General features: G+C 54.8%; 145 protein-coding genes, 1 tRNA gene and 19 pseudogenes (2 of these 165 cut by a window edge). 120 read left to right on the plus strand and 45 right to left on the minus strand.

The genetic code is table 11. The features are described 5' to 3' along the window. From GKE73_RS19610 to prmB, 17 genes and pseudogenes are all read left to right on the plus strand, one after another. Positions 1–510, plus strand: the 3' portion of a protein-coding gene (locus GKE73_RS19610) for a C40 family peptidase (RefSeq protein ID WP_230371225.1). It extends 207 nt beyond the left edge of the window; 510 of the gene's 717 nt are visible here — the last part of the coding sequence; its start codon lies beyond the left edge, outside the window; the stop codon is at positions 508–510. Continuing rightward, the gene (locus GKE73_RS19615) at positions 507–857 is read left to right on the plus strand and encodes a tail assembly protein (RefSeq protein WP_230371226.1); all 351 of its coding nucleotides are present in this window, start codon (positions 507–509) and stop codon (positions 855–857) included. The genes GKE73_RS19610 and GKE73_RS19615 overlap by 4 nt, the downstream gene beginning before the upstream one ends. After that, entirely contained in the window at positions 854–1,141 is a 288-nt protein-coding gene (locus GKE73_RS19620) for a tail assembly protein (RefSeq protein WP_230371227.1), read from the plus strand. Before GKE73_RS19615 ends, GKE73_RS19620 begins: the two co-directional genes overlap by 4 nt. Next, positions 1,134–4,706, plus strand: a complete 3,573-nt coding sequence (locus tag GKE73_RS25145; protein ID WP_230371228.1) for a TipJ family phage tail tip protein — start codon at positions 1,134–1,136, stop codon at positions 4,704–4,706. The genes GKE73_RS19620 and GKE73_RS25145 overlap by 8 nt, the downstream gene beginning before the upstream one ends. Positions 4,707–4,865: 159 nt before the next feature. Beyond that, positions 4,866–5,159: a hypothetical protein gene (locus GKE73_RS19630; RefSeq protein WP_230371229.1), complete on the plus strand. Its 294-nt coding sequence runs from the start codon at positions 4,866–4,868 to the stop codon at positions 5,157–5,159. Between the two features lie 20 nt (positions 5,160–5,179). Continuing rightward, the gene (locus GKE73_RS19635; protein WP_230371230.1) at positions 5,180–5,995 is read left to right on the plus strand and encodes a hypothetical protein; all 816 of its coding nucleotides are present in this window, start codon (positions 5,180–5,182) and stop codon (positions 5,993–5,995) included. 321 nt (positions 5,996–6,316) lie between these two features. Further along, entirely contained in the window at positions 6,317–6,832 is a 516-nt protein-coding gene (locus GKE73_RS19640; RefSeq protein ID WP_230371231.1) for a DUF7338 family protein, read from the plus strand. Positions 6,833–6,905: 73 nt separating this feature from the next. Then, positions 6,906–7,181, plus strand: a complete 276-nt coding sequence (locus tag GKE73_RS19645) for a hypothetical protein (RefSeq protein WP_230371232.1) — start codon at positions 6,906–6,908, stop codon at positions 7,179–7,181. Further along, positions 7,178–7,630: a glycoside hydrolase family protein gene (locus GKE73_RS19650; protein ID WP_230371233.1), complete on the plus strand. Its 453-nt coding sequence runs from the start codon at positions 7,178–7,180 to the stop codon at positions 7,628–7,630. The genes GKE73_RS19645 and GKE73_RS19650 overlap by 4 nt, the downstream gene beginning before the upstream one ends. An 11-nt stretch (positions 7,631–7,641) precedes the next feature. Then, positions 7,642–7,848 carry a hypothetical protein gene (locus GKE73_RS19655; RefSeq protein WP_230371234.1) on the plus strand — a complete coding sequence of 69 codons (207 nt, stop codon included), beginning with the start codon at positions 7,642–7,644 and terminating at the stop codon, positions 7,846–7,848. After that, positions 7,848–8,345 carry a hypothetical protein gene (locus tag GKE73_RS19660; RefSeq protein WP_230371235.1) on the plus strand — a complete coding sequence of 166 codons (498 nt, stop codon included), beginning with the start codon at positions 7,848–7,850 and terminating at the stop codon, positions 8,343–8,345. Before GKE73_RS19655 ends, GKE73_RS19660 begins: the two co-directional genes overlap by 1 nt. Positions 8,346–8,529: 184 nt before the next feature. Next, a pseudogene (locus GKE73_RS19665) lies at positions 8,530–9,101 on the plus strand (aminodeoxychorismate/anthranilate synthase component II). 153 nt (positions 9,102–9,254) lie between these two features. Next, positions 9,255–10,283, plus strand: a pseudogene (gene trpD / locus GKE73_RS19670) (anthranilate phosphoribosyltransferase). Between the two features lie 62 nt (positions 10,284–10,345). Next, positions 10,346–11,035: pseudogene (locus GKE73_RS26205) on the plus strand (phosphohexomutase domain-containing protein); the annotation flags it as partial. Between the two features lie 87 nt (positions 11,036–11,122). Next, complete coding sequence (locus GKE73_RS26210; protein WP_376767447.1) at positions 11,123–11,368, plus strand: hypothetical protein; 246 nt, start codon at positions 11,123–11,125, stop codon at positions 11,366–11,368. A gap of 17 nt (positions 11,369–11,385) precedes the next feature. Beyond that, the gene (locus GKE73_RS26215; RefSeq protein WP_376767393.1) at positions 11,386–11,724 is read left to right on the plus strand and encodes a phosphohexomutase domain-containing protein; all 339 of its coding nucleotides are present in this window, start codon (positions 11,386–11,388) and stop codon (positions 11,722–11,724) included. A 145-nt stretch (positions 11,725–11,869) separates the two neighbouring features. Continuing rightward, positions 11,870–12,773, plus strand: a pseudogene (gene prmB, locus GKE73_RS19680) (50S ribosomal protein L3 N(5)-glutamine methyltransferase). 43 nt (positions 12,774–12,816) lie between these two features. Here the strand turns inward: prmB and GKE73_RS19685 are convergent. From GKE73_RS19685 to GKE73_RS19705, 4 genes and pseudogenes are all read right to left on the minus strand, one after another. Next, positions 12,817–13,454, minus strand: a pseudogene (locus GKE73_RS19685) (LysE/ArgO family amino acid transporter). Between the two features lie 66 nt (positions 13,455–13,520). Then, on the minus strand, positions 13,521–15,017 hold the full coding sequence (locus tag GKE73_RS19695) for a bifunctional diguanylate cyclase/phosphodiesterase (protein WP_376767448.1): 1,497 nt from the start codon (positions 15,015–15,017) through the stop codon (positions 13,521–13,523). Further along, entirely contained in the window at positions 14,999–15,343 is a 345-nt protein-coding gene (locus GKE73_RS19700; protein WP_230371239.1) for a GAF domain-containing protein, read from the minus strand. Before GKE73_RS19700 ends, GKE73_RS19695 begins: the two co-directional genes overlap by 19 nt. Before the next feature lie 116 nt (positions 15,344–15,459). Beyond that, the gene (locus tag GKE73_RS19705; protein WP_230371240.1) at positions 15,460–15,891 is read right to left on the minus strand and encodes a protoglobin domain-containing protein; all 432 of its coding nucleotides are present in this window, start codon (positions 15,889–15,891) and stop codon (positions 15,460–15,462) included. A gap of 173 nt (positions 15,892–16,064) precedes the next feature. Between GKE73_RS19705 and GKE73_RS19710 the strand changes: the two genes are divergently transcribed. The 3 genes from GKE73_RS19710 to GKE73_RS19720 are packed head-to-tail and all read left to right on the plus strand — an operon-like array spanning position 16,065 to position 17,418. Next, entirely contained in the window at positions 16,065–16,406 is a 342-nt protein-coding gene (locus GKE73_RS19710; RefSeq protein ID WP_230371241.1) for a LysR family transcriptional regulator, read from the plus strand. 32 nt (positions 16,407–16,438) lie between these two features. After that, positions 16,439–16,954, plus strand: a complete 516-nt coding sequence (locus tag GKE73_RS19715; protein WP_230371242.1) for a LysR substrate-binding domain-containing protein — start codon at positions 16,439–16,441, stop codon at positions 16,952–16,954. Continuing rightward, positions 16,930–17,418, plus strand: a complete 489-nt coding sequence (locus tag GKE73_RS19720; protein ID WP_280955037.1) for a cytidine deaminase — start codon at positions 16,930–16,932, stop codon at positions 17,416–17,418. Before GKE73_RS19715 ends, GKE73_RS19720 begins: the two co-directional genes overlap by 25 nt. Positions 17,419–17,533: 115 nt before the next feature. Here the strand turns inward: GKE73_RS19720 and purL are convergent. After that, positions 17,534–21,487 (minus strand): annotated as a pseudogene (purL, locus tag GKE73_RS19725) (phosphoribosylformylglycinamidine synthase). Positions 21,488–21,633: 146 nt separating this feature from the next. On the opposite strand from purL, the gene GKE73_RS19730 reads away from it, so the two are divergent. Further along, the gene (locus tag GKE73_RS19730) at positions 21,634–21,972 is read left to right on the plus strand and encodes a P-II family nitrogen regulator (protein ID WP_230371244.1); all 339 of its coding nucleotides are present in this window, start codon (positions 21,634–21,636) and stop codon (positions 21,970–21,972) included. A gap of 65 nt (positions 21,973–22,037) precedes the next feature. On the opposite strand, the gene GKE73_RS19735 is transcribed toward GKE73_RS19730, so the two are convergent. Further along, complete coding sequence (locus GKE73_RS19735; RefSeq protein ID WP_376767394.1) at positions 22,038–22,739, minus strand: outer membrane protein assembly factor BamD; 702 nt, start codon at positions 22,737–22,739, stop codon at positions 22,038–22,040. A gap of 92 nt (positions 22,740–22,831) precedes the next feature. Here GKE73_RS19735 and rluD point away from each other — a divergent pair. From rluD to GKE73_RS19755, 6 genes and pseudogenes are all read left to right on the plus strand, one after another. Further along, positions 22,832–23,925, plus strand: a pseudogene (rluD, locus tag GKE73_RS19740) (23S rRNA pseudouridine(1911/1915/1917) synthase RluD). Next, positions 23,912–24,649: a peptidoglycan editing factor PgeF gene (pgeF, locus tag GKE73_RS19745; RefSeq protein ID WP_230371245.1), complete on the plus strand. Its 738-nt coding sequence runs from the start codon at positions 23,912–23,914 to the stop codon at positions 24,647–24,649. The pseudogene rluD and the gene pgeF overlap by 14 nt, the downstream one beginning before the upstream one ends. Positions 24,650–25,067: 418 nt before the next feature. Then, positions 25,068–25,607, plus strand: coding sequence for an ATP cone domain-containing protein (locus GKE73_RS21835; RefSeq protein WP_245393865.1), 540 nt, complete (start codon positions 25,068–25,070; stop codon positions 25,605–25,607). 164 nt (positions 25,608–25,771) lie between these two features. Further along, positions 25,772–26,065 (plus strand): annotated as a pseudogene (locus GKE73_RS21840) (ribonucleotide reductase N-terminal alpha domain-containing protein); the annotation flags it as partial. A gap of 188 nt (positions 26,066–26,253) precedes the next feature. After that, on the plus strand, positions 26,254–27,933 hold the full coding sequence (locus tag GKE73_RS21845; RefSeq protein ID WP_245393866.1) for a ribonucleoside-diphosphate reductase subunit alpha: 1,680 nt from the start codon (positions 26,254–26,256) through the stop codon (positions 27,931–27,933). A gap of 421 nt (positions 27,934–28,354) precedes the next feature. Then, on the plus strand, positions 28,355–29,341 hold the full coding sequence (locus tag GKE73_RS19755; protein WP_446686347.1) for a ribonucleotide-diphosphate reductase subunit beta: 987 nt from the start codon (positions 28,355–28,357) through the stop codon (positions 29,339–29,341). A gap of 146 nt (positions 29,342–29,487) precedes the next feature. On the opposite strand, the pseudogene GKE73_RS19760 reads toward GKE73_RS19755, so the two are convergent. The 3 genes and pseudogenes from GKE73_RS19760 to GKE73_RS19770 form a co-directional block, all read right to left on the minus strand. Then, positions 29,488–29,767, minus strand: a pseudogene (locus GKE73_RS19760) (transposase); the annotation flags it as partial. 53 nt (positions 29,768–29,820) lie between these two features. Then, entirely contained in the window at positions 29,821–30,024 is a 204-nt protein-coding gene (locus GKE73_RS19765; RefSeq protein ID WP_230371246.1) for a hypothetical protein, read from the minus strand. 90 nt (positions 30,025–30,114) lie between these two features. After that, positions 30,115–30,543: a hypothetical protein gene (locus GKE73_RS19770; RefSeq protein ID WP_230371247.1), complete on the minus strand. Its 429-nt coding sequence runs from the start codon at positions 30,541–30,543 to the stop codon at positions 30,115–30,117. A 576-nt stretch (positions 30,544–31,119) separates the two neighbouring features. On the opposite strand from GKE73_RS19770, the gene GKE73_RS19775 reads away from it, so the two are divergent. Together GKE73_RS19775 and GKE73_RS19780 are read left to right on the plus strand one after the other, a co-directional pair. After that, positions 31,120–31,836, plus strand: a complete 717-nt coding sequence (locus tag GKE73_RS19775) for an AzlC family ABC transporter permease (protein ID WP_230371248.1) — start codon at positions 31,120–31,122, stop codon at positions 31,834–31,836. Continuing rightward, positions 31,829–32,158, plus strand: coding sequence for a branched-chain amino acid transport AzlD family protein (locus GKE73_RS19780; RefSeq protein ID WP_230371249.1), 330 nt, complete (start codon positions 31,829–31,831; stop codon positions 32,156–32,158). The genes GKE73_RS19775 and GKE73_RS19780 overlap by 8 nt, the downstream gene beginning before the upstream one ends. A gap of 59 nt (positions 32,159–32,217) precedes the next feature. Here the strand turns inward: GKE73_RS19780 and GKE73_RS19785 are convergent, their stop codons facing one another. Beyond that, positions 32,218–33,186, minus strand: a complete 969-nt coding sequence (locus GKE73_RS19785) for a tRNA dihydrouridine synthase (protein ID WP_230371250.1) — start codon at positions 33,184–33,186, stop codon at positions 32,218–32,220. Between the two features lie 98 nt (positions 33,187–33,284). Between GKE73_RS19785 and GKE73_RS19790 the strand changes: the two genes are divergently transcribed. From GKE73_RS19790 to GKE73_RS19835, 11 genes and pseudogenes are all read left to right on the plus strand, one after another. Beyond that, entirely contained in the window at positions 33,285–33,500 is a 216-nt protein-coding gene (locus tag GKE73_RS19790; RefSeq protein WP_230371251.1) for a DUF1653 domain-containing protein, read from the plus strand. A gap of 4 nt (positions 33,501–33,504) precedes the next feature. Further along, on the plus strand, positions 33,505–33,756 hold the full coding sequence (locus GKE73_RS19795; protein WP_230371252.1) for an arginase family protein: 252 nt from the start codon (positions 33,505–33,507) through the stop codon (positions 33,754–33,756). Positions 33,757–33,828: 72 nt separating this feature from the next. Then, positions 33,829–34,440: pseudogene (locus GKE73_RS19800) on the plus strand (histone deacetylase family protein). Further along, a pseudogene (msrA, locus tag GKE73_RS19805) lies at positions 34,440–34,778 on the plus strand (peptide-methionine (S)-S-oxide reductase MsrA); the annotation flags it as partial. The pseudogenes GKE73_RS19800 and msrA, both read left to right, overlap by 1 nt. A 100-nt stretch (positions 34,779–34,878) precedes the next feature. Next, positions 34,879–34,974, plus strand: a complete 96-nt coding sequence (locus GKE73_RS27070) for a hypothetical protein (protein WP_512698930.1) — start codon at positions 34,879–34,881, stop codon at positions 34,972–34,974. Between the two features lie 152 nt (positions 34,975–35,126). Further along, positions 35,127–35,441 (plus strand): ion channel, encoded by a 315-nt coding sequence (locus tag GKE73_RS19810; RefSeq protein WP_230371253.1) that lies wholly within the window; start codon positions 35,127–35,129, stop codon positions 35,439–35,441. 8 nt (positions 35,442–35,449) lie between these two features. Next, positions 35,450–36,019: a potassium channel family protein gene (locus GKE73_RS19815; protein ID WP_230371254.1), complete on the plus strand. Its 570-nt coding sequence runs from the start codon at positions 35,450–35,452 to the stop codon at positions 36,017–36,019. Between the two features lie 72 nt (positions 36,020–36,091). Next, positions 36,092–36,772 (plus strand): response regulator transcription factor, encoded by a 681-nt coding sequence (locus GKE73_RS19820; protein ID WP_230371255.1) that lies wholly within the window; start codon positions 36,092–36,094, stop codon positions 36,770–36,772. A gap of 3 nt (positions 36,773–36,775) precedes the next feature. Next, positions 36,776–37,651 carry an NAD kinase gene (locus GKE73_RS19825; protein ID WP_230371256.1) on the plus strand — a complete coding sequence of 292 codons (876 nt, stop codon included), beginning with the start codon at positions 36,776–36,778 and terminating at the stop codon, positions 37,649–37,651. A gap of 15 nt (positions 37,652–37,666) precedes the next feature. Continuing rightward, positions 37,667–39,333 (plus strand): annotated as a pseudogene (recN, locus tag GKE73_RS19830) (DNA repair protein RecN). A gap of 40 nt (positions 39,334–39,373) precedes the next feature. Continuing rightward, positions 39,374–39,463, plus strand: a tRNA-Ser gene (locus GKE73_RS19835). A 27-nt stretch (positions 39,464–39,490) separates the two neighbouring features. On the opposite strand, the gene GKE73_RS19840 is transcribed toward GKE73_RS19835, so the two are convergent. The 12 genes from GKE73_RS19840 to GKE73_RS26230 form a co-directional block, all read right to left on the minus strand. Beyond that, positions 39,491–40,540: a tyrosine-type recombinase/integrase gene (locus GKE73_RS19840; protein ID WP_376767449.1), complete on the minus strand. Its 1,050-nt coding sequence runs from the start codon at positions 40,538–40,540 to the stop codon at positions 39,491–39,493. Further along, a complete protein-coding gene (locus GKE73_RS26220) occupies positions 40,423–40,923 on the minus strand; it encodes a helix-turn-helix domain-containing protein (RefSeq protein ID WP_376767395.1) in 501 nt (166 codons plus the stop codon). The genes GKE73_RS19840 and GKE73_RS26220 overlap by 118 nt, the downstream gene beginning before the upstream one ends. Continuing rightward, a complete protein-coding gene (locus GKE73_RS19845) occupies positions 40,817–41,308 on the minus strand; it encodes a hypothetical protein (RefSeq protein WP_230371258.1) in 492 nt (163 codons plus the stop codon). Before GKE73_RS19845 ends, GKE73_RS26220 begins: the two co-directional genes overlap by 107 nt. A 148-nt stretch (positions 41,309–41,456) precedes the next feature. Further along, positions 41,457–41,852 (minus strand): helix-turn-helix transcriptional regulator, encoded by a 396-nt coding sequence (locus tag GKE73_RS26225; protein ID WP_376767397.1) that lies wholly within the window; start codon positions 41,850–41,852, stop codon positions 41,457–41,459. A 269-nt stretch (positions 41,853–42,121) separates the two neighbouring features. Beyond that, the gene (locus tag GKE73_RS19850) at positions 42,122–42,469 is read right to left on the minus strand and encodes a hypothetical protein (protein ID WP_230371259.1); all 348 of its coding nucleotides are present in this window, start codon (positions 42,467–42,469) and stop codon (positions 42,122–42,124) included. A 405-nt stretch (positions 42,470–42,874) separates the two neighbouring features. Continuing rightward, positions 42,875–43,057: a hypothetical protein gene (locus GKE73_RS19855; protein ID WP_230371260.1), complete on the minus strand. Its 183-nt coding sequence runs from the start codon at positions 43,055–43,057 to the stop codon at positions 42,875–42,877. After that, positions 43,054–43,248, minus strand: a complete 195-nt coding sequence (locus tag GKE73_RS19860) for a hypothetical protein (protein ID WP_230369089.1) — start codon at positions 43,246–43,248, stop codon at positions 43,054–43,056. The genes GKE73_RS19855 and GKE73_RS19860 overlap by 4 nt, the downstream gene beginning before the upstream one ends. Before the next feature lie 11 nt (positions 43,249–43,259). Continuing rightward, on the minus strand, positions 43,260–43,808 hold the full coding sequence (locus tag GKE73_RS19865) for a P-loop NTPase family protein (RefSeq protein WP_230371261.1): 549 nt from the start codon (positions 43,806–43,808) through the stop codon (positions 43,260–43,262). Between the two features lie 13 nt (positions 43,809–43,821). Further along, the gene (locus tag GKE73_RS19870) at positions 43,822–44,181 is read right to left on the minus strand and encodes a hypothetical protein (protein ID WP_230371262.1); all 360 of its coding nucleotides are present in this window, start codon (positions 44,179–44,181) and stop codon (positions 43,822–43,824) included. Positions 44,182–44,243: 62 nt separating this feature from the next. After that, positions 44,244–44,609 carry a hypothetical protein gene (locus tag GKE73_RS19875; RefSeq protein ID WP_230371263.1) on the minus strand — a complete coding sequence of 122 codons (366 nt, stop codon included), beginning with the start codon at positions 44,607–44,609 and terminating at the stop codon, positions 44,244–44,246. 743 nt (positions 44,610–45,352) lie between these two features. After that, entirely contained in the window at positions 45,353–45,985 is a 633-nt protein-coding gene (locus tag GKE73_RS19880) for a BRCT domain-containing protein (protein WP_230371264.1), read from the minus strand. Positions 45,986–46,077: 92 nt separating this feature from the next. After that, positions 46,078–46,407, minus strand: a complete 330-nt coding sequence (locus GKE73_RS26230) for a S24 family peptidase (protein WP_376767450.1) — start codon at positions 46,405–46,407, stop codon at positions 46,078–46,080. Positions 46,408–46,825: 418 nt separating this feature from the next. Here GKE73_RS26230 and GKE73_RS26235 point away from each other — a divergent pair, with 418 nt between their 5' ends. The 33 genes and pseudogenes from GKE73_RS26235 to GKE73_RS20020 all read left to right on the plus strand — a co-directional run bounded on the left by GKE73_RS26235 (position 46,826) and on the right by GKE73_RS20020 (position 65,450). Next, on the plus strand, positions 46,826–47,065 hold the full coding sequence (locus GKE73_RS26235) for a transcriptional regulator (RefSeq protein WP_376767398.1): 240 nt from the start codon (positions 46,826–46,828) through the stop codon (positions 47,063–47,065). 108 nt (positions 47,066–47,173) lie between these two features. Then, positions 47,174–47,785: a toxin YdaT family protein gene (locus GKE73_RS19885; RefSeq protein WP_230371265.1), complete on the plus strand. Its 612-nt coding sequence runs from the start codon at positions 47,174–47,176 to the stop codon at positions 47,783–47,785. 87 nt (positions 47,786–47,872) lie between these two features. Next, positions 47,873–48,157, plus strand: a complete 285-nt coding sequence (locus GKE73_RS19890) for a hypothetical protein (protein WP_230371266.1) — start codon at positions 47,873–47,875, stop codon at positions 48,155–48,157. A gap of 94 nt (positions 48,158–48,251) precedes the next feature. Further along, positions 48,252–48,947 (plus strand): hypothetical protein, encoded by a 696-nt coding sequence (locus GKE73_RS19895; protein WP_230371267.1) that lies wholly within the window; start codon positions 48,252–48,254, stop codon positions 48,945–48,947. 190 nt (positions 48,948–49,137) lie between these two features. Further along, positions 49,138–49,647 (plus strand): hypothetical protein, encoded by a 510-nt coding sequence (locus GKE73_RS19900; protein WP_230371268.1) that lies wholly within the window; start codon positions 49,138–49,140, stop codon positions 49,645–49,647. 59 nt (positions 49,648–49,706) lie between these two features. Then, positions 49,707–50,219: a hypothetical protein gene (locus GKE73_RS19905; protein WP_230371269.1), complete on the plus strand. Its 513-nt coding sequence runs from the start codon at positions 49,707–49,709 to the stop codon at positions 50,217–50,219. Positions 50,220–51,165: 946 nt separating this feature from the next. Next, positions 51,166–51,528, plus strand: coding sequence for a hypothetical protein (locus GKE73_RS19910; protein WP_230369100.1), 363 nt, complete (start codon positions 51,166–51,168; stop codon positions 51,526–51,528). Further along, positions 51,507–51,989 (plus strand): hypothetical protein, encoded by a 483-nt coding sequence (locus GKE73_RS19915; protein WP_230369101.1) that lies wholly within the window; start codon positions 51,507–51,509, stop codon positions 51,987–51,989. The genes GKE73_RS19910 and GKE73_RS19915 overlap by 22 nt, the downstream gene beginning before the upstream one ends. A 275-nt stretch (positions 51,990–52,264) precedes the next feature. Beyond that, positions 52,265–52,732, plus strand: a pseudogene (locus tag GKE73_RS19920) (terminase large subunit domain-containing protein); the annotation flags it as partial. A 110-nt stretch (positions 52,733–52,842) separates the two neighbouring features. Further along, positions 52,843–53,019, plus strand: coding sequence for a terminase TerL endonuclease subunit (locus tag GKE73_RS26240; RefSeq protein ID WP_376767451.1), 177 nt, complete (start codon positions 52,843–52,845; stop codon positions 53,017–53,019). 158 nt (positions 53,020–53,177) lie between these two features. Next, positions 53,178–53,675, plus strand: a complete 498-nt coding sequence (locus tag GKE73_RS19925; RefSeq protein ID WP_230371271.1) for a terminase TerL endonuclease subunit — start codon at positions 53,178–53,180, stop codon at positions 53,673–53,675. Further along, positions 53,672–53,836 carry a hypothetical protein gene (locus tag GKE73_RS19930; RefSeq protein WP_230369103.1) on the plus strand — a complete coding sequence of 55 codons (165 nt, stop codon included), beginning with the start codon at positions 53,672–53,674 and terminating at the stop codon, positions 53,834–53,836. The genes GKE73_RS19925 and GKE73_RS19930 overlap by 4 nt, the downstream gene beginning before the upstream one ends. A 75-nt stretch (positions 53,837–53,911) precedes the next feature. After that, complete coding sequence (locus tag GKE73_RS19935; RefSeq protein ID WP_230371272.1) at positions 53,912–54,184, plus strand: hypothetical protein; 273 nt, start codon at positions 53,912–53,914, stop codon at positions 54,182–54,184. A 47-nt stretch (positions 54,185–54,231) separates the two neighbouring features. After that, positions 54,232–55,080, plus strand: a pseudogene (locus GKE73_RS19940) (phage portal protein); the annotation flags it as partial. 26 nt (positions 55,081–55,106) lie between these two features. Further along, positions 55,107–56,057: a S49 family peptidase gene (locus GKE73_RS19945; RefSeq protein ID WP_230371273.1), complete on the plus strand. Its 951-nt coding sequence runs from the start codon at positions 55,107–55,109 to the stop codon at positions 56,055–56,057. Positions 56,058–56,238: 181 nt separating this feature from the next. Further along, positions 56,239–56,535, plus strand: a complete 297-nt coding sequence (locus GKE73_RS19950) for a hypothetical protein (RefSeq protein WP_230371274.1) — start codon at positions 56,239–56,241, stop codon at positions 56,533–56,535. Next, positions 56,439–57,125: a phage major capsid protein gene (locus GKE73_RS24305; protein WP_280955255.1), complete on the plus strand. Its 687-nt coding sequence runs from the start codon at positions 56,439–56,441 to the stop codon at positions 57,123–57,125. Before GKE73_RS19950 ends, GKE73_RS24305 begins: the two co-directional genes overlap by 97 nt. A 32-nt stretch (positions 57,126–57,157) precedes the next feature. Continuing rightward, positions 57,158–57,508 carry a phage major capsid protein gene (locus GKE73_RS24310; protein ID WP_280955039.1) on the plus strand — a complete coding sequence of 117 codons (351 nt, stop codon included), beginning with the start codon at positions 57,158–57,160 and terminating at the stop codon, positions 57,506–57,508. Then, complete coding sequence (locus tag GKE73_RS19960; RefSeq protein WP_230369105.1) at positions 57,505–57,666, plus strand: hypothetical protein; 162 nt, start codon at positions 57,505–57,507, stop codon at positions 57,664–57,666. The genes GKE73_RS24310 and GKE73_RS19960 overlap by 4 nt, the downstream gene beginning before the upstream one ends. A gap of 3 nt (positions 57,667–57,669) precedes the next feature. After that, entirely contained in the window at positions 57,670–58,305 is a 636-nt protein-coding gene (locus GKE73_RS19965; protein ID WP_230369106.1) for a head-tail connector protein, read from the plus strand. Then, positions 58,302–58,625: a phage head closure protein gene (locus GKE73_RS19970; protein WP_230369107.1), complete on the plus strand. Its 324-nt coding sequence runs from the start codon at positions 58,302–58,304 to the stop codon at positions 58,623–58,625. Before GKE73_RS19965 ends, GKE73_RS19970 begins: the two co-directional genes overlap by 4 nt. Continuing rightward, positions 58,625–59,122, plus strand: coding sequence for an HK97-gp10 family putative phage morphogenesis protein (locus GKE73_RS19975; RefSeq protein ID WP_230371275.1), 498 nt, complete (start codon positions 58,625–58,627; stop codon positions 59,120–59,122). The genes GKE73_RS19970 and GKE73_RS19975 overlap by 1 nt, the downstream gene beginning before the upstream one ends. Beyond that, positions 59,109–59,528: a hypothetical protein gene (locus GKE73_RS19980; RefSeq protein WP_230369109.1), complete on the plus strand. Its 420-nt coding sequence runs from the start codon at positions 59,109–59,111 to the stop codon at positions 59,526–59,528. The genes GKE73_RS19975 and GKE73_RS19980 overlap by 14 nt, the downstream gene beginning before the upstream one ends. Before the next feature lie 76 nt (positions 59,529–59,604). Continuing rightward, on the plus strand, positions 59,605–59,781 hold the full coding sequence (locus GKE73_RS19985; RefSeq protein WP_230369110.1) for a hypothetical protein: 177 nt from the start codon (positions 59,605–59,607) through the stop codon (positions 59,779–59,781). 85 nt (positions 59,782–59,866) lie between these two features. Further along, on the plus strand, positions 59,867–60,037 hold the full coding sequence (locus tag GKE73_RS24315; RefSeq protein WP_512698931.1) for a hypothetical protein: 171 nt from the start codon (positions 59,867–59,869) through the stop codon (positions 60,035–60,037). A 190-nt stretch (positions 60,038–60,227) separates the two neighbouring features. Further along, on the plus strand, positions 60,228–60,665 hold the full coding sequence (locus tag GKE73_RS19990; protein WP_230371276.1) for a hypothetical protein: 438 nt from the start codon (positions 60,228–60,230) through the stop codon (positions 60,663–60,665). Between the two features lie 21 nt (positions 60,666–60,686). Then, positions 60,687–61,376, plus strand: a complete 690-nt coding sequence (locus tag GKE73_RS19995; RefSeq protein ID WP_230371277.1) for a DnaJ domain-containing protein — start codon at positions 60,687–60,689, stop codon at positions 61,374–61,376. A 58-nt stretch (positions 61,377–61,434) separates the two neighbouring features. After that, positions 61,435–61,728, plus strand: a complete 294-nt coding sequence (locus GKE73_RS20000; RefSeq protein WP_230371278.1) for a phage tail assembly protein — start codon at positions 61,435–61,437, stop codon at positions 61,726–61,728. A gap of 102 nt (positions 61,729–61,830) precedes the next feature. Then, positions 61,831–62,880, plus strand: coding sequence for a tape measure protein (locus GKE73_RS24320; protein WP_280955042.1), 1,050 nt, complete (start codon positions 61,831–61,833; stop codon positions 62,878–62,880). Continuing rightward, positions 62,871–63,155: a tape measure protein gene (locus GKE73_RS24325; RefSeq protein WP_280955043.1), complete on the plus strand. Its 285-nt coding sequence runs from the start codon at positions 62,871–62,873 to the stop codon at positions 63,153–63,155. The genes GKE73_RS24320 and GKE73_RS24325 overlap by 10 nt, the downstream gene beginning before the upstream one ends. Next, positions 63,062–64,738, plus strand: a complete 1,677-nt coding sequence (locus GKE73_RS20010) for a tape measure protein (RefSeq protein WP_230371279.1) — start codon at positions 63,062–63,064, stop codon at positions 64,736–64,738. The genes GKE73_RS24325 and GKE73_RS20010 overlap by 94 nt, the downstream gene beginning before the upstream one ends. A 7-nt stretch (positions 64,739–64,745) precedes the next feature. Next, positions 64,746–65,036, plus strand: coding sequence for a hypothetical protein (locus tag GKE73_RS20015; protein ID WP_230371280.1), 291 nt, complete (start codon positions 64,746–64,748; stop codon positions 65,034–65,036). 3 nt (positions 65,037–65,039) lie between these two features. After that, positions 65,040–65,450, plus strand: coding sequence for a hypothetical protein (locus GKE73_RS20020; protein ID WP_230371281.1), 411 nt, complete (start codon positions 65,040–65,042; stop codon positions 65,448–65,450). A gap of 29 nt (positions 65,451–65,479) precedes the next feature. Here the strand turns inward: GKE73_RS20020 and GKE73_RS20025 are convergent, their stop codons facing one another. Continuing rightward, the gene (locus GKE73_RS20025) at positions 65,480–65,896 is read right to left on the minus strand and encodes a type II toxin-antitoxin system HicB family antitoxin (protein WP_512698891.1); all 417 of its coding nucleotides are present in this window, start codon (positions 65,894–65,896) and stop codon (positions 65,480–65,482) included. Between the two features lie 50 nt (positions 65,897–65,946). Continuing rightward, entirely contained in the window at positions 65,947–66,219 is a 273-nt protein-coding gene (locus tag GKE73_RS21850; protein WP_230371282.1) for a type II toxin-antitoxin system HicA family toxin, read from the minus strand. Between the two features lie 11 nt (positions 66,220–66,230). Here GKE73_RS21850 and GKE73_RS20035 point away from each other — a divergent pair, with 11 nt between their 5' ends. The 18 genes from GKE73_RS20035 to GKE73_RS20120 all read left to right on the plus strand — a co-directional run bounded on the left by GKE73_RS20035 (position 66,231) and on the right by GKE73_RS20120 (position 76,198). Continuing rightward, the gene (locus GKE73_RS20035; protein WP_230369119.1) at positions 66,231–66,734 is read left to right on the plus strand and encodes a hypothetical protein; all 504 of its coding nucleotides are present in this window, start codon (positions 66,231–66,233) and stop codon (positions 66,732–66,734) included. Positions 66,735–66,861: 127 nt separating this feature from the next. Then, positions 66,862–68,664 (plus strand): Ig-like domain-containing protein, encoded by a 1,803-nt coding sequence (locus GKE73_RS20040; protein ID WP_230371283.1) that lies wholly within the window; start codon positions 66,862–66,864, stop codon positions 68,662–68,664. 136 nt (positions 68,665–68,800) lie between these two features. Then, on the plus strand, positions 68,801–69,004 hold the full coding sequence (locus GKE73_RS20045) for a hypothetical protein (protein ID WP_230371284.1): 204 nt from the start codon (positions 68,801–68,803) through the stop codon (positions 69,002–69,004). Beyond that, positions 69,001–69,144, plus strand: coding sequence for a hypothetical protein (locus GKE73_RS20050; RefSeq protein ID WP_230371285.1), 144 nt, complete (start codon positions 69,001–69,003; stop codon positions 69,142–69,144). Before GKE73_RS20045 ends, GKE73_RS20050 begins: the two co-directional genes overlap by 4 nt. Next, complete coding sequence (locus GKE73_RS20055; RefSeq protein WP_230371286.1) at positions 69,144–69,353, plus strand: hypothetical protein; 210 nt, start codon at positions 69,144–69,146, stop codon at positions 69,351–69,353. The genes GKE73_RS20050 and GKE73_RS20055 overlap by 1 nt, the downstream gene beginning before the upstream one ends. A 190-nt stretch (positions 69,354–69,543) precedes the next feature. After that, complete coding sequence (locus tag GKE73_RS20060) at positions 69,544–69,720, plus strand: hypothetical protein (RefSeq protein WP_230371287.1); 177 nt, start codon at positions 69,544–69,546, stop codon at positions 69,718–69,720. Beyond that, positions 69,717–70,733, plus strand: coding sequence for a hypothetical protein (locus tag GKE73_RS20065; RefSeq protein WP_230371288.1), 1,017 nt, complete (start codon positions 69,717–69,719; stop codon positions 70,731–70,733). The genes GKE73_RS20060 and GKE73_RS20065 overlap by 4 nt, the downstream gene beginning before the upstream one ends. A 96-nt stretch (positions 70,734–70,829) precedes the next feature. Then, positions 70,830–71,021, plus strand: a complete 192-nt coding sequence (locus GKE73_RS20070) for a hypothetical protein (protein WP_230370749.1) — start codon at positions 70,830–70,832, stop codon at positions 71,019–71,021. A 168-nt stretch (positions 71,022–71,189) separates the two neighbouring features. Next, positions 71,190–71,834: a uracil-DNA glycosylase family protein gene (locus GKE73_RS20075; RefSeq protein ID WP_230371289.1), complete on the plus strand. Its 645-nt coding sequence runs from the start codon at positions 71,190–71,192 to the stop codon at positions 71,832–71,834. Positions 71,835–72,025: 191 nt separating this feature from the next. Further along, on the plus strand, positions 72,026–72,535 hold the full coding sequence (locus GKE73_RS20080) for a hypothetical protein (protein WP_230371290.1): 510 nt from the start codon (positions 72,026–72,028) through the stop codon (positions 72,533–72,535). Continuing rightward, positions 72,532–72,702, plus strand: a complete 171-nt coding sequence (locus GKE73_RS20085) for a hypothetical protein (RefSeq protein WP_230371291.1) — start codon at positions 72,532–72,534, stop codon at positions 72,700–72,702. Before GKE73_RS20080 ends, GKE73_RS20085 begins: the two co-directional genes overlap by 4 nt. Positions 72,703–72,712: 10 nt before the next feature. Then, a complete protein-coding gene (locus GKE73_RS20090) occupies positions 72,713–73,201 on the plus strand; it encodes a hypothetical protein (RefSeq protein ID WP_230371292.1) in 489 nt (162 codons plus the stop codon). 8 nt (positions 73,202–73,209) lie between these two features. After that, entirely contained in the window at positions 73,210–73,470 is a 261-nt protein-coding gene (locus GKE73_RS20095; protein WP_230371293.1) for a tail fiber protein, read from the plus strand. A gap of 29 nt (positions 73,471–73,499) precedes the next feature. Next, positions 73,500–74,342: a glycoside hydrolase family protein gene (locus GKE73_RS20100; protein WP_230371294.1), complete on the plus strand. Its 843-nt coding sequence runs from the start codon at positions 73,500–73,502 to the stop codon at positions 74,340–74,342. Between the two features lie 10 nt (positions 74,343–74,352). Continuing rightward, positions 74,353–74,805: a hypothetical protein gene (locus GKE73_RS20105; RefSeq protein WP_230371295.1), complete on the plus strand. Its 453-nt coding sequence runs from the start codon at positions 74,353–74,355 to the stop codon at positions 74,803–74,805. 72 nt (positions 74,806–74,877) lie between these two features. Further along, positions 74,878–75,204: a hypothetical protein gene (locus GKE73_RS20110; RefSeq protein ID WP_230371296.1), complete on the plus strand. Its 327-nt coding sequence runs from the start codon at positions 74,878–74,880 to the stop codon at positions 75,202–75,204. After that, a complete protein-coding gene (locus tag GKE73_RS20115) occupies positions 75,205–75,660 on the plus strand; it encodes a glycoside hydrolase family 108 protein (protein WP_230371297.1) in 456 nt (151 codons plus the stop codon). A 10-nt stretch (positions 75,661–75,670) separates the two neighbouring features. Continuing rightward, positions 75,671–76,198: a hypothetical protein gene (locus tag GKE73_RS20120; protein WP_230371298.1), complete on the plus strand. Its 528-nt coding sequence runs from the start codon at positions 75,671–75,673 to the stop codon at positions 76,196–76,198. A gap of 165 nt (positions 76,199–76,363) precedes the next feature. Here GKE73_RS20120 and GKE73_RS20125 read toward each other — a convergent pair whose 3' ends face one another. From GKE73_RS20125 to GKE73_RS20150, 6 genes are all read right to left on the minus strand, one after another. Beyond that, positions 76,364–76,894, minus strand: coding sequence for a DUF6236 family protein (locus GKE73_RS20125; protein WP_245393868.1), 531 nt, complete (start codon positions 76,892–76,894; stop codon positions 76,364–76,366). Between the two features lie 70 nt (positions 76,895–76,964). Then, a complete protein-coding gene (locus GKE73_RS20130; protein ID WP_230371300.1) occupies positions 76,965–77,405 on the minus strand; it encodes a hypothetical protein in 441 nt (146 codons plus the stop codon). 165 nt (positions 77,406–77,570) lie between these two features. Continuing rightward, a complete protein-coding gene (locus tag GKE73_RS20135; RefSeq protein WP_230371301.1) occupies positions 77,571–78,101 on the minus strand; it encodes a hypothetical protein in 531 nt (176 codons plus the stop codon). Between the two features lie 821 nt (positions 78,102–78,922). Beyond that, complete coding sequence (locus GKE73_RS20140; RefSeq protein WP_230371302.1) at positions 78,923–79,069, minus strand: hypothetical protein; 147 nt, start codon at positions 79,067–79,069, stop codon at positions 78,923–78,925. 613 nt (positions 79,070–79,682) lie between these two features. Next, positions 79,683–80,057 carry a PhzF family protein gene (locus GKE73_RS20145; RefSeq protein WP_230371303.1) on the minus strand — a complete coding sequence of 125 codons (375 nt, stop codon included), beginning with the start codon at positions 80,055–80,057 and terminating at the stop codon, positions 79,683–79,685. Beyond that, positions 80,051–80,482, minus strand: coding sequence for a PhzF family protein (locus GKE73_RS20150; RefSeq protein WP_230371304.1), 432 nt, complete (start codon positions 80,480–80,482; stop codon positions 80,051–80,053). The genes GKE73_RS20145 and GKE73_RS20150 overlap by 7 nt, the downstream gene beginning before the upstream one ends. A gap of 249 nt (positions 80,483–80,731) precedes the next feature. Between GKE73_RS20150 and GKE73_RS24330 the strand changes: the two genes are divergently transcribed. The 7 genes from GKE73_RS24330 to GKE73_RS20180 all read left to right on the plus strand — a co-directional run bounded on the left by GKE73_RS24330 (position 80,732) and on the right by GKE73_RS20180 (position 84,957). Then, the gene (locus GKE73_RS24330) at positions 80,732–81,181 is read left to right on the plus strand and encodes a DNA cytosine methyltransferase (protein ID WP_280955044.1); all 450 of its coding nucleotides are present in this window, start codon (positions 80,732–80,734) and stop codon (positions 81,179–81,181) included. Positions 81,182–81,255: 74 nt separating this feature from the next. Beyond that, positions 81,256–82,002, plus strand: coding sequence for a DNA (cytosine-5-)-methyltransferase (gene dcm / locus GKE73_RS24335; RefSeq protein WP_312854523.1), 747 nt, complete (start codon positions 81,256–81,258; stop codon positions 82,000–82,002). A gap of 10 nt (positions 82,003–82,012) precedes the next feature. Further along, on the plus strand, positions 82,013–82,534 hold the full coding sequence (locus GKE73_RS20160) for a very short patch repair endonuclease (RefSeq protein WP_230371305.1): 522 nt from the start codon (positions 82,013–82,015) through the stop codon (positions 82,532–82,534). Between the two features lie 73 nt (positions 82,535–82,607). After that, positions 82,608–82,925, plus strand: a complete 318-nt coding sequence (locus tag GKE73_RS20165; RefSeq protein WP_230371306.1) for a hypothetical protein — start codon at positions 82,608–82,610, stop codon at positions 82,923–82,925. Positions 82,926–83,034: 109 nt separating this feature from the next. After that, positions 83,035–83,343 (plus strand): hypothetical protein, encoded by a 309-nt coding sequence (locus tag GKE73_RS20170; RefSeq protein ID WP_230371307.1) that lies wholly within the window; start codon positions 83,035–83,037, stop codon positions 83,341–83,343. Then, positions 83,315–83,812, plus strand: a complete 498-nt coding sequence (locus GKE73_RS20175; protein ID WP_230371308.1) for a type II restriction endonuclease — start codon at positions 83,315–83,317, stop codon at positions 83,810–83,812. Before GKE73_RS20170 ends, GKE73_RS20175 begins: the two co-directional genes overlap by 29 nt. Beyond that, on the plus strand, positions 83,809–84,957 hold the full coding sequence (locus GKE73_RS20180) for a hypothetical protein (RefSeq protein ID WP_230371309.1): 1,149 nt from the start codon (positions 83,809–83,811) through the stop codon (positions 84,955–84,957). The genes GKE73_RS20175 and GKE73_RS20180 overlap by 4 nt, the downstream gene beginning before the upstream one ends. A 336-nt stretch (positions 84,958–85,293) precedes the next feature. Here GKE73_RS20180 and GKE73_RS20185 read toward each other — a convergent pair whose 3' ends face one another. The 6 genes and pseudogenes from GKE73_RS20185 to GKE73_RS26805 all read right to left on the minus strand — a co-directional run bounded on the left by GKE73_RS20185 (position 85,294) and on the right by GKE73_RS26805 (position 88,470). Further along, a complete protein-coding gene (locus GKE73_RS20185) occupies positions 85,294–86,736 on the minus strand; it encodes a hypothetical protein (RefSeq protein ID WP_230371310.1) in 1,443 nt (480 codons plus the stop codon). Continuing rightward, positions 86,733–86,861 carry a hypothetical protein gene (locus GKE73_RS24340; RefSeq protein ID WP_280955045.1) on the minus strand — a complete coding sequence of 43 codons (129 nt, stop codon included), beginning with the start codon at positions 86,859–86,861 and terminating at the stop codon, positions 86,733–86,735. The genes GKE73_RS20185 and GKE73_RS24340 overlap by 4 nt, the downstream gene beginning before the upstream one ends. A 13-nt stretch (positions 86,862–86,874) precedes the next feature. After that, a complete protein-coding gene (locus GKE73_RS20190; RefSeq protein WP_230371311.1) occupies positions 86,875–87,033 on the minus strand; it encodes a hypothetical protein in 159 nt (52 codons plus the stop codon). Between the two features lie 498 nt (positions 87,034–87,531). Continuing rightward, positions 87,532–87,702, minus strand: a pseudogene (locus GKE73_RS26795) (tyrosine-type recombinase/integrase); the annotation flags it as partial. Positions 87,703–87,740: 38 nt separating this feature from the next. Next, a pseudogene (locus GKE73_RS26800) lies at positions 87,741–88,199 on the minus strand (tyrosine-type recombinase/integrase); the annotation flags it as partial. Positions 88,200–88,221: 22 nt separating this feature from the next. Next, entirely contained in the window at positions 88,222–88,470 is a 249-nt protein-coding gene (locus tag GKE73_RS26805; RefSeq protein ID WP_446686357.1) for a phage integrase N-terminal SAM-like domain-containing protein, read from the minus strand. 194 nt (positions 88,471–88,664) lie between these two features. Between GKE73_RS26805 and GKE73_RS20200 the strand changes: the two genes are divergently transcribed. The 3 genes from GKE73_RS20200 to GKE73_RS20210 all read left to right on the plus strand — a co-directional run bounded on the left by GKE73_RS20200 (position 88,665) and on the right by GKE73_RS20210 (position 92,603). Next, entirely contained in the window at positions 88,665–89,351 is a 687-nt protein-coding gene (locus GKE73_RS20200) for an HNH endonuclease signature motif containing protein (protein ID WP_230371312.1), read from the plus strand. A gap of 647 nt (positions 89,352–89,998) precedes the next feature. Next, positions 89,999–90,421, plus strand: a complete 423-nt coding sequence (locus tag GKE73_RS20205) for a hypothetical protein (protein WP_230371313.1) — start codon at positions 89,999–90,001, stop codon at positions 90,419–90,421. 589 nt (positions 90,422–91,010) lie between these two features. Next, a complete protein-coding gene (locus GKE73_RS20210) occupies positions 91,011–92,603 on the plus strand; it encodes a DUF6538 domain-containing protein (RefSeq protein ID WP_312854598.1) in 1,593 nt (530 codons plus the stop codon). Between the two features lie 33 nt (positions 92,604–92,636). Here GKE73_RS20210 and GKE73_RS26245 read toward each other — a convergent pair whose 3' ends face one another. From GKE73_RS26245 to istA (GKE73_RS20230), 5 genes are all read right to left on the minus strand, one after another. Continuing rightward, on the minus strand, positions 92,637–92,990 hold the full coding sequence (locus GKE73_RS26245; RefSeq protein WP_376767340.1) for an ATP-binding protein: 354 nt from the start codon (positions 92,988–92,990) through the stop codon (positions 92,637–92,639). Continuing rightward, complete coding sequence (locus GKE73_RS26250; RefSeq protein ID WP_376767339.1) at positions 92,969–93,373, minus strand: ATP-binding protein; 405 nt, start codon at positions 93,371–93,373, stop codon at positions 92,969–92,971. The genes GKE73_RS26245 and GKE73_RS26250 overlap by 22 nt, the downstream gene beginning before the upstream one ends. Beyond that, positions 93,366–93,584, minus strand: coding sequence for a hypothetical protein (locus GKE73_RS20220; RefSeq protein WP_230369797.1), 219 nt, complete (start codon positions 93,582–93,584; stop codon positions 93,366–93,368). The genes GKE73_RS26250 and GKE73_RS20220 overlap by 8 nt, the downstream gene beginning before the upstream one ends. Positions 93,585–93,818: 234 nt before the next feature. Then, a complete protein-coding gene (locus tag GKE73_RS20225) occupies positions 93,819–94,127 on the minus strand; it encodes a Mu transposase domain-containing protein (RefSeq protein WP_230371315.1) in 309 nt (102 codons plus the stop codon). Between the two features lie 109 nt (positions 94,128–94,236). Continuing rightward, on the minus strand, positions 94,237–94,854 hold the full coding sequence (istA, locus tag GKE73_RS20230) for an IS21 family transposase (RefSeq protein ID WP_230369460.1): 618 nt from the start codon (positions 94,852–94,854) through the stop codon (positions 94,237–94,239). Positions 94,855–94,975: 121 nt separating this feature from the next. Here istA (GKE73_RS20230) and GKE73_RS20235 point away from each other — a divergent pair, with 121 nt between their 5' ends. The 3 genes and pseudogenes from GKE73_RS20235 to GKE73_RS26255 all read left to right on the plus strand — a co-directional run. Next, positions 94,976–95,344 carry a hypothetical protein gene (locus GKE73_RS20235; RefSeq protein ID WP_230371316.1) on the plus strand — a complete coding sequence of 123 codons (369 nt, stop codon included), beginning with the start codon at positions 94,976–94,978 and terminating at the stop codon, positions 95,342–95,344. Between the two features lie 86 nt (positions 95,345–95,430). Further along, a complete protein-coding gene (locus GKE73_RS24345) occupies positions 95,431–95,814 on the plus strand; it encodes a GGDEF domain-containing protein (protein WP_280955046.1) in 384 nt (127 codons plus the stop codon). 14 nt (positions 95,815–95,828) lie between these two features. Further along, positions 95,829–96,098: pseudogene (locus GKE73_RS26255) on the plus strand (GGDEF domain-containing protein); the annotation flags it as partial. Positions 96,099–96,213: 115 nt separating this feature from the next. On the opposite strand, the pseudogene GKE73_RS26260 reads toward GKE73_RS26255, so the two are convergent. Beyond that, positions 96,214–96,405: pseudogene (locus GKE73_RS26260) on the minus strand (lipocalin family protein); the annotation flags it as partial. Between the two features lie 52 nt (positions 96,406–96,457). On the opposite strand from GKE73_RS26260, the gene GKE73_RS20245 reads away from it, so the two are divergent. Then, on the plus strand, positions 96,458–96,613 hold the full coding sequence (locus GKE73_RS20245; protein ID WP_230371317.1) for a hypothetical protein: 156 nt from the start codon (positions 96,458–96,460) through the stop codon (positions 96,611–96,613). Positions 96,614–96,629: 16 nt separating this feature from the next. Next, positions 96,630–97,019 carry a GFA family protein gene (locus tag GKE73_RS20250; RefSeq protein ID WP_245393869.1) on the plus strand — a complete coding sequence of 130 codons (390 nt, stop codon included), beginning with the start codon at positions 96,630–96,632 and terminating at the stop codon, positions 97,017–97,019. A 126-nt stretch (positions 97,020–97,145) separates the two neighbouring features. Here GKE73_RS20250 and GKE73_RS20255 read toward each other — a convergent pair whose 3' ends face one another. Continuing rightward, positions 97,146–97,598, minus strand: coding sequence for an Lrp/AsnC family transcriptional regulator (locus tag GKE73_RS20255; RefSeq protein ID WP_230371319.1), 453 nt, complete (start codon positions 97,596–97,598; stop codon positions 97,146–97,148). 447 nt (positions 97,599–98,045) lie between these two features. Here GKE73_RS20255 and GKE73_RS20260 point away from each other — a divergent pair, with 447 nt between their 5' ends. The 9 genes and pseudogenes from GKE73_RS20260 (at position 98,046) to GKE73_RS20290 (ending at position 103,102) form a co-directional block, all read left to right on the plus strand. Next, positions 98,046–98,459 (plus strand): LysE family translocator, encoded by a 414-nt coding sequence (locus GKE73_RS20260; protein WP_230371320.1) that lies wholly within the window; start codon positions 98,046–98,048, stop codon positions 98,457–98,459. Between the two features lie 296 nt (positions 98,460–98,755). Continuing rightward, positions 98,756–99,532: pseudogene (gene panB, locus GKE73_RS20265) on the plus strand (3-methyl-2-oxobutanoate hydroxymethyltransferase). Between the two features lie 336 nt (positions 99,533–99,868). Next, on the plus strand, positions 99,869–100,111 hold the full coding sequence (locus GKE73_RS24350) for an AraC family ligand binding domain-containing protein (protein ID WP_280955047.1): 243 nt from the start codon (positions 99,869–99,871) through the stop codon (positions 100,109–100,111). A 37-nt stretch (positions 100,112–100,148) separates the two neighbouring features. Continuing rightward, on the plus strand, positions 100,149–100,373 hold the full coding sequence (locus GKE73_RS24355; RefSeq protein ID WP_280955048.1) for a hypothetical protein: 225 nt from the start codon (positions 100,149–100,151) through the stop codon (positions 100,371–100,373). A gap of 42 nt (positions 100,374–100,415) precedes the next feature. Continuing rightward, positions 100,416–100,682, plus strand: coding sequence for a helix-turn-helix domain-containing protein (locus tag GKE73_RS20275; RefSeq protein WP_230371321.1), 267 nt, complete (start codon positions 100,416–100,418; stop codon positions 100,680–100,682). Positions 100,683–100,779: 97 nt separating this feature from the next. Beyond that, positions 100,780–101,187, plus strand: a complete 408-nt coding sequence (locus GKE73_RS20280) for a DUF2000 domain-containing protein (RefSeq protein ID WP_230371322.1) — start codon at positions 100,780–100,782, stop codon at positions 101,185–101,187. 111 nt (positions 101,188–101,298) lie between these two features. Beyond that, on the plus strand, positions 101,299–101,628 hold the full coding sequence (locus tag GKE73_RS24360) for a LysE family translocator (RefSeq protein WP_280955049.1): 330 nt from the start codon (positions 101,299–101,301) through the stop codon (positions 101,626–101,628). Beyond that, complete coding sequence (locus GKE73_RS24365) at positions 101,621–101,923, plus strand: LysE family transporter (RefSeq protein WP_312854599.1); 303 nt, start codon at positions 101,621–101,623, stop codon at positions 101,921–101,923. The genes GKE73_RS24360 and GKE73_RS24365 overlap by 8 nt, the downstream gene beginning before the upstream one ends. Before the next feature lie 276 nt (positions 101,924–102,199). Next, positions 102,200–103,102, plus strand: a complete 903-nt coding sequence (locus GKE73_RS20290) for a nuclease-related domain-containing protein (protein ID WP_230371323.1) — start codon at positions 102,200–102,202, stop codon at positions 103,100–103,102. A 133-nt stretch (positions 103,103–103,235) separates the two neighbouring features. On the opposite strand, the gene GKE73_RS20295 is transcribed toward GKE73_RS20290, so the two are convergent. Next, positions 103,236–103,880 (minus strand): hypothetical protein, encoded by a 645-nt coding sequence (locus GKE73_RS20295; protein WP_230371324.1) that lies wholly within the window; start codon positions 103,878–103,880, stop codon positions 103,236–103,238. Positions 103,881–103,942: 62 nt separating this feature from the next. Further along, the gene (locus GKE73_RS26265) at positions 103,943–104,089 is read right to left on the minus strand and encodes a YagK/YfjJ domain-containing protein (RefSeq protein WP_376767452.1); all 147 of its coding nucleotides are present in this window, start codon (positions 104,087–104,089) and stop codon (positions 103,943–103,945) included. A gap of 106 nt (positions 104,090–104,195) precedes the next feature. Here GKE73_RS26265 and istA (GKE73_RS20300) point away from each other — a divergent pair, with 106 nt between their 5' ends. The 5 genes from istA (GKE73_RS20300) to GKE73_RS26275 form a co-directional block, all read left to right on the plus strand. After that, on the plus strand, positions 104,196–104,813 hold the full coding sequence (gene istA / locus GKE73_RS20300; RefSeq protein ID WP_230369460.1) for an IS21 family transposase: 618 nt from the start codon (positions 104,196–104,198) through the stop codon (positions 104,811–104,813). A 109-nt stretch (positions 104,814–104,922) separates the two neighbouring features. Continuing rightward, on the plus strand, positions 104,923–105,420 hold the full coding sequence (locus GKE73_RS20305; RefSeq protein WP_230371325.1) for a Mu transposase domain-containing protein: 498 nt from the start codon (positions 104,923–104,925) through the stop codon (positions 105,418–105,420). A gap of 40 nt (positions 105,421–105,460) precedes the next feature. Then, positions 105,461–105,679 (plus strand): hypothetical protein, encoded by a 219-nt coding sequence (locus tag GKE73_RS20310; protein WP_230370087.1) that lies wholly within the window; start codon positions 105,461–105,463, stop codon positions 105,677–105,679. Continuing rightward, positions 105,672–106,076, plus strand: a complete 405-nt coding sequence (locus tag GKE73_RS26270; RefSeq protein ID WP_376767339.1) for an ATP-binding protein — start codon at positions 105,672–105,674, stop codon at positions 106,074–106,076. Before GKE73_RS20310 ends, GKE73_RS26270 begins: the two co-directional genes overlap by 8 nt. Beyond that, positions 106,055–106,387 carry the 5' portion of an ATP-binding protein gene (locus tag GKE73_RS26275; RefSeq protein WP_376767340.1) on the plus strand. It continues 21 nt past the right edge of the window, so the window shows 333 of its 354 coding nt (coding positions 1–333); the start codon lies at positions 106,055–106,057; its stop codon lies beyond the right edge, outside the window. The genes GKE73_RS26270 and GKE73_RS26275 overlap by 22 nt, the downstream gene beginning before the upstream one ends.

Raw genomic sequence — 106,387 nt, forward strand, 5'->3', positions numbered from 1 at the left:
CATAGCCACGTCAACGAATCGCCCGAGCCGAGTATGGCCGACCGCCAACTGATCGAGGCCACTGGCCTGCCGTGGCACATCGTCTCGTGGCCGGGAAAGGGCTATGCCTATGCCGAGCCGTGCGGATTCGTAGCGCCATACGAGGGCCGACCGTTCGTGCACGGCATCCACGACTGCTATTCGCTGATCCGCGATTACTACCAGCGCGAGTACGGCCTGTACCTGAACGACTATCCCCGCGCGGTCGAGTGGTGGAACAAGGGCGACGACCTGTACCTGCAAAACTTCGAGCGAGAAGGCTTCAAGCGCCTGATCGACGCGGAGTTCCAGCCGGGTGATGTGCTGCTGATGCGTATCGGTGACACACAGACCACCAACCACGGCGCGATCTACCTCGGGAATGGCGAGATGCTGCACCACGTCACGAACCGGCTGTCCTGCCGCGACGTGCTGAACGGCTACTACCAGCGCGGCATCACCCACCACTTACGGCACGAGACGAAGCTATGACGATGACCACCGTGAAACTCGGCGGACGTCTCGGGCAGGAGTTCGGGCATGTTTGGCATTTGGACATTGACCGCCCATCCGAAGCCGTCCGCGCCATCGAGGCTAATCGACCCGGATTTGCCAAACGCATCGCCGATCTGGCCGACATGGGGCTGGTTTTCCGGGTTCGGCTGAACAAACGGCCGGTGGATGAAGAAGAGATAGAGGTGCGGCATGGCGGCCAGACGCTGACCATCATGCCGATCGTGCGCGGAGCCTGCGCTGTTGGGCGGATTGTGATCGGTGCGGCGCTTATTGCGGCATCGTTTATTCCGGCGTTGTTGGCACGCCATGGGGAACGGCGATGATGAATGTCGGTGCATCGCTTGTCATCGGCGGCGTCGTGCAGCTGCTGTCCCCACAGCCAAAGGTTGCTTCATCAAGCAATTCTAGCGGAACAAGCTCCTACGCCTTCGGAAATACCGAGAACGTTGCCGGGCAAGGCTACGCCATCCCTGTTGGCTATGGCCGGATGCTGGTCGGTTCCATTGCGGTAGCCGCTGGCATGTATGCGGAAAACATGGGCGCTTATGCTGACTCGAACCCGAGCATCAGCGTGAATAGCAATATAAAGGGGTTGTTGCGTGGATAACCTTATCCGAGGGGCAAAGGGTGGTGGTGGCAAGGGTGGCGGTGGCAGTTCACACACCCACTACGAAGCGCCGGACAGCCTTCAGTCCATTGAATACGCCCGCGTGCTGGATGTTATTGGCGAGGGGCCGATCAAGGGTCTGGTCAATGGCCTGCAATCGGTCTATTTGAATGACACTCCGGTGCAGAATGCTGATGGGACGTTCAACTTCCAGAATTGCGCGTTCTCCATGCGTACCGGCTTGCCGTCGCAAGACCCGATACCAGGCTTCCCGGCCATTGAGTCGGAAACATCGGTCAGCACGCAGGTAAAACAAGCCACTCCCGTTGTGCGGCGCATTGCCGACCCGAACGTCAATGCCGCGCGCGTGACCATCGGCATCCCTTCTCTGCTGGTGCAAAACACCAAAAATGGGGACGTTAATGGTACGTCTGTTGCCATCTCGATTGACGTCAACACCAATGGCGCTGGCTGGGTTCCGACTGTTATTGGAACGGAAACGATAAACATCGGATCCGGAAAGCAGATAAGCTCAACGCGTCAGCTTTTATCCGCCAACCTGACGGCCAATTGGACGGCATACAATTACAACGATCAGGTCTTAAATACCGCCAGTTATGTCATCGAGTCTAGCGACGATGCTGGTTCTACATGGTCTACGGTAAAAACAGGAACATTTTCTGGTTATTCAGAAACAAATAGCTATGGTAATTCCCCGGCGACTGATAGCACATCAGCCTCGATCACCCTTTCAGGCGGAAATAGCTACGCATTTAGGATTCGGCTAATATCCGGCGTTGGTTCTGCCATCCTATCCGGGTCGGCGGTGGCTAGGTCGGCCACCGACACGATCACCGGAAAAACCCGCAGCCGATACCAGCGCAGCTACCGAATCCCACTATCTGGCGCCGGTCCGTGGGATATTCGTGTCACCCGCATCACCGCCGATTCGACCGATTCGTCTGTCTCGAACGATACGTGGTGGGATAGCTTCACCGCTATTACCGACTACCAGCTGTCCTACCCAAACACAGCCTATGTCGGTATCAACGTCGATGCCAAGCAGTTCTCCAGCATCCCGACGCGTAAGTATTTGGTCGATCTGATGGTGGTGCAGGTGCCGAGCAGCTACGACCCGGTGGCGCGGACCTATACCGGCACATGGGATGGCACATTCAAGACCGCGTGGACGGACAATCCGGCGTGGTGCTTTTATGACATGGTGACCAACAGCCGCTATGGCCTTGGCCGCTATATCCCGGCTTCGCTGACCGACAAGTGGGCGCTATATACCATTGGCCAGTATTGCGATGAGCTGGTGCCAGACGGATTCGGCGGCATGGAGCCGCGCTTCCGTCTTAACGTCTGGATCAACTCGGCCTCGGCAGCCTATGACGTGCTGCAAAGCATGGTGTCAGCGTTCCGTGGCATGTTGTATGCCTCGGGTGGCTCGCTATCACCGGTGGCAGATATGCCAGCCACGCCAAAGATGCTGTATACGGCGGCCAACGTCATCGATGGTCTGTTCACCTATCAGGGCAGCCCGCGCAGCCAGCGCCACAGCATCGTCAACGTGACGTGGCAGAACCCGGATAACAGCTACAAGGACGAAATCGAATCGGTTGATGATGCCGAGGCTATCGCCCGCTATGGCGTTCGCAAGCTGGACATCAAGGCATTCGGATGCACCAGTCGCGGGCAGGCGCATCGCATGGGGCTGTGGGCGCTGTACTCGGAAAAGTACGACAACCTGATCACCTTCAAGACTGGCCTCGACAAGACCGCTACCTTGAAGCCGGGCGACATCATCGAGATTGCCGACCCGAACCGGGCTGGCGCTCGCATGGGCGGCCGGGTAGCAGCCGCGACGACCACGCATGTTGATCTGGATGCGCCGGTCACGCTGACGGCTGGCGTGAGCTACACGCTCAAGGTGCTGACATCGGATGGCAGCTGGAACGAAGTCGGAATCCTGCCAGCATCGGGTAGTGTGACCGGTGTTGATCTGGTGGCGCCGCTTCCCTCTGCGCCACTGGTCGGAACAATCTGGCTGATCTCCAGCAATGCGCTGGCGGTACAGCAGGCCCGCATCATCTCGATCAAGGAGGCCAGCAAAAACACCTTCGAGCTGACGGCCATCGAGTACAACGCCGCGAAGTATGCCGCTATCGAGCAAGGACTGACGCTGGCCACGCCAGTCACCAGCAACCTTGACGCCTCGCCGCCAGCTGCGCCCGGTGGAGTAACGGCAGTTGAGTCGCTGTACGAGGCGCTTTCCACGGTAAAAAGCCGGGTGTCTCTTTCGTGGAACGCCACGCCTCGCGCCAGCCAGTATTACGTCGAGTACCGGCGTGACAGCAACAACTGGTCAGGGCAATGGACGAACACCACGCTTCTTGATGTGGATGACACACAGCCTGGCATCTATCAGTTCCGCGTCTATGCCGCCAACACGCTTGGCAACAAGGGTCCGTACACGCTGCTGACGATGGAGGTGTTCGGTCTGGCGGCTGCGCCGTCTGATATCGCCGGTCTGGATATTTCCGCGCTAAATGGATTTGCCTTGCTCTCATGGCCACAGTCGCCTGATCTGGATGTGCGCGTCGGCGGGTCGATCCGCGTCAAGCACAGCCCACTGACGACCGGTGCGACGTGGCCGAACTCGACTGACATCGGACCGGCCATTCCGGGTAGCGCGACACAGGTACAGCTGCCACTGCTGCAAGGAACATATCTGCTCAAGGCTGTCGATAGCTCCGGTGTCGAGTCGATCAATGCCGTGATGGTGACCACTACGGCCCCAGCTGTGATGGCGATGAACATAGTGCAAACGCTGGACCAGTCGCAGTGGCTGGGCGCCATGTCGTATGTCGCCACTGTCGATGGGGCGATCAAGCTGGACTCGGCAGATGCCATCGACGTGTGGCCGGATGTTGATTCTGTTCCTGATTGGGACAGCGGACTTGGCGTTGCACCATCGGGAATCTACTCATTCGACCAGATCGTTGACGTGGGGGCAGTGCAAACCTGCCGGATTTCCAGCCTGTTACACACGATGTCCTATGCGACCAACGACCTGATGGACGCATGGACGGATGTTGACTCACGTAACAGTTGGGACGGCCTTGATGCTGGTAGTACAGCAGCAGAAATACAGATCAGCACAACGAATGTCGATCCGGCTATGAATAAGTGGTCTGGCTGGTCTCCGTTGCGCATCGCTGATTATTCGGGCCGTGCGTTCCGCTTCCAGCTTGTCATGCAGTCATTCGATCCGGGGCACGCCATTGTGACGGATCAGCTGTCCGTGACGGTGGATATGCCTGACCGAATCGTCAACCTCAATGATGTGGCCATTCCATCGGGCGGCCTTCAAATCAACTTCTCTCCGCCATTCATGGCTCCGCCAACGCTCGGCATTTCCGGGCAGGGCTTACAGCCCGGCGAAAACATCAAAATCACCGCCCGCACCAATGCGGGCTTTTTTGTGACCGTACAAAACGCCAGTGGAGTTGGTGTAGCCCGCTCCATTGACGTTATTGCGAAGGGTTACGGGGGATACTAAATGTCTCAAAGTAGCATGAACATTGCCGCTGGCAGCGGAGCAGCTGTCCGATCTGCCATCAACGCCGCGATTCAGGCGCTGGCTTCCAACAATGCTGGCACATCTGCGCCAAATCCGACGTACCCAAATATGTGGTGGCCAGATCAAACAGCAGGACGGTTGCGCCGCCGTAGCTCTGACAACCTATCGTGGATCGACTTCGGGGCACTGGACATTAGCCTTGGGAATCAACTGCAATCGCAGTCCGGCACGGCCTTCACCGCTGGAGGCACTGCCCCGTCCTACACGCTGACGCCATCACCAGCCATTACCTCCTATGCGGCCAACCAGCGTTTCAACGTCACGTTCCCCTCGGCTGGAACTACGGGAAGCAACACTATCAACATCAATGGATTGGGAAACGTATCGCTGAAGCAGTACGCCTCGGACGGCACGCTAATTCCGGTGTCGTAGCGGCTGGAATGAACTCTGATGTGCAGATCGTTGGCGCTGGCAGTTATGCTTTATTGCTGGACCCTTTGCCAAGTGCTGCCATCGGCGTGCGCGGCGTTCGTAGCAACCTGGTTGTTGGCTATACCGGAACATCTGGCGTTGTAAGCGTCACCGCCACTGAGCTTTCGCTTGAATCTGCGTTCGGCTCCTACATCACGCTAAAGAACCTGAATCTATCGGCAACTTCTGGCAATGCCTCCGGCGCAGCCAACAGCCTCGACACTGGCAGCTGGGCATACTCGACCTGGTACTACCTTTTTGTCATCTACAATCCGACAACCAGTACCAGTGCGCTACTGTGGTCACTGTCCGCAACTTCTCCGACACTGCCTAGCGGCTATACCTATTTTTCCATGGTTAGCGTAAACAAGACGCAGAGTGCAACGAACTACTGGTTCTTGGGCGGGACGCAGACTGATCGAGTTTTCCAGCCAAAGGTTAACGGTTCAAGCAACGTACTGGGGTTACCCCTCATCGCAAGCGGGGCCGCAGGCAGCATAAGTACACCGACATGGGTTGCGATTGGACTTGGCAGCGCTGTTCCGCCGAATACGTGTAGGGTTGCTCTTCTTCCGCTAGTATCAACTTCACCAGCTACGATAATTGCTGCGCCTAATAACAGCTACGGCGTGGCCAATTCAACATCCAATCCGCCGCCACTGTTCTTCCAAAATGTCACATCGGGTGGTGTGTCATCATACCCGGTATGGATGACACTAGAGTCCACTTCTGTCTATTGGGCTTCGTCGGCAGCTGGTTGCTATCTTTTTCTTTCTGCATGGGAGTTGAATCTGTAATGGGATACGCAATCAATGGAATCAGCATGCGTGCGGTTGATATCACGGACGAGCTTCTTCCGGGGAAACCTACGTCGAAGATCTGCCGACTCCGTGGCCGACTGCTGAGGCATCTGAAGCTGAAGCATGGTCGTCTCACCAATCTTCTTCCCGTTCAGCCCTTGCAGCCAGCGATACCACGCTGATGCGCTGCTATGAGTCAGGTATTGCGTTGCCAGCCGAGTGGGTGGAATACCGCAAAGCTCTTCGCGCCATCATCTCCGCGCCATCTGGCGACCCATCGCAGCCGTTGCCGACACGTCCAGCCTATCCGGAGGGCACATGATGATCTGGCCCTTGCTCGCCCCGCTTGATCTGCTGGTCAACCTTCTGGCGTTCCCGCTGGCTCCGCTGGTAGCCCTGCTCACCTCAGCATCAGGCGTGTCACCCTGCTGGGCATGGCCATGGCTGACGCCGGACAACCCCATCGACGGCGACGCAGGCCATATCAGCCGGTGGGCGTCGCTCGTCGGGAAGTGGCCGGAAGTCGGCATTTACTGCCGCCGGGTGGCGTGGCTCTGGCGTAACCGGGGCTACGGTTTCAGCGTGAGAGTGACGGGTCGGACATGTTCCGGCCCTTCTTCTTTTGTGGGTGACCGCGCCGTATCGGACAACCCGTTCCACGCTGGAGCCTGTCGGGTGCGGAATGGTGGCTTGTGGGAGCTGTACGTGGTGCGGCCTATCTTCGGGCGCTTCTACATCCGCCTGCGCCTCGGCTGGAAAATCCCGCTGACTCGTGACGCCTGCACCGATACCGTCGCACTTTGCACGCACATCTCCATCCAATACAAACAGTGACACCGGCCCGGCCGGTTTTTTTTTACGCCTCACGTTTTTACGTGGGGCTTTTTTACGTCCAAAGGGGGGCGATATGAACTGGGAGGCTTTGTCGGCGCTGTCGGCAATCTTTGTTCCGATCGGTGGCGCGATGTGCGTCGTGCTGTGGTGGATCATGCAAAAGATTCGGTCAGACGTTGACATGCTGGAGCAGGCATTGGCGGCCCACCGGCTGCATGTGGCTGAAAACTACGTGACCAATGGCGCGCTGGCTAAGGCGATTGACGGGGTGAATGACTCGCTCAAGGAGATCTTCCTAAAGCTGGACAAGATCATGGACAGCAAGGCCGATAAGGAGTGCAGACGATGAATCAAGCCCTACTCATTGCAGAACTTCGCCGTGACGAGGGCGTGCGCTACCGGCCCTATCTCGACACGGCTACGCCTCCGCGCCGGACTGTTGGCGTTGGCCACAACATGGACGCCAAGCCGCTGCCATCCGGCTGGGTATTCCCGCTGTCGGACGCTCAGGTCAACCAGCTGTTGGCCAGCGACCTGCAAGCAGTCTATTCCGGCCTCGATGCCAAGTTGCCATGGTGGCGAACGCTGGATGAGGTGCGCCAGCGCGTCGTGGCAAATATGGCCTTCAACCTTGGCGTTGGCGGCCTGCTCGGCTTTCCCAACACACTGGCGGTTATGCGTTTAAGCAACTATGCCTCTGCCGCGGCGCACATGAAGGCGAGCGCCTGGTACAAGCAGGTCGGACAGCGCGCGGTACGACTGTGTCAGGCCATGGAAACAGGCGTAATGCCGTCTTGATGGGAGTGAATATGAAAAAGCTGCTTGAGGCAATCACCGGTGACGACAACGTCACCATTGAACCCGCCTACCTGTGGTGGGCACTGGCTATCTTGGTCGGCATCGGCCTTGAGATTTACTCGGTAGTCACCGGCAAGCCATTTGACCTGCAATCGTATGGGGTCGGTGTTGGCGCCCTGCTGGTGGGCGGCGGGTTCGGCAAGAAAGTAGGTGGGTGATGATCTGGATTGCGAAAAACTGGAAGTGGCTGGCGGCACTGGTGGCCGTGGCCGGATTGATCGCGCTGGGCGTGGAGATGCGAGGCATTGCTGACCGCCCTGCTCTGGCGTCTGCCAAGGCGGATGCGTCAGCGGCACGTGGCGTGACCGAGGCGGTACAGGCTGCGCGTGTGATCGAGCACAAGGTGGCTGCAAGCGATGCGGAGGCATCCGCTCAATATCAGAAAGGACTGGAAGATGGGAAAACTGAACTGCAAGGTGCTGTTGATCGGCTTAATGCTGCTCTCCGGCTGCGTGACGCCAAGCTCACTGCAGCCCGCGCCGGGAATCTGTCCGCAGCTGCCACCGGCTCCAGCAGACGTGATGCGTCCGCGCCAACCGACTTTCTTGCAGCGCATGGAAGCGATGCTCTCCGGCTCGCTGCCGAAGCCGACGACGTCACCAAGCAACTGACGGCGTGTCAGGCGATTGTGGCGAGTGATCGGGCTGTTCCGTAATATCATGCAGGCGGTTGTATACCGCCCCATGGCTGCGTAGCCGCTATGGTTCCGGTATAGTAAAGACCAACCATTTACCTACCCGCTTGCCATAGCCCAGCAAAATAAATTTGGGGTACAAAAGGGGGTATCAAATAGCTGGAAAAATTCCTGACGCCAGTAAAATCAAGGGTTTGCAATTAATATGCTATTAATGATCGATAATTACGACTCCTTTACCTACAACCTCGTGCAGTACTTCGGCGAGTTGGGGCAGGACGTCAAGGTGTTTCGTAATGATGAAATCACGCTGGAGCAGATCGAACAGCTCGCTCCGCAATATCTGGTAGTTTCACCGGCCCGTGCTCGCCGTCTGAAGCGGGTATTTCTGTTGCCGCTATCCAGCATTTTGCCGGGAAGCTCCCCACCATGGGGGTATGTCTTGGCCACCAAAGCATAGGCCGGGCGTTTGGCGGGCACATCATTCATGCCAAGCAGCTGATGCATGGCAAGATATCTCCGGTACATCACAACAATGTTGGCATGTTCCGTGACTTGCCTAATCCGGTAACGTGCACCCGTTACCATTCTCTGGTCATCGAACGTGAAACGCTACCAGATTGTCTGGAGATCACCGCGTGGACCGATGACGGTGAAATCATGGGCGTTCGCCATAAAACCCTGCCGATTGAGGGGGTACAATTCCACCCTGAATCGATTCTCACGGAGCAGGGCCACGCCATGCTCAACAATTTCCTGACGGAATTCACTGCCTGAATCAGAGAATCGATGACACCGCACGACACTGACAGGGTTGGCCGAAGTTCGGCCAACCTTCATTGCCGATAATTTGTAATACAGACTGCGCCCCGCTCCGATATTGACTTTAAGAATGGCCGTTTTGCGTGCAGGGCAAGAAGGAAGCTCTTGATGATTACCCCTCAGGTTGCACTCAATCGTCTCATTGACGGCAATGAACTGTTTTTTGACGAAATGCTGGATTTGATGCGTCAAATCATGCGTGGTGAACTAACCTCGGCCCAGATTGCTGCCATTCTGATTGGCTTGCGGGTGAAGGTAGAAAGTGTATCGGAAATTGCGGCATCGGCCACCGTGATGCGCGAATTTGCCACCCATGTTCCGGTTGCCACGCGCGAACACCTGATCGACACCTGCGGCACCGGCGGCGATCAGTCGCATACCTTCAATATTTCGACCACCTCGGCATTTGTCGCCACTGCGTAGAGCGCGCGGGTGGCCAAGCATGGCGGTCGCTCAGTCTCCTCCAGCTCGGGCAGCGCGGACGTACTGGAAGCGTTGGGGGTGAACCTGAAATTGTCGGCAGAACAAGTCGGCCAATGTATTGACCAGATCGGGGTCGGCTTCATGTTTGCCCCCAATCACCATAGCGCCATGAAGTACGTCGCCCCCATTCGCAAGGAACTGGGGGTTCGCACCATTTTCAACATTCTCGGGCCGCTAACCAATCCGGCCAATGCCGATAACCAGCTGATGGGCGTTTTCCACCCCGATCTGGTGGGGATTCAATGCCGGGTGCTGCGCCAACTGGGTAGCAGCCATGTGATGATTGTGCATGGTCGGGATGGCCTGGATGAAATCACCTTGTCCGATACCACGCTGGTGGCAGAACTGAAAAATGGTGAAATTCGCGAATACGAGCTGGACCCGCGCGAACTGGGCTTCCAGCTGGTGGACAAGGACGCCATTCGCGCCAACACGGCCGAGGCTTCACGCGACATCCTGTTGTCGGTACTGGATGGCAAGGAAGGCCCGGCGCGCGATATCGTTTTGCTCAATGCCGGTGCCGCCATCTATACGGCAGACATTACCGCTACGCTGGCCGACGGTGTTACCATGGCGCGCGACATGATTGACTCGGGCAAAGCCCGCTCCAAGCTGGAGCAACTGGTCAACCTCAGCCAATCTCTGGCTGCCTGATTGCAAACGGTCGGCTCTGGTCGACCGTTTCGGTTTTTATTCTGCAAGATTGCCGGATCACCATGAGCAAACTTTCCAAAGACATTTTCAAGGCCTATGACATCCGCGGCGTCGTTGGCAAAACCCTGACCACCGACATTGCCCGCCTGATTGGCCAAGCAATCGCGTCCGAAGCGCTGGCGCGTCGGGTTACCACACTGGTTATCGGCCGCGACGGTCGGTTGTCTGGCCCGGATTTGTGCGATGCGCTGGGCGAAGGTATTCGCGCTGCTTAACGTGGACGTGATTGATATCGGCCGGTAGCAACGCCGATGTTGTATTTTGCTGCCCACGAGCTCGGTACGCTGTCCGGCGTGATGGTCACCGGCAGCCACAACCCGCCGGATTACAATGGTTTCAAGATGATGCTGGCCGGTGACACGCTGGCAGGCGAAGACATCCAGCAGCTGTATCAACGCATTCACGACAATCGTCTGAGCAGCGGCGCCGGTACGCTCCGCACGCATGACATCACCGAGGCTTATCTGGAGCGCATCACCTCCGATATCCAGCTCGAGCGGCCGATGAACATCGTGATCGATTGCGGTAACGGCGTACCCGGTGCATTTGCCCCGCGACTCTTCCGTCGTCTGGGTTGCCGGGTGCGTGAGCTGTTTTGCGATGTGGATGGCCACTTTCCCAACCACCACCCCGATCCGGCAAAACCGGAAAACCTGCAGGACGTTGTCAACGCGCTGCAAAAAACCGATTCCGAACTGGGACTGGCATTCGATGGCGACGGCGACCGACTGGGCGTGGTCACCAAAGAGGGCAATATCATTTGGCCAGACCGGCAGTTGATGCTGTTTGCGGCAGATGTGTTGTCACGCAATCCCGGCGCTCAGGTGATTTACGATGTCAAATCCACTCGTTTGCTCAAGCCGTGGATTCAGGAACATGGTGGCATGCCGGTCATGAGCCGCACCGGTCACAGTTTCATCAAGTCCAAGATCAAGGAAACCGGCGCGCTGGTTGCCGGTGAAATGAGCGGCCACGTCTTTTTCAAGGAGCGCTGGTACGGGTTTGACGATGGGATGTATGCTTAGGCGCACGCCTGCTGGAAGTGCTGTCGCGGGTGGATGACCCCAGCGCCCTTCTCAACGCATTGCCTAATGCCATTTCCACACCGGAACTCAACCTGAAAATGGCGAAGGAAGGCGATAACCACGCGCTGATCGCCAAACTGCAACAGACCGCCCGCTTTGATGGCGCCGAGGAAGTCAACACGCTGGATGGTTTGCGTGTGGAATACGCCGATGGTTTTGGCTTGGCTCGCGCCTCCAATACCACGCCGGTAATCGTGCTGCGTTTTGAGGCCGATAATGCCGAGGCGCTGGAACGCATCAAGTCTGACTTCCGCCGGGTATTGAGCAGCGCCACCGATGCAAAACTGCCGTTCTGATTGTTCGGCCAACCTGACAGGGTTGGCCGAAACTTCCTGACGCGCATGCAGCGGACCGATCCGCCCGATTGCAAACAACATATCGTCTAAACCGACAGGGGCCCCGCACACGCAGGGCCCCTGTCGTAGCAAAGGAAACCACACCATGTACGCACAGGCTGCCTCAACCTTACTGACAGTGCGTGATTTACTGCGATTTGCCGTCACCCGGTTCAACCATGCCGAGCTGACTTACGGCCACGGTACCACCAATGCGTACGACGAAGCGGCCTACCTGATTCTGTCCACGCTCAAGCTGCCTGTCGATCAACTGGAACCTTATCTGGATGCCCGCTTGCTGCCGGAAGAAATTCAGGATGTTCTGGAGCTGATTGCGCGTCGTGCTGAAGAGCGTGTGCCGGTCGCTTACCTGACGCACGAAGCCTGGCAGGGCGATTTCAACTTCTATGTGGACGAACGGGTGCTGGTGCCGCGTTCATTCATCTACGAACTGCTGGGCGAACCGCTGGCACCGTGGATCGAGTTTCCTGAATTGGTACACCGCGCGCTCGACCTGTGCACAGGCTCTGGCTGCCCGGCCATCCAGATGGCCCACCACTATCCCGATGCTGAAATCGACGCGGTCGATATCTCGCTTGATGCCTTGGAAGTAGCCGCCATCAACGTCGAAAACTACGGCCTCGACGACCGCATTCACCTGATTCATACCGACATGTTCGAGGGGCTGGAAGGTACCTACGACCTGATCATCTCCAACCCGCCATACGTCGATGCCGAGTCGGTGGAAGATCTGCTTAGCCGAATACCTGCACGAACCGGAGCTGGCACTGGGATCAGGGGAAGATGGGCTGGATGCTACTCGCGAAATCCTGCGGCGTGCGCCCGAGTTTCTCAATGAAGGCGGTGTGCTGCTGGTGGAAATTGGTCACAACCGCGACATGCTGGAAGAGTGCTTCCCTAACCTGCCATTTGTCTGGCTGGAGACCAGTGGTGGCGACGGTTTTGTCTTCCTGCTAACGCGTGAAGACCTGATCGACGCTCAGGACTAAGCCGCACCACATCACGGATACATCCGCCTTTTCGGCCAACCTCTCAGGGTTGGCCGAATGCATTCAGCCCACCGTATTGCCACAGCAGCATGCTGGCGGTAAACACCATAACGGCCCCGATCACGCTATCCAGCACCCGCCAGCTACTGGCTTTCTGGAATAACGGGGCAAGCTTGCCCGCCAGAAAACCGATACTGGAAAACCAGGCCACAGAGGCGGTCAGGCACCCCAGCACAAACGACGGTGCCGCTTGTCGGCCATACACCGAAGACACGCCGCCAATCAGGATAACGGTATCCAGCCAGACATAAGGATTGACCAAGGTCACCATCAGAATGGTGCGAATGGCGTCACTCCGCGTCCGGGCAACACCGGCTTGCAAGGTCAGCGCTCCCGGTTGCCGGGCAGACCGGAAGGATTTTAGCCCCAGCCATAAAATGAAAGCCGCCCCACCCCGGTCACTACCGTGACAAAACCCGGTATGGCAGAAACCAGCCGCCCCACTCCCAGTACACCACAAGAAATCAGCACGGCATCGCACACCATGCAGATCAACACGATAGGCACAACGTGAGAGCGACTGATTCCCTGACGAATGACAAAGGCGTTTTGCGGGCCAATACCGACAATCTGACTGGCGGTCAAACCAAGCGCCGCCAGATAGACATTCAACTGAAACATGACAAGCTCCGTGTAGCGATATTCAAAGGCTAACGGAGTGCGATTAAGAAGTAAAACTAATCTATTTTATATATTATAATCTAAATTAATATCACTGGTTTCCCAGCCGTCAATCCAGCCCGGTAATTGCCGCGATGCCATGGGCGGCGAAATACCGTAGCCTTGTCCGCTGGTACAGCCCAGCTCCAGCAAACGCGCCCAGATCGGTTGATTCTCCACGCCTTCGACCACCAGTTTGCGATCGGAATAATGAGCGAACGACACCATGCTGCGCACGATGGCCTCGTTACCCGGCGCCTCGAGCAAACGTCGTACAAAGCGCTGATCGATCTTGATCGTATCAAACGGCAACTGCTGCAAGTGCACCAGCGATGAGGCTCCGGTGCCGAAGTCATCGAGCGCAATAAGCAAGCCCAACTCGCGGCAACGTTCCAGCTTGGCCACCACCTGCTCGGCCTCCTGTTGAGACACGCTCTCCAGCACTTCCAACTCCAGATGTCCAACCGGCAGCGGATACGCCGCCATCAGTGCCTCAATACCGGGAACAAAGCTGTCGTGTTTGAGCGTCATGGCCGATAAATTGACACTTACCGGAATCACACGGCCTTCGCCCTGCCATTCCTGCGCGTGGCGAATGGCTTCGCGCAGCACCCACCAGTCCAGCTTGCGCATCAAGTCGGTGTCTTCGATGGCAGGAAAGAACTCGCCGGGCGGCACAAACCTGTTGTCACGATACCAGCGTACCAGCGCTTCGGCGCCTACTACCTCGCGCGTATGCAGATCGATCTTGGGCTGGTAAAACAGCTCCAGTTCATTACGCAACAGTGCATTGGCAAATTCGCTGCGCAGGCTATGCATGCGCTGGATTTGCTCGTCCATCTTTTCATCATAATAACGGAACTGGCTGCCGCGCTTTTCCTTGGCGCGGCTGAGCGCCAGATCAGCACGGCGCAGCAAGGTGCGCGCTTCGGCCTGATTTTTGAATTCGACGGCAACGCCCACGCTCGAGCTGGTTTCAACCACCGCGCCCATGCAATTGACCGGGCTTTGCAGGCGGGCCATCAGTTGATTGATCAGGCCATCGAGTTGATCAAACCGATCAGTACAGGCAATAAAGCGCGAGGCCCCCACCCGGCCAACGTAGCCAAACGGATAGACCTCCTTGCGCAGGCGGCGCGCCACTTCGCACAAGATGACATCCCCACCCTCGTGTCCCAGCCGGGCATTGACCTCATGAAAATTGTTGATGGAAACCACCATCACAGCCAGACGGGCACTGTCGCTCTCGCTGCTGATCAGGCGGGCGATGTGATCTTCCATCAGTTGCCGATTGGGCAGGCCAGTCAACCGGTCATGGTGCGACAAGAACGCCAGTTCCGATTCGTTCTTGCGGTTACGCTCCATGACATCATGCCGCTCCGGGCTTCGGCCAACTTCCGACGCCATGGTTTTTACCAGTTCAACCTTGGCATCATCAAAAAAGCCAAGCTGGCGGGAATACAGCGACAACGTACCGACGGCCTTGTGTTGCAGCACCAACGGCGCTACCAGCAGGCTACGAATCTGATTGTGCTGTAACCATTCGCGCCAAGGCGCCGGGAGGCGTCTTCATTGACATTGTTGACCAGTTGCACGCTGCGCGTACGCAACGCCCGGCCACTGGGACCACGGCCATAAACACTATCGGCCGTGGCCATGGGAGGCTGGTTCAGTGAAAAATCCGCACCGGGTTCCGAAGCGCACGCCATGGTCTGCAACAGCGATGTATTGTCATCCAGCCAGCGAATGCTGGTATGGCTAAAGCCCCCTTCGGCCACGCATACATCACAAATGGCCTGAAACATGCGCTCTCGGGTTTCTGCCCGGCTCAGTACCAGGGCTGACGCCATTGAGCGTGGCATATAGCCGCGACATGGCCTGTGCATGGAGGTTCTGACGATGGGATTCTTCTTCCATGGCCTGCTGATAGCCATGCAGTTGCAGCATCTGATCCAGCAAAATACGTTTATTGATGGCGCGGACCGAGGCGTGAATTCAACTCGGCCGGTACGGCCATTTCGGCCAACCTTCCCAACAGGTGCGCCAGATAGCGTTCATATGCGCCAGCCACCCATACCATGCTGACACCCAGCCGATAGTGAAGCCGCCCCAGTATGACCACCGCTCCCGCGCCCTCGGCATCCAACTCCCGGCTTAACATGTTGGCCAGATGATCCAGTTGGCGACTGACCAAGCCTTCAGAGCCCTGAGGCAAATGGCGATTCAGCAATTCCGCCGTGTCGGCACTTTTCAGCAAATACCAGTAGAACTCTTTGCCCAATAGATCACGCCGGGCCAACAAGTCCTCGGCATGGGCAGCCAATAGATGAAAATGTTCTTGTCGAATGCCGATGAAGCGACACAGCCGTTCCATCAACGCCGTATTATCTTTTAACATCCATTGCGCCTTGTTCTGGCAGTTTGTTTGGCCATCGCGGGAAGTTGGTTTGCCCTCTGTTTTGATCAGAGAAACCCAACGAAAAACGTTTTGAGAATCGCTATATTTTAACAGAATATCCACGTAGATTACGTGGGCAATAACTGATCACTTTATGTCAGAAAAACCTTCTCATGCTTGATCCGCGTCAACTGGCGGCTTTGTGTGCCGTCGTAGAAACCGGCGGTTTCGATAAGGCCGCCAAAACCCTGAATCTAACGCAGTCCGCCGTGTCGCAGCGTATCCATCAGCTGGAAGAAAAGCTGGGGCAGCCCGTCGTCAGCCGCACCACGCCAGCTGATGCCACCCCGGCAGGTAGGCGGTTATTACAGCATTTTCGGCAACTCCAGCTCATGGAGGGCGACTTGATGCAGTCGCTGGGCCCGAGTGATGCCACAGCCGCTTTTACCGAACTGGCGATCGGCGTCAATGCGGACAGCCTCGCGACCGGCTACTGGAAGCCATCACTCCGGTAGTAGCCGCGCGGCGCGTCGTATTGCAGATTGTGATGGATGATCAGGACTATACGCACGAGCTGATGCGTTCCGGTCAGGTCAGCGGCTGCATCAGTACCCGCGCCACACCGTTTCAGGGCGGCGAATGCCACTATCTTGGAACCATGCGCTATTTATGTCTGGCCACCCCAGCTTTTCGTGACCGCTACTTCGCGCAAGGCACCACCCACACCGCCTTGGCGCAGGCACCCACCATCCGCTTCAGCAACAAGGATGACCTGCACCCACAGTTTCTTGATAAGGCGGCGGGCTATCGCGGTGCCTTCCCGCATTTTACCCTGCCCACCCCACAAGGGTTTGTCGAGCTTACCCGGCTTGGGCTGGCCTACAGCCTGTTGCCGGAGCAGATGGTAGACGATGACTTGCAAACCGGACGGCTGGTTGACCTCTTTAGCGGCCAATTTACCGACCTGCCACTATACTGGCATCACTGGCGCGTGGAGTCGCCCATCGCTCAGATTCTCACCGAGGCCTTGACCGCCTATTGCAGCCACCATCTGCGCCAATAAAAACGAAGGACGAGGATCTCATGGTTACTGCCCCTGACGAGCCCAGCGCCAAACAGTGGGCCCAACTGGAACACATGGCCCGCGCCGCCGCGCAACGGGCCTATGCGCCATATAGCCGCTTTGTCGTTGGCGCTGCCGTACTAGCTGACAATGGCAACATCTATCCCGGCTGCAATGTGGAAAACGCCTCCTATGGCCTGACCACCTGCGCCGAGCGCAATGCACTGACCAGTGCGCGTTCCCAACACGGCATTACCAACATCCTGGCGGTGTGCATCTACACGCCCACCTCACACCCTACCGCACCATGCGGGGCATGTCGGCAGGTGTTGAACGAATTTGGCCCTAACATGCGCGTACGCGCCATCTGCGATGGTCCGGAGCGGTTGGATGCCATCTTGTCAGAATTGCTACCGGAGGCATTTGTTCCGCATCATCTGGCATCGTCCGTCCCCCGCTCATGACCTGACCTAGAACATCCAGCCCAGCATTTCGGCCAACCTTTGCCGTATTACAGAGAATAAAAAAAGCGGAAGTCGTCTGACTTCCGCTTTTGGCTGCTTAAAAAGCCGTGTGAGCTTAACCTACCCAGCGACGGGCCGACGCAAACATGCGGAACCAACCTGCATTTTCGCCCCAGTCTGCCGGATGCCGGGAGTTCAACACCGTACGGAATACACGTTCCGGGTGCGGCATCATGATGGTGAAACGGCCATCGGCCGTAGTCACGCCGGTGATGCCAGCGGGCGAGCCATTCGGGTTGAGCGGATAGCTTTCCGTCGCCTGACCGGTGCCATCGACATAGCGCAATGCCACCAGTGCCTGCGATTGGGCGCCCGGAGCAAAGACCGCTCGGCCTTCACCGTGGCTAACCACCACCGGCAGCTGGCTACCAGCCATGTCGCTCAGGAAGATCGACGGAGAATGCGGCACTTCCACCATGGCAAAGCGGGCCTCGAACTGCTCGGAAGCATTGCGATGGAACTTCGGCCAATGGGCGGCGCCCGGGATGATGGAGGACAGATTGGACATCATCTGACAGCCATTGCATACGCCCAGCGCGAAGGTATCTGCGCGATTGAAGAAGGCTTCAAATTCATCACGCGCACGCGGATTGAACAGAATGCTCTTCGCCCAGCCCTCGCTTAAGCACCCAGCACGTCGCCATAGCTGAAGCCGCCACACGCTGCCAGCCCCTTGAAGTCAGCTAGCGATACACGGCCGCTGATTACATCGCTCATGTGAACATCCACCGTCTGGAAGCCCGCACGGTCAAATGCGGCGGCCATCTCGATCTGGCCGTTGACGCCCTGTTCGCGCAGGATTGCCATGCGCGGACGTGCTCCGGTGGCAATAAACGGCGCCGCCGGATTTTCATTGACGTCAAACGACAGCTTGGCAAACAGCTGACTAGCACTTTCATTGGTCAGCAGCTGGAATTCGCTGTCTGCACAGGCCGGGTTGTCACGCAAGCGTTGCATGCGATAGCTGGTTTCCGACCAAGCCTGATGCAGCGCCACGCGTGTTTCGCTGAACAGTTGCTGCTCGCCGTGCTTGATGACCAGCTGGTCGTGATCTTCGACCTTACCCAACACAAACAGCTCACGATCAAGGCTTGTACAAAGCGTGCCAGCACTTCGGCGGTGTGGGCCTTCTTCACCTGAATGACGGCGCCCAGTTCTTCATTGAACAGTACGCGCATGATGCGAGCGTGCGTTGCCGCTTCATCAGTATCCTGCTCGAAATCGTCGTTAAGACGCTGGCTGTTTTTACGCTTGATGACCAGCTCTTGCAGATCAACCGAAACACCAACGTGGCTTAAGCAAACATCATTTCGGCCAACGTGGCAAACAGACCACCATCAGAACGATCATGGTAGGCTAGCAACAGCTGATCACGAACCAGTGACTGAATAGTGCTGAAGAATGCCGCCAATTGTGCCGGGCTTTCCACGTCCGGCGCGCGGCCGTTCATGTTCTTCCACACCTGCCCCAGAATGGAGCCACCCAGACGGCAGCGGCCATGCCCCATATCAATCAGGATCAGATCGGTATCTTTTTCCGCCTGCAACTGCGGGGTAACCGTCTTGCGCACATCCTCGACCGGAGCGAAGGCCGAGATGATCAGTGACAACGGTGCCGTCACCGATTTCTTCTCGCCGTTATCTTCCCACACCGTCTTCATGGACAGGGAATCCTTGCCCACCGGGATGCTCACGCCCAGCGACTGGCTCAACTCTGACACGGCTTCTACCGTGCGATACAGATTGGCATCTTCGCCGGGGTGACCAGCTGCAGCCATCCAGTTGGCCGAAAGCTTGACGTTACCCAGTTCGCCGACATCCGTTGCGGCCAGGTTGGTCAGTGCTTCACCGATCGCCATGCGGCCAGATGCCGGAGCACAGAACAACGCCGCCGGGGTGCGTTCGCCCATCGCCATCGCTTCGCCACGATAGGTATTGAAGCCCATGGTGGTAACGGCCACGTCAGCCACAGGCACTTGCCACGGGCCAACCATCTGATCGCGTGCGGTCATACCACCCACGGTGCGGTCGCCAATGGTGATCAGGAACGACTTGTCGGCCACAGCCGGATTGCGCAACACGCGGAAGGCGCTTTCCCGCAGGTCATAGGTGGAGGCGTCGAACACACGGAATTCCGGCGTTTGCGTAGTCGCGTCGCGAGTCATGCGCGGCGGTTTGCCCAGCAACACCTCCAGCGGCATGTCTACTGGATTGTTGTTGAAGTAATCGTCACGCACCTGCAAGTGGCCGTCATCCGTCGCAACACCCAGCACGGCAAACGGGCAACGTTCACGCTCGCACAGCGCGGTGAAACGCCCCAGATCTTCCGGCAAAATGGCCAGCACATAACGCTCTTGCGATTCGTTGGACCAAATCTGCATCGGCGTCATGCCTTTTTCTTCCAGGTGCACCTTGCGCAGCTGGAAAATCGCCCCGCGACCGGCATCATTGACCAGTTCCGGGAAGGCGTTGGACAAGCCGCCCGCGCCAACGTCGTGAATCGAGACGATAGGGTTCTGCTCGCCGTACTGCCAGCAGCGGTCGATCACTTCCTGACAACGGCGCTGGATTTCCGGGTTGCCACGTTGTACCGAGTCAAAGTCCAGATTCTCGCTGTTGGCACCGGTATCCATCGACGAAGCGGCACCGCCTCCCAGACCGATCAGCAAGCTGGGGCCACCCAGCTGGATCAGCAAGGCGCCTTCCGGGATTTCGTTCTTGTGGATCTGTTGTTCCTGAATGCTGCCCATGCCGCCAGCGATCATGATCGGCTTGTGATAGCCGCGCATTTCGCCATCGACAACTTCTTCGAAGGTACGGAAATAGCCGGTCAGGTTGGGACGGCCAAATTCGTTATTGAAGGCAGCGCCGCCAATCGGGCCATCCAGCATGATTTGCAAGGCCGAGGCAATGCGCGTCGGGCGGCCGTACTCTGCCCGGGTTTCGCTGTACGCTTCCCACGGCTGCTTGAAACCCGGGATGTTCAGGTTGGAAACGGTAAAGCCCACCATGCCGAGCCTTCGGGCGCGAGCCACGACCGGTAGCACCTTCATCACGGATTTCGCCGCCAGAACCGGTGGACGCACCCGGGAACGGCGAAATCGCCGTCGGGTGGTTGTGGGTTTCCACCTTCATCAGGATATGGGTCGGTTCGGTGTTGTAGTGGTACTCGGCCGATTCCGGTGCCGGGTAGAAGCGCTCGATCGTAGCGCCTTCGATCACCGACGAGTTGTCCTTGTACGCTACGCGGGTGCCTTGCGGGTGCGCATCATGCGTGTCGCGGATCATGCGAAACAGCGATTTGGTTTTTTCTTCGCCGTCGATGATGAACTGGGCATTGAAAATCTTGTGGCGGCAGTGCTCGGAGTTAGCCTGCGCAAACATCATCAGTTCGACATCGGTAGGGTTGCGCCCCATGCGGGTGAAGTTTTCTACCAGATAGTCGATTTCGTCGTCAGACAGCGCAAGACCCAGCGACAGGTTGGCCGAAACCAGAGCATCACGGCCGCCTGCCAGAATGTCCACCGAGGTCAGCGGTTGCGGGTCAACGTGCACAAACAGGCGGGCGGCATCGTCCAGCGACGGCAACACGGTTTCCGTCATGCGGTCATGCAACAGACCAATCAACACCTGACGTTGCTCGGCGCTCAAGGCGCCGGTAACGGATACCCAGAAGGCGGTGCCGCGTTCGATGCGGCGCACTTTCTCCAGCCCGCAGTGCGCGGCGATATCGGTGGCCTTGGACGCCCACGGCGACAGCGTGCCCAAGCGCGGGGTTACCAGGAACAGTTCGCCAACCGGCTCATCAGCCAGCGGCGCTTCGCCATACGTCAACAGCTTGCCCAGAACGCCCTGCTCTTCTACCGATAGCGCTTCTTCGCTTTCGGCAAAGTGCCAGAACTCTGCTACCAGACTGATTTCCGGCAAGCTTCACGCGCTGCAGCAAGAAGTTTTTCGAGACGGAACCGGGACAGCGCTACACCGCCCCGCAGCTTGAGAATGTGCGACATTCAACACCCGCGACAAGTATCAGGAAAGCGCGTCATAATACAGCAAAACCCCCTTAGTTTTAAGGCCAACGCAGGATAGTGTCGGGGATTGAGACAGATCGCCCGCATTCTCGAACATTTATGCCATCTTCAAGGAGTGATAACACATGAAACAGGTCGCCGCCGTCATCAAACCGTTCAAACTGGATGAAGTTCGCGAGGCACTGTCTGACCTTGGCATCAATGGCCTGACCGTGACCGAAGTGAAAGGGTTTGGCCGTCAGAAAGGCCATACCGAACTGTATCGCGGCGCGGAATACGTGGTGGATTTCCTGCCCAAGGTCAAAGTGGACGTCATTTTGCCGGATGACATGGTCGAGCGCGCCATTGAAGCCATCGTCAACGCCGCCCGCACCGGCAAGATTGGCGACGGCAAGATTTTTGTGACGCCGGTTGAGCAAGTGGTGCGCATCCGCACCGGTGAAACCAACGAACAGGCGATCTAAGCCGGTCACAGCACAACAAAAAGGCCGCGAAATGCGGCCTTTTTCATGTCAACTTCCCGTAAAACTTACTTCCAGAAGCGCCACCATGGCATTTCTTCCACGGCCCACGGCTGCTGCAGGTAATGACTCTTGGGGTAGTTGAGTTGCAACACCCGCTTGCTGTCGTCACGCAACTGGGTCATGCCCAGCTTGTCGTAGGCAGTAACGGTGATGGCCAGTGCTTCTTCCGGATAGCGGGTATTGGCGTAATCCTTGAGGACGCCCTGGGCACGATTGGCGGCGGCCAGATAGGCGCCACGCTTCATGTAGTAACGGGCTACATGCATCTCGTTACCACCAAGGGCATTGACCAGCTTTTCCATTTTTTCCCGTGCATCGACCGCGTACTTGCTATCGGGGAAACGGGTGGTCAGCTCGCGGAACGCCGGGAACGACTCACGCGCCGCTTTCGGATCGCGCTCGCTCATGTCCTGCCCGGCCCATTTGGCGAGCATGCCGGAATCGTCATTGAAATAGACGAGACCTTTCAGATAATAGATGTAATCGATGTTCGGATGTGCCGGGTGCAGCTTGATGAAGCGATCGGCAGCGGCCACGGCCAGTTCCGGCTCATTGTCCTTGTAGTGGGTGTAGGCCAGATCCATCTGCGCCTGCTGGGCAAAGCGTCCGTAAGGATAACGGGCTTCCAGCGTTTCGTAGAGCTTGACAGCACGGGTATAATTACCACTGTTCAATTCGTCACGGGCTTCCGCATACAGCTTTTCCACGGTCCAGCCGCGCGTTTCGTCGTAGGTTTCCGTGGTGGCGCAGCCTAGCCAGCCCCAGTGTCACCAACATTGCTGCAACAACGTATTTTTTCATGACCGATCCTTACTTAGACCCGGTGGATTATAGCGACATCTCGGACGACGAGGTATCTGCTCAACGACAACTCGACGTCCCGCTCACGCTGGGAGGCGAACGGCTGGACGCTGCGCTCGCCAAACTCCTCACCGATTATTCTCGTAGCCGCCTGTCGCAATGGATCAAGGACGGCCATGTTCAGGTGGATGGCAAACCGGCAACACCCAAGACCAAGCTGCTTGGCGGGGAGAAGCTTACCGTTACCATCCTGCAAACAGATGAAGAAATGGCCTACCAGCCTGAAGCGATTGAGCTGCCCATCGTTTATGAAGATGAGCATATCATCGTTATCAACAAACCGGCGGGTATGGTCGTGCACCCCGCCGCTGGCAACTGGTCTGGCACCCTACTTAACGGTCTGCTGCACCACTACCCGGCCATCGGCCGGTGCCGCGCGCCGGTATCGTACACCGGCTGGACAAAGACACCAGTGGTTTGATGGTAGTGGCGAAGACCATTCCGGCGCAAACCGAACTGGTGCGGCAAATGCAGGCTCGCAGCGTCAAGCGCATTTACCGTGCCGTGGCCGATGGCAACGTGCCGTTTGACGGCACTATTGATGCCAACATCGGACGCGACCCGCACAACCGGCTACGCATGGCAGTGCTCAAGTTTGGCGGCAAACCCGCGATTACCCACGTGCGGGTACTGGAGCGCTACCCCAGCCACTGCTATATCGAGTGCAAACTGGAAACCGGCCGTACGCACCAGATCCGAGTCCACATGCGCGAGGCCAAGCATCCGCTGGTAAGCGACCCGGTGTATGGCAACATCCGCCACTCCATGCCTGATGACGTGGCCGCTGCCGTCAAGGCACTCGGCCGTCAGGCACTGCACGCCTTCTCTCTCAGCCTTATTCACCCGGTCACCGGCAAGGAGATGAGCTGGAAAGCGCCATTACCTGACGACATGAAGCAACTATTGGCCGTGTTGCGCGGTGAAGGTGGTGAGCGCATGGATACCCTGCCCACCGCCCTGCCTGAAGAAGATGGCGACGATGAAGAATGGGACGACGATGACGACGTGGAGGTGATCTATGTCCGCGACTGAGTGGCTGCAAGCTGACTGGCCCGCTCCGGCCAAAGTCCGCACCCTGATCACCACCCGTCAGGGTGGCGTCAGCCCGGCGCCGTATCACAGTTTCAATCTGGGGGCGCACGTTGGCGACAATCCGGAACATGTCGCCAGCAACCGCGAAACCCTGCGCCAATATCTGCCGGACGAACCGGCCTGGTTAAACCAGATACATGGCACGACGGTCGTGGATGCGGCGGAACTGGATGGCACACTGGTGGATGCCGATGGCAGCTTCAGCCGTCAGCCCGGCATCGTCAGCGTGGTGATGACCGCCGACTGCCTGCCGGTGCTGTTTACCAACGATGCCGGAACCGTGGTCGCGTCGGCGCACGCCGGTTGGCGCGGCCTCTGTGACGGCATTCTGGAAGCCACCATAGCCGCCACGGGTGAACCGGCAATCAACCTGATGGCCTGGCTCGGCCCGGCTATCGGCCCTGACGCGTTTGAGGTCGGCGCCGAAGTTCGCGCGGCCTTCATGGCGCATGATCCTGCCGCCGATGCCGCTTTTACCGCCATCGGCGATGACAAGTATCTAGCCGATATTTACCAGCTGGCGCGGCAAAGGTTGGCCGAAAACGACGTCACCCGCGTATATGGCGGAGATTTTTGTACCGTGATCGACCGCGCCCGGTTTTTCTCGTACCGCCGCGATCGCGTCACCGGGCGCATGGCCAGCCTGATCTGGCTTGAACCCTGACGCCTCACCGGAGAAATAAAAAAGCCGCCAACACAGGCGGCTTTTTTGATCTGACTGCGTATCGTCGGCGCAACACTGATATTTATACAACATATAGTGTCACGCACCGATACCACGTCAGAGTCTTGTCATTTCAGCACGTTATCCTTTCCCCATTTCACCGGCCACGATACGCCGAAAATGCCCGATGCGGCTCCACGCCAATAACGGCGCGGTTTTCGCGATTTTGGCCGGGTGTCAAGACTTGTTATCACCCCCACTAAACCCTAGAATTTGGGTCTTTCGTGCCGGGTAAACAATATATATTGTGTTTACTCACAGCTCGCACACAGGTTTTCAACAGACTTGTCCACAACCGACGCCAGCCGCCCAAAAAGCCACGGCGTTGGCCACTTAATCATCACCCAAAGAGGGCACCATGCAACTGACCACCTTTGAAGGGCAGACCGCCGCCGAACTCGGCCGTGCCGCCGCACCGCAGGCCGATTTCAGCCAGTACAAAACCATCCGCCGCAATGGCGCGGTGGTGCCGTTCGAGCCAGTAAAAATCTCCATCGCCATGACCAAGGCTTTTCTGGCGGTAATGGGGTATCAAGGCGCGACATCTGCCAGCATTCGCGACAAAGTGGCCCAGTTGACCGAAATGGTGGTCAATGCCCTGATGCGCCGCAAGCCGGAAGGTGGCGCCATCCACATTGAAGACATTCAGGATCAGGTGGAACTGTCGCTGATGCGCTTTGGCGAGCACGACGTGGCCCGCGCTTACGTGCTCTACCGTGAAGAACGCACCCGTGAACGTGCCGCCCGCGGCGAGGCCCTGACGCAGATTCAGATCAACGTGATCCGCAAAAACGGCCACAAGATGCCGCTGGATATTGCCAAGCTGCGCGCCACCATCGAATCGGCCTGCCGGGGTTGGCCGAAACCGACGTGGACGCCATCCTGTCGGAAACCCTGAAGAACATTTACGACGGCGTTTCGGAAGAAGAAGTCAACAAGTCGTCCATCCTCGCCGCCCGCTCCATGATCGAGCAAGACCCGGCCTACGATTACGTCACGGCCCGCCTGCTGCTCAACAATATCCGTCTGGAAATCCTGAACGAAGCCGTCAGCCAGGATGAAATGGCCGAGCAGTACGCGCCCTACTTTGCCGATTACATCAAAAAAGGCATCAAGGCTGAGTTGCTGGACGAAAAACTGGCCGAATTCGACCTGAAAAAACTGGGCGCCGCACTGGACGCCAGCCGCGACCTGAAGTTCGGCTACCTCGGCCTGCAAACCCTGTACGACCGCTACTTCCTGCATATCGACGGCACCCGTATCGAGATGCCGCAAGCGTTTTACATGCGCGTCGCCATGGGGCTGGCACTGAACGAAGTGGAGCGCGAAGCGCGTGCCATCGAGTTCTACAACATTCTGTCCAGCTTTGACTTCATGTCGTCCACGCCGACGCTGTTCAACTCCGGCACACGCCGCAGCCAGCTTTCCAGCTGCTACCTGACCACCGTGGCCGATGACCTCGACGGCATTTACGAAGCGCTCAAGGAAAACGCCCTGCTCTCCAAATTTGCGGCCTTGGCAACGACTGGACGCCGGTACGCGCCATGGGCAGCCACATCAAAGGCACCAACGGCAAATCGCAAGGTATCGTGCCGTTCCTCAAAGTGGTTAACGACACCGCCGTTGCCGTCAACCAAGGCGGCAAGCGCAAGGGCGCGGTCTGCGCGTACTTGGAAACCTGGCACGCCGACATCGAGGAATTCCTCGAACTGCGCAAGAACACCGGTGACGACCGCCGTCGCACCCACGACATGAACACCGCCAACTGGATCCCTGACCTGTTCATGAAACGCGTCATGGAAGCCGGTGAATGGAGTCTGTTCTCCCCGTCGGAAACCCCGGATCTGCACGACCTGTACGGCGCCGCCTTCGAGAAGCGCTACCGCGAATATGAAGCCATGGGCGAGCGTGGTGAGCTCAAGGTCTACAAACGCATCCCGGCGCTGAGCCTGTGGCGCAAGATGCTGACCATGTTGTTTGAAACCGGCCATCCGTGGGTAACCTTCAAGGACCCGTGCAACATCCGTAGCCCGCAAAGCCACATGGGCGTCGTGCACAGCTCCAACCTGTGCACCGAGATCACGCTCAACACCAACGACAACGAAATTGCCGTCTGCAATCTGGGCTCGATCAACCTGGCCGCTCACCTGAAAGACGGCAAGCTGGATGCCGAGAAGCTGCAACGTACCGTTCGCATCGCCCTGCGCATGCTGGACAACGTGATCGACATCAACTTCTATCCGGTGAAAAAGGCTCGCAACTCCAACCTGAAACACCGTCCGGTTGGCATGGGCATCATGGGCTTCCGGGACTGCCTGCACCAGATGCGCATTTCCTATGCTTCGTCCGAAGCCGTGGAATTTGCCGACGAATCCATGGAAATGGTGGCCTACTACGCCTACTGGGCATCCACCGAGTTGGCCGAAGAACGCGGCCGCTACCCATCCTACAAGGGCAGTCTGTGGGATCGCGGCATCTTGCCGCACGACAGCATCAATCTGCTGGCAGCTGAGCGCGGCGGCTATCTGGACATCGACCGCACCGAGCGCCAAGACTGGAACGCCTTGCGTGAACGCATCCGCGAACACGGCATGCGCAACTCCAACTGTCTGGCCATCGCCCCGACCGCAACCATCGCCAACATCGTTGGCGTATCGGCCTCGATCGAACCGACCTACCAGAACCTGTTCGTCAAATCCAACCTGTCCGGCGAATTCACCGTCACCAACGAATATCTGGTGCGCGACCTGAAGAAAGCAGGGCTGTGGGACGAAGTCATGGTGGCCGACTTGAAATACTTCGATGGCAGCCTCGGCCGCATCGACCGCGTACCGGAACAACTCAAGGGCATCTACGCCACCGCCTTTGAGGTTGACCCGAAATGGCTGGTAGAAGCCGCATCGCGCCGTCAAAAATGGATCGATCAGGCGCAATCGCTCAACCTGTACATGGCAGGTGCGTCCGGCAAGAAACTGGACGAGCTCTACAAGCACGCCTGGGTCAAGGGTCTGAAAACCACCTACTACCTACGCACGCTGGCGGCCTCCAATGCCGAGAAATCCACCGGTCGCGGTGGTGAACTCAACGCAGTACCGAGTAGCGGCGGCGTCAGTGGCGGCTATCAGGCTGCTGCCGAAAGTGCCGCACCGGCAGCAGACAGCACCCCGGCCACCGATGTGAAGTTCTGCAGCATCGACAACCCGGATTGTGAGGCTTGCCAGTAAGGTTAGACCCCTAATGGAAAACCAGACATTTTGGGTAGTTGGCATCGTTGTTTCACTCGTAGTGATTGCATTCATTGCCATGTACTTTGGCTATGGATTTAAGGCTACCGGTGCATTTGAATACAAACAGCCAGCTGTACAAATTAAATCATCGGCAAGTGGCTCAATAGAATTGACGCCTCCAGCCAAGTAGTTACTTGAATAAGGTTGGCCGAACTTCGGCCAACCTTCATTCCTTAGCCAGTTTGGCTTGAGGTGGTTAAGGAATGAAGCAGCGCCCTCGCGGCGATGCGATAGAAACACTGTAAATACAGAGAAATATGGAGATCATGATGAGCCTGAATTTCGACGACGACGTCATCACCGCCCCTGCCACCAGCCCGGCCGGGAATACGCACCGCGTCAATGCCGTAGACAAAGAGTGATCAACGGCACCACCGACGTTAACCAGCTGGTGCCGTTCAAGCACAAATGGGCGTGGGAAAAATACCTGTCGCAGTGCGCCAACCACTGGATGCCGCAAGAAGTCAACATGCAGCGCGACATCGAACAATGGAAAACCGGCCAGCTCACTGAAGACGAAATGCGCATCGTCAAACGCAACCTCGGTTTCTTCACCACCGCCGACAGTCTGGCCGCCAACAACATCGTACTGGGCACTTATCGCCAGATCACCAGCCCGGAATGTCGCCAGTTCCTGTTGCGTCAAGCCTTTGACGAAGCCATCCACACTCATGCCTACCAGTACATCGTGGAAAGCCCGGGTCTGGACGAAGGTGAAGTGTTCAATGCCTATCAGGAAATCAAATCCATCCGTGACAAGGATGAATTCCTGATTCCGTTCATCGACGTTCTCACCGACCCGGCATTCAAGACCGGCACACTGGAAAACGACCAGAAACTGCTGCGCAGCCTGATCGTGTTTGCCTGCATCATGGAGGGCCTGTTCTTCTACGTCGGCTTTGTGCAGATTCTGGCGCTAGGCCGCCAAAACAAGATGACCGGTGCCGCCGAGCAGTACCAGTACATCCTGCGTGACGAATCCATGCACTGCAACTTTGGCATCGACCTGATCAACACCATCAAACTGGAAAACCCGGAGCTGTGGACCGATGCCTTCAAGGAAGAAATCGTCGGCCTGTTCAAGAAAGGCGTAGAACTGGAATACGCCTACGCCGAAGACACCATGCCACGCGGCGTGCTCGGCCTGAATGCCAGCATGTTCAAGGAATACCTGCGCTTCATCGCCAACCGTCGCATGCAGCAAATCGGTCTGGACCCACTCTTCCCCGGCGTGACCAACCCGTTCCCGTGGATGAGCGAAATGATCGACCTGAAGAAGGAAAAGAACTTCTTCGAAACCCGCGTAACGGAATACCAGACCGGCGGCGCGTTGAGCTGGGATTAAAACGTCGAGCGACACATAAGCTTGCCAAAACGACAGATAAGCTTGTTCTCGACGACAGATAAAACTGCCAACAAAGCCCGCGGACGCGGGCTTTGTTTCCGACAGATTCAGCATGCCTGAGAACCTGGATCATCAGCGTTTGTTGCCGTGCGGTAGTCGGGGATGCTCCAGTTCAGGCCTACCCGCTTGAACAGGTTTTGAATGAAACCGAAGGACTACCGCAAAGCCAGTCCAAACAGGTTTTCGATGGTCCAGACAAAATGAAATGGCGGCCTCGCTATAGGCCTGCACCCACCCGCATTTGCTCTGTAGCGTTGCCCGACATGCTCGTGTCCAGCCAGATGGGAAGGGGGCCGCACTTGATCAGGGCTTGGTTGTAGGCTTTCCAGTTGTGGTTAGGTGGCATTTCGGAGCGGGCTTGGCCATGCCACTACCTTACCAAGCCCCTTATATGCAACAAAGCCCGCGAGAAGTAAACGTTACGATTTTTTGCTGGCTAGTTTGTAGGTAGCCACATCAATCTGAACACCGTTGGTTTTTGGCTTGAATCCATCTAGCTCTTGCCCCGTAGTGGCGTCAAAGCGACCTCGCTCAAACTGCTTGGCACAGGTACGGTACTCAGGATCTTTGTCCTGGCAAAGCACACGATCCAAGATCAGTACGCCATCGGCGTTGGAACGCACACCAACCAGATCTCCGGTCGTTCCAACCATGAATGAGCCAAATGTAGAGGGAAAGACAACCACAGCCTTGTCATTATCCTTAACCAGCGCTTACAGGCGTTGGTTAACCACACCGGGAATACTGAATATCTCAACGGATGTCCAGCCAGCAATGGTCTTTACAAAGTTGTCTTCTGTTAGCGAGTTAGGCTTTCCGGGATGAAATTTTTGGGCATCGTTGTTGTAGGACACGTAGAAAGCATGCCGCTTTTCTCCATCTACAGTACGCAGTGGCCCTACAGTACCCACTACGATGATTCCCGGGCCACTTTGAACTGAGATAGCCCCCTTGATAGCCGCTTTTGCAGCCGACGATTTGGCATTGTCTATCAGTTGCTGTTTAGCCTTGGCCACATCCGTTTCGGTTGTCGGAGCTGGTCCATGGCCAAATCGAATGCCATCTGCTGTTGATGCACAGCCGGTCAGTGCAGCCAGCACCATAGCCAGCAGAATTGTTTGCTTTACGGCCCCCTTGAACATTACTGATCTCCATATTCCTGAGTTGAAAGATTGAGCTGACTCCCATCGAGAGTAAGTTTTATTAATGGGATACCAACATCCATGCATACCTCCTACCCGACTTGCCCCCAGTGTTTCAGCCATAATCCATACCTTCTGAGGCACAGGCGAAAGGATTTGGTAATGGCGATGGAGGGGTGCGCAAGTCCGGTAGCGACAATCGTGGGCTGCAAAGCAGTTGTCTATGTCTCATCATAAACGCTGCCGCCCATAATATGGGCATTATGCGATAACAATGGCTTGATGGCACTCATCACTACGATGTAGGTAACCAGAAAGCATTCGCAATGCTTCGCTACAGCCACGCGAAATTGGCTAGGCCCACACCATCGTAATCAGGGCAGAAGATGACGCCTGCTGCCTTTAATCTGGACGATATCAACCAGCGGCTCTCCGAAGTAAAGCTGTAAGCATCAATACAGTTTCGGAATAACTCTTACTCTTACGCTTTCTCTTCAAAAACCCGGCGACAAGCCGCTACTGCCCATGTGGCCGTTTACGTTACAATTCACGACTGATTATTGTGCTTTACCTTTCATGGCTCATACCGACCTACCCTCAAAATCGCTGGATATCCCTCAGTTCTCCGTCTTGTCGTTAACCGCTCCCGTTGCCATGGGTTACATCCCGTTGGGTACGGTTTTTGGTTTTTTGTTTGTTCAGGCCGGAGCGGCATGGTGGTTGGCGATGCTATCCAGCCTGTTTGTCTTCGCCGGTGCGGCGCAGTACATGATGATTCCGATGGTTGCCGCGGGATTACCGGCGGGGTCCATTGCATTGGCAACATTAATCGTGAATTTGCGCCACGTATTTTACGGCTTGTCCTTGCTGGAGCTGTTTCCACCCAAAGGCTGGCTGCGCTGGTACATGGTTTTTGCCCTGACCGATGAAACGTATTCGGTGCTTACCACCATCCCTAAAACCACTAGCCACAAAAAAATGGCGCTGGTGGCTTGTCTTAATCATGGCTGGTGGGTACTCGGGACGGTGATCGGCGCCATCATCGGCGCTCAGGCTCGCATTACTCTGGCTGGGCTGGATTTTGTGCTGGCGTCCCTGTTTGCCGTCCTGACCGTGGAGCAGTGGCGCACCAAAAACAGCCCCGCTCCGCTATGGGTGGCGTTGATCGCTTACGCGGTGGCCTACCCGATTGCCGCCAAGCACGCGTTGGTGATTGCGATTGCGCTTAGCATCGTTGCCGGTGTGCTCTGGCGACCGACGGCATCGGCAAAGAAAGGGGCCAGCAATGATTAATAGTTCGTATGTAATCGGCGTGATTGCCGCCATGGCACTGGTGACTTTTGGCCTGCGAGCACTGCCGTTTGTCGCGGCCCAATGGCTGAAAAGGCATCTGATTGTGCAACGCCTTGGTCAGTTTTTACCATTGGCCATCATGACGCTTTTGCTGGTGCACTCCATGACCGGGGCGGCGTTGCAACACGCCTCCGGACCATGGCCGGAGTTGTTAGCCGTTGCGCTGGTGGTAGTGCTGCAATGGCGCAGCCGCAATGCGCTGTTGAGTATTCTGGTGGGAACCTGCGTATATGTGCTGTTACGCAATGTTGGTGCAGGTTAAAGTCGCAAATATCGTGTTACCGAACTAAGGAATGGGTGCAACCACTGTTGCACCCATTTTTACGCCTCGCGTTCTCGCTCCGCTTGCAGCAACAGGTCATGCAGCAAGGTGCCCACAGCCGCGGGGGACTCTTCCTTGCGGATGCGTTCGAACAGCAAGCCCGCTTCCGGGTAAGTGCGCTTGAGTTGCCCTAGCCACTGCTTCAGGCGCGAGGTGGGGTAGCGTGAAGCATCGGATCGTTCACAACATTGCAGGAAGAAATCGCTGACCCACGGCAGCAACGCTTGCCACGGCATCAGCGGCTGCCCTTGCCCTGCCTGAACACGCAAGGCCAAATCCGGTGCAGCAATCAGCCCCCGCCCGATCATCACTGACTGGCAACCGCTTTCCGCCACCATGCGTTGGCAGTCCTGCTCGGTCCAGACTTCGCCATTGGCGATCACCGGAATCGCAACATGACGGCGGATGCGATCAATCCAGTCCCAATGGGCGGGCGGCTTGTACCCCTCCACCTTGGTGCGGCCGTGCACAACCAGTTCGCTGGCACCAGCTTTGGCGATGGCATCGGCACACTCCAGCGCGCGGCTTTTGTCCTCGTACCCCAGCCGCATCTTGGCAGTTACCGGGATGGCAGTCGGCACACTGGCGCGGACCGATGACACGATGGCATGCAGCAGTTCCGGTTCGTTCAACAGGATGGCGCCGCCGCGATGGCGGTTGACAGTTGGTGCCGGGCAGCCAAAATTCAAATCGATGCCGGGCGCCCCTAATGCGGCGGCGCGGGCAGCGTTGTCGGCCGGGCAAAGCGGATCGGCTCCCAGCAATTGCACGCGTACCGGCACGCCCGCGCGGGTTTTGCCAGCGTTGCGCAATTCTGGCGCCAGTCGGTAAAACGTACGCGACGGCAGCAGCGCGCTGGTGACACGGACAAATTCCGTTACGCACAGGTCAATGCCGCCGATGCGCGTGAGTACGTCACGCATGATATCGTCGACCAGGCCCTCCATCGGGGCAAGCATCAGCGCCATAACTTAACCTGCGAAAAAAGGGCGTTATTGTAACGTATCTTTGCGCGTTGCAGATTGCCATCCACGCGGCCATGCACATAACCAGAGAAAGATTCATCATGCCGATTCAAGCGGGCATTTATCGCCATTACAAAGGCAATTTTTATGAAGTGATCGGAATGGCTCAGCACTCCGAGACTGAGGAAGGCGTGGTCGTCTACCGGGCGCTGTACGGGGAGTATGGTTTATGGGTAAGGCTTACCGCCATGTTTACTGAAAACGTCATGCATGATGGCGTATCGATGCCGCGCTTCGCGCTGGTCAAGGCCTTCTGACGTCATGCACATCTACCGGTCCGACCAATTTGCCCTGCCCTTGCCGCCGGGCCACCGTTTTCCGGCGCAAAAATACCCGCTATTGGCACAAGCCGTGCATGAATTTGCCGCAGATTGCATGAGCACCGCACCGGCGGCCAGTGAATATGAGCTGGCGCTGGCACATGACCCTCACTATGTCGAGGCGGTGCTGGATGGCACGCTGGATACACGTGCCCAACGTGAAATCGGCTTCCCTGGTCCGAGGCGATGGTAGAACGCTCACGCCGGTCAGTCGGCGCCACTATCGCCGCCGCACGTTCGGCATTGTTGGAAGGTTGCGGGGTGAATCTGGCTTAGCGGCACGCATCATGCTTCAGCAACCAAAGGCAGTGGGTTTTGCGTATTCAACGATGTCGCCATCGCCATCCGTGTGCTACTGCGTGAAGGGCAAATCCGCCGGGCACTGGTGGTGGACCTCGATGTGCATTAAGGCAATGGCACCGCGGCGATATTTCGCAACGACAACCGGGTTTTTACCTTTTCCATGCATGGCGCAGGCAATTTCCCGTTTCGGCGCGAACCCGGTTCACTCGACATCGACCTGCCGGACAATACTGGCGACGCAGATTATCTGGCCACACTTTCGGCCAACCTTGATCCGCTCTTGCGCACACAGCGGCCGGATATTGTCTTCTATCTGGCTGGGGCCGATCCTTATATTGGTGACAGACTGGGAAAACTGGCGCTTAGCCAAGAGGGGTTGCTGGCGCGCGACCGGCTGGTCATGCAAACCTGTCAGCAGTTTCAAGTAGCACTGGTGGTAACCATGGCGGGCGGCTATGCCGTACCGATCAGTGACACGGTAGCCATTCAAACCAATACTGTACGGTTAGCCCGGGAATTGTTTGCCTCGCCATCCGTGGCCGTCCGGCACAACCTAACTGAAGGAGCGCAATGATGGATAAAGCAACATTAGCCGGTGGCTGTTTCTGGTGCCTGGATGGGGTGTACCAGCAGGTTAGCGGCGTGCAGTCGGTGGTTTCCGGCTACATAGGCGGCCACGTCCCTCAGCCAAACTACCGCGCCGTGTGCAATGGCATCACGGGGCATGCCGAAGCAGTGGAAATCCTCTTCGATCCGCAGCAGATTGGCTACGGCGATCTGTTGGACATTTTTTTTGCCATACATGACCCCACCACGCCCAATCGTCAGGGCTACGACGTTGGCACCCAGTACCGTTCGGCGATTTTTTATCACGATGACAACCAGCAACAGCAAGCCACCACATTGATCGACACGCTCAACGCCAGTGGCCTGTTCCCCTCGCCCATTGTCACGGAAGTGACGCTTAGCCGGAATCTTTTACCCGGCGGAGAACTATCACCAGTCTTATTACCTGCAACACCCGCAGGAACCCTATTGCCAAGCAGTGATAGCGCCCAAGCTGCATAAATTTCAACAACTATTTAACCATCTTCGTCGTGCAGGATAGTTATCTGTCCTGCGCAGAGCCGGATTGCAACGGTATAATGCCTGCTCTTTCGTTGCAGCCGCTCACTACACATGCGCCATAGTTTTCCACGCAAACTACTGTTTCTGTCCAGCTTGGTGGCAGTGGCGCTGTGCTCAGGCACAATGGGATACATGCTGATTGAAGGCTGGTCGTTTTCCGACAGCCTGTTCATGACGGTGATCACACTCGCCACTATCGGCTATGGCGAAACCCACCCGCTGTCAGAGTTGGGGCGTTACTTCACCATTGCATTGATCGTGTTTGGCACCGGCGTGGTCGGTTACGGCATTTCGTCGCTAACGCTGATGTTGCTACAGGGCGATTTGCCACTTTATCTTAGACGCAGAAAAATGGAAAAAGTCATTGTCCGGATCAACAACCACATCATTATTTGTGGTTTGAGCCGCACTGGCCAATATGCACTGGACGAGCTGATCAGTGCTTAAGCCATGAGGTGGTGGTGATCGAAAAGAACGAGGTCAATGCAGCCCGGCTGGAGGAGCGTGACATCCCCTTCATCGTGGGCGATGCCACGGAAGACGCCAACCTGATGGAAGCTGGCATCAACAAGGCGCGCGCTTTGATCACCTGCCTGAACTCCGATGCCGACAATGCCTTTGTCGTGGTCACGGCCAAGAACCTCAACCAGAATGTTACGGTTGTTTCCAAAGCCGAAACCGAAAGCTCACGCAAGAAACTGCTGGCCGTCGGCGCCGACCGGGTGGTAATCCCATCCCACTTGGGCGGCATGAACATGGCAAACATCGTCGCCCATCCGGAAACGCTGCACTTCTTCGAACACCTGCACCACCGCTATCCCAACGCCTTCCGCGCCGAGGTGCATACCTTGAACGAAGAGTGGGACGATTTGCCGCTGGGTGACTTTATCCGGGCGCGTTTTCACGGCAAAGCAATGGTCATCGCGCTGGAACGCCCCGGCGGCAGCGTGGAATTCAACCCACCGCCAGAAACGCTGCTGCAGTCCGGCGCTTCGCTGATGGTGATCAGCAATCAGGCTGGCTAACCTCAGAGAAAAGGGGTAAAGGTTGGCCGAACTCTCCGCGCAACATTCAGGCAACACCGCTGTCAGAAAGGCATGAGTGAGATGAAATCCATGACACCTACGGTTTTCATCGTGGACGATGATCCGGCCGTGCGCGACTCGCTGGCTCTGCTGATCATGTCGCAGGGGCTGCGCACCGTTACGTTTCCCAATGCCATTGAGTTCTTGGCGAGCTACCGCGACGGTGAAATCGGCTGCCTGGTATTGGATATCCGCCTACCGCAGATTTCCGGTTTGGCACTGCAAGAACGTCTGCAAGAACGCCGCCTTAACATCCCCATTGTGTTCATTACCGGCCATGGCGATGTGGAGCAATGCCGCCGTGCCTTCCACTCTGGCGCCATCGACTTCCTGACCAAACCCATCGACCAGGCCCGGTTGATCTCCAGCCTGCGCCAAGGCATCCGGCTGAGTATTCAACAGCAGACACAGGAAGCGGAAACGCAGGAAGTCATGGCCAAACTGGCACGCATCAGCGGCCGCGAACGTGAAGTGCTGGAACGCGTAGCCGATGGCCTATCCAGCAAGGAAATTGCCAGAGAGTTGGATTTGTCGCCGCGCACCATTGAAGTCCATCGTGCCAACCTGTTCAGCAAACTGGATGTCGACTCGCTCGCCGACCTGATCCGTTTCTATCTGCGCGCACTGGAGGCGACGGGCAAGCAACGCCCGGACGAAGCCATTTTGAATGAAACCTTGCCTCGTTGTAACTGATCCATGGAACGACTGTTCAAACATGTCTGCCTAGTCGCGAGACACAGTAAACCCGCCATTCTCACCTCGCTGCGTGAGCTGGCCGATCATTTGGCCGCCAATGGCGTGACCGTGCTGATCGACAAGGAAAGCGCCACGCCAGAAGAAGCAGGCCCCTACCCGCTGATCGACCGCAACGACATGGGCAAGATGGCAGACCTTGCCATCGTATTGGGTGGCGATGGCACCATGTTGTCCATCGCCCGCGTACTGGCCCCCTACCGGGTACCGCTGGTTGGTATCAACCAGGGGCGGCTGGGCTTCATGACGGACATCCCGCTACATGAAATGCTTACTGCCGTCGATGCCATCCTCAGTGGCGATTTTCTGCCGGAAGACCGCATCCTGCTGCAAGCCTCGGTAATTCGCGAAGAAGCCGAAGTCGCCAATGCACTGGCTTTTAACGACGTGGTTTTCAGCCGTGGCGCCATGGGCTCGATGATCGAGTTTGAGGTATTTGTGGACCGCCAGTTCCTCTACAGTCAACGCTCGGACGGCCTGATCGTCGCCACGCCCACCGGCTCCACTGCTTATTCGCTCGCTTCTGGCGGCCCGATTTTGCACCCTACATTGCAAGCGATTGCACTGGTCCCCATTTGCCCGCAATCCTTAAGCAACCGTCCAATTGCTCTCAACGACCAGTGCGAAGTGGAATTCATGCTGACGCGCGGGCTGGATGCCCGCGTGCATTTCGATGGGCAATCACACTGCGACCTGATGGAAATGGACCGGGTCATGATTCGCCGTTATCGCAATCCGCTGCGCATCCTGCACCCGGTTGGCTACAACTATTACGACATGTTGCGCCACAAGCTGCACTGGGGCGAACGTTTACTCTGACCAATCGACCTACCCATGCTGCTATCCCTCACCGTAAAAGACTTTGTCATTGTTGACAGTATCTCCCCGGACTTTGCCCCGGGCTTTACCGTTCTGACCGGAGAAACCGGGGGCAAATCCATCGTGCTGGACGCACTCGGCCTCCTCCGGGCGACCGGGCCGATGGCTCGCTGGTGCGTGACGGAGCCGAACGCGCCGAAATCGCCGCCCAATTTGATCTCACCGGTCGACCAGAAATCAGCTTATGGCTACAAGACAATGAACTGGAGGGAGACGATTCCACCCTACTGCTGCGGCGCCTGCTGGACAAGTCAGGCCGCAGCAAGAGCTTCGTCAACGGCCGGGCGGCGACCCCGGGCCAGCTACGGCAACTGGGTGAATTTCTGGTCGACATCCACGGCCAGCACGCACACCAATCACTGATGAAGGCGGATGCCCAGCGTGACCTGCTGGACGCCTACGCTTACTCCACCTCGCTGGCACGAGATACGCAAAAGGCTTGGCAGGATTGGCAAACGGCACGTAAGGCCAAGCTGGAGGCGGAACGCTCCTCGCGCGAATCCGAGGTGGAACGCGAACGGCTGACATGGCAAATCAACGAGTTGGCCGAACTCGCCTTGCAGCCAGACGAATGGAACCAGCTAAACCAACGTCACTCACGCTTGGCCAACGCGGCAGAGCTGGTGCAAAGCGCCCAATTGGCCGTCGATACGCTATCCGACATGGAAGGCAACTGCCTGTCGCTCCTCAGTCACGTACAAAGCCGCCTGAGCAAGTTAGCCAATCTCGATCCACGGCTGGCCGACACTCTGTCCCTACTGGACTCTGTCGACGCAGAACTACGCGAAGTGGTCTATAGCTTACGTGATTACGCTGGCGACATTGATGAAGACCCTAGTCAGTTGGCCGAAGTGGAAAAGCGCATCGACCAGTTGATGACGATCGCACGCAAATACCGGCTGCAGCCACCGGATCTGGCGGAAAAGCTGCAAGACTGGCAGCAGCAACTATCTTCACTAGAAGCCGCCACCGATCTGGAAGCGCTGACCGTGGCCGAAAGCGCCAGCTTGTCACGCTATCGCACGTTGGCCGAAGCCCTCTCCGGCAAACGCCGCCAGGCCGCGACTGAACTCTCGGCCCGTATCACACAGGAAATGCAAAAGCTAGCCATGGGAGGCGCCCGTTTCGCCATTGAACTCGCCGCACTGGCCGAGCCTGCGGCCCACGGACTGGAATCCATTGAATATCTGGTCGCCGCCAATGCCAGGCACCAGCCTGCGCCCATTGGCCAAAGTCGCCTCCGGTGGTGAGCTTTCGCGCATCAGCCTCGCCATGCAGGTGGTGATCAGCCGGTGGCCAGCGTGCCAACACTGATTTTTGACGAAGTCGACGTCGGCATCGGTGGGCGAGTGGCAGAAATCATTGGCCACATGCTCAAAGAATTGGGGCAACGTTATCAGGTACTGTGCATTACCCACCTACCCCAAGTGGCTTCCTGCGGCAGTCAGCACTGGCAAGTCAGCAAGCAAGAAGAGCAAGGGCATGTCGTCAGCCATATCCAGCCGCTAAGCCGGGAAGAACGCATTCTCGAAATTGCCCGTATGCTGGGCGGCACTGAATTGACACAAACCACGCGTGAACATGCCGCAGAAATGCTGGCAATGAATGGCCAACAGGTCTAGTCAAAAGGTAAAAGTCACGCTATCATGCGCAACTCTTACAGGAAGCGTGGCAGAGTGGTTGAATGCACCGGTCTTGAAAACCGGCGTGGGTGCGAGCCCATCGTGAGTTCGAATCTCACCGCTTCCGCCAGTAAGCCCTTATAGATCAAGGCTCTGTTCACAGCAGAGCCTTTTTCTTTTTCCGGTTTTCTTCGTCAATCCGGTGTGGGTGTGACGAAATTGTGCCGTTAAGGTTTTGCGCATCAATCGCCTCGATATGCCGCCGCAAATGTTCTGGCGCTAAGTGGGCGTATCGTTTCACCATCTCGAACGAGTGCCAACCGCCTAGCTCTTGGATAACATGCAGCGGAACACCAGACTGCACCAACCAGCTTGCCCATGTATGGCGCAGGTCGTGGAATCGGAAGTTCGTGATCCCAGCCCTACGCAATGCATTGGCGAACCCTTCGCGCGCTCGCTGTCTGAGCCTGTCACCTCGGTAGGTAAAAACCCACTTAGGATGTTTGCCCAGTTGACTGATTAGTACCTGCATGGCGGTTTGATTCAGCGGCATACCAATGGCTTCGCCAGCTTTGGCCTGATCGCCATAGATCCAGCACATTTTCTGTACCAAGTCGACCTGAGACCATTCCAGTCCGGTGATGTTGGCATGACGGAACCCAGTGGCCAGCGCAAACTGAACAATGGCCTTCATGTGCGGAGCCAGCTCAGCCAACAGCCGGTCCGCCTCTGGTTTGGTTAGCCATCGAACACGGCGAGAAGGCTCCTTTTTCTTCCGGAACGAGAGCGGCTTGTCAATCCACTCCCATTCATTCGCGGCCAGTCTGAACAGCGTTGACGCCAGAGTCAGATAGCGGTTCTTGGTTGCATCGGTGCGCCCTTCCAGCTTCGCCACCGCATCTTGCACTTCATCGCGTTTAATGCTACCTAGAACACGTCCACGGAAAAACTTCGTGAAGTAACGGATCTTCGCCTTGTCATCCTCAAGGCTTTTCTTGCTGGACTTCTCTTGGATAAAGCGCACACAGGCTTCATCCCAGCTATATGATGGGCGCTCGCCTAGCCTATCGACCCGCCAGCGTTCTGCTTTCAGCTTGTCGTAGAGTTCCCGTGCCTGCGTTTCGTCACGCGTTCCAAGAGACTGTCTAATTCGCTTTCCGCTTGGCGTTGCGAAATCACACCACCATGTCTTTCCTCTAAGTGAGATCGGCATGGAATCACTCCTTTCTGTTTACCGACCTGCGCCTTTTGCCTAATTTCATTCTGTTTCGATCGCAGGTATTGCACAAGGTCAGATTCAAGAAACACCCATGCCCGACCAATCTTCGCAGCCGGAACTGTGGCGGTTCTTGCCAGTTGGTAAACTGTGTCGGGGCTGACTTTCAGATAGCCAGCCGCCTCGCAAACATCGTAGGTTCTGTCCATTTTTTCCCCAACAAAAAAGCCGCTCAGTGGCGGCTTGGTGAATGGTTGCGGTGGCGTGTTAGTCCACGCGACCTTTGATCTTGTAGCGGCTGCCAACAACGTATCGCTTGTAGGCGGCAATCCAGTCGGTTGCCATGGCCGTTTGCGCTTCGGCCAAGGTGACATTCCCGTCGCAGACTGACCGGTACAGCACAACCTCAAGCTGGTCTTTCTTGGCGGCGCTCCATTCCGAGTTTCGCGGCTGTGGCCACAAGTTGCGTTCATCACGCGGATCACCGCCGATCGACAAGGCGATCAGGTGATCTTCCTCGTAATGCTTGGGGTCCGTGTCGGCATAGCCGTATTCGACGATCTGCACCTTCTTCAGTTTGTTGGTGTAGTACGCCGGAGGCCGGATAGTCTTGGTGAAGCCTTTGACGCAGACAGTTTGCTGGATGTTTGACTGAGTAATTTCCGGGTTGATGGCGCCCGGGGTCAACTTCGGATTAGGCAGGTCACCGGCCGCGGCGAATCCGGCAACCAGCAGTAGAGCAAGGGCAATTTTTTTCATGTTTTCTCGGTGCGATGTTACTGAGCGCAGTATTTTACTGCGGGGCGGAGGAATAGGCGCCTGACTGGATGTGTTCGTTTTCACGCCCTCGGGTGTTGCCTGCTCACTCACTGGTAAGTATTCCGACTTTAGGCAGTCATGACTGGCGTTAGATAGCGAGTAGTCGCAGCGGACCTCTGTCACTATTCTTGAGGGCACTTCCTTCAAAGTGCATCGGATGGCCGGATGTCATGAATAGTATCGGGACGTTGAATGGGTCATACCCGGCTGTATCTATTTCCCAGTACAGGTCCTCTAGCGTAAAAGATGTGGACTGCTGCCATTTCATGTTCCCAGTTTTGAAAAGGAATTGGATGGAGGTCTCTTTTGCTGATTCTGTTTCCATCCACAGCTCGATTTCTGTCGATAGCCATCCTATCGCTCGGGGGCCTAACTTTCGGCTAGAGGGGAACGCCCCTGTTCGCATTTGTGTATAGATATTAGACTTCGATAGACCTGTTATGCCCATCAATTCTTTCAGGCGGATAAAACGTGGAGTGCTCATTAGTTGCTCCTGAATGTTTAAATTATTGTGATGCCTATTCGCTAGCTGACGATGAGGCCACTGCCTATGCTGCGGTCTTCCTCCTATTTGCCAGACGTGTTCCTATCCGAAAAATTCGGCATGCCAACAGGTTTGCAGCCAATAAAAATGCCCACTTTCGTGGGCTTAATCTGGGTTGTCTCTGGATACTGACTCTAGGTTGTCATCCTCGCCAATGGGATCGGTTCCGGGGATAACATGATGGTCTTCCCCATAGTCCTGATAAGTCATCAAATCTCCTCGACATATAGCTCAATAGCGCTTGTGTTGATTTCGCGAAGATCAGCGGCCACCAATACGTAACGAGCATTTCGCTCATTCACCAGCGTTCTTCCATACTCTGCAGCAAGCTTATGCAGGGTATTAATGGAATCGCCAATCACCTCGATTGGCATGGTGGCTTTCAGGCTAAGGCCATGAGGGAAGCTGTAGCAGGCAGTGGTTGCAACGCCGCCTGCGCTGAATGCGACCGCCAGCTTTTCCGCTTCCATGATCCGCACAAGGTCTCGGTTCAGCTTATCCATGTCGCGCTGGAATGCCTCGGTCAGCTGCAATGCCGTTTTTGTGTAGAGGTTCATCGTGATGCCCTATTCTCAGATTCGGCCATATACCCGTCAGAAAATGCAGACAGCTCTTCTATCGTTCGCGGATCGCCAGCTGGTCGTCCCGCAATCATGTCTCGCATGCGCCTGGATAAGAATGGGCTGCAAATCCGTCTAGCCCGCCATGCTTGCCGACCGTACTCATGGGCAAGCTCCTTGTTTGACTTATACATAGCCCTACTCAGGTATCTTTTCTTCATCGATATCCGTAATGATCAGGTCGTCACGGTCATCGCACGTGATGGAGCTTCCGTCTCCGAATGTGACTACAGCTGATCCAAAGCATGAGAAGTCAGATTCCATGACAAACCCACACATGAAGTGCGGTAGCCGATATTTCCGCCAGTTCTTTATGATTGCCACTTTAAGCATGCTGCCCCCTTATAGCGGGAAATGCCCAGTGGCACCTTCACGCTCAATCCTCCGGTTTTCAATCTCCCGACGGGCTGCCGCTTGGCGTAACTCTTGAGGGGAGTAAATCGGCTTGTGCTTTCCAGAAAGCTCTTTCGCGCGAATATCGGCACGAATCGTCACGTAATCGCGTTGCGGATAGAAGCGTTTCATACACTCTTCCCTTGGATATCAATCAGGTTGATGGACGCCAGCTTCATCGAGTAATACGCCCACACGCGCTTCAAACGGTGTCGGGCGACGGCGGTATAGCCGTCATGCTGGATGGCCTGCAGGTAGGTCAGCCCGTCGCGGCGCATTTCGCTGATGTCCTGCCCGAAAGTATTCGGATCAGTCCGCATCATGTCGACGATGCTTAAGCGAAGCGATGGCTGTTGTCGCGGTAGAGTGCACTATCTTCAATCCCTCGCCCTTGATACTCGACAGGGCCAAAGAATGGGTTGCACCAGACGACCACATCAGCGTCGGGAAGATCATCAAGGATGGCGGATAAACCATTCGCCGTTTCCACAAAATCCAGCCCACCAATCAACGGAACATGGATAACCGGCCGGATGCCTTCATCAACGAGCAGGCCGAGCGCATCGCTCTCTACCGGGTAGGCTTTGAGCGGCACGAACACGGCGGCGCCGGTGTCGATGATGGTGTCCCCATCATGGTCGAGGATGTTGCCGATCATGGTGTCGAACTGGCGGCTGTCGATCTGCTGGTGGTCGTTGAGGAGTTCCAGCCCTTTCACGCCAAGCGCGGTGATGCGCGAGAAAGTTCGGTTGACCGGATCGGTGTCGATACACTGCGGAACGCGCGGGGAATTGGCTGCAAGGTACTGCGCCACCAGAGTGGTGATGCCCGATTTGAAGCAGCCGCCTTTACCCTGCAGGGTGATGTGAGCGGTTCGTTGCATAGTGTTCTCCTGATTACCAATTGAGGGGTTTGTCGCGCTGCTGGCGGAAATCACCTGGCGCAGACTTGTGTTTGATGGTTGCTTGCTTGGCCGTCTCCGGTGCGGTGGCTTTGATCGCTTCAATCTTCTGACCTTTCTTCTGTCGTTTGCGCGCCCGGTAAATCGCATTCCTGAGTTCGTCTAGCGTCATGACCAAGCCGGTGTCGACCAATGTGGCAACAATGTCGGACTGGCTGACGCCGCGGCGCATGGCCTCTTCGATTTCAGGGAGTAATGCGCGAATGCGAGCTGCTTTGCTGATCTCTGGACTGGCAGGCTGGATGGCGTTGACCTGCTGCGCTGCCTGCCGCTTCCATGCGTCAATGTCGCTCATTTGTTGCTCATTTCAAGCCAATAAGATGCTCATGCAATACTCATGAGCATCAAGGGCGGTTTTTAACGCTTCTTTTTGAATACCGGGAAAACCACCTGACCATTGCGGAAGATGGGGGACTTGATCACCCACCCTGCACTGCGCAACTCAAAAACGGCTTCATCGGTTACCTCGATAAGTTCCATTGCCATGTTCTTCTCCTGATAGATAAAAAAAATGGACAGCCAATGGCGTGTCCAATGTCCGGCCTTGCCGGTGCGTTTCCGCACGGATAGAGGCTTTGAAAACCCCCATCCGTGCGCTGCCTCGTGGGAGGCAGCTGACTCACTTTCGAGCCGGTCAAATCCATTGCGGCGGCCATTTAGTTGAGGCTGGCCCTTTTGTTTCTCCTCTGGATTCGGTTCCGTTTCATCCGTTTCCGGCCACACGGTTTCCTTGTGGAGCAGATACTACCAACACGGATGGCGGCTGCCGGATTCCTACCGGGTATGCTCTACTAAAGACCGCTATCGCCTTTCGGGGAAGGTCTGGCTTTCAGCATCAACCGCCATACGTGTTGGTCATCCGATATTTCCGCAAGCGGATCGCGTCGGATGAAGCGCGATTGTTGGTGGCAAGGAATCGAACCTTGCATCCTGCACCCTGCCGAGGCCATGTTTGGTTTCACTCCAACTCATGTGAGGAACACCCGCGCCAGACTACCTCTGTCTACACCAACACAGCCGCACACTTCGGTTAAAGCCCACCTGACCTTGATAGAAACACTGCATAAAAATTGAAGTGTGCGGCTGTGTTGACCCTGTTTCCAAGGACAACTCCACTGGTTCGCGTCCTTCATTGGTCGCCCGGCCGTGGTCGCCAGTAGTGCTACGGTTTGCGCCCCGTGTCTGGCTGAACCCCTTGCACTCGTCCGGTTTGCGGGTCTCGCCGGAGTCTTAGCGGTACGCGGTGCTTTGCGTGACTAGATTAGTGATTTGCTAAAAAATCTAGCTGGCTTGAATTTAGCGTAACGCGAATTATTTTGCAATAGCGAAACGCTAATTTTTATCGAAGTGATTGTGACTTACGCTTGAGCTATGCGCTGGGCGAAAAAAAGCGGCTGAGCCGCTTTTGTTCAAAGGAGTGACGCTATCTATCAGTCTTGCTGGGAAGACTCTTCTATGGGTGTTGTTTACTGACCCATGGCAAGGAAGTTGGTGAAGTGAGACTCGCTGACGATGAGGATGTTGATACCCTTTTGTTGGTAAGAAATCGCCTTTTCTATCTTGGTACCAAACGTGCTTTGCTTCCAATCGCGACTGCCTATCGCCCCGATAACAAGAACGTTGGTATCTCGTTTCACAGACGGGCTGATAATCCCACCTCGCTGGATGATAGCCTCTGATACCTTGCTTCGGCTTCCAAACTCAAAGGTTCCTGTCACACAAAATGTCGTCCCATTGAAGGAAATATCTGGTGCCGGATGAGTGAGAGGTAAGTCCGTTGATAATGACTGTACATTTCCGACTGGATTGCCACCGGTAATGCTTCCAATTAATTTAAGTAGATCTAATTCTTCATCCTGATCAACCACCCCATCGGCAAGAATTTCACCAAGCCGGTCAATCAATACGCTCATTGGCCATGTATCGAGTAGGTGTGGATGTGCTCGCATCCAGTTGCAAATGAACTCAACCTCATCTTGCACAATGACGCCGTCTGCAATCAATCCTTTGCAGATGCCTACGAATTCTGCCGTATCACGCTTGATGCGATCTTTAAGAGTGATGGCGTTAGCTACTTGACCATTACTATCTTTGTACATCTTGCCTCCCGTTTGGAATAAGTTAGCAAGATGTTAATACCGTTTAACTGTTCAATAACAGTACTTTTATACAAAACAGATAAAGGTACCAACTATCGTTGTCGGCCTGAAAAAATCACTTTTCCGCATATTTGCGACTCTTCTGGGATTCGAATGATCCTATCGGGCCATGACGGATTTAGAGCGAGAAGATAGGTTCCTTCATTAGTCTTTTGCAGCCGTTTGAACGTAGCTTTCCCATCTGGTGAGCGAACGATAATGTCGTCACCATGATCATAGGCGCCGCGTTGATCGACAAATATCAGATCTCCATCATGATACTCGGGCATCATGCTCTCCCCTTCCACGCGCAAGATGTATGCGTTTGGACCATGTGTTAGTGGGCATGGGAGCCATGCCTCTGCATCACCAGTGGTGAAAATAGTCGATTACTTCACAAAATGCACCTGCTTGCACCCATGAAATAAGCGGGAGCATTCCTTTTGATGACGGACCATCTGATACGTTCTCATCGTTCTTGCTAGAGGAGTGGTCCTTATCCATCCAGCCGTTCTCTAGCCCAAGCTTAACTTCGATTCTTCGGGCTAGAGCATTCCCAATTCCCTTTGGCTTCCCGCTCTTTGAGTCTCTAGAGCGGTTCTTCACCGGCTCAGCGTTGAGGTTGAGCTATGCCCAATCTTTTCAGCAAGCTCCTGCAGGCTTCCGTATTGCTCGAGCAGCTTCAGGAGATTGGAGTGTCGTGTGTCGTCAATTGTCATTTTTCGATTAGATAGCAAAATGCTAAATATTTCTATTCGCGCAGCACTTGCGATTAGATTAGCTTGACGCTAATATCGCCGCATGACGATCGATCAATACTTGGCGAAGCACAAGATCACAAAAACATCCTTTGCAAAAAAACTAGGGGTGCCAATTGCCTTGGTTAGCCAGTGGTCAACAGGGGTAAGAAAAATACCGCCTCGCAAGTGTGTAGCTATCCACGAAATGACGCATGGAGAGCTTCGGTGTGACCAACTTCTCCCAGAGTTTCCTTGGGAAAAGATTGCTCGTTTGATGATTAATTCTGAAAAAAATCTCTAGTTCCCCCTCTCCGCGTGCCGTCCAGGGCGTGCGGTTTAGCCGGTTATCCGGCGTTTTTTTACATCGATCAGATGCCGTGCATCTGTTGTCACTATAGCGAGGCGTGCCATGAATGGATTGTGGAATCGTCCACGAAAAACGGTGGTTGGTGTGTTGCGCGATGCGTTGCAGACGTGGCGCCAGCGCGAGCACTGGACCATGGATACGGCATCTGACGAAATCGTCAAGAGCTACTACAACACCGGGTTCGATGGCGTTTGGCTGGTTGAATTTCAGCAGCACGTTCCGGGCAAAGATGCGGTGCGAGTCATGCGCACGAACAACGAGCGCTTTGCCCGCTGGATGGATGATCAGACCAAGGATTCCACCCTGCTTCCGATCAATCTGCTTCCTGCTGTCTTGCAGGCACTGCCGATGGATCTGCGCCTGCAAGCGGCCTCTGAGATTCTTCGGCCAATTGGCCTTGATGTTTCCATCCTGCATACGGTGCCGGTGGACGCCGCCGTTTCTTCGCTGATGGTGGCCTTGGCCAAAGAAACGGGTGAAGGGGTGACGGCTTTTGCGCGGGTGGCAGACCGGATGACGGCAGACACATTGCAGAGCGCAAAGATCGAGCTTGAGGAGTCGATCGCCGCCCAGCGTGATGCGCTGGATCACGTCAATGCCATGTTGGCCGGGAGTGACCAGCGGTGCAAAGAGAATTCCAGAAGCGGCGGCTGATGATGCTGAGGTGTCGGTTTCGACACGCGCCAAGCCGATCAAAAGAGGATGAGCGCCGGGCAATGGTTGAAGCAGCGAAGAGCCTGCTTGCCGGGATTATCCGTGATCGTGAGGAGGAGGCTCGCCGACGTGTCGGATGAGCTTTGGGTACTTGAGAGTGGCGACATAGCGCGGGATGCCGCGTATGTGGTGTCGCTTCGCGGCATTACTGGCGGCGTCGATCTACGGCGTCGTGAACTCAAGCGACTAGAGCTTTTGTATGGCGCCGGTTACCGGATGAACGTGGAACGGGCCGTGAAGGAAGGGTTTGATGCCGTCGCAAGCCGGGCGGGAAGCCGTGAGCGTGCGCTGGCCGCAATAGGAAAAGGTTGATATGGGTATCCGTTTATCAGATGAAGAGCTTGAGGCGTTGGAGCTGTGTAGCCTTGGGGCGTATCGGCTATATGTCCAATGCCTTCGGCCAACGATGGATTTTCAGACGGGCATTGTCGGGCGTGGGTATGCCATCAGCCGGGGGATGCTTGCCATTAATGTTCAGTACGTTCCGCCAAGAGGGAGTAAGCGCCGGGCGTGGAAACCTACTCTGCTGCAGATTGACGCCATGATAGAGGAGCTGATTCGGGTCGGACTGGTTAAGCGGGCATCGGCTCCGCAAGAGACCATGAAGCTGGTGCTTCGCTTGCCTATGGCTGTGTTGTCTTGCCCTGTAGATGAACACGACTTGAACACGAAGGATGAACACGACACAGATGCAGCGCCAGAACGCCAACAAACAAAGGGGTTTGATGCGCATTGCAGTGGTGATGAACACGACTTGAACCGACACCATGAACACGACATATCTGATGTTAGTTGTGTTGTGTTTAATACGCGTGCGCGAGGCAACGAGCCTTCTGCTGAGGTGATGCCCTCTCGAAATTCCGGGCCAGTCGAGTCTGCAACGTACCAAACTGCGCTGGCGGCATTCCGTGGTGCTTTGGGGCGGGATTACCGGGACGACGTCCAGACGCTCAAGGCAGTGGCGCAGCTCAAGCGACTGTGCTCGGTGACCGACGTTGACCCCGACGAGGTAAGGCTGGCGGTAGCGATGGCACGAGAAAAATCGCCTGTGTATCTGTCCAGCTACGCCATTCGGATCATTGAGGCCGGAGTGGCGGCTTAGCGCCGGTGAAACAGCCGGTGGATCGCCAATCCTCCAAACTGCCCACGAGAAAATCAGGCTCCGATAGCGGTAGTGCGGTGCTTCGATATCTCAAGGGTAAAGCGCAATGAGCCATGACCTGATGGAGATTGACGGACTGGATGGCGAGGTATGTGGCAAGCAGACGTTGGCCGATTACGTTCTGCTGAGGATGTATGGCATTTATCCATCGATGGTCGAGCGTATCCTGAAGGATGACGGCGCGATCCGATTGTGGGTTCATGAAATGGATACGGCCCTGACGCACAGTGGTATTGATCAGGCCGGGGTGGATGTGGCGCTCGATTATGCCCGGGTCAATCTCGATTGGCCGCCGCTGTCAGTCCCGATGTTTATCCGGTTGTGCTTTCCTGTGCGTGATTATGAAGCGGCATTCAAAGAGGCGCAGTCGAATGCCTATCGGATTCAGATCGGTGAGGCCGTCACCTGGTCACATCCGGCAGTGTATTGGGCCGCCGATCGGTTTGGATGGTATGAGGTCAGAAACTGCTCATGGGAACAATGCAAGAACCGGTGGTCGGATGTGATGATTGAGGTGTTGCGCTGGCCGAATCATCCGGATCCGCGGCCATCGCCAAGACTTACCAGCCGTGGCGGGCTTCAGACTAAAGAAGTCCAACAGGCAGCAATAGAAGAAATCAGAAAACGCCTCGGCATGTAGGCGATAAAAATGACCGGCTTGATCCGGCAATGGGGTTCTCCGGGCATTTGGAGATAGCTGTGAATGATCGTGATGTGATTGCTGTAGTGGCTAAAGCGCTTGAGGTTTTGTCTGCCAGTGGGAGTAAGGCGATTGATTATTCCTCCGTGGGTGGCGATTCAGCAAATAGAGGGGTTCTATCTGTTTGTGATATTGAAGCCGCACGCGCGGTTCGTGAGGCGGTCATCAGCCTTCCGACCGAGCAGCATCTTGCTGTCATGTGGCGGGTGACAAAGGATAATCCAAGATTGGGTGAAGGCTATTTGCTTGATCTGACTTGCTTTGTTTCACACTACGTCAGCAAGAGTGAGCGGTTTGGCCGTGACGGTTTGGTGTATTGGGTGCGGCATTGGGCAAGGCATGATGGATCCTGCCGTGAGGCCGCTTCTTTGTTCGGTGGGTCATATGTTACTCACCACCGTTTTTATCAGGAGAAAGTGCAGATTTGTCTAGATGGATGGTTCATTGCGGCAAAAGGGGCGCTTGAGCCGGTCATCGAGAAACATTACGAGAGATATTGCGAAGCGGCTTGACACCGTGAAAATGTAACAATATAGTCCGAAATACAGCGCCACTGTTGCGCCTAGAGAAAGCCCAAGGTTAATCCCTTGGGCTTTTTTGTTGTGTTTCGAGCGTTAGCTATCTCCTCATTGTTGTCAGTTTGAAGCCCCGGCCAAGTGCTGGGGCTTTTCTTTTGTGAGTCTGAGCCATGCCATTTGCCCCACCTAGACCCTGCAAGTTCACCAGTCGCGGGTGCAGAAAAATGGCCGTGGCGGGAAGTAGCTGTTGCGCCGAGCATTTGGCGCAGGTGCGGCGCGAGGCTGACAAGAAGCGGATGAGTGATGAGGACGTGGCAAGAGTTCGTCGATGGTACAAGACGAAGATCTGGTATGCCCGTCGTTCTGCCTGCTTAAAGGCCGCCCTATTCCGATGCTCCACCCCAGGCTGCGTCAATCGGGCGACGGATTGTGACCACATCATCCCTCATCGTGGTGACTGGGCGTTGTTCATTGAGTCTAGTAACCACCGGGCAAAGTGCCATTCGTGCCACTCAATAAAAACATCCAGTGAAGATGGTGGATATGGCAACCGGAGGAAGTCATGACCTAGTACCTGCTCATCATGGTCATCTTGTTGTCTGGGTGTGCCCCGGCCTTCCGTGCAAACCGACAGGTGAATATGGATTCCGACCGAACGTCGGGTGGCGTGGATCCTATGAGCTGGTTCGATATGAGCGATATCGCTGCCCGGATGGGTCCGACGAATGGTGGTTGGTCTCGCCAGCCCGTAACGCACCATGATGGTGCGGATAGGGGGGTAGGGGGTCAAATCCTTCACGGAAGTCGGTCCTCCGGTACCGCGTGCCTAAACGTCTGTGTTTTTTTTCTGAAAATTCATGGGGGGGTCTAAATCCTCTCATCGATCCAGAAACTCTCAATTTCTCTCTTTGAAAGTCAATGAATCCCTGAAAGGCTTGCTATGGCTCTGGAAACGTCCAAAAAGGCCGGTTCTGGCGCGATACCCAAGCCACCCGCCTTTTTAAAAACAAAACGGGCGCGTGAGGTGTGGCGCTACATCATCCGCGCGCTCGATAAAGCCGGACTGGACTACGCATCAGCGCTTCTGCAGATCGCCCTGTTGGCTGACAAGGTAGATGGGTGGCGAACCCATGTCGAAAACATCGACAAAATCGGATGGCGCTATGACGAAGACAGTAACGGCGGATCGCTTGAGACCGATGAAAGCCGTGCAGAGCGCCGGGCCAGATCGGAGGTATTGAACGATCTGGAAGAAGGCGGGCTGACTGTCATCTCTGCTCGGTGCGGGCCATTGATCGCCTGATTAATGGTGATCTTTTTGCAGCGAACCCGTTCGACATGTTGGACCGGATAGAAAGTGGTGGCATCTCCCTGCCGGATGAGCCGCCATGGAAACTCACAAAAACGGAGCGAAAGCTCTGGAAAGACATGCAGCCGCTGCTTATTGCCAGCGGCTTTGATTTTTCTACGGCCGGAATCTCATTGGGGTTGATCTGTGCCGCCTTCGCGGACTGGCTGGCCTGCAAGGAATGGATCGATACCAACAAGGGGTTGATCTTCGCTGTGGCCAAGGATACCGGGCGCCCTTATGAGGTTAGCGCCAGTTATAACCGACCAAAAATTGCCAAGCAGATCCGCGTAATGCTCAAGAAAAACGGAATGACGGTGGCCTCATGCGCAAAGAACAAAGCTCTCAGCAAGGGGCGGGTTCTAAGCGAGGAACTCGTCGAACTGCTCAACTTCATCAACGACAGGCCGGATTAATTCCGGCCTGTCATGTTTTACAGCCCGGGAAAAGTACGGTTCAGACGTTCTGGAGGGGCGCGTTAAGGTTGGCCGCTATGCCCGGTTGGCGGTTGAGCGGCATTACCGTGACCTGAAGCAGCAAGTGGAGCGTGGTCTGGTCTGGCGTCCGGAGATGGCCGCTCACGTACTGTCATTCTTCCCCAAATACTGCTTCGGCACTTCGAAGGTGTATGGGCGGGCAAGCCGGTAGAGCTGGCGGACTGGCAGGCTTTCTGGCTGGCGGTTGAGTTTGGGTGGTACCGGGAGGATGGAACGCGGCGTTTTCGTACCGGTATGAAGAAGTCGCTCGCAAGAACGGCAAGTCAACCAAACTAGCCGGGCTTGGCTTATACCTGTTTTCTGCTGACAAGGAGGCTGGCGCACAGGTTTATACCGCGGCTACCAAGCTGGAACAGGCCAAGATTACGCATGCAGCGGCCGAGATGATGGTGGCGAAGTCGCCAGCGCTACGCCAGCTGATCCAGAACCACAAAAACAAGCTGTGGATCCCGGGCACGGCCAACAAATTCATCCCGCTGGGTGCGGATGCCAACACACAGGATGGCCTCAACGTCCACGGCGCCATCATCGACGAGTTGCATGCGCACCCGTCACGTGCTCTGTGGGATGTGATCGACACGGCACGCGGTGCCCGGCGGCGCAGCTTGATGCACGCCATTACCACTTCAGGTTTCAATCAGGATGGCTCCATCTGTCTGGAACAACGCAACTACCTTATCCAGATTCTAGAGGGGCAGCTTGATGACGACAGTTTCGGCGGGGTGATTTACACCTGGATGAAGGGGATGACTGGTTCGATGAGTCCAACTGGATCAAGGCCAACCCAAACCTTGGTGTGTCGGTGTTTCTGGATGAATTACGCACCCAGGCGGCCAAGGCCGGGCATGTTCCGGCCGCACTCAACAACTTTCTGACCAAGCGTCTGAATATCTGGACGCAAGTCAGCGAGAGCTGGCTGTCTATGGACGCCCTGGGACAAGAACGCTGATTCCGTTGATATCGAGGCGTTGCGGGGCAGGAAATGCTTCGGTGGTCTGGACTTGGCCAGTAAAACCGACATTGCCGCGTGGATTCTGCTGTTCCCGCCAGAAAAGCCAGGGCGAAAAATGGGTGGTTCTCTGCCGCTTCTTTATCCCGGAAGACAACATGTTGGTACGGGACCAGAAGGACCGGGTGAGCTACACCGCCTGGGCACGGAATGGCTACATCATCCCGACAGCAGGGACGCAGATCGATCAGGAGGCTATTCGTCGCCAGATCATCGATGATGCGGCTTCCTTCGAAATTCAGTCTATCGGCTTCGATGCGTGGAACGCCGGGAAGATCGCCACCGAACTGATGGAAGATGGCATGGAAATGGTCGCCTTGACGCAAAACTTCCAGAACCTTTCTGAGCCATCCAAAGAGTTGGAGGCCAAGATACTGGCCGGTGGGTTCGCGCATGGCGGCCAACCGGTATTGCGCTGGATGGCCGGTAACGTCGTGGTTTTACGGGATACCAATGACAACTATCGACCCAACAAGAAAAGGTCACGCGAGCGTATCGATGGCATCGTCGCGCTGGTTATGGCGCTAAACCGAGCCATGTATCACGCGCCGGAGGAAACGGTGCGACTGGCCTACGAAGACGAGGTTTACCTATGAGACTCATCGACAAACTCACGCTGTCTGTCGGCCTTGTCGGGGCTGCGTCGGTCACGGTTGGCGCGGCCCTCCTCCATCCGGCTGCCGGATGGATCGTGGGCGGAACGTTCGCGCTGACGTGGTCGTATCTGACCGCGCGCGGCGTGGCGAAGGGAGGCTGATGTTTATATCGCAACAATTCGGCGTTCAAACGTCAGGCAATCCGGATCCGGGTTGGATTTCAAGCCTGTTCGGGCATGCACGAAGCGCTGCTTAACATCACGGTTACCCCGGAAAAAGCCCTGTCACTGGTCACCTATCAGGCTTGCGTCAGCCTGATCGCGGAGAGTGTCGCGCAGCTGCCGTGCGAGCTTTACCAAAAGAAAGGTGATCAGCGTGACCGGGCGATTGATCACCCGGTTTATAGCCCTGGTGCACGAACAGCCGAACGCTTGGCAGACGGCCTACGAGTTCACCGAGCTGTCACAGGTCTGGTGTGGGACGCACGGCAACAGCTACTCATTCATTGAGCGCGGGCAAGATGGGCGCCCTACCGCACTGATTCCCCCGGGATCCGAAGAAAGTTTCTGTCTTCAAGGGCTCGGACAACCTGCCCTACTACCAGTTTAATGGTAGCGACTTACTGCCTCAGCGGAATGTCCACCATGTGCGGTGGTTCTCTACCGACGGATACGTGGGTGCCAGCCCGGTTGCCCTGCATTGCGACGTGCTTGGTCTGGCTCTGGCCACCAATGGCCACGCCAGTGCGGTGTTTGCTTCCGGTACCAATCTGGCTAAGCGTGCTGGAGCGGCCTATACGATGATAGGCGACAAGATTCTTGAGCCGCTATCACGCGAGAAAGTGAAACAGACCCGGGAGCAGTGGCAAGAGCAGTACGCCGGGTTCAGAAACGCCGGGGGAATCGCGGTGCTGCAAGACGGCCTGAAGTTCTCGCCTCTGGCCATGACGAACTCGGATGCCCAGCTGATCGAGGCCCGCAAGCTTTCATCTTTGGAAATCACGCAGATCTTCAAGGTCCCACCGCACAAGGTTGGTCTGCTGGACCGGGCAACCAATAACAACATTGAGCAGCAAGCGATTGAGTTTGTCGTCTACTGCCTGATGCCGTGGATCCGGCGGCGTGAGCAAGCCATGGCGCGTGACCTGCTGCTGCCGAAGGATCGCCGGGACTACTACATCGAGTACAACGTGTCCGGCCTGCTGCGTGGTGACCAGGCGAGCCGGTTCGCAGCCTATGCCACGGCCCGCCAGTGGGGATGGTTGTCCGTCAATGACATCCGCCGCCCGGAAAACCTGCCGCCCATCCCGGGCGGTGACACATACCTGCAGCCCGTCAACATGGCGGCTAGAAGGTTACGTCCCACAGGGCTATCAGCCCGGTGCCGAGGCCATTGCAGAAGTTGAACGCGCGCTTGCGCAGTGAGGAACACATGAAATCACGCTCTTACCCATTGATTGCCGGGCACATCTTCAACACCCCGTTGATGGTGCTGCCTTCGATGGCTGAAACGGCTGTGGCATGGGCTAAAAAACAGCTGAACATGAATATCGTCATGGCGATGCCCAGCGCCCGGATGATGGAAGATGACGGCGAAGACACGCTGGATCTTGACCCGCCGACGCCGGACCCGGTGTACGGCGGTGGCGTCGCGGTCATTCCGGTCTACGGGGTACTGGTTTCCCGGATCGGCCAGCTGGACATGTGCGAGACCATGACGGCATATGAGTCGTTGCGCAGCCAGATTCAGTGCGCACTCAATGATGCGGGCATCAGTCACATCATCCTTGATATCGACTCATGCGGCGGATCAGTCGCGGGCTGCATGGAGCTGGCCGACTTCATCTATAGCTGCCGGGGCATCAAACCGATTACCGCACTGGTGAACTTCAAGGCCTTCAGCGCCGCGTACCTGATCGCCTCGGCCTGCGACGAAATCGTCATGAGCGAAACGTCCGGCGCGGGAAGTATCGGGGTGATCATGCAGCATGCGGATCTGAGCAAGGCCAATGAAATGGAAGGTATCAGCTATACCACCATCTTTATCGGTAACCACAAGAACGATGGTGACCCGAACCAGCCGCTGACTGACCAGGCCCGAGCCGTCATGGAGCAGCGCTGCAAGGTGGCTTATGACCAATTCACCGGCCGTGTGGCCAAGTATCGCAATCTCGACGTCAAAGCCGTGATTGCCACTCAGGCTGGTCTGTATTTTGGTCAGGAGGCCATCGATAGTGGTTTGGCTGACCGCATTGAAGCACCGCAAGACGCCGTCAACCGCATTGCCAGTGATCTGGCCGCCCAACGCCAGAGCAAACCGCCGCAAAAGATCATGCGTATGCAGGCCCGGGCCGCGGCTCAGGCCATGCAAGCCCAGCTCTAACGCCACCCGGCGTATCAACTGAAATCCCGCCAAGGCGGGTTTTTTCATTTCTGCCGCCGCCTACGGGTGGCGTTTTTCATTTGTGGAGACACTACATGACTTATCTCGAAATGCAGCAGCGTCGCGCCGAAATTGCGGCCCGTACCCAAACCCGGCCAGCCTCGAAGCCGCGGGTACCGGCTTGTCGGCGGAGCAGCTGGGCGAAGTGCAAAACCTGCAAGCCGAGTTCGATTCCCTGACCCAGAAGATGGAACGCCAGCAAGCCGCTGAAAAGATGGCTGCGGCCGCTGCTACCCAAGTCACCACGGCACCGGTTGCTACGCCGACCAAGGTACCGGCCACCCCGGCAGCGCTACGGTCAAAGGCGCTGGCGTGGCACGCATGGTGTCCGCACTGGTACAGGCTCAAGGTAACTACCATGTGGCGGCGGATATTGCCGACAAGAACGGCTATGGCGCGGATGTCGCCGCCGCGCTGAGTACGGCCACGCCCGGTGCGGGTGGTGTGCTGATCCCGAGCAATATGTCTCAGGAAGTCATTGAACTGCTGCGCCCGAAGGCAGTTATCCGCAAGATGGGCACCCGCTCGGTTCCGCTGAATAACGGCAACCTGACGATCCCGCGCCTGAAAGGCGGTGCATCGGTTGGCTACATTGGCACGGACGGCGATGCACCGACGACTGAAGCCAGTTTTGATGACCTGAAGCTGTCGTCCAAGAAAATGGCCGCCCTGGTGCCGATCAGTAATGATCTGCTGGCCTACTCTGGCGTGCGTCCGGGTATCGATCAGCTGATCGTGGGTGACCTGACCTCGGCCATCGGTGCACGCGAAGACAAGGCTTTCATCCGTGACGACGGGACCGGCAATCTGCCTAAAGGTCTGCGTTTCTGGTGCATTGCCGGTAACCAGCTGGCCGCCCCGGCCATTGATGCGATTGATGCCGCCGCTCTGCAAGCCATCGAAATCTTCCTGAACAGCTTGATCCTGCTACTGGAAGGCGTCGATGCCAACATGGTCACCCCGGGCTGGCTGATGTCCCCACGTACCTTCCGCTTCCGGAAGGCCTGAAAGACCTGAAGGGTAACAAGGTCTACCCGGAGATGGCCCAAGGCCAGTTGAAAGGCTACCCGATCGGCAAAACCACCCAGATCCCGAACAACCTCGGCCAGTCTGGTAAGGAATCCGAGTTGTACTTCGTTGATTTCAACGACTGCTTCATCGGTGAAGATGAAACCCTGATGATCGACTTCTCCAAAGAAGCGACCTATAAGGATTCCGACGGCAACATGGTCAGCGCCTTCCAGCGTGACCAGACGCTGGTACGGGTGATCTCCAAACATGACTTTGGTCCGCGTCACGTTGAATCCATCGCGGTCGGTACCGGCGTCACCGGGGCGCCTAATCGGTTGGCCCGCTACGGCGGGCCGAATCCTTTCTGGAGAAAGACATGAAGATCATCAAGTTCCTGAAACCCTACGCCCTCTACACGTCGAGCGATATCGCCGGTTTCGACGATGACAAGGCCGACAAGCTGATTGAAGCCAAGATTGCCGAGGCATACGAGGCCCCGGCAGACGATAAGGCCGACAAAAAATCGGCCAAGGACTAAGCCATGTCTGCCGTGTTGATCGAACGCAGCACGGCATCCGTGCTGGAACTGGCCGACATCAAGCGGCAATGCCGGATCGATGATGACCTGACGGAAGATGATTCGCTGCTTGTCATGCTGGAAAAGGCCGCAGTAAGGGCGTGTGAGAAACGGATACGTGGACCGGTCCTGACAGCCACGTATATGGAGACGTTGGCCGAATGGCCAGCGGTTCCCCGGCTGACCTTGCAAACGGCTGGAGCATTTGAAGTTACGGACATTGCCCTGTCGATTGGCGGGAATCCATTTCCCCGGCATGACTTCCATGCCTTGCCCTCGCCGCCTGCCCTACAGATCAAGCCGCATCACCTGGCGCCAGCCTGTGGTGCCATTCGCCATGACGGTCACCTCCACCGCTCCAGCCGTTTATGGCCTCATGTGGATGCCGTCGCCAATGCCATCCAGATTCGTTATAAGGCAGGGTTGGCTGAAACCGGTGACAACGTGCCTGAAGACGTCCGGCAATGGCTGCTTTTTACCATCGGGACCCTGTATGAGTACCGCGAGCGGTTTGTGGTTGGCCAAACTGTGACGGAAGTGCCCGGCGGATTTGTCGATTCATTGCTTGATCCCTATACCTTGCGCGAGGTGACGCTATGAGAGCCGGAAAGCTTCGACATCGCATCACTATCGAAAAACAGGCCAAGGGCAAGAACCTGTCTGGTGAGTCACGGCTGGATGAATGGGAGCCTGTCCTGCCTCGAATCTGGGCCAACATCTCAGACCTGACCGGTCGGGACAAGATCAATGACCTGACCACCAGCGAAATCGATGCCCGTGGCTATTTGCGCTGGCGCAATGGCATTCATGCCGGGATGCGGGTCAAACACCGTGACCGCTATTACCTGATCACGAATGAACCGATCGATCGGATGGGTACCCGATCCGAGATGGAGCTTTTGCTGAGGATGATGGACTGATGGCCGATGTTGAGCTTCAGATTGATCCCCGTGCGGGTGAGCTTTTTATTCGCCTGCATGGCATCAGTAGTGTTCTGGATGACCGCCGGGCACTGAGTAAGCCTCTGCTGTCTGGGATGCGGATCATCCAGCGCCGGGCCAAGGCTGATGCGCCTAAAGACACCGGTTTCCTGCGTTCCCAGATCATTGCCTGGACGAATGTTCGCAGCAGCGATCCGCTCACTGGGTTTGTGACGGTGGCCACCCGGGCAAAACGCAGCCGTAACGGCACACTCAAAAATGCCCGGCTTTCGGCAAAGCGTAGCACTGGTAGAAAGGTAGATGTCGTCACGGCCTTTTATGGTCAATTTCAGGAAAAAGGGACGAGCAAAATGCCTGCACATGCCTTCCTTTCCCCTGCTGTCGAAGAAGTCGGCGAGCAAGCCAGAGAGCAAGTCGCGGCTGAGGTACAGGCTACGATGCTGAAATTGGTGGGAGAACGCCTTGCAAACCTTTGATATTGCCCGATTGGTCTATGGCTTGCTGGAAGGCCCGCTGGAAGGACGCGTTGCACTTGGACGCTTGAATGTCCGGCGGGAGGATGTTGCTGCGCCACTGTCGGTCATCCACGTCCAGAAAAACGTTCCGAATGAAAACCAGAAGCTCAATACACGGCTGGATATCGTCAAAATCGTGATATCGACGATGATCGATGCCAGCAGCGGCGAGCTGTATAGCCGCATGGAACCCCATCTGAATGCCCTTCGCACGGCATTATTTGCTGATCGGCGGCTGGCGCGTCAGCAAGGCGTGATTGAGGTACAGGAAGGGGAAACAGTGCATGACTACAACCCCGAAGAGCTGGTTTATCTGGTCGATCTGACGATTGAAATCAAGTACCGCCGAGAGGCCGGACAGCCTTAACCCCCTAACCCGCCTTGGCGGGATTTTTTTGCCTATAACCCGCTATCAGCGGGTTTTTTATGTAAGGACCCGCTAAATGTCTGCTCCGATTCAAGAATACAGCTATGTCGGTTGTGGTGCTGTCAAGTTGAAGCTTGCTGATGCCGATCCGGTACCCGTCGGTAACTGCTCTGCCCTGTCTCTGAAGATGAGCGTTGATGAAAAAACGCTGACCGACTACACCAATGGCGGTGGTGGTACCGGAACAAGATGACGCGCATCAAGGATGTCAGCGTCGAGATGGATCTGCGCGAACTGTCGCTTAAGCCAACATCGGCCTGGCCCTGAACAGTACGGTCATCGTTGATGATGCAACAGGCAAGGCCACAATCGAAGCCCTGACGGCCATGGGCAAAGAATACACCCTGATCTTTGAAGGTATGAACGACGCGCAGTCTGGCGCCAGTGTCGACGTCACCGTACATCGCTTCAAGCCGACGCTTGCTGAAAGCCCTGGATTTGATCGGTGATGACTTTGCCACGCTGAAGATCAAGGGGTCTGCGCTGGTGGATAAGACGCAGCCAGCTTAAAGTCTCGCTACTTCGTCGTGGTGATGGATACCAAGGTTTAACGGATCTATTGGTTAGTTCATCAAGGATGGGCTTTTTCTCATAACCGTTTGTCATGTATTCTTGCTGCATAACTACAAGCAGGAATACATGATGAACACCACGCACCTTCTTGTGGCTGCCATCGCCATGGCGACAGCCTCAGCCCCTTCATTTGCCGTCTACAAATGCAACGTGGGTGGGAAAACCGTTTACTCCGATACCCAGTGCCAGGCTGGTACCGGCGATGCCAGGATAAACGGTAACGTCAGCACCTATCAGCTGACACGAAAAGATCACTATGACATGGATAGGGCTGTTGACCGTATCCATGCTGAGGAATCTGAGCGGAACTATCAGCGCCGCATGGATGAAATCGATCGTAAATATAAATCGGCTGCGGAAGAAACAAGGAAAAACGCATGCCAGTACTTCAATAATGAATTAGACCGTGTTCGTGAAAATAAAAGAGTAACAGGATATTCGTCAGAATACGAAAACAGGCTAAAGCTTCATCTATCACAGAACAATTGCCGGTATTTTAAATAAAAGCCATCACTGGAAACGACAATGAACTTGTATGATTTTCTTGGTGTTGATCAGTCGGCAAGCGATGAGCAGATCAAAAGCGCCATAATGAAAAAGGCTGATGAACAAAAATCATCGGCTTCCCCTTCACAATACGACATGTCAATGATTAGACATGCCATTGAAGTTCTTCAGGACGGTAACAAGCGTAAAGAATACGATGTAAGTCTCAGTCAATATACTGAGACAAGACGCATTGAAATTGAGCCAATGTATGAACAGAATGTTGACTATGGGGTTCTTCTGCTGTGCTTGCCCATATCTTTTTCAGGCGCAATAACTCTTATGTCTTCATTTGTTAATCAGTTTTTCCTAATGGAAAACATGATAATTTGTTTATTTTCATTAATGGTATGCTCAACAGGTATAATTGCAGCAATTGAAGAGTCTAAAAATTCAATTAAAACAAAAAACGATCCATTGCCACCGTTCATAAACTTTTTGGGAATAATGTTGCTGTGGCCATATGGTTACTGCTCATATATGGCGAGTCGACGCAGATATGGATACGCAAATCCACTATTAACAACAATAATCATTGCAATTATAACAACACTGCTTTTTGCTTACCCTGCTTATAAGGCGCACAAGTTAAAAACAGAGTTTAAAGAAAGAATGGAAAAAATAATAAATAATCCATTTAAATTTTCAGAACAAAATAAATTTAAATAACATTTTTTAATCACACAAAAAGCCACGTAAATTCGTGGCTTTTTTATTTGGAGCTTCCATGCTTAAAAAGCTGATTACCCTCGATGACGGTAAAGAGGTGATTGTCCGTGAACTGACGGTGAAACAGGTCCGTGACCTCTTCATGAAACCACCGGTAGACCTGGTTGATTCGTTGATGCTGGGTGAGTGTTCGCTGACCGAATTGGCAGATATCAGTAACCTGTCGAAAGAAGACATGGAAAGCATGGCGCCTTCCGATCTGCAAGCCGTGCTTGATGCAGCCAAGGAGGTAAACCCGGGTTTTTTCGAACTGAAAGAACGGCTCGAAAAACTCGACCGGGCAAGAGCCTGAAGGCGTTTGACACCGTTCTGGCCGCGATGACCCGTCTTGGTCATACAAATGTTCTCTCCTATCCCTATTCCTACTTCATGACAGCTGTTGAGGAGGCTTCCCATGGCAAGCAATGACATGTTTATCCGCATGGTTATGTCTGGTGACGCCTCCCCATTCCTGAAAGAAGTCGTTTCTGCTGAAAGCCGGTTCAAGGGCGCTTTGTCCGGCATGTCATCCCGTGCGGCTCGTATGGAGCTGTTTGATAAGCTGAAAGAGGACGCAAAGACTGCCGCCGCGGAGTTCTTCAAACTGAAGAAGGAAGCAGATGCCTTGCGGCAGGCTATCGCCCAGTCAGAGTCTCCGGGCCGGGACATGGAGAAGATGCTGCTAGCGACCGAGAAGGCGCTGACCAAGGCTGAAACCCGCATGGGCAAGACGCGTGGCTCGTTGCAGGACATGCGCCATGAGCTACAGGCGGCCGGGGTCGATACGAAGAACCTTGCTGCTGAGCAAGAGGCCATGTCGCAGCGAATTGCGGCCGTTACGCAGCGCTTGAATTCAACCCGCAAGGTCGACGATGCCCGCCAAATCCTTGGGGTACAGTCGGCACATGATGTGGAGCAGCAGATCCATCAGGTGCAGGCAGCTTATCAACGGCTGGTAACGAGCGGAAAACTCAGCTGGTCCGAGCAAGCCAACGCGGCAATGGCCATGCAGCAACGCGTTACCGAGCTACGAGGTCAACTTGCGCAGCCTATTCAGGCTGGGCTGTTCAGCAACATCAAGTCCGAGGTCTTGGGAACAATTGCCGCCATGGCTTCACTGACGGCAGCCATTAACGCCACAAAATCGGTGCTGACGGTTGGCGGTCAGTACGAAATGCTGCAAACCCAGCTGAACAATGTCGAGAAGTCCGCCGTACTCGGTGCTGGCGCCATGGACAAGCTGAAACAGATGGCACTGGATACGCCGTTCGGTGTTCAGGGGCTGACGCAGTCGTATACCCAGCTGAAAAACTTCGGCCTCGACCCAATGTCCGGTGCGCTGCAAGCCGCGTCCGATCAGGCCGCCAAACTTGGCGGAAGTCAGGAGACGCTGGGCCGGATCACCCTCGCCCGGGTCAAGCCTGGTCGAAAGAAAAACTGCAGGGTGAGGAAGCCTTGCAGCTGATTGAAGCCGGGGTGCCGGTTTGGGATCTGCTCGGTAAAAAAATCGGCAAATCCGCCAGCGAGCTGCAGACCCTGTCCGCCAGTGGCCAGCTTGGCCGGGACAGCATCCGTCAGCTGATCGCCGCGATGGAAGATGATGCCAAGGGAGCCGCCGCATCTAACGTCAGTACCGGCAAGGTGTTGTGTCAAATCTGCAGGATATCTGGGAGCAGTTTCTGGCTGAGATTTCCAAAAATGGCCCGATGGATGCGGCCAAAGAGCAGATCACGATCCTGATGAATGCCATTCGGCAGTCTTTTGCGGATGGAACGGCGGTGCAACTTGGCCACAACATTGCCACGGCCATCAATGCCATCGGCGAAATCTGCCGGGTGACGGTGGGCTTCGTGAATCAGCATTCCGAGGCCATCAAGCTGCTTGTTGAGACGTGGCTTGGCGCAAAAATCCTGACGCAAGCCATTATCTGGCTGGGAGGTATCTCGAGTGCCTTGACGGCCCTGCAGACGGCCGCCTCTGTCAAAACGGTCATCGGTATTTCGCTCAACAAATCCGGAATGGCCGGGGCGGCTTCAGAGATTTCCAGTTTGTTCGGCCTGCTCAGCAAGATTCCATCCCTGACGACGCTGACATTCGCCACCGTGGGTATCACGGCGGCCGTAGCCGCGATTTCTGCCATCAACACGGTTCTCGACATCCAGAATGAAAAGTTGCAACGCAAGTTGAAGCTAATGGGGGAAATCGATGATCTGCAGCGTCAGGGGGTAAAGGACAATCGCTCGGGTAGTGAAACCTCTGTTCTGACTCCGGACCAACTGTCTGGCTACTCAAAAGAAGACCTCGCAAAGTATCAGAATGATCTGAAACGGGCGCATGACATCAATAACAAGATGGCGACGCAGCAGTACCAGACCGTCATGGACAAGGGGGGCGATCCGGAGAAAGACGCGGAGTATCGAAAGCGGTTTGATAACACCATCCTGTATGCCAAAGCCCTTAAGGATCTGGAAAAGTATCAGGCTAACCGCCTGCAGATTGAGGAGCGCTATAGCAAGACAGTCGATGGCGTGCGTAAGGGGCAGCTGGCCAACCTGGCCGAATCGCTGGCCAAAGAGCAAAAGCTGTACGACAAGTACAACGATCTGCTCAAGCAGGCCACCGACACCCGGTTGAAGCATCAGGACGCCTGGGCCGGTAAGAAAGGCACGGATCCGGCAGAAAAGGCCAAAGACCCACAGGACATGGGGACGACAGACTTTTTTGAAGGTCAGGCTAAAGCCTCTTCCCTGTCCCGCAAGGCACAAGACAGCCTCGCCACCTACAAGCAGTCCGGCAAAGATGAGGATCTGCGCAAGTACCGACAAGACGCCGCGGCGGCGGAAAAGCAATTCCAGTCACTATCTGACGTGATCGACAAGCTTCGTGAGGCCGGGAAGATCACCAAGGGCGAATATGACTGGATGAACCAGAGCGCTGGCTCCTTGCAGGATGGCTTTGATGCCAAAACGGAAAACTCTGCCAAAGACAAGCTGCAAGAAGTCATGGCGAAGATCGAGTCGTTAAAGCAGGCGGCCGAGTCGGTGAAAAACCTGCAGATCGGCTTCGATACCGAAAAAGGCATGCGGGATCTGGAGAGCTTGATGGCCAGCTTTGAGCAAGCCGCGCACCAGCGACCCATTCAGATCCCGACGCAATTTGTCGGGCCGGATGGGAAGTACCTGACGGATGCCCGCAAGGATGTTGGCTTGCTTACCACGCCCTATTCCCCTGCCGACCATTCAGGCCAATGCCGAGGGTGGGTTGATTTCTGGCCCGGGTACGGGGACGTCAGACAGCATCCTGTCTCGACTATCCAACGGTGAGTTTGTGATGACAGCGTCAGCCGTCGGCCATTACGGCCCCGAGCTGATGGAGGCGATCAACCAGCGCCGGTTGCCGAAGTTTGCTACCGGTGGACTGGTCGGGTCTCTCCCGTCCTTCACTGACAACCTGAACCTGCCGGATCCGGAGCAGTTGTCGCGCCCGGCGACACCGGCAGCGCTGACGCCCATCAACATTCATCTTCCGGGGATCAGCGATCCGGTGACGATGCACGGCAGTGAGGATGCCGTCAGCCAGCTGACCGCTGCCGCCCGGATGCTCAATCTCAAACAGGGATAACGCATGAATGACCAAACCTTGATGCTGGATGGGGTGCCGATCCCCATTCTGGCAGGGTTAGACCTGTCCCAAAGCTATGAAGAAATCGGCGGTAAAACCCTGCTCCGCACGCGCTCTGGCAAGGCAGTATCGCAAGCGCGTTGGAAGCGGTTAAAGACGACGGTGCAAGGTGGGGGCTGGATACCGGCGCCGCTGGCCGGACTGGATACAGCCGTCCCTCACACACTGGACTGCATCGTTCCGCGTGTCGTTCCGATCGGAACTGTCGTGAGCGAACGGCCGGATCTGCCCGGGTTTGAGATGGAAGGCGGCTACCAGTATTGGCCGCGGCTGACCGGCTATCTCACCGTCAGCGATAGCGGTGATGTGCGAAATGCCGGGTATACCTGGTCGATCACGCTTGAGGAGGAATAAAACAAGCCCCGATTCTCGGGGCTTGTTTCTTACAGATCGACGGTTTTACCAACGATGCCTTTGCCCAGATGGCGCAGGGCTTCTTCGATCAAGTTCACCTTGGACTGGTGGCGAGGATCAAGAATCCGCTCGATCTGTGGATTGGCCCAGCCTGTCATCCTGGCCAGATCGACCTTACGGACACCTTTCTCAATCATGGCGTTGTGTAGCAACACTTTTAGCGAGGCCATGATGGGGAGCGCGATAAAGTCCTCGCCATGCGATGCCGGGACGGGAAACGACTTTCTGTCATCCTGATAGATCATGAAAGCCGTCAGCAAGGCGTCCGTCGCATGCTGTAGTGCTTCTTCCCTGTCTGCTCCATAGGTCAGGGCTTCAGGAACGTCCGGAAATTCAACATTCACGCCATCTTCATCGGTGGTTAATTTAACCGAATATCTCAACATTTCTTGCCTTTCGTCGGGCGGATGATAGAGGGGCTTTCGCCCCTCCCTTGTTACTTGAGTCCTAGTGCTTTCTTAACCCCTCTGGCCGTTCCGTTTGCGATTTCTTTGCCTTTATGGTTTGGCACTGCAATCGATCGGCCATTTAGCGTTGCAATCAGGTGGCTTCCTTTACCGGGCTTCATCGTGACGCCCTGCTGTTGTAGCCACTTGATGAACTCACTGTTTTTCATCCGTCCTCCATGCTGTTCGTCATGGGTTAATAATAACATATGTGTTACTTTTGGCAAGGCAAAAATAACAGAAATGTTATTTTTTATTGCCACAGGAAATTGCCATGTCTCTGCTCCCGAATGATGCGTATTCCCCGCTTACCCATGCCATTAGCGGACGGTCTATTTATCTGGATGGGTGGGAAACCACGCTAGCAGCTGACTGGACGCCAAACGGTATGAGCAGTGCTGTTCTGACTGACTGGATCGGTCTGGATACCCAGCTAAAAATGCGGCCCGGTACCACTGCCACCGTGGTGATCGAGTGGGACAGCGAAGATGGCACGACCTATCGTCGTCCCTTCTCGCTATATGCCGAAGGCGATGTTATCCGCTGGGGTGACATGCCGGATATGGCGACCGGTGCAGTCTCCGATGCCAGCATGACGATTCCATCAGGAAGCCGGGTATACCTGCCGCTGATGGCCGCTGATATGCAGCTGCTGGCTAACCGGTCTCCCGAGTGCATCACCTATGTCATCAACAATGGGACATGGGCCTGCATTGGCGGGTTTAGCCCGTATATGATGAATCCAGACGGCTCTGGCTTTCAGCTGCTTAAGCAGTAGAAAGTGGTGATAGCGGGCTGATTGTTCTGTGCTACTACACTGCCGCTGGGTATGTCGTACTGCAAACCACAAAACTAACGGGTGAAACAGTCTGGTTTGATGCATCGGGAAGCGTTGGAGTCGTCTCATGATGTTCGGCCTGACTACGCTTGGCCAAGCGCCTTTTGGCACAGCTGGCGGCGAATCCATTACCGGTGAAACGGTATCCCTTCCGGTATCGGTGACGGTCAGCCATGCCGTCAGTGACTATGCCGGAGCCCGGGATATCCGTGTCCAGCTGGGTGGTGCCGACGTTTCGGACCGGATCACCGGTGAGGTGGTCATCGAGGCGGAAGAGTCGATGTCTCGTGTTGCCTCGCTCAAGCTGGTCTCGCAGGGTGACACGCTGGCTGGGCTGGCTGGGGCGTCGTTGCGGATTGAAGTCAAGCCAACAGCCGCTTCCGCGTGGGTGCGGCGTTTTACCGGAACCGTTGCGGTACCGGATTTCGATCCTGACAACGGCTTGATCACGCTGCATGCGACGGATGGCCGTCGTGACATGCTGGCCGGATCCAGTCGTGCGGATATCGATGCGCTGATTGGTGGTTACTGGTCGCGTGCGGTGTTTCCACGCTATGCCGACAGCTTGCAGTACGCCAATGACCGGTTGTCCACCGTCGCGGCCGCACTGGATCTGGATGTCTATGGCAATCCCCGCCTGACACCGTGGGCGGGCTTGTCGCCAAGTCTGGTGGTGACGGATGCGCAGGTGCTGGATGGGTCGCTAACCATCCATCCTGTTGCCCGACAGTCCGTCATCAACTGCATCACCAACGACAACAAGTCAGTGCAAGATATCCGCACTACGTCTATCTGCCAGCTGTCAGACGGTAAAGCCGTCACGATGGCAACCATGCCGACGATCAGCGGGACAGCGGTTCCCGGCATGACCATCACGGTGGAGCTGGCCGGGCAAAAGCTGGCAGCGGTGGCTGGTGCCGGTGGGACCTGGTCGGTCAAGGTAGCGAAGCCACTGGCTGATGGTCGGTATACCCCGAAAGTGACACTTACCTCTGGCGCCGTCTCATGCGTGATGTGGGGAACGCCATTCCGGGTAGCGCGTGACGGTAAAGGTTCGGCCATCACTGGTGAGTCGGCTCAGGAGGTGGTGACCGACTGCTCGTTCCAGTATCGCTACCCTCGCCTGCATGAGTACCGCCGCACCTATACCTGGTCAATGGGAATGAGCTATGCCGAGTACGCCAAAGGGAATAACGGCAAGCCTTACAAGCTCCCAGAAAAAAGCCTGTTCAAGTCAGCGGTCGAGAGTAGTGGCTGGAAACTGCTCTCCGAGTTCTACACGCCGCCGCTGCAAGGCCAGCACTATGTCGGATATATCGACAGCAGCGGCAATCTGCATGACGGTGAAACCGTTCCGAGCGATGCCGCCGCCGTGCTTTGGTACCGCAACGATTACACGGGAAAAGTCGAAGACGATCCGCGCTGCGAGTCGGCGGTGATCGCTATTGCCAAGCGGGTGGTACAGGCCCTGACCGAGCGCTGGCGCATTACCGTGACGGCACCGGACAGCATTACCGCCTTGGGCAATCTCAAGCAGCAGGGGCAAACCGCATCACTGGATGCCACCGGTGGCTTTGACGCCTCGTCATGGGTCGACTCGACGACGATGCTTCCTGACGTCAAAAACACCTCTGCGGATCTGGTTGATCTGGCCGGGGCGAGCCGTGCGGATTCCACGTTGGCACTGCAAACGCTGGCGGCCATTGCTCGGCGCAAGATTCTGCTATCGCACCGGGCAACGCGCGTGAAGTTCGGTTTGCCCGCCAACCCGGTTGTGGATCTGGATCGTGCGATTCGTATCGACAGTGCGGTGCTGGGGGCGACCGGGAAGGTTTACCGGCTGACCGAGCATTACGATCTGTCTGCTTAAGCAAGGCCACTGTTGAGGTGGAGCTGGCTGTCTCCGGGCTGATTGGTGCCGGAACAGCCGAGTCTGACCCGCTGGATGCGCCGGAGATGGCTTCCCTGCCCAACCTTTCACAGAATGACACCGCTGACCTTGGCACATGCCGGAAGGCAATGATGGCTACAGTGACAGCACGACCGGGTACGTGACCGGTGCCAGTGGTGACGCGTCATCAGGCTATCCGCATGAGGTGGCCATTGCCGTGCCGACCATCCCGGTGTTTGTCACCGATGCTGTCGAGCGCGAGCTTGATTACACCGTCAAGGTAGCGATTCCTGTTGATGAGCTGGAGATTCGTGCATGAGCCTGACCTTTGGTTTCTATCAGGATGAAGAGCGCCGCCAACCGCTGGACAGCCTGGTGCTGTCTGGCGGTGCCTGCCGCCGGTATGGGTGGGAGCGGATGGCAGCAAAACAGCCTTGCCCACGGTGGATAGCAACATAGTGGTTAACGCTGTCGCCGTGGCGCCCTTGCCCGAGGCATCAATCCGTCTGGCCTCCTCGCTGTCAGGGCTGGCTGGTGGTGGCCAGACGCTAGCCCTCGGACAGGTGGTATCCGGCATGCAGCCGCTGTGGGTGCAGATCAATGATGCAGGACTGGGCGATGGCGAGTACCAGCTGACACTGCAAAGTAATCTGATCTACGAGGTGTGACGATGGCACGCATGAGCGCACAAGATGCCGCTGAGGTGGCCAAGGCACTGGTAGGCAGGATCCGCCGGGCGGATCCACGCTTCCGGTTCCTCCTGCTGGCCCGGGTGGCATACCGGGTGGGATTTTTCGTGGCAAGGCAACGGAAGGTAGTGGGACTGGCCAGACGTCGGCGGGACTGGCCGCCGCTTATGTGGAAACTGGCCGGACGCTCTACGACAGCACCACCGACACCACGCCTTACTTTACCCATGACGGGCTGTTCCGGATTGGAACAGTGCCGATCAAAACCCTGACCATTGCCGAGTCAAACAGCAGCGGAAACCCCACTGGGTCACCCGTCACCATCACCTTCAAACAGGGGGCATGATGATCGACCAGCCGACCCAATACGGATTCATTGGCGGTGGGTATGTCGTCGTTACCCCAGACAAAGATGCCCCATATTCAAGCATCACCGGGTTTGGTACCACTGGAACACTATTCCGCGATGACGGCCAAACATTCCCATGGAAGGGCATCAATCCGTTTGATTGCAAACTGAATAATTATGGTGGATTTCTTACTGGTGGCAGCCCCGTGTACATGAATGTCACCACGGTACCGAACGCCCCTAAAAACGTGCCCGGTGCCCGAAACGATATCTGGACATCCGGGCCGCAGATGTCGGTGTATGGCGGCAAGCATCGTCTTGGTGGTGGATGGCTTTGTTGGCTGTACCCCATCGCTCCCGGCGAAGTCTTGAAACTCACGGTTGGGGCGGGAGGCTACGCCGATGACCGGGAGTACACCTACCAGCCCAACGTCGTGGTTCATAGCACCATCACCAAGACTGAGGACGATGACAGCGACTACGAGTGGGTCATGGCCTCAAAAGATGGCAAGACGGCCTTGTTGAGAAGCACCCGGCGCTATTACTACCAGGTCAACGTGACCAGCGTGGCCCGTACGGACAATGTCAGCGACCCGTACCGCATCAATAAGACCCGCTACGATGTGACGATGACGATTCAACAGCTTGGACGGGTGCGGGTTGACGTAGAAGAAGGGGGATGGACGTATTTTTACAAAGGGCCGCTCTATACCCTGAGTGAAGCGGGCAAAGTCGTACCGGTCGACTTCTATGTCAGAACAACCGGTACCGTCGAAATGGTCAAAGTCAGGGAAGAGCTTACGTATCCGACCTCTGACGGGGCGGGCCACCCGATGGGGACGCCGTACATTGTCGAGTACGGCTACTATCTGGAGGACTACACCTTCAGCCAGAAAATCGGGTCCATTTCGTTTGATTTTCATCGGAAAAATGCAGAGGATGGTTGGTCGCGTCGGCAAGATACCGGGGAAATCTTGCCATACGGCACCGACAGTTTTGACCTGCCTTAAGCGCTGGAAATCACGCACAGCCTGATCGGTATTGATATCGGCACCGGTGATATCAATGCCGGTAGTTTTTCGGACGGCAGCCACACCCTGAATGTCATGCCGCTGACGATCAGTGAGTCAACCAGCCATGTCGACCACCACGTCTACTACGACCTGACCACCCAGCAGGTCATTCCCGAAGACAAAATCCTGCGCAAGAACGCCAACGCCAGCTATGTCCGGGCTATCTCCCCGGACAGGATCTTCCTGTCAGATAACCCGAATGATCAGAGCGTGTTTTTTGTGTAGTTTTGACTTTATTATTCTTATAACAAAAGGCATAAAACGCAATTGTCATTTATTATATTTTCATGTATATTATAAAAATAATATATCAGACAAAGTTAACAAATGATTACGAAGATAATTTACCCTATTGGGCGAAAAATGGTTAACTGTCCGCATCAGTGTAAAGATGTGATTAACAATCCTAGAAAAGGAATTGTCCCTCGCGGGATAATTCTAGAAGCAATAGACGATTATGGCAACCCAACAGTTGGAACTTCGACCTCTATTTCCAATGCCGCATTAGGAGTTATCGTCGTCGGCCTTAACCCGGGTGAAAGTGGCACAAAAGAACGTTATCACTATCGACATTACTTTAAACATCACGGCAGAAATTATCAAAGCGTGACTAATTGGCACAAAAAAAGCATAAACACATACAAATACCATTCAAGACTACGAAAACTCATTCAGCAGCTCAATAGAACCAATATTCTTTGGACAGAAATTGCCAAATGTGAAAATCGAAATAAAAAAAATAATCCATGCGTTGAGACGCTACACTTCTGTTCAGGTATTTATCTAAAGAACGAGATAGATGGATTATTATCGTTGTCTAATCATAACAATAAGTGGCTTATTTTAGGCATAGGACGTGATGCTTGGAAGGCACTTGCGTTTCTTTACCCACGCGAAGCTGTAATTGGAATTCCTCACCCAACAGGAAGTTGGGGGTATTACAGCAAGCTTTTTTCCCATAACGGCCAACTTCTTCGTAAACATTTCAATTCAATCACCGCAGCCATCACTACAAAGCATGCTATTTGGCTGGAATAGAATAAAAATATGTTTTTGGCTACATCATGACCAGTACAAAATCTGCACCATGTAATTGACAAACAGATTTATGAAACCAAACCCGCTTCGGCGGGTTTTTTTATGCCCGGAGTAACTATGCAAATTATTCGCGGCGATACCGGCGTCGCCAGATCCGGCTTGAGAGCGGACAGCTTAAAACCGCGCCCATCATGGCCATGGACAGCCGTCATGACAATGTCCGGCTTGTGGTGCCGGGTCATGGCCTGCCGACACACTGGCGGGTGGCTGTTATCGGAGGGATGTTTCCCGGCCTGACAGCCAGAAACCGCCCGCCTCGGCAGGATGACTTCCTTGAGTGCCTGGCGCTGGATGCTGACACGCTGGAAATCACGAACATCAACGGCATGGGCTGGCCGCCCTATTCTGCTGGCACCGCGGTGATCCAGTACGGACCGCCACTGGATCTGTCCGGCGTGGCCGCCGCACGCATGCAGTTTCGTCAGGCAGTAACCAGTGACGTGGTGTTGGCCGAACTGACTTTAAACAGTGGTTTGTCGGTGACGGATGGTGCGGTGGACGTGATCGCCTCGGCATCAGTGACGGCTGGCTTACCCGCTGGGCCCGTCTTCGCCTCGCTGGAACTGACCTATGCCGATGGTACGGTGCGCACGGTCCTCTCGAACATGCGGATCGATGTCGTGGAGGACGTAACGCGATGACGGAATGTCCACCGGTTGTTGTCATCGATGACCAACCTTTAATCGTCACGGTGAGTGATCCAGAGCCGATTGTTCCGGTCATCGGAATCCCCGGCCCGCCCGGTCCATCCGGTACCGCTGACTTTGATCTCGACCTCACCCTGATTTTCAACATCGCCCAACTATAAGGATCACCCCATGAGCCTAGACCTCGTACTGACCTCGCTTGCCCAAGCCATGGGCGCCAAGGTCAAAGAAGTCAAAACCATGATCGGCAACCCGGCTGCCTTGTCCACTACCGACAAGACCAGTCTTGTGGCGGCCATCAACGAGCTGCAGGCCACCGTAGTAGCGGCCGCCGCATCCGGTGGCGCGGCCATTGACGATACCAGTGCCAGTGCGGCCACTGTCTACTCATCGAGCAAGGTGACCGATCTGCTTGCCCAGCTGAAGAACGACATTCTCGGCGGGGCCAGTGCAGCCTATGACACGCTGAAAGAGATCGAAGCCAAGCTGGGTAGCGATGACACCGCTTTGGCCAACCTGCTGTCCACCGTGGGGAATCGGGTCAGTTTTTCCGATCAGCAGAACCTGACCACCACCCAAAAGCTGCAAGCGTGCCAGAACATCGGTATCGGTAATCCGGAAGTGGATCTGGTGGCCGTCTTTAACACCGCTATGTTGTAGGAGGTGCGATGCTGCTGTCAGAGGAATTGTCTGCGGTAGTGCAAGAGATTGCGGCAAGAATCAAGGCGCTATTCGATCGAGGCGCCAGCAAGTCGGGCGACATTCTCTATTCCGCCGATGCCCCCGGCCCTGACTGGTTGCCCTGTGATGGCTCGGCCTACCTGCAAAGCAGTTATCCAGCGCTGTACGGGAAGCTAGGGAACATTCCGACCAGTAACATTGGCGATCTTGTTCCCGTGCCATGCCGACCTCAAACTGGTCAGCAGTAACCTTTGGCAATGGTCTATTCATCGCACTGGTGGCAGGTTCAAGCCTGTATTCCTATACGTCAACGGACGGGCTGACCTGGACAAAGCGGAACATGGGGGCAAGTGTTTCATGGACAGCGGTGGCCTATGGGAATGGCGTTTTTGTCGCGATCGCCAGCGGCACGACGACCATGGCCACGTCACCGGACGGGATCAACTGGACGACGCATGTAATGCCGGTTTCTACCTCGTGGAAGCTGTTGGCGTTTGGTAACGGTGTCTTCGTAGCGATGGCCAATAACACCTCCATCGCTGCAACGTCGCCGGACGGCGTGACATGGACACAGCGAGCGATAGCGGGATCGGCCAACTGGTATGCCATGACTTACGGCAACGGTCTATTCGTGGCGGTCACTTTCGGCAACCTTGTCAGCGCCACGTCACCAGACGGCGTGACGTGGACACTGGGCAGCAAGCTCCCGCTGTCAGGAAACTGGAGCGGTATTGCCTGCGGCAATGGGGTGTTTGTTGCCACCGGTAGCGTCGGGATGGCCATCTCGACGGACGGGATCAACTGGACGGGCTTTCCGACGCCCTACATGTCGTCGGCCTATACGGTTGTTTTCTGTAATGGCTACTTTGCCGCCTTTGGCACCGGCTACCTGTCCATCACGTCGGAGGACGGTAGCCACTGGAGCAAACACATTCTTTCCGCCTCAATCGTTGCGAACTGTTCTGCCGCGTTAGCGTCATCGTTGCCCTATCAAACTCAGCACAGCTCTATGGCGTTTCCCCTGACGGGCCGCGTTACAGCTACGACACCGGTACCCAGTTTGTCGTCCCTGACATCGACGCGCTGGATGGCCGTATCAGCCAGCTCAAAGCTTACGTGAGGACTTGATCATGCCGGAATTGATCACTGTGTATGTCTGCGATTCGGCGTGGTACTTCGACCATGTAGAACAGCTGGATTCTTCTGGACCGCTCCCGCACTACTCGACACTAACGTCGGTACCACCAACATCAGGGAGCGAGGTGGCCGGGTATCAGGACGGCCAGTGGATGGTGTTGCCGGAGCATCCTGTCAAACAGGAAGTGACGCCAGACCTGTCACCGGCTATTCCGCAGGAAGTCACCCGCTTTCAAGCGCGCGGCGCTCTGTATCAGGCTGGACTGCTGGACAAGGTGGAGGAATTCATTTCCGCCGAGGGGACAGACATGATGCTGAAGCTGGCTTGGCAAGACGCCCAAACATTCAAGCGGTACTCGCCGTTTATCACCGGGGTTGGCCAGCTGCTTGGGTTGACGGATGAGCAGCTGGATGCGCTGTTTACTGCAGCAAGCACTATAGAATAACACCCGGCCGGCCGGTTTTTTTTACGCCTCACGTTTTTACGTGGGGCATTTTTATGCCTGAAGGGGGCGGACATGGGGGATTCATCAGAGGTACAGGTCACTCGACTGACAGAGCAGATGCTGAGCTTGCAGCGGGAAATGTCCTCAATGGCAGTGATGATGCAGCGGCTGGCTGACAGCGTGGAGGCGTTAACCAAAGAGAACATGCGCATCGCCACCGCGGAGGTGCAAGTCGCGGCGCTGCTGCGTGGGCAGGAATCGCTTTGGGAAGAAATCCGCAACATCAATGATCGTCAGCAGCAGCTGGGCAGCAAAGCGGCCGGTGGCATGTGGGATGTATTGAAGCTGTGTGGCGCCGCCGTGATTGGTGTCGTCGCCGCGAAATATGGGAGCAAGTAAATGACGTTTGATGAAGCATTCGAGGCACTGATTGGTCATGAAGGTGGCTACGTCAACAACCCGGCGGATCCGGGTGGAGAAACCAAATTCGGGATCAGCAAGCGGAGCTATCCGGGCGTTGATATCAAGAACCTGACGCTGGATCAGGCCAAGGCCATCTATCTGCGTGACTTCTGGAAGCCGGTGGGCTGTGATGCGGTTCCACCGGCAGCGGCTTTTGACCTGTTCGATATGGCCGTCAACTCCGGGGTCAAGCGTGCCATTACCACGCTTCAAACGGCGGCGGCCGTCACGGCTGATGGGATTCTTGGTCCGGTTACCCTGCGGGCGGTAGCGGCGATGCCCGGTGCAATGCTGGTGGCCCGGTTCAATGGCGCGCGTCTGAACTTCATGACGAATCTTGCGACCGGCCAACCTTTGGTAAGGGCTGGGCGCGGCGTATTGCTGACAATTTGATGAGGGCGGAATGATGGACTGGAAAAACCTGTTGGGTACGGTGGCGCCGTGGATCGGGACGGCCATGGGTGGTCCGCTGGGCGGGATGGCAGTCTCGGCGGTCGCGGATGCGCTGGGGCTGTCGGATAAGACCGAAGAGGCAATCAAGACTGCCCTGTCCGGCGCTACGCCAGAGCAGATGCTGGCGGTGAAGAAAGCGGATCAGGATTTTGCTATCCGTATGCAAGAACTGGGATTCGCCAACCTGCAGAAGCTGGAAGAAATCGCCGCCGATGACCGGGACAGCGCGCGCAAGCGTGAAGCTGCCGTACAGGATTACACGCCGCGTGTGCTGGCCTACACCATCGTCTTTGGCTTCATCGCCATGGCCTTCGGTATTCTGTTCGGCCAGCTGCATGCGGACACGGTTCTGACCGGGACGGTGATCGGTTATCTCTCGGCCAAAGCTGAACAGGTGGCGGCCTACTACTTCGGCAGCACGGCCAACAGCTCGCGCAAGACGGAACTGCTGGCGCAGTCGGCGCCGGTTGGGAAGTGATTGGGTGGTGACAAGCAGACGGCCAGGCCAGTTTTGCTGGCGTCTGTTTACGACCCGTTGCAGACTTTGCGGACTTGGGAAAGCGGACGTTTAACGTTCAAGCTCAGGGGCGGCTGACGGCTTGCGTAAGCAGGCGTCCCTTGGAGCGGGATGTTAGATTTCTGATTAGTCGTTAACATACTCTTCCATGCAGTTGTACGCATGAAAATTCATGTCGCCACCACCTCTCACCCCCGTGTAGCTCTTGAAGGATCGTCGCATCTCCACGAGAAATGATGCAGGATTCTTTTCATTCAGTTTCCGCAGTTCTTCTTTGGAGTTCTGAATATTGAAGAGTCCGCCAATAGCGAGACCTGCCGCCCCAAGAGCCACAGCAGAAGATGAAGGAATGGACAACAACTGGCCGAAAATTAGTGGGGCTGGGAAACCCATTAGCGAAACACCGAACCATCCCTTTGCTTTAATAATGTCGGCGCTCGCTTTGTATTGCTTCTGAGCACGAATCAGTTCCTTCGCCTTTTCTTGAATTGCGCCGACCTTTACGTCTTGGGAATCAAGCTTCGACAGTTCGGCGCGAAGTTCATTCATGCAAGAGCGAAATTGAGTAATCTCGGGTCGTCTCTTATCGCGAAACTCTAGAATCTTTTCGGATGGAATTTCAGAAATATTCACAGGAACTAATTCGCTAACAAGCAAGCCGAATAGACCAAAACTCTCTGATGTTTCATCAGTACAACTATCTTTTCCGATATTGATAATGAAGTCGTCAACTTGACCGTTGACGCCGAAATAGCTTGTTCCAGTCCGAGGCGCCCCAGTCTCCAGTAATTAGTGAGAGTTGGTTTTTCTGCGCAATATCGCTCGCCATGTAGAGCATGAAGTTGGATGCGATTGCAGTCGGGACATACATCCGGTCATTTTCTGATCTGTAACCAGCCTCTTTGAAGAGTTCACGAACTCGTTCATCAGTCTTTTCGCTATGAATTCGTGATATTTGCTTCTCATCCTCTGGATCGAAGGTAAGTGCAGCAGCATTCCAATCCTCAATTTTCGAAAGAAATTCGTCTGAAGCATTTTTGGAATAAGGCGCCGGATTGATCATCTGTCCAATCGCCCCCTCTTCCAAAAGAGGGTTTAGCTCCTCTGCATCCTCTGGGATCACATTGTCTGGAACGATGCGATAGATATTGTCGTAAAACAACGCCATTGCCTTTATCCAGGGCTGCGTTGTGGAGGTCGATGTGTGGGTAGTAGAGCGCGTTTTGTTGCATGGCAGAAAGAAATCTAACGTTGGAGGTAACTTGCAGCCGGAGCTGCGAAGCAGCGGAGAGAACCTAAAGCGCAGCTTTGGGCTGTCAGGTTGACTGAAAGGTTAGAAATTATCCTGCTCCGACGATACGACATGCCACTGGACACCAAATAGCTGGCAGAACGTGACTATCTGCATAAATAGCTTTGCTGCTTGGAGTTCATAAGGTTCGTGCTCCACTGCGGATAGTGCTTCTGTGCGTCGTAGGTATTCTCGCGAAATAGGACTCGACCAACTTGTTTCACGAGCACTAGATTGAATGGCTAGCGCGACAAACCGTAAATCTTCAAGAGTGGTTTCATTTCTTCGATTATCAAACTCGATGGACATCGTTTCGAGATCGTTTAATTGGTCCAAAAAATTTGGTTCGTCTATTTTTTCTGGCTCTGAATGACCTACTCCACTTGCGCCCGGCTTGCTATAGAGCCAGCGTTCGTGGCCATTTAAGCGGTGTATTGGGGCGAAGTTAGAATTTTTTACTAACTCTTGCCGCGCTGTGAGGCGGTATAGGACATCGTGAGTATGGAACACCGGCGCGGCATAAAAGACCTTGCCACGATGCCCAAGAGTTTTGGCTAGACGAACAAGAGCCACCTGTTGATGCTGTTTGATATTGAATCGGTAGTGCGGACCATAGATCGGAACCGCGTAGTTCGATCTACTCAAGAACTCGGAGCGTTTAACTTGTAGGAAAAGGTTAGTCGCGAATGTTGGTAGTGTTCGCTTTCGTTCAACTTGGCGCCAGATTCGGCCAAAGCGCAAGTCATTGAGAACTACGCCGGGTAGCGGGTCCGAGAAGCCAACGGTTTTCCAAAACAGTGGCGACGTTACCATTAGCGCCGCGTCAATTCCCATATGCTTCTCAAAACACGGCCCGGGGGCCAAATTCTTTGGTCGTTAGCCAAGAGTTCATGGTTGAGTGGCCCCTCATATTCTTTTTCTTCAAATTCTGCTTCCAATTCAGGCCCCCGTAATTTCTAACATTAAATATAACAACCCATCGGTCAGTCATAACATTATTAATAAAGCGTCGGATTATACCCTGCAAACCCGCGCCAATCCTTGATCTTGCCAGTGCTGCGTCCGTATAACAACAGCTCCGACGAATAATGGAGGATCGCACAAAGGTGCAGTCTGACTACAGAGAAATTGGAAACAAATGTCTGCTATCAAGGCAAGACCCACCGGCCGCTCTTGCCCGTAAGGCATCACACGTAGCTCTAAAGAAAACTCCTTTTCTGATCCAATCAGGATACATTTTCTTAGGAACTACTTCACCGGTAACCATTTCCACCAAGACATCGGTCTATCAAGTACTGGAATCACTAGGAATACGATGCCAGCAATAATACTGCTCTCCCGCATAACCAAAGCACCATCGCTCGAACGTCTGAATTCGCGTCGACTTCCCGTGTTCATTCCAATGGCGCCGTCACCTGCCATTGCTTCTCCGGCGTTCTGATAATGACAGCGCCTTCTTGGCAACTGAATTCACCGGCAGCCGCATGTAATACCTTATGGGATTCGCGGCCATTATCATCAATGAATGCAAGTTGAAGCATGTCATCACTCGGCCCTTCAAGCCTTAGCTTTGGGTGAATGGTTTTTGCAGTCCATCCCGTACGGTAGAGGCCAACGAGCTTTTGCGACAAACTCTCACAGAAGTTACCTCGCCCACCAAGTGAGCAGGCTGGCTGCCTCTGCGGGGGAACGCTTTCATCAGGATATGTCCCAGTCAGATCAGGACAAGGAGATGGACCCGCTGCTTTTAATGGCGGCCATTCAGCTGGATAAGGCGTTATAGTGGCCACGCAACCAGTCACAGAGAAAAGGACAAGCAGCAAGGAAGCAAAACGCCAACGTATTGTCATGAGTTGAGTGTGGTTTAGCTGAAGGCAGAAGTTAAGCACAAAAGCATAAACCTACACTTTGCGCAAAGCCATAAATTATCTTGATGGCATACGGTTGCCGCGTTGAGTTCCGAGTTACCGCGGGGATAATCCATTCGGTCGCACTGGAATATGTGAAATAGCGCATTACGTATTGCAACCCCGAAAGGGCGTGCACACGCAGGGGGTGGCGTCCTGCCTGTGCGGCCACATCCTCCTTGACCTATTGTGTCAACTTCGCGATTTTCCAAAGTAAAAAAGCCCGGTAAATACGGGCTTTCGCTCCCTACGCTTCCGGGATTTCGATTGTCCCTTCAAGATATTGAACAGCGTGACCCGAGATATATACCCGGTCGTCTTGTACGCGACAATGAAGTAATCCGCAGCGGCGTGAGACCTGCATGGCCACGAGTTCTGACCTACCCAAACGGTCAGACCATAACGGCGCGAGCGCCGCGTGAATAGATCCGGTCACCGGATCTTCATCTCCGCCATTGGCAGGCCAGAAGTAGCGGGATACAAAATCATGCTTATCTCCGCGCGCTGTTACGACGACATCGAGCGGACCAAGTGCCGACAACAGATTGAGTTCAGGAACAACGGATCGTACCTCCTGTTCTGTTCCGTAGATGGCAACATAGGCTTGCTGGTTTATCAGCACTTCTTGAGGCCGTATCGAAAGCCCCGGAGCAAGTTTGCGGGTATTTCGTCCAGCTTTTCAGACCGACGTTGCGGGAAGCTCATTTCGATCAGTCCGTTACGCGTATGGCAAACGGTAAGCCGACCGACCGCTTTCGCAACAAATTCGATGACTTCCAAATCATCACATCGCTGGAAGATCACATATGCACTTGCCAGCGTGGCATGTCCACAAAAAGCGATTTCGGTTAGTGGAGAAAACCAGCGGATGCTGAAGGTGCCGTCGGCATTTTTCACGAAGAATGCTGTTTCGGACAGGTTGTTCTCAGCGGCGATTGCCTGCATCAAACTATCGGGCAACCAGCGTTCGAGTGGCACTACAGCAGCGTAGTTGCCTCTAAATACCTTATCCGTAAAGGCGTCAATCTGATAGATCGGCAATTTCATGAGATGTCCCTGTTCAAATTGATAGATTAGTCAGCAACCTGCAGTCCATTCCTTGAATAGGATAGCAACCCGTTAAGCTGGCTAACAGGTAAAGTGCTGTGACACTGCGGGGGATAAGCTGATCCGTAGATTAGGGATCACTAAATTTTTAACTGATTTTTTCAACAAAACCGGCTATCGCTTCATCATCCGGATAAAATGTGTCTCATAGAGGACGTTATGTCCGGTTTTTGTCCCAGAGAAAGCCTCATGAACACAGCTGATTCCCTCAACATCAAGGCCATGCTGGCTGAAGTCCGCCAGTTGCGCAGTCAGGCCGAGATTGCGGCAGCCCTCAAGGTGGATGCCCGTACCATTCGCCGCTGGGAATCCGGGGACTGTGAACCGCCGTCTTATCTGGAGCATGCCTTGCGCCAGATTCTTCCACCGGCACTTCCATTCGGCAGTGACGAACCGGACTTTACGTTCATTGACCTGTTCGCTGGCATCGGTGGTATTCGCCGGGCGTTCGAGAGTATTGGTGGTCGTTGTGTATTCACCAGCGAATGGGACAGCTACGCACAAAAGACCTATGCCGAAAACTACCATCGTGACCAGCATCCGCTGAACGGCGACATCACCCAGGTCCATGCCACCGACGTGCCCAACCATGATGTATTGTTGGTGAGCTTCCCCTGCCAGCCGTTTTCCATTGCTTAAGCGTATCAAAGAAGAATGCACTGGGCCGTGCCCACGGTTTTCAGGATGAAACCCGGGGCACCCTGTTTTTTGATGTGGCCCGCATCATTGATGAAAAACGCCCGCGTGCCTTCCTGCTGGAGAACGTGAAGAACCTGTTGTCCCATGACAAGGGACGCACCTTTGACGTGATCCGCCGCACCCTGAGCGAGGAGCTGGGCTATCACATTCACTGCAAGGTGATTGATGGTGCCCACTTCACGCCGCAGCACCGCGAACGCATCCTGATTGTCGGCTTCCGCGAGCCGGTCGCGTTCGACTGGGACGCCCTGCCATTGCCACCCAAAGGGAATATCCGGCTGGGCGAGATCCTGCACCGCACCGATGGCAGCGAACCGGTATTGCCATGGGATGGCGACCGCTTCTTCGATCATGCAGCCCGCAAGGTGCAGGACAAGTACACCCTCACCCCCAAGCTGTGGGCTTATCTGCAAGCCTATGCCGAGAAACACCGCGCCAAGGGCAACGGCTTCGGTTTTGGTCTGGTAGGGCCTGACAGCGTCACCCGTACCCTGTCAGCCCGTTATTACAAGGACGGCTCGGAAATTCTGGTGTATCAGGGGGAGAACAAGAACCCGCGTCGCCTGACTCCCCGTGAGTGCGCACGCCTGATGGGGTTCCCGGACACCTTCCGTATCCCGGTATCCGACACCCGTGCCTACAAGCAATTCGGTAACTCGGTGGTAGTCGATGTGATGGCCCATACGGCGCGGTTGATGCACCAGTTCCTGATCCAGGACACGCTGGAGCCCGAGCTGCCGCTACAGGTTGCCATGGTCTGACCCTCTCGTCATGACCGACATTGTCGACAAGGCCACCCGCAGCCGGATGATGTCGGGCATCAAAGGCAAGGACACCAAACCGGAGATCTTCATCCGCAAAGCCCTGCACGCCCGGGGCTTTCGCTATCGCCTGCATGACAAGGCCCTGCCCGGCAAGCCGGACCTTGTCTTCCCCAAATACAAGGCCGTGGTGTTCATCCATGGCTGCTTCTGGCATGGCCACGACTGCCGCTATTTCAAGGTACCGCAAACCCGTACCGACTTCTGGCTGGAAAAGATAGCTGGCAACCGGCAACGTGATGCCCGTCAGTTGGCACAACTGAAGCAGGCTGGCTGGCGGGTCCTGATAGTCTGGGAATGTGCAACGCGAAAGAATGAAACCCTGTCAAAAGACATGCTGATTGACTGCGTCGCCGACTGGTTGATAATGGAGGACCATGACGCACACATCGATGAGACCGGCCTCCATCCCTTGCCATGTTTGACGACAGAATCAGTGACTACACCGAAGGCGTTGCCGCCAAATACCTGAGTGCCGTGGACGCCGAGCCCGGCAAATCCCACCAGCACGAAATCGGCGGACTGCCCGCTGCAGGCTTCCGCGAATGGCTGGGCACTCCGGCAAAGACGAGGAATACCGCTTCCGTGCCCGCCAGATCTACATCCCTGACGATGATGAAGAGCCCATCATCTGCGATAGCCATGTCACTTGGTACGACTGCCGCCGAAAGGTGGCACACCGCAGCCCGGAATATCGCCTCTACTACTATGACAGCCCGGTTACCGAACGCCTCAGCGAAGGTGACTTCTTTCTGGTCGCCAAACTGAGTGATGAAGCCCTGCCGCTCGAGGATGTCATCCTGCCAAGAGATGGTGCTGCACTGAAACCCGGTTCCCTGCTGATGGTGTTTGCCCCGGCTTAAGAAGTGCTGCCGAGCGGCAGTTACGCCTGCTGTTTGGGTTGGGGGATATTGGTGACCGCTTCAAGGCTGGTGAGCTGGCAGTTGCACCCTGTTGCTGCCCCTGCGGCTGATGCTGGAAACACTGGGCATCGAACTGGCCAAGCCAGACCGATCCGACGATGAATGGATAGAACGTCTGCTGGCTACCTTCGGTGGAGCAGCCTTCCCGACTACCGCCGACTTCTCAGCCTTTGCCCGCGACAGTATTGCCGGACAAACCGATGCCCTGTCCGATCCGGACGCCACCCTGATGGCGTGGATGGATCACGAAGAAAAACTCTTCCGCCTGTACGAACGTCAGCTGGTCCAGGCACAGCTGCGTCCCAAGCTTCGGCGAACACGGCGACGATGTGGATGCCTTCATCAGCTACTCGCTTAGCGTGCAGAACCGCCGCAAATCACGGGTGGGGCATGCCTTCGAAGGCCATCTGGACACCCTGTTCCGCCTGCACGGCCTGCAGTTCCAGCAAGGCCGCGGCAAGGGTAACGTTACTGAAAACAATACCCGGCCGGACTTCATGTTCCCCTCCTTCTCCGCCTACCATGACCCGGCCTTCCCTGCCGGGAACCTGTTGATGCTGGGTGCCAAAACCACCTGCAAGGACCGCTGGCGGCAGGTGCTGAGTGAGGCAAACCGTATTGCCTCCAAACATCTCGTCACCCTCGAAGCTGCGATCAGCGAGGCCCAGACCGATGAAATGAGGTCCCACCAGCTCCAGCTGGTTGTTCCTGCCAGCATCCATGCCACGTACACGGCACGGCAACAAACCGGATTACAGGATCTGGAGGCATTCATCCTTCAGGTCAAGTTGGCTCAGGTCGAACCAAAAGTAAGCGAAGAGATATGAACGAAAAGGCCTTTCTGATCGACTGGATCCACCGGGTGGAGTACGACCTGAAAGAAGGTAGGCCAACCAAGCGGCGCCCCTCCTTGGTGACCGAACTCTATTTCGAGAGACACCTTTCCAAGCTCAGGGAGCTTAACCTCCCGGCTGTGATTGCATTTGGCTGGATGAAAAGGTTCTGTTGGAAAAAACAGTGCACGGAATGGTTCAAGATAGCCTCAAACGACAGCCTTGCCAAGAAGCAGCCAACCCTCCTGTTTATCAAGGAGATATCCAAACGACAACCTCAGGACAAATTCTACTTGGTCCAGTACGAAGTCCAGAGCCAGTTGAGTATGCCAAATACGCCACCTTCAGTGGTCTTCAAGGTAACAAGCCTACTCAGAGAGGGCGATAGCATTTGTCGGTACACAACGAAGGATAGTTTGCAACTTTCCGCAGAGCTTACGGCACAAACTGCCAATGAACTAAAGCACTACGTCTCAACAAGATCCGACAACGAGATCGGCCCATGGCTTGAGCTGTTGAGTACCACAGAGTTAAAAAAGTTATTGTCCACAAGATGTCTAATGAACTTCTCAAGCAAAAATTTTACCGATATTGACGGTATCGGTATCAACGATTCCGGGACACTCACCTTCGTCGAATTCAAAAGGAAGGATCCCGCTCATGGATTGAGATACCGCTTGCTTCAGAATCCACGGCTGGAAACCTACCTTGAGATCGCCAAAAATCTGAACAAAAAGGAACGCAAGGCATGGAAGGTAAAACAAGCGGGGCAGATCCCTTTAAAGGATAACCAGCCAGGTGCTGAGCTGGAAAATACTGAAAGATGGGAAACCGTAATGCCTAATGAAGGTTGCTTCGGTCTCGATACATCACATGCTGAAAATATTCTTCTCTGCAGCAACAACGACTGGGTCTACCGTTATGTCATATGGAACCATATGCCCGCCACAGTTGGAGAATTATTTAACCACCGACTCGTTCCTTGGTCGTCTCAAGACCTGCGATATCTTGATATTGAGTCAAGACATATCGATGGTATTTCCCGGGCTGACGGAAAAAAATCAGGCTCTTATACCAAAGGAGTTCCAAGGTATCAACTCATGATTAAAGTAGAGGATTTTTTGAAAGCTGAACTCTAATTAACATACCAACGGTTCAACCTTTTATACAATCAACAACTTCGTATCTACCGGGCTTTTTTGCATAAATAAGTCGAAAGCCAAGCTACCCCACCACACAGACGGACACAAGTAGGTTTCGACCGAGGCGCGGGGTTCTTCTCGGGACCAGTCGGAGCTGTATAAATTTACCCCAAGTGGGGGTTGGTTTTTTAGCAATTTTAACATAAGCAATGTAATTTAAAATATCAATACATTACAAAAAACACCTCAGCCCCATAAGTATAATTAAAAGAAATTGATAGCAAAATAATTTTTATCAATTTATTGATAAATTAAAAATCGCCATCGTACAAATCAATACCCGTCAAAAAATTCACCGAATATACTTGAATGTATATCCGGGAGAAATCCATACATAAATTCGGAGTAATTTTCAGGATATTCATTCTTGACACTATCAACCAAATCAGGAGCAATTAGTTTAATATTTGCATACCTCGACCAATCAATACCTTTCCTGAAAAGTACTTTCTTTTTATTAATTGCTGCCAAAGATGTAAACTGATTAACGATTCTTTGTGAAAACTTACCCGCACGATACTTTGACTTCTCAAAGCACTGCTCCATTATCTGCAGAGCCATTTGATAATCACCAGATCTATACTTGGCAAGAGCCATCAACCACAACACTGCCCAATCAAATTTTTCATGCAACTGTTTAAGTTGCAGATCATTAACAAATTTATCAATATCAGCGCTAGAAATATCTTCCTTATGGGACATTCCCTCAATCACCGATACGGTACCATCAAAATCAACTGGCTTGCAAAAATCATTTCGATTGACAAGTTGTCGAAGACCCATCTCAACATGATATTTACCAAATCGATCAATCATAGCCTTTACTGGCTCAGATTCAATATAACGCTCCTCAACATCCAAATTTTCTAATCTCCACCACAATTTTGAATAGTCTTTATAGCTTAAACGCCAAAATTTGTCTGTATTTTCATACCAAAAAAAATTAATACGATCTTCTGGAATTTCTCTTAAAGTAATTTGATGTTGAATTGTGCCACGAACATTAGCAGCATGCCGCTCTACGCTCTCAGTCTCCTCTCGAAACATGGCAATCAAACTCTGCAGCACATCCAGCCCAAACTTATCATAGATCACTTTGCACACGTAGGTTGATAGCCTTGCCATAAAAAGAGCAAAAATAAATGATGATTTTTTATCTTCATTTACAATGAAATTTTCAAACTGACTCAATGGCTCGTCAAAATTCTCGAACAAAGCATGCCAAGATGGAATAGAGACACTATTAATCCAATTCAGTGCATTTTCTTCACGCTGCTTTGCAACAACTTCACCTGCAGAACGATAGAAGCATAACCGATCTGAGCGACACTCACGATAAACCGAGTTTATAACTCTGGCTAATGGCCAACTCACCTCTCCATCGGTAATACTTGGCAAGTACCAATACGGATCCGGCGGATAAAAAAGCTCATCATCCTTAATATTTAATCTTATTGAGTTATAAACAATAGAGTTGGCGCACTTAGGAACAAGATAATTATGCAGCATCCACAAAATAGATTCTTTCTTTGAGAGATAAGCCACATCATCACGGACAATAGCCGCATACGTTTCAAACAAATCAAAAAACACATCTCCCATTGCAAGATTAGATCTGTCTGCATGTATTGTTCCCGCCAATACATATGAGCACTGACGAACCAAATCCGCAAATTTAGAGAAAAGTTCGCCATGTTCTTTACGGAGTCTATTCAATTTTGTTTGTATTGATTTTTTCCTGTTTCAGTCCAGTCTCTTTCATCTCCATGCTTACGCGGCAAGATACCCACTGCATCATAAGCAAATTTTAAAATATCACCCTGCGTAGGAAATTCATTCATCACTTTTTTCCTATCATTTTTTTGTGGTAATTTTGTTTTGATTTAACTGCGCACCACGATTGCCATGAGATTTGGCGTTTGTTACATTGCTTCCCGTTGTACCTTTATTGCTATTCAAGGCATTACTTCTTTGGTTGTTGCTTTGCGTAGTTGGGGTTTTACTTTTGATCATTGACGGCACTCCTTATTTGAATGAAGCTGATAATAACCTCAATCGAAAGTAATACGTAGCGGAATGATGGCGACAACTTTTTTGCACTGTGCATCCATCCGCCGCCGCACATTGGCCGGCTCAAGTCCAGCCAGACGCAACAGGTTTTCGACCATGCCGGTGGCTTGCCGTAGAGCGCAGCAAAGATGCATTTGATGGTGAGGTAGAATTGAATGGTTCCATCGGAAAATGTTGGCTACCGACCGCGTTTGTCGGTAGCCCCAGCCTGTTTGAACCGCCCCACGTTCACTATATATGTATGGCCGCGTCCAATAGGTTGCGGCCATTTTTTATCGAGCCGACGAATGCCGGTTTTGGGAAACGACCCGCCGCTGCTCGATGGGAAGGCCGCAGGTCGGCCTAAGCTGTCGATAACATCGATGTCATTGGCTGCTAGTTGCAGTAAAGCCGACATTAAAGAATATCGTCGCGTTCCTTCCGGCACGACAAATAATGCGCTCACAGGCTATCCAGCGGACTGCTCACACCCCTGCCTCCCTTGTTCAGTACATGGGTATAAATCATCGTGGTGCTGACATCCGCGTGGCCCAATAGCTCCTGCACCGTGCGAATATCGTAGCCGGATTCAAGCAGATGGGTGGCAAAGCGGTGGCGTAGCGTATGCGGTGTGGCCAGCTTGGCAATGCTTCGGCAGCCGTTACCGCCCGCTTCATCGCTCGCTGCAGTAGCTTTTCATCCTGATGGTGCCGCCGTTGTGCGCCAGAGCGCGGGTCGCGCACATAACCAGTGGTGACAAACACATATTGCCAGCCCCATTCCTGCCGGGCATGCGGGTATTTTCGTGCCAGCGCATCGGGTAAAAACACATCAGCCATTCCGGCCTGCAAGTCTGCTTCATGGATGGCGCGCCGCCGCTGCAGGTGGGCCTGTAGTGGTGCCACCGGGCTCTGAGGCAACATTGTCACTCTGTCTTTCACCCCCTTGCCATCGCGGATCAGAATTTCGCCACGCCCGAAGTCGATGTCTTTGACCCGCAGGCGCATGCACTCCATCAGCCGCATGCCGGTGCCGTATAGCAAACGCAGCTGCAGCGCGTACTGCCCATCGACCTGCGCCAGCAGTGCCGCGACCTCCTGTCGCGTCAGAACGACTGGCAGATGCCGGATGGTCTGGCCCGAACAACCTCATCTAGCCGGGCAAGTTCAGCATCAGCACATCACGATAGAGGAGCAGAAGCGCAGACAATGCTTGATTTTGCGTGGATGCAGACACCTGACCTTCAACGGCCAGATGGGTGAGAAAGCTACCGACCTCCGCAGCCCCCATCTCGCGAGGGTGCCGATGATGGTGAAAGCGCAAAAAGCGCCGTACCCAATTGACGTATTGCTGCTCGGTGCGCAGGCTGTAATGCCTGACTCGCAGCGTCTCGCGCAACACATCGAGCAAGCGTGGCGCGGTAGTCCCATCTAGCTGTGTACTTTCAGGCATTGGCAACTCTAATGGCTTGTAAAACAAATAGAAATGCGAATATCATTCCTAGTTATACATACAGACAAACCAAATATACACCTGCAAAGGTGTATATTTCCCGTTATGCCGTAGCACATCAGCAATGATCATTAGGAAATTTCATGACTTACGAGCAAGAACGCCCCAATATTCCAGCTGAGATAAAGCGTCAAGTTATGACAGAAGCGGGGCACCGCTGCATTGTTCAACACTGCCATGAACATATCGTTGAAATACATCACATTGATGAAAATCGAGAAAACAACGACCCAAACAATTTGGCTGTTTTATGCGACAAACATCACAAACTTGCCCACAGCAAATCCATCTCAAGAATGGATCTAAGAAAGTACAAAGAACTACTATTGAATCAAAACCAGTCGCCCAGCGTACACTCTAGTGAGCACGATAGACAGCTACTCAAGGAAATTAATGGAATATTTTCTTATGAAACAATACTTCTCATTAAGAATGAACACTTTGGGCGATTTGTAAAAGACGAAGTCATTCATCCACTTTATCAATTATCTTTTCGTGAAAAAGACCCTCTTTTTAAGTTCTCAGATCAGAATCTCGAATCTCTAAGACTGGATGTTATGAATAATGTAACCAAATTAATGCATCACTTTAGCCAGCGATCAGTTGGATCAACTGGTGGTTACGAATATATAGACATCAGCAAAATCCGCTCAACACACCCAGAAATGGTTGATTATTGGATTAAATACTCCGAGAACACAGTGAATTTAGCACAGGATTTTTGCAATTCAATGCTGCGACTAAGAGCAGAATTAATAAATTACGCATAACAAATCATTCCAGCGGACCGTCAAAAAGCTGCGCTTTTCGCCGTCCGCTTAATTCAAATGTTAGGTGCCTCGATAAATATGGCCGAACAACTCACTGCTGCCGTCGGACAAAGCTTACTTGCCATCGGCCTATACACAGTTTCATTTGAATCGATGGTTCTTTCGTTTCGAGAGAAAATGTACGGTTATCTCCAGGGCTCATGACGCATCTTCTCTTGGCAATTTTATGAAGGCTTGCCGTACCAGTGACAATACTTTTAAGTTTTGCGCGCCAAAGCTAATCGAGTTTGGAATTCTCGAAAAGGCAGACGTGGATAGCTTGAATGAAATGCGAAAACGGAGAAATAGATTCGCTCATGAAGGGTATAACGAAGTCATGAACGTCACTGTCGCCGACGTTGAAGATGACGTCCATCTAATGCACAGAATTACTCAAAAGGTGCAGCTCTGGAGAAATGCGACCCCTCCTCCGCTTGCCGTAGGTGAGTCGGCTTCGTTCTCGATTTCCCCCGCCATATTTGGCTTGTACTTGAATGTCGCAACAGACATCGCTTGGTCCAAACTACCTTTGGAGAAACCAAGTGCCAGCACCTAACCAATCATTCCACCGGACCTGCGCAAAAAGCCGCGCAGGCCGGTGAATTCAAATGTTAGGCGAATATGCCGTGACCCGAAAAATCGAAGACATCGCGAGATTGTACCTGCTCAATGAGTTCAGCCATGACACTTACTCATTCGAGAACAAGCAACCCGAAGACAGGGGGTTCGACCTGTGGCTCGTTGATAAAGAATCAGGGACTAAGCGAAAGGCTGAACTCAAGGCGCATAACGGCACGTATCAGCGCCGTAGCAACCTCTTTGAGCGACTAATATTTAATGCCGAAATCGAGCGGGAGCTATTCGAGAGAGGCGATACAGTCATTGTTCGCGTTTTTATCGGCACTCAGCCTTACAGAGTGTTCATCATTACTAATGCAATCTTGTCTTCGGGCGCTGCTCTTGAGGCAGAGGCACGGTATGTTTTACGTGGACAAATCAACTATGACAAATCGTTCATTGAGCTCGCCTAACCCCGCAGTCAAGAGGGACGAGCCTTCGGCGCGCCCCTTACCTTTTCGTTAGGCCGGACGTGTCCTGTATTCCGTGTAAACCTATCGCTTCACACTTACCTGTCGAGTGACCACTTAGGCCGAGCAAGAGCCACACACGTATATCTAAAGAAAAATCTAATTCTGATCGAAACAGGATACTTTTTCTTATGCACTACTCCACTACCAAATTCGACGACGTCACCAAGCAACCGACGGCATGCAAATCGATTGCGAAAGCTGATCGTTAACCCTGTGACGGATTTGTGCCGTTACTATTTTGGCGCTTGATCCAGAATTGCGCCGTAACACAGTAACATCAACCATTACTGCAACGTACTGTACCGTAAAATCATGTTAGGCAAATGGCGTAAGCCTTTGATTTTAATTAACTAATAAAACATATTCCTGACTTGAAAACCGGCGTGGGTGCGAGCCCATCGTGAGTTCGAATCTCACCGCTTCCGCCAATTTTCCGCAGTGACATCAATATGTCACTGCGAATCAATGACTTAGAATCGATCCTGTCGCTGTAGTGTGTTACTGTTTGCACATGAGAGACGACAAAAAAATGCCAGCCAGACAGGTCGGTGTTTACCGCCGTAGTGGTTCACGCAGTTATTACTGCCACATCTACATTCCCAAGCACTTGCAGGATGCCTTTCAGGGCAAAACCTCAATCGTTCGTTCCTTAGGCACTACAGAGCTAGCCGAAGCCAATCGCAGAGCCATAGAAGCTCGCAGGGAAATGGATGCCAAGTTCCAAGCCCTTGAAGCCGGGCAATGTTCCACCACTCTTGAAACGCTCACCTCTGAGCAAATCCGCGCCATCGCTCAAGACGAACTTGCCAAGGCTCTAGCTCTGGATGAGCAGAAACGGATTGATGGGCTAACTCCAGAACAGGCTGAGGTCAGAAGCCAAGGCTCTGAGTGGACAGCCAAGCAAGCCACCAAGGTCATGGCAACAGGAGCGAAGGAAGTTGACCTCCTTGAGGCTGACCTCCTACTTGCTCTGCGTGGATTCCGAGTTGCACCTGATTCTCCATCGCGTAAACAACTTGCTTTCGAGATGGCCAAGGTGAAGCGTGAAGTTGCCAAGGCCAAAGCAGAGCGCAACCAAGGGGAATGGGTCGAGACACCACCAAGGGTTGAGAACCCGATAGCGGCCCCAGCACCCTCTTCCAGAGCGGTCAACGGAAAGACGCTGGAGGACATGCTTGAAGCCTACCATGTCGAAAGAAAACTGACGGCTCAGACCCTTCAGGACTACCAGCATAAGGTACGGTCGTTCGTTGAAGTGAACGGCTTGCTTCCAGTTAACGCCTACAGCAAAGAACACTGCCTTGCGTTCAAGAACCGTCTGGTTGAGGAAGGTCGGCCAGCCAAGACCATAAACACCAAATATTTGGCCTTTGTCGGTACGGTCTTCAGATACGCCCACGCTAATGGGGTAATCCCAACGAACCCCATGGACGGAGTCAAGGTCATGGCTCGTGGGGAATCCACTACCCCCGAGAGGGCTTACACACTAGCCGATCTGAAAGCGATCTTCAGCGCCCCAATCTTCACCAAAGGAGAGAGGCCAAAGAAGTGGGGCCGATCTAAGCCGCTGGGCGAAGCTGTTTTCTGGATTCCCCTGCTCGCTCTGTTCACTGGAGCAAGACAGAACGAACTCTGCCAGCTTGAGAAGGCTGATGTTGTCGACTATGGAGATGGGCGTTACTACCTATCCATCAACATGGAGAATGGAAAGAAGCTGAAGATGGGCAGGAAGAACGTCCGCTCAGTACCCATCCATCACGAACTGATTCGGCTTGGATTCTTGGATTATGTAGCGAAACAGGCCGATGACGGGATGCTGTTTCCAGAGCTGACCAGAGACGAACGGGGAAAGACCAATGAGCAATTCTCCAAGTGGTTCAATGGTGCCCTGAAGGACTGGGGGATTAAACGCGCAGGCATCAACTTCCACAGTTTCCGCCATACCTTCAAGGATATCTGCAGGGAGTGTGGGATCGATGAGGCTGTTCATGATGCACTTACTGGACACCGTACCACCGCATCAGTAGGGAGACAGTATGGTAGCGGTCAATACCCTCTTCCCCCGCTTTTCAAAGCTATGGAGCATTTCACAGTCAGGGTGTCAATCAGCGTCGAATTTTGACCAGCAAACAGCGTCCAAATTTGACCAGGCAAATCAGCCGTTTTTCCTCCTCTGCTTGAACCGGTAAGAGTCATTTCCGGTTTCCAGAATGTCGCAGTGGTGCGTCACCCGATCCAGCAGCGCAGTGGTCATCTTGGCATCGCCAAACACGCTCACCCACTCCCCGAAACTCAGATTGGTCGTGATGATCAGCGAAGTCTTCTCATACAACTGACTGATCAGGTGAAACAGCAACGCCCCACCCGATTCGGGGAATGGCAGGTAGCCCAGCTCATCCAGAATCACGGCATCCATCAGTACCAGTTGGCGTGCCAGCAGTCCCGTTTTACCCTGCTGTTTCTCTTTCTCCAACTGGTTCACCGGGTCTACCGCATTGTAGAACCGCACCCGTTTGCCCTGATGAATGGCCGCAATACCCAAGGCTGTCGCCGGTGGGTTTTACCGGTTCCAGTGCCTCCCACCAGGATCAGGTTGTGCGCGGTATCCAAATAGCTGCCACTCGCCAGTTGCTTGATACGGGCTGACTCCAGCGGGGTCTCTGACCAGTCAATGCCGCTCAGGTCACGGTGCACCGGGAAGCGCGCTGCTTTGAGTTGATAGCTCAGACTGCGTGCCTGTCGGTCGGCTTGTTCTGCATCGAGCAATCGTCGCAGCAGCGCCTCTCCCGAAAGGGGGTGCCGGTGAACCTCTGCTTGCAATTCGCGCCATGCTTCGGCCATGCCGTACAACCGCAGTGTTTGCAGTCGGGCCAGATGGGAGGACTCAGACATGCGCCACCTCCCGCAGGGTATCGTAGCGGTCGCAATTCGCCACCGGCTCCTCACGGAGGCTCAATGTGTCGGGTGTCTCCACCACGGCCACTCGAGGGGGGCGGGTCAATCGCCGTAACTCGTTCAGTACAATTGCCGTGCTGGGCTTACCATATTTCTGCGCCAGTTGGCAGGCCACTTCCAGCGTCTCCAGGCCGGATTCACGCGCCACCAGCAGTAGCTCGGCAAAGGCACGATCTCCCCGGGCTGTTTAAGGGCCTGCTGACGAACCGCTTCGATAGCGGGAGGGAGGACCCATTCGATGAATGGCCGCCCGTGACGGAGGGCACCAGGTTTCGTCTCCAGTATCGACAGGTAATGCCGGGGCTCGCAGACCATCTGGTCCCGGCCAAAGTGGCGAACATGGCAGGCCAGCTCCGGCCATCGGCCACGATACGAATCGTGCTTAAGCATTGATACGTACCGAAACGACCTTGCTAGCCCATTCGGCGGGGACGCTATAACGGTTGCGATCCACCGAGACCAGACAGGTGCTGGAGACGCGCAACAGATGTTCGACGTAACCGTCGAACGGCATGGTGACCGGTCGCAGATGAGGGCGTTCCACCTTCAGTACATCCGCAATGGTGGCCTCTTGCGTGGGATGACGTCGTCCCGCCAGTTCTCGACAGCGCTGTTCCAGCCACTGGTTCAAGCCGCTGAAGTCAGCAAAGCGCGGCGTCGGAGTGAATAGCCATTCACGGATATTGCCCACCTGATTCTCGACCGGCCCTTCTCCCAGCCTGAAGCCGTGCAGGCTACCGGCTCAAACAGGTAATGATTCGCCAGCGCCAGAAAGCGGCGATTGAACTGGCGCTCTTTGTTTAAGCAAACACTGTCTCCACCACGGTCTTGAGGTTGTCGTAGACCATCTTGTGCGGGACCCCACCGAAGAAAGCGAAGGCGCGGCGATGGGCATCGAACACCATCTCCCGGGTCTCGCGCGGATAGGCAACGACAAACATCTGCCGACTGTAGGTCAGACGGAAATGGGCTAGTTTGATGGTCTGGGTAACACCACCGAGCACCACATGTTCGTAGCTCCAGTCGAACTGACCCACTTCACCAGGAGCGAATGACAACGGGACAAAAGCCTGTGTTCTGACGATCTTTGTAGCACTCGCATTCCAGGCCCGGACATAGCGCTGGATGCTGTCGTAGGCCCCGCGATAGCCTTCAGCTTGTAGGAATTCGAATAATCGGCGAGCCGTACGGCGCTGCGCTTTGGGCAGAGAGTGGTCGAGCTCAAGCCACTGCTCCAGTGTTGCCTGAAAGGCACCCAGTTGCGGTTTGGGTTGACGTTGCCGTTGGTAGGTGGGTTCGGCGGTAGTGTTGAGGTATGTCTTGACGGTGTTGCGGGAAAGGTTGAGAGATCGGGCGATGGCACTGATGCTCTCGCCGTTGACGAGGTGTCGGCGACGAATCTTGCCGATGGATTCCATGCAAAGCACTCCGGGTAGACCTCCGCCTAAAAGGCGGAAGTGTGGCACACCCGGGGTGGTCAAAATTGGACGCTGATCACCCCGGAAACCTGGTCACTTTTGCACGCTGTTTTACAATCAATTGGAGGTTGACACTATTTGCCTGACTGCTCTGTTTGAGCGTGCTCGTAAGGCGACGATGTTGTCGCCGATAGGTACTGGATTCGTCTTCTGGCTGGCACACGAGATCGTGGCGGCGAAGCTCGTGCTGACCTGGATCATCATCAATACTTTGCCAGATGCCATTACCTTCGTTCTGACTTCGCGTCTGATAAAGCGCCCACTCCCCAACCAGCAGATCACCTATTGGCACAACTTGCAGATCGCCCTGCGTTCCTTGCAGGGATTGTGCTGGGGCTCCGCTGTGATCTTCTTCCATGTGGCGGGGCCAGATTCCTTGGTTTACGACATGACCATCTTGGTGGTGTTGGTTGCCGTTTCCGCCGCTTAAGCATCGTCAATACGGCCCCTTCATTCCGTACCTCGTTTGGTTTTACCTTCTGCGTACTCATAATCCCGATCGGCTACTACTTCTGGTTGGGCGACCCGATCTATATCAAGCTGGCTACTGGCTCGACCATACTGCTGCTGGTCATACTCCAATTTGGGTGGGATGCTTACCAACAGTTCGTCGATGGTGCGAAACAGTTAGTGTTGAATCGACGAATCTCCCTACAACTGGAAATGCGGAACAATGAGCTTGATGAACTCAATAGACAGCTCAGTGTTACTGCCAGTCACGACAGTTTGACTGACCTGTACAACCGGCATTTCATCGTTGCTCAATTGGAGCAGCAACTAGATCTTTTTAGGCGTCATGGCAATCCATGCAGCATCGTTCTGATTGATATCGATCGGTTCAAACAGGTCAACGACCAGTTTGGGCATGCCTCGGGCGATGAGGTACTGGTTGCCTTCTAGAGCGGACTGAGTCGCAAATACGATTAGGCGATACTTTCGGACGCTATGGAGGCGAAGAGTTCTTGTTGGTCTTGCCGATGACAGAATTGCCCTCTGCACTGAGTCTTGCCGAGCGCATGCGTGGTTATTTGGCAAGTACGCCTCTGCTAGAGCATCCTCGACCTTTGACGATTACTGCCTCATTCGGCGTTGCACAAATAAAGGCCAACGAATCAATCGATACCGGCTTATCCGAGCTGATAAGGCACTTTATCGCGCCAAGGGAAATGGTAGAAACTGCGTAATGGCTGATTAATTTCGACCAGAAGTTTTAAGCGCACGCGGCATCTTCTCGTGTGTTCGACAGGGTGCCCTCACCCTCATGCCAGTCAACCAAAACTCGCCATTTTTGATAGTGCATTAATCCTGGTTTGTGAGTTCCAGTTTTTTCAAGTCGAAACCCCGGTTTTTTAGTCGATTTAGCAGCGCGTTATAGTCTGTTAGGCTAACCTTCGGTGTTCTGGAAAGAATCCACAGGTATTCTTTTTGGGGCTCACTCACGTCGCGATAATCCTTACCAAGGTCAATGACCCAATACTTGCCCCAAACGAACGGTAGGCCCGATAGCCACGAAGGGACAAATCTAACCTCGAGCTTGGGTGACGTGGAAGGGCTTGGCTATCTTGCCACGCCAATCGCTTCACTGACTACCCTGAAGATGCTGGCGATCGCACTGGTGATATGCGGCCTGCTGATCAACATGTTTGGATTCCCGTTCCACAAATCGGTTTCGGCCGTCGCCGGAGCCGGACGCAAGTAACAACGAGATAAACACTATGTTAACTGGACAATGCCTGTGTGGCGAAATCACTTATCGCGTAAAAGGCGAACCAACACGCGTTAGCTACTGCCACTGTGTGGAATGCCGCCGATTCACTGGTTCGGCGGTACTAATCGGCGCACTAGTTAACCGCAATGTCTTTGAAATGAATGGCAACACAATGCAATACCGCTCATCTCTGCAAGGCATACGGCATTTTTGCGGCAACTGTGGTTCCAGCATGTTTTACGAGTTCGATAATTATCCTGACCGAATCGAAATCTTGGTCGGCACAATGGACAACGCGGATACCGTGATTCCGACCTTCCACGGTTTTTACAGCGAACGCATCGGCTGGTTCGATGTAGCGGATACGTTACCGCGCTGGCACACGATGCCTTCTTAGCGGGGCGTGTCCGGAATTTTGTGTAAAGCTGCTATTGGCTGCCGTTCGGCCGAAGCAGACATTCTCCCTTTTCAAGAACTACGGCCGCTTGCTAGCTTGTTCCTACCATTGGTTAAAACCAGCAACTCAGAGAGGCAGGGGACGATCTTGTATGACGTTCTTCATGACCGGGGTCGAGGTCAGGCGCTGAACGCTGGGCAACGTGGAAAGCTGTTCATCGTAAAGCTGCTGAAATGTAGCCAGATCGCAGGTGAGCACATGCAGCAGGTAGTCCGGGTCTCCAAAAAGTCGCTGCGCCTGGATAACCTGCGGAATGGCTGTCAGGGCATCTTCAAACGCCTTGACTGCTTGGTGATCGCCATCGCGCATGGTGACAAAAACCAGTGCCGAGAAATTTAACCCCACGCGCTGGGGGTCAAGGTGGGCACGATAGCCCTGAATCGCCCCGGCTTGCTCCAAAGCACGTACCCGGCGATGACACGGGGAGACGCTAAGTCCTATGCGTTCGGCCAAGTCGGTAACCGACAAGCGTCCATCACACTGTAGCTCCGCAAGAATCTTGCGATCTAGCTTATCCATGTAGAAAACTTTCCCAAAAATCGTGCCATTCGCACCAGTATTCGGAAGCACATTCTAGCCACCAATGGATAGTATTTCCAAAACTTGATTGAAATTTGGAAATATCAACCCTTTTCATGTTCATGCATGCAAAGGAACCGTGGCAAGAGGAGATAAGAATGGAAAAGCCTATATGTCAGCGACTGTGGGTGGGCAATGAGCCCTGGACAAGGTGGGCAGGAAACGTCCGAGGCGTGTCAGCCATGCCGATAAGCATTGTTGCGGCGTTCTGGGCCGTCTCCATCCTGTTTGTTATTACCCCGGTGTAGATTGGGCCTATGCCATCGCAGTAAGCATACAGGGGCGGGTTGTGATACCTGCGGTTGCTGGCCTGCTGTTTGGTCATCTAACTGCGACCCCGGTAGTAGCCGCTGGCGTAGGAGCCCTGGTCGCCGGTATGCTTAAGCAATGCTTACCATTCTTACCGTGCTGGGTGCCGCCTATTTGCTCTGGGTTGGGATCAACATGCTGCGACACCCTGCCAGTCCAAGCGCGGCAAGCATGGTAGCTACACCATCCCGGCACCATTGGGCGATCAAGGGGGCATGTGTCAGCGGCCTGAACCCCAAGGTATTTCTGCTGTTTCTGGCACTCCTGCCACAGTTCACTACCAAGACAGCCGCGTGGTCGATACCAGTACAGATTGTTGCGCTAGGGCTGATTCACATCATCAGTTGTGGCGTGGTGTATTTATGTGTCGGCTTCAGCGCCCAAGCCGTTTTGCAAAGCCGCCCTCGTGCTGCGCGAGTGGTAAGCCGTGTGTCTGGAGTGGCAATGATCATGATCGGCCTGCTGCTGATCACTGAGCAGGCAGTACGCTGAATCAAGTAGAGACATGTAATTGCAGGCAGGAGGCCATCTGATTGAACAGGACAGCTAGCAAGCGTATTGCGTACTTTATCTGTAAGTCCTGATCTTACGGTAGGTCAGAAGAGTCTGGTGCAACCCACACTGCACACATCACCTATTACAACGTCATCACAACGACAGGCTATATGAACCAACAATCCCCTCTGGGCCAAGCAGCTCACGTTATTGAATCGAATCCGCCCTATGGGCAGATTCCGCATCACACGGGTGAATGCCGCAAGCAAGTGACTACCCGTCGGCTTGCCGATATGCGTACCAATGGAGAAAAGATTGCGGTACTCACGGCATATGACGCCACCTTTGCTGCCACTGCCGATCAGGCAGGTGTCGATTGCATCATGGTTGGCGACTCTCTGGGAATGGTGTGCCAAGGCCGAAGCACGACAGTCGGCGTATCACTCGAAAATATGCTGTACCACACCACATGCGTGGCACAGGGCTTGCAGCGAAGTAATGGGCGAGCGCTGATCGTTGCTGATTTGCCATTTGGCACGTATCAACAATCGCAAGATCGGGCTATCGACGCAGCCATTTTGCTGATGCAGGCGCACAGATGGTCAAACTTGAGGGCGGTGGCTGGACGACTGATATCGTACGCTTTCTGGTTGAAAGAGGAATTCCTGTATGCGGGCATCTGGGGCTGACCCCACAAACGGTATCTGCCCGAGGGTGGCTATCGTCTCCGGTGGACGAGACTCTGATACAGCAGCACAAATACACGCTCAGGCCAAGGCACTGGATGAAGCTGGTGCGGTCATGATGGTGCTAGAAATGGTCCCTGCCACACTGGCAACCCGCATTACAGAAAGCATGTCTTCATGTGTAACTATTGGTATTGGTGCTGGTAATGGCACTGCAGGCCGGTATTGGTTATGCATGACATGCTGGGCTTGAATCTTGGGCGAATGGCAAAATTCGTCCGTAACTTCATGCAGGATGGTTGTGATATCCACGCCAGCTTTGCTGCCTATGTCGCAGCCGTCAAGAACGGAACCTTTCCGGATAACCAGCTGCATGCGTGGTAAGTACGTCAGCCGTTTCTTGTCGATTGCTGTCTATCTGTTTCCCCCGAAGATCTTGATGACTTCGCTTGGCCGCCGTCCATCGGCGGCATCTTTTTTATGGTTGGGTGGCCAATATTTAGCAGCAATAGCCCGTTAATAGTCCTGTCTCACCACATTGTCTGGTGATTAGTATTTCCGTCTCGAAGCTGGAGCTACAATGAATAATCAGGGTTGCTAGCGGCGTTCACTTGTATCCTCAGTGCATGATCATTGCACTTTGCATCTGGAAGAATCGCCAGTAACATCTGGCCCCCATCAACGAACCGTGTATTGACCCCCCTTGCAGGCAGTCACCGGATGAAGGCAAGCAGCAGTGAAATAGAGCATGACGATGACTGGATACAGGTTCATCGTCATCGGGCAACCGGTATAGAAAGTGTACATGCCCACTTTCAGGGCCATGCCTATGACCCGCACGACCATGACGAGGTGCTGGTTGGCATTACCCAGCAGGGCGTGCAGCGATTTCTGTGTCACCGTGCCTTACATACCAGCACGCCGGGGCGCTCCATTCTGATCGAGCCCTGGCGCAGTACATGACGGGCATGCCCCAGAACGCGAGGGCTTCACCTATGCCATGTTGTATCTGCCATTACCCTGGATAGCAGACATGACTTCCCGGCTGGAATTGCCGGAAATTTCTACTTTCTCTGCCTTCAAAAGCACACTGACCGACGACGCACCGCTAAGTGCAGCCATCCAGCAGGCATTCCTTGCGCTCCATACCAATGAAGGGCAGCTTGCCTGCGACCAAAGCCCTGGACCATCTCTTGGCATTACTGTCCGGACAGCTACGACCTGAGCTGATCTTGCCTCCAGTGCAATGCCACTCGCGAGGTCATGCGTGCCCGCGATCTGCTCCATGCACGTATGGAGCAAGACATCGGCCTGGATGAACTGGCTGCCGATGCTCGGCATCGACCGTTTTCGTCTTACCCGCCAGTTCAAACAAGTCTTTGGATTGTCGCCACATGCCTATCTGGTCCGACTGCGACTTCGCACAGCTAGGGCCTTGCTGGCCAGCGGACGCGAACCCGCCCTAGTGGCCATGGATGTGGGGTTTGCCGATCAAAGCCACCGGGCCGCTGGTTCCAGCGCGCCTACCGTCTGACACCGGCAGCTTACCAGCGCCTGTGCACAAACATTCTAGACTGAGCCCCACCCCGACTCCGATCATGAGTGCCACAAAATCATGAATGGAGTGTGCGATGTTCGATACCAAAATAGCCCTGATTGTCCGAAATGACCTTGCCAGCTGGCAGCGGCTGAACGTCGTTGCTTTTCTTGCCAGTGGGGTTGCCGCTGCGGCCCCGGAAGTAATGGGAGAGCCCTATGTCGCTGCCAATGGCCAGCGTTACGGCAATATGCTAGGCCAGCCGATGCTGGTTTTCGAAGCCAGTCTGGATGGATTGCAGCGAGCACACCGACAGGGGCTGGAGCGCGAGTTGACGCTGATTCCCTATGTCTTTTCCATGTTTTCGACCGGGCATGACGAAGCCAATCGACAGGCATTCCCGGCCGAAAATCCTGACCAACTGAATCTTGTCGGCCTGGCTGTCCGTGGGCCCAAGAAGGCTGTCGACAAGGCGGTAAAGGGTCTGTCCCTTCATCCTTGAGTCCGGCCTGGGTGATCTGGCGTGCCATTACATGTCCGCCAGTGATCACCACTGATACCAACATGAAAAGATTCGGCCAGTCGCGACGCCGCTGGCACAGTATGGGAGTGAATGGTTATGGCACTTAGCCTGATTGCTGCATTCTGGGTTGTTTCAACCTTGTGTGCGCTGACGCCCGGTATCGACTGGGCTTATGTGATCGCTGCAGGCATGAACGGGCGGGTGGTACTCCCCGCAGTTTCCGGGATACTGTTAGGTCAACTCACCGTGGCACTGATTGTGGCAGGTTGCGTGGGCGCGCTGGTCGCCAGCCACCCGATTACCCTCACCATGATTAGCCTGACAGGTGCTGCCTACCTGTTGTGGATGGGGTATGGCTTACTCCGCCAGCTTAAACGACAGCTAGGCAGGAGACATTTTCGACATCCAATTCATCAATGACCGGGCACTCAAGGGCGCCTGTGTCAGTGGGTTGAATCCCAAGGTTTTCTTGCTGTTCCTCGCCTTGTTACCGCAGTTCATCGATCAGGCAGCGGGATGGTCGATTACTGTTCAGATCATCATCCTGGCACTGATCCACATCGCCATCTCAGGGGTGGTATATATGGTGGTGGGCTTTAGTGCCAAAGCGGTATTACAGGCCCGTCCCCGTGCAGCAACCGTCGTCAGCCGCCTGTCTGGAGGAGCGATGATAACGATCGCAGCATTCCTCATCATCGAGCATGTCATTCACTAAGCCATCCGGAAGCATGGTGCCGAACCGCCTTTTCGTGCCGCTGGCCTGTTGACGATACGAGAGCGAGGCTAGCGGTCTGAATTGCCCCCGAGCTTGTAGATACTTCCGGGATGGCCGTTGAGAGCTGCAATGCTGCCTGTCAATGTCTGCAACCCAGACGGCGGCATTGGCCGAGCTACGGACGATCCACACCTAGCTGATTGGCATAAAACATAGCCCAAAACCATACTGGATCCTGTAAAATCATGTCATTCACCGCTACATGTAGGCATTGACGTGATTGTTAAGGAGTTGGATCCGTTCCAGTCGGAAGACAAGCTGGCCAAGTCTGGCAGGGCTGCCGAAGAGCAGATGGCCTTTTACCTGAAGCGCTTCTTTGCTACGGACTCAGATGTCTTGATACTCAACGGGGTTCGACTGGAAGATGACGGCGATGCCGCACAGATCGATCACCTGCTGATCCACTCTTACGGGTTGACCATCGTGGAAAGCAAAAGCGTCCACGGCAAGATCCAGATCAAGGATGATGGACAGTGGATCCGTTGGTTTGGTGCCAACCAATCCAAAGGGATTGCCTCTCCACTCACTCAGGCCCGCCTGCAAGAACGCTTCTTCCGCAAAGCTTTGGGTACAGCATCTAAGAACCCTGCTTTCTTTGACAAGTTATCCATCGATATCTACATTGCCATTTCAGATAGCGGCGTGATTGTGTGGCCAAAGAGTGGCCCAGTAGATAACGTCTGTAAAGCAGACCAGATCGCGGACAAGATCATCGAAAGCAATGTATCCCGTGCGCGCCAGTTGATTGAACCAGTGCTATCAGAAGAGAATCGCAAGAAAATTGCGGCATTCCTTTTGGTGAAAAACAAGCCGCTAGTCAAGCAGAGCTTGGCACCCGTGGTGGAACAAGCTACGCGGGTTCACAAGGCTGTTTCCGCTATCCCGGACAGTCCCACTGATACTCCCGCGCATTGCTGCAAACACTGCGGCAGTCATAACCTCGAGATCCGTTACTCATTCAGCTATTTCTTCTACTGCAGAGACTGCGAGAAGAACACATCCATCAAGACCCGTTGCCCACTATGTGGAGAACCCGCTCGCCTACGTAAGCAGAAGAAAGAATTCTTTGCCGAATGCGAAAAAGATCAACATTCAGCACTGTTCTTCGTGAACCCGTAATAAAGTCTGACTTGACGAACAGATGAACAATGGAGTCTTCCACCACAACGGCTCAGGAAGCATTCCCAGCGGGGGTAGTTGCTACCTAGATGACTATTTCTGTTGTCTCAGCCTATCTTCCACCTGAACTGCATCACGATCCGGTAGAACACCAATCCGCACAAGCCCTGGCGATGATCGCATCACGAGTTCTGCCCATCTGAAGACCAATGAGCGCACACGTCAGCCTCTCAGGGGCATGCCAATAGGTACGCAATAGTCGATCTCCCTCAGGCGTCCATGCTTTACCGGCATTCTCTCTAGACTTACAGAGCAGAGCGACAGGCTGGGACCTCTTTATTTGCAATGTGAGAGATGACCAATAAGGCTCTTGCCCACTTGCTTCCATACGCGCATTGTCAGCGAGCATTGCCATCTGCTGATCTATAAAAACCCCCTGTTTGACCAAACGGGTAATGATCGCCGTACGAGTCCTTCCTAATTTGTCGGATAACTCTGTTGTCGTTACCTTCGGTGACGCCTCCCACAGCGCAATCAGGCGATTATCCTCAGTGATCGTCCACCGCTCCCCAGCCCTGGACTCCCTTTGCCGTCCAGCACTTACCGGCTCTTGTACTTCTGTTAGCGCATACTGCTTGCAGACTCTTTTCAGTTGCTCGTAATAGATGGCTCTGGCTTTATCCAGTGCCGGATCTTTGGGTGTCCGTAGCGCCTCCCCACGACCAGTCGGGTCGATCCCCAGCACGAGCTTCTCAACAATCTCAAGTTCTCTACTCATCGCCCCTCCCCCCTGAATACTCAACAATTCCAACTGCTTCTGTTCTGGATGCCTAGTAACCGTTACCGTCGACTAACCCCAAAGCCATGCAGCCCATTGCCATATTCCTTCGTGGCTGATTTGCACAGATAGCTGGCTCGGTAGAACAAGGCTTCAATACTCTGCTGATCACCACGCTGCAGCGGATAGGTGGCATTTGTGTAAAACAGCGTGCAAAAGTGACCAGGTTTCCGGGGTGATCAGCGTCCAATTTTGACCACCCCGGGTGTGCCACACTTCCGCCTTTTAGGCGGAGGTCTACCCGGAGTGCTTTGCATGGAATCCATCGGCAAGATTCGTCGCCGACACCTCGTCAACGGCGAGAGCATCAGTGCCATCGCCCGATCTCTCAACCTTTCCCGCAACACCGTCAAGACATACCTCAACACTACCGCCGAACCCACCTACCAACGGCAACGTCAACCCAAACCGCAACTGGGTGCCTTTCAGGCAACACTGGAGCAGTGGCTTGAGCTCGACCACTCTCTGCCCAAAGCGCAGCGCCGTACGGCTCGCCGATTATTCGAATTCCTACAAGCTGAAGGCTATCGCGGGGCCTACGACAGCATCCAGCGCTATGTCCGGGCCTGGAATGCGAGTGCTACAAAGATCGTCAGAACACAGGCTTTTGTCCCGTTGTCATTCGCTCCTGGTGAAGTGGGTCAGTTCGACTGGAGCTACGAACATGTGGTGCTCGGTGGTGTTACCCAGACCATCAAACTAGCCCATTTCCGTCTGACCTACAGTCGGCAGATGTTTGTCGTTGCCTATCCGCGCGAGACCCGGGAGATGGTGTTCGATGCCCATCGCCGCGCCTTCGCTTTCTTCGGTGGGGTCCCGCACAAGATGGTCTACGACAACCTCAAGACCGTGGTGGAGACAGTGTTTGCTTAAGCAAAGAGCGCCAGTTCAATCGCCGCTTTCTGGCGCTGGCGAATCATTACCTGTTTGAGCCGGTAGCCTGCACGCTTCAGGCTGGGAGAAGGGCCAGGTCGAGAATCAGGTGGGCAATATCCGTGAATGGCTATTCACGCCGACGCCGCGCTTTGCTGACTTCAGCGGCTTGAACCAGTGGCTGGAACAGCGCTGTCGAGAACTGGCGGGACGACGTCATCCCACGCAAGAGGCCACCATTGCGGATGTACTGAAGGTGGAACGCCCTCATCTGCGACCGGTCACCATGCCGTTCGACGGTTACGTCGAACATCTGTTGCGCGTCTCCAGCACCTGTCTGGTCTCGGTGGATCGCAACCGTTATAGCGTCCCCGCCGAATGGGCAAGGTCGTTTCGGTACGTATCAATGCTTAAGCACGATTCGTATCGTGGCCGATGGCCGGAGCTGGCCTGCCATGTTCGCCACTTTGGCCGGGACCAGATGGTCTGCGAGCCCGGCATTACCTGTCGATACTGGAGACGAAACCGGTGCCCTCCGTCACGGGCGGCCATTCATCGAATGGGTCCTCCCTCCCGCTATCGAAGCGGTTCGTCAGCAGGCCCTTAAACAGCCCGGGGGAGATCGTGCCTTTGCCGAGCTACTGCTGGTGGCGCGTGAATCCGGCCCGGAGACGCTGGAAGTGGCCTGCCAACTGGCGCAGAAATATGGTAAGCCCAGCACGGCAATTGTACTGAACGAGTTACGGCGATTGACCCGCCCCCCTCGAGTGGCCGTGGTGGAGACACCCGACACATTGAGCCTCCGTGAGGAGCCGGTGGCGAATTGCGACCGCTACGATACCCTGCGGGAGGTGGCGCATGTCTGAGTCCTCCCATCTGGCCCGACTGCAAACACTGCGGTTGTACGGCATGGCCGAAGCATGGCGCGAATTGCAAGCAGAGGTTCACCGGCACCCCCTTTCGGGAGAGGCGCTGCTGCGACGATTGCTCGATGCAGAACAAGCCGACCGACAGGCACGCAGTCTGAGCTATCAACTCAAAGCAGCGCGCTTCCCGGTGCACCGTGACCTGAGCGGCATTGACTGGTCAGAGACCCCGCTGGAGTCAGCCCGTATCAAGCAACTGGCGAGTGGCAGCTATTTGGATACCGCGCACAACCTGATCCTGGTGGGAGGCACTGGAACCGGTAAAACCCACCGGCGACAGCCTTGGGTATTGCGGCCATTCATCAGGGCAAACGGGTGCGGTTCTACAATGCGGTAGACCCGGTGAACCAGTTGGAGAAAGAGAAACAGCAGGGTAAAACGGGACTGCTGGCACGCCAACTGGTACTGATGGATGCCGTGATTCTGGATGAGCTGGGCTACCTGCCATTCCCCGAATCGGGTGGGGCGTTGCTGTTTCACCTGATCAGTCAGTTGTATGAGAAGACTTCGCTGATCATCACGACCAATCTGAGTTTCGGGGAGTGGGTGAGCGTGTTTGGCGATGCCAAGATGACCACTGCGCTGCTGGATCGGGTGACGCACCACTGCGACATTCTGGAAACCGGAAATGACTCTTACCGGTTCAAG

The organism is Paludibacterium denitrificans (assembly GCF_009707705.1).
GTDB classification, from domain to species: domain Bacteria; phylum Pseudomonadota; class Gammaproteobacteria; order Burkholderiales; family Chromobacteriaceae; genus Paludibacterium_A; species Paludibacterium_A denitrificans.

Excerpts from the sequence above, each read along its gene's own strand:
- GKE73_RS19615 (WP_230371226.1), top strand. The coding sequence starts at position 507 with ATGACGATGACCACCGTGAAACTCGGCGGACGTCTCGGGCAGGAGTTC.
- GKE73_RS19620 (WP_230371227.1), top strand. The coding sequence starts at position 854 with ATGATGAATGTCGGTGCATCGCTTGTCATCGGCGGCGTCGTGCAGCTG.
- GKE73_RS19640 (WP_230371231.1), top strand. The coding sequence starts at position 6,317 with ATGATGATCTGGCCCTTGCTCGCCCCGCTTGATCTGCTGGTCAACCTT.
- GKE73_RS19645 (WP_230371232.1), top strand. The coding sequence starts at position 6,906 with ATGAACTGGGAGGCTTTGTCGGCGCTGTCGGCAATCTTTGTTCCGATC.
- GKE73_RS19650 (WP_230371233.1), top strand. The coding sequence starts at position 7,178 with ATGAATCAAGCCCTACTCATTGCAGAACTTCGCCGTGACGAGGGCGTG.
- GKE73_RS19655 (WP_230371234.1), top strand. The coding sequence starts at position 7,642 with ATGAAAAAGCTGCTTGAGGCAATCACCGGTGACGACAACGTCACCATT.
- GKE73_RS19660 (WP_230371235.1), top strand. The coding sequence starts at position 7,848 with ATGATCTGGATTGCGAAAAACTGGAAGTGGCTGGCGGCACTGGTGGCC.
- GKE73_RS26210 (WP_376767447.1), top strand. The coding sequence starts at position 11,123 with ATGCTGTTTGCGGCAGATGTGTTGTCACGCAATCCCGGCGCTCAGGTG.
- GKE73_RS19700 (WP_230371239.1), bottom strand. The coding sequence starts at position 15,343 with ATGGCGTCAGCCCTGGTACTGAGCCGGGCAGAAACCCGAGAGCGCATG.
- GKE73_RS19705 (WP_230371240.1), bottom strand. The coding sequence starts at position 15,891 with ATGTTAAAAGATAATACGGCGTTGATGGAACGGCTGTGTCGCTTCATC.
- GKE73_RS19710 (WP_230371241.1), top strand. The coding sequence starts at position 16,065 with ATGCTTGATCCGCGTCAACTGGCGGCTTTGTGTGCCGTCGTAGAAACC.
- GKE73_RS19715 (WP_230371242.1), top strand. The coding sequence starts at position 16,439 with ATGGATGATCAGGACTATACGCACGAGCTGATGCGTTCCGGTCAGGTC.
- GKE73_RS19730 (WP_230371244.1), top strand. The coding sequence starts at position 21,634 with ATGAAACAGGTCGCCGCCGTCATCAAACCGTTCAAACTGGATGAAGTT.
- pgeF (WP_230371245.1), top strand. The coding sequence starts at position 23,912 with ATGTCCGCGACTGAGTGGCTGCAAGCTGACTGGCCCGCTCCGGCCAAA.
- GKE73_RS21835 (WP_245393865.1), top strand. The coding sequence starts at position 25,068 with ATGCAACTGACCACCTTTGAAGGGCAGACCGCCGCCGAACTCGGCCGT.
- GKE73_RS21845 (WP_245393866.1), top strand. The coding sequence starts at position 26,254 with ATGGGCAGCCACATCAAAGGCACCAACGGCAAATCGCAAGGTATCGTG.
- GKE73_RS19770 (WP_230371247.1), bottom strand. The coding sequence starts at position 30,543 with ATGTTCAAGGGGGCCGTAAAGCAAACAATTCTGCTGGCTATGGTGCTG.
- GKE73_RS19775 (WP_230371248.1), top strand. The coding sequence starts at position 31,120 with ATGGCTCATACCGACCTACCCTCAAAATCGCTGGATATCCCTCAGTTC.
- GKE73_RS19780 (WP_230371249.1), top strand. The coding sequence starts at position 31,829 with ATGATTAATAGTTCGTATGTAATCGGCGTGATTGCCGCCATGGCACTG.
- GKE73_RS19785 (WP_230371250.1), bottom strand. The coding sequence starts at position 33,186 with ATGGCGCTGATGCTTGCCCCGATGGAGGGCCTGGTCGACGATATCATG.
- GKE73_RS19790 (WP_230371251.1), top strand. The coding sequence starts at position 33,285 with ATGCCGATTCAAGCGGGCATTTATCGCCATTACAAAGGCAATTTTTAT.
- GKE73_RS19795 (WP_230371252.1), top strand. The coding sequence starts at position 33,505 with ATGCACATCTACCGGTCCGACCAATTTGCCCTGCCCTTGCCGCCGGGC.
- GKE73_RS19810 (WP_230371253.1), top strand. The coding sequence starts at position 35,127 with ATGCTGATTGAAGGCTGGTCGTTTTCCGACAGCCTGTTCATGACGGTG.
- GKE73_RS19820 (WP_230371255.1), top strand. The coding sequence starts at position 36,092 with ATGAGTGAGATGAAATCCATGACACCTACGGTTTTCATCGTGGACGAT.
- GKE73_RS19825 (WP_230371256.1), top strand. The coding sequence starts at position 36,776 with ATGGAACGACTGTTCAAACATGTCTGCCTAGTCGCGAGACACAGTAAA.
- GKE73_RS26220 (WP_376767395.1), bottom strand. The coding sequence starts at position 40,923 with ATGTCACCTTGGCCGAAGCGCAAACGGCCATGGCAACCGACTGGATTG.
- GKE73_RS19845 (WP_230371258.1), bottom strand. The coding sequence starts at position 41,308 with ATGAAAAAAATTGCCCTTGCTCTACTGCTGGTTGCCGGATTCGCCGCG.
- GKE73_RS26225 (WP_376767397.1), bottom strand. The coding sequence starts at position 41,852 with ATGAGCACTCCACGTTTTATCCGCCTGAAAGAATTGATGGGCATAACA.
- GKE73_RS19850 (WP_230371259.1), bottom strand. The coding sequence starts at position 42,469 with ATGAACCTCTACACAAAAACGGCATTGCAGCTGACCGAGGCATTCCAG.
- GKE73_RS19855 (WP_230371260.1), bottom strand. The coding sequence starts at position 43,057 with ATGAAACGCTTCTATCCGCAACGCGATTACGTGACGATTCGTGCCGAT.
- GKE73_RS19860 (WP_230369089.1), bottom strand. The coding sequence starts at position 43,248 with ATGATGCGGACTGATCCGAATACTTTCGGGCAGGACATCAGCGAAATG.
- GKE73_RS19865 (WP_230371261.1), bottom strand. The coding sequence starts at position 43,808 with ATGCAACGAACCGCTCACATCACCCTGCAGGGTAAAGGCGGCTGCTTC.
- GKE73_RS19870 (WP_230371262.1), bottom strand. The coding sequence starts at position 44,181 with ATGAGCGACATTGACGCATGGAAGCGGCAGGCAGCGCAGCAGGTCAAC.
- GKE73_RS19880 (WP_230371264.1), bottom strand. The coding sequence starts at position 45,985 with ATGTACAAAGATAGTAATGGTCAAGTAGCTAACGCCATCACTCTTAAA.
- GKE73_RS26235 (WP_376767398.1), top strand. The coding sequence starts at position 46,826 with ATGACGATCGATCAATACTTGGCGAAGCACAAGATCACAAAAACATCC.
- GKE73_RS19885 (WP_230371265.1), top strand. The coding sequence starts at position 47,174 with ATGAATGGATTGTGGAATCGTCCACGAAAAACGGTGGTTGGTGTGTTG.
- GKE73_RS19895 (WP_230371267.1), top strand. The coding sequence starts at position 48,252 with ATGGATTTTCAGACGGGCATTGTCGGGCGTGGGTATGCCATCAGCCGG.
- GKE73_RS19900 (WP_230371268.1), top strand. The coding sequence starts at position 49,138 with ATGTATGGCATTTATCCATCGATGGTCGAGCGTATCCTGAAGGATGAC.
- GKE73_RS19910 (WP_230369100.1), top strand. The coding sequence starts at position 51,166 with ATGGCTCTGGAAACGTCCAAAAAGGCCGGTTCTGGCGCGATACCCAAG.
- GKE73_RS19925 (WP_230371271.1), top strand. The coding sequence starts at position 53,178 with ATGTTGGTACGGGACCAGAAGGACCGGGTGAGCTACACCGCCTGGGCA.
- GKE73_RS19930 (WP_230369103.1), top strand. The coding sequence starts at position 53,672 with ATGAGACTCATCGACAAACTCACGCTGTCTGTCGGCCTTGTCGGGGCT.
- GKE73_RS19935 (WP_230371272.1), top strand. The coding sequence starts at position 53,912 with ATGCACGAAGCGCTGCTTAACATCACGGTTACCCCGGAAAAAGCCCTG.
- GKE73_RS19945 (WP_230371273.1), top strand. The coding sequence starts at position 55,107 with ATGAAATCACGCTCTTACCCATTGATTGCCGGGCACATCTTCAACACC.
- GKE73_RS24305 (WP_280955255.1), top strand. The coding sequence starts at position 56,439 with ATGGTGTCCGCACTGGTACAGGCTCAAGGTAACTACCATGTGGCGGCG.
- GKE73_RS24310 (WP_280955039.1), top strand. The coding sequence starts at position 57,158 with ATGGCCCAAGGCCAGTTGAAAGGCTACCCGATCGGCAAAACCACCCAG.
- GKE73_RS19960 (WP_230369105.1), top strand. The coding sequence starts at position 57,505 with ATGAAGATCATCAAGTTCCTGAAACCCTACGCCCTCTACACGTCGAGC.
- GKE73_RS19965 (WP_230369106.1), top strand. The coding sequence starts at position 57,670 with ATGTCTGCCGTGTTGATCGAACGCAGCACGGCATCCGTGCTGGAACTG.
- GKE73_RS19970 (WP_230369107.1), top strand. The coding sequence starts at position 58,302 with ATGAGAGCCGGAAAGCTTCGACATCGCATCACTATCGAAAAACAGGCC.
- GKE73_RS19975 (WP_230371275.1), top strand. The coding sequence starts at position 58,625 with ATGGCCGATGTTGAGCTTCAGATTGATCCCCGTGCGGGTGAGCTTTTT.
- GKE73_RS19985 (WP_230369110.1), top strand. The coding sequence starts at position 59,605 with ATGTCTGCTCCGATTCAAGAATACAGCTATGTCGGTTGTGGTGCTGTC.
- GKE73_RS19990 (WP_230371276.1), top strand. The coding sequence starts at position 60,228 with ATGATGAACACCACGCACCTTCTTGTGGCTGCCATCGCCATGGCGACA.
- GKE73_RS19995 (WP_230371277.1), top strand. The coding sequence starts at position 60,687 with ATGAACTTGTATGATTTTCTTGGTGTTGATCAGTCGGCAAGCGATGAG.
- GKE73_RS20000 (WP_230371278.1), top strand. The coding sequence starts at position 61,435 with ATGCTTAAAAAGCTGATTACCCTCGATGACGGTAAAGAGGTGATTGTC.
- GKE73_RS24320 (WP_280955042.1), top strand. The coding sequence starts at position 61,831 with ATGGCAAGCAATGACATGTTTATCCGCATGGTTATGTCTGGTGACGCC.
- GKE73_RS20015 (WP_230371280.1), top strand. The coding sequence starts at position 64,746 with ATGACAGCGTCAGCCGTCGGCCATTACGGCCCCGAGCTGATGGAGGCG.
- GKE73_RS20020 (WP_230371281.1), top strand. The coding sequence starts at position 65,040 with ATGAATGACCAAACCTTGATGCTGGATGGGGTGCCGATCCCCATTCTG.
- GKE73_RS20025 (WP_512698891.1), bottom strand. The coding sequence starts at position 65,896 with ATGTTGAGATATTCGGTTAAATTAACCACCGATGAAGATGGCGTGAAT.
- GKE73_RS20035 (WP_230369119.1), top strand. The coding sequence starts at position 66,231 with ATGTCTCTGCTCCCGAATGATGCGTATTCCCCGCTTACCCATGCCATT.
- GKE73_RS20040 (WP_230371283.1), top strand. The coding sequence starts at position 66,862 with ATGATGTTCGGCCTGACTACGCTTGGCCAAGCGCCTTTTGGCACAGCT.
- GKE73_RS20045 (WP_230371284.1), top strand. The coding sequence starts at position 68,801 with ATGCCGGAAGGCAATGATGGCTACAGTGACAGCACGACCGGGTACGTG.
- GKE73_RS20050 (WP_230371285.1), top strand. The coding sequence starts at position 69,001 with ATGAGCCTGACCTTTGGTTTCTATCAGGATGAAGAGCGCCGCCAACCG.
- GKE73_RS20065 (WP_230371288.1), top strand. The coding sequence starts at position 69,717 with ATGATGATCGACCAGCCGACCCAATACGGATTCATTGGCGGTGGGTAT.
- GKE73_RS20070 (WP_230370749.1), top strand. The coding sequence starts at position 70,830 with ATGCCGCTGACGATCAGTGAGTCAACCAGCCATGTCGACCACCACGTC.
- GKE73_RS20080 (WP_230371290.1), top strand. The coding sequence starts at position 72,026 with ATGGCCATGGACAGCCGTCATGACAATGTCCGGCTTGTGGTGCCGGGT.
- GKE73_RS20085 (WP_230371291.1), top strand. The coding sequence starts at position 72,532 with ATGACGGAATGTCCACCGGTTGTTGTCATCGATGACCAACCTTTAATC.
- GKE73_RS20090 (WP_230371292.1), top strand. The coding sequence starts at position 72,713 with ATGAGCCTAGACCTCGTACTGACCTCGCTTGCCCAAGCCATGGGCGCC.
- GKE73_RS20095 (WP_230371293.1), top strand. The coding sequence starts at position 73,210 with ATGCTGCTGTCAGAGGAATTGTCTGCGGTAGTGCAAGAGATTGCGGCA.
- GKE73_RS20105 (WP_230371295.1), top strand. The coding sequence starts at position 74,353 with ATGCCGGAATTGATCACTGTGTATGTCTGCGATTCGGCGTGGTACTTC.
- GKE73_RS20110 (WP_230371296.1), top strand. The coding sequence starts at position 74,878 with ATGGGGGATTCATCAGAGGTACAGGTCACTCGACTGACAGAGCAGATG.
- GKE73_RS20115 (WP_230371297.1), top strand. The coding sequence starts at position 75,205 with ATGACGTTTGATGAAGCATTCGAGGCACTGATTGGTCATGAAGGTGGC.
- GKE73_RS20120 (WP_230371298.1), top strand. The coding sequence starts at position 75,671 with ATGATGGACTGGAAAAACCTGTTGGGTACGGTGGCGCCGTGGATCGGG.
- GKE73_RS20130 (WP_230371300.1), bottom strand. The coding sequence starts at position 77,405 with ATGGCGTTGTTTTACGACAATATCTATCGCATCGTTCCAGACAATGTG.
- GKE73_RS20140 (WP_230371302.1), bottom strand. The coding sequence starts at position 79,069 with ATGCTTCAACTTGCATTCATTGATGATAATGGCCGCGAATCCCATAAG.
- GKE73_RS20150 (WP_230371304.1), bottom strand. The coding sequence starts at position 80,482 with ATGAAATTGCCGATCTATCAGATTGACGCCTTTACGGATAAGGTATTT.
- GKE73_RS24330 (WP_280955044.1), top strand. The coding sequence starts at position 80,732 with ATGAACACAGCTGATTCCCTCAACATCAAGGCCATGCTGGCTGAAGTC.
- GKE73_RS20160 (WP_230371305.1), top strand. The coding sequence starts at position 82,013 with ATGACCGACATTGTCGACAAGGCCACCCGCAGCCGGATGATGTCGGGC.
- GKE73_RS20165 (WP_230371306.1), top strand. The coding sequence starts at position 82,608 with ATGGCTGGGCACTCCGGCAAAGACGAGGAATACCGCTTCCGTGCCCGC.
- GKE73_RS20170 (WP_230371307.1), top strand. The coding sequence starts at position 83,035 with ATGCTGGAAACACTGGGCATCGAACTGGCCAAGCCAGACCGATCCGAC.
- GKE73_RS20180 (WP_230371309.1), top strand. The coding sequence starts at position 83,809 with ATGAACGAAAAGGCCTTTCTGATCGACTGGATCCACCGGGTGGAGTAC.
- GKE73_RS24340 (WP_280955045.1), bottom strand. The coding sequence starts at position 86,861 with ATGAATGAATTTCCTACGCAGGGTGATATTTTAAAATTTGCTTATGAT.
- GKE73_RS20190 (WP_230371311.1), bottom strand. The coding sequence starts at position 87,033 with ATGATCAAAAGTAAAACCCCAACTACGCAAAGCAACAACCAAAGAAGT.
- GKE73_RS20200 (WP_230371312.1), top strand. The coding sequence starts at position 88,665 with ATGACTTACGAGCAAGAACGCCCCAATATTCCAGCTGAGATAAAGCGT.
- GKE73_RS20205 (WP_230371313.1), top strand. The coding sequence starts at position 89,999 with ATGTTAGGCGAATATGCCGTGACCCGAAAAATCGAAGACATCGCGAGA.
- GKE73_RS20210 (WP_312854598.1), top strand. The coding sequence starts at position 91,011 with ATGCCAGCCAGACAGGTCGGTGTTTACCGCCGTAGTGGTTCACGCAGT.
- GKE73_RS26250 (WP_376767339.1), bottom strand. The coding sequence starts at position 93,373 with ATGTCTGAGTCCTCCCATCTGGCCCGACTGCAAACACTGCGGTTGTAC.
- istA (WP_230369460.1), bottom strand. The coding sequence starts at position 94,854 with ATGGAATCCATCGGCAAGATTCGTCGCCGACACCTCGTCAACGGCGAG.
- GKE73_RS20250 (WP_245393869.1), top strand. The coding sequence starts at position 96,630 with ATGTTAACTGGACAATGCCTGTGTGGCGAAATCACTTATCGCGTAAAA.
- GKE73_RS20255 (WP_230371319.1), bottom strand. The coding sequence starts at position 97,598 with ATGGATAAGCTAGATCGCAAGATTCTTGCGGAGCTACAGTGTGATGGA.
- GKE73_RS20260 (WP_230371320.1), top strand. The coding sequence starts at position 98,046 with ATGCTTACCATTCTTACCGTGCTGGGTGCCGCCTATTTGCTCTGGGTT.
- GKE73_RS24350 (WP_280955047.1), top strand. The coding sequence starts at position 99,869 with ATGAAGGCAAGCAGCAGTGAAATAGAGCATGACGATGACTGGATACAG.
- GKE73_RS24355 (WP_280955048.1), top strand. The coding sequence starts at position 100,149 with ATGTTGTATCTGCCATTACCCTGGATAGCAGACATGACTTCCCGGCTG.
- GKE73_RS20280 (WP_230371322.1), top strand. The coding sequence starts at position 100,780 with ATGTTCGATACCAAAATAGCCCTGATTGTCCGAAATGACCTTGCCAGC.
- GKE73_RS24360 (WP_280955049.1), top strand. The coding sequence starts at position 101,299 with ATGGTTATGGCACTTAGCCTGATTGCTGCATTCTGGGTTGTTTCAACC.
- GKE73_RS20295 (WP_230371324.1), bottom strand. The coding sequence starts at position 103,880 with ATGAGTAGAGAACTTGAGATTGTTGAGAAGCTCGTGCTGGGGATCGAC.
- istA (WP_230369460.1), top strand. The coding sequence starts at position 104,196 with ATGGAATCCATCGGCAAGATTCGTCGCCGACACCTCGTCAACGGCGAG.
- GKE73_RS26270 (WP_376767339.1), top strand. The coding sequence starts at position 105,672 with ATGTCTGAGTCCTCCCATCTGGCCCGACTGCAAACACTGCGGTTGTAC.